The 115,343-nt window shown below is 33.5% G+C and carries 104 protein-coding genes and 1 other annotated feature (2 of these 105 cut by a window edge); of the genes, 38 read left to right on the top strand and 66 right to left on the bottom strand.

Going from position 1 to position 115,343, the window contains the following annotated elements; all coding sequences use genetic code 11:
- Positions 1-160 carry the final stretch of a class I SAM-dependent methyltransferase gene (locus tag IEU88_RS06385; RefSeq protein ID WP_103372681.1) on the top strand. 449 nt of this gene lie to the left of the window's left edge, so the window shows 160 of its 609 coding nt (coding positions 450-609); the start codon falls outside the window, past its left edge; it ends in the stop codon at positions 158-160.
- 182 nt (positions 161-342) lie between these two features.
- Here the strand turns inward: IEU88_RS06385 and arsB are convergent, their stop codons facing one another.
- The 7 genes from arsB to IEU88_RS06355 form a co-directional block, all read right to left on the bottom strand.
- The gene (gene arsB, locus IEU88_RS06380) at positions 343-1,635 is read right to left on the bottom strand and encodes an arsenite efflux transporter membrane subunit ArsB (protein WP_170006817.1); all 1,293 of its coding nucleotides are present in this window, start codon (positions 1,633-1,635) and stop codon (positions 343-345) included.
- The gene (locus tag IEU88_RS06375) at positions 1,632-1,949 is read right to left on the bottom strand and encodes an ArsR/SmtB family transcription factor (RefSeq protein ID WP_096811099.1); all 318 of its coding nucleotides are present in this window, start codon (positions 1,947-1,949) and stop codon (positions 1,632-1,634) included. Before IEU88_RS06375 ends, arsB begins: the two co-directional genes overlap by 4 nt.
- Before the next feature lie 904 nt (positions 1,950-2,853).
- A complete protein-coding gene (locus IEU88_RS06370; protein WP_229719028.1) occupies positions 2,854-4,035 on the bottom strand; it encodes an ABC transporter permease in 1,182 nt (393 codons plus the stop codon).
- A 20-nt stretch (positions 4,036-4,055) separates the two neighbouring features.
- Positions 4,056-4,442: a hypothetical protein gene (locus IEU88_RS13670; RefSeq protein WP_229719027.1), complete on the bottom strand. Its 387-nt coding sequence runs from the start codon at positions 4,440-4,442 to the stop codon at positions 4,056-4,058.
- Positions 4,443-4,444: 2 nt separating this feature from the next.
- Positions 4,445-5,341 (bottom strand): ABC transporter ATP-binding protein, encoded by an 897-nt coding sequence (locus tag IEU88_RS06365; RefSeq protein ID WP_096811101.1) that lies wholly within the window; start codon positions 5,339-5,341, stop codon positions 4,445-4,447.
- A 17-nt stretch (positions 5,342-5,358) separates the two neighbouring features.
- On the bottom strand, positions 5,359-5,676 hold the full coding sequence (locus IEU88_RS06360; RefSeq protein WP_096811102.1) for a general stress protein: 318 nt from the start codon (positions 5,674-5,676) through the stop codon (positions 5,359-5,361).
- 42 nt (positions 5,677-5,718) lie between these two features.
- Entirely contained in the window at positions 5,719-6,117 is a 399-nt protein-coding gene (locus IEU88_RS06355) for a hypothetical protein (protein ID WP_096811103.1), read from the bottom strand.
- 364 nt (positions 6,118-6,481) lie between these two features.
- Between IEU88_RS06355 and IEU88_RS06350 the strand changes: the two genes are divergently transcribed.
- Positions 6,482-7,267: a VLRF1 family aeRF1-type release factor gene (locus IEU88_RS06350; protein ID WP_103373421.1), complete on the top strand. Its 786-nt coding sequence runs from the start codon at positions 6,482-6,484 to the stop codon at positions 7,265-7,267.
- Between the two features lie 86 nt (positions 7,268-7,353).
- Here IEU88_RS06350 and IEU88_RS06345 read toward each other — a convergent pair whose 3' ends face one another.
- The 3 genes from IEU88_RS06345 to IEU88_RS06335 all read right to left on the bottom strand — a co-directional run bounded on the left by IEU88_RS06345 (position 7,354) and on the right by IEU88_RS06335 (position 9,653).
- Positions 7,354-7,821: a nucleoside deaminase gene (locus tag IEU88_RS06345; protein ID WP_096811105.1), complete on the bottom strand. Its 468-nt coding sequence runs from the start codon at positions 7,819-7,821 to the stop codon at positions 7,354-7,356.
- 63 nt (positions 7,822-7,884) lie between these two features.
- A complete protein-coding gene (locus IEU88_RS06340) occupies positions 7,885-8,469 on the bottom strand; it encodes a phosphatase PAP2 family protein (protein ID WP_103373420.1) in 585 nt (194 codons plus the stop codon).
- Positions 8,466-9,653, bottom strand: coding sequence for an FtsW/RodA/SpoVE family cell cycle protein (locus IEU88_RS06335; RefSeq protein ID WP_103373419.1), 1,188 nt, complete (start codon positions 9,651-9,653; stop codon positions 8,466-8,468). Before IEU88_RS06335 ends, IEU88_RS06340 begins: the two co-directional genes overlap by 4 nt.
- 299 nt (positions 9,654-9,952) lie before the next feature.
- Between IEU88_RS06335 and IEU88_RS06330 the strand changes: the two genes are divergently transcribed.
- Positions 9,953-10,561 carry a class I SAM-dependent methyltransferase gene (locus IEU88_RS06330; protein ID WP_103373418.1) on the top strand — a complete coding sequence of 203 codons (609 nt, stop codon included), beginning with the start codon at positions 9,953-9,955 and terminating at the stop codon, positions 10,559-10,561.
- Positions 10,562-10,746: 185 nt separating this feature from the next.
- On the opposite strand, the gene IEU88_RS06325 is transcribed toward IEU88_RS06330, so the two are convergent.
- Positions 10,747-10,878, bottom strand: a complete 132-nt coding sequence (locus IEU88_RS06325) for a beta-class phenol-soluble modulin (protein WP_103373417.1) — start codon at positions 10,876-10,878, stop codon at positions 10,747-10,749.
- A 506-nt stretch (positions 10,879-11,384) separates the two neighbouring features.
- On the opposite strand from IEU88_RS06325, the gene solA reads away from it, so the two are divergent.
- The 3 genes from solA to IEU88_RS06310 all read left to right on the top strand — a co-directional run bounded on the left by solA (position 11,385) and on the right by IEU88_RS06310 (position 14,660).
- Positions 11,385-12,569, top strand: coding sequence for an N-methyl-L-tryptophan oxidase (gene solA / locus IEU88_RS06320; protein WP_096811110.1), 1,185 nt, complete (start codon positions 11,385-11,387; stop codon positions 12,567-12,569).
- 2 nt (positions 12,570-12,571) lie between these two features.
- Positions 12,572-13,705, top strand: a complete 1,134-nt coding sequence (locus IEU88_RS06315; protein ID WP_103373416.1) for a M20 family metallopeptidase — start codon at positions 12,572-12,574, stop codon at positions 13,703-13,705.
- A gap of 94 nt (positions 13,706-13,799) precedes the next feature.
- Positions 13,800-14,660, top strand: coding sequence for a LysR family transcriptional regulator (locus IEU88_RS06310; protein ID WP_103373415.1), 861 nt, complete (start codon positions 13,800-13,802; stop codon positions 14,658-14,660).
- A 169-nt stretch (positions 14,661-14,829) separates the two neighbouring features.
- Here the strand turns inward: IEU88_RS06310 and add are convergent, their stop codons facing one another.
- The 15 genes from add to IEU88_RS13660 all read right to left on the bottom strand — a co-directional run bounded on the left by add (position 14,830) and on the right by IEU88_RS13660 (position 28,454).
- Complete coding sequence (add, locus tag IEU88_RS06305; RefSeq protein WP_103373414.1) at positions 14,830-15,804, bottom strand: adenosine deaminase; 975 nt, start codon at positions 15,802-15,804, stop codon at positions 14,830-14,832.
- Between the two features lie 268 nt (positions 15,805-16,072).
- Positions 16,073-16,273 (bottom strand): hypothetical protein, encoded by a 201-nt coding sequence (locus IEU88_RS06300; RefSeq protein WP_096811114.1) that lies wholly within the window; start codon positions 16,271-16,273, stop codon positions 16,073-16,075.
- A gap of 32 nt (positions 16,274-16,305) precedes the next feature.
- The gene (gene cysC / locus IEU88_RS06295; protein ID WP_096811115.1) at positions 16,306-16,920 is read right to left on the bottom strand and encodes an adenylyl-sulfate kinase; all 615 of its coding nucleotides are present in this window, start codon (positions 16,918-16,920) and stop codon (positions 16,306-16,308) included.
- Between the two features lie 28 nt (positions 16,921-16,948).
- A complete protein-coding gene (gene sat, locus IEU88_RS06290; RefSeq protein WP_103372485.1) occupies positions 16,949-18,124 on the bottom strand; it encodes a sulfate adenylyltransferase in 1,176 nt (391 codons plus the stop codon).
- A 21-nt stretch (positions 18,125-18,145) separates the two neighbouring features.
- A complete protein-coding gene (locus IEU88_RS06285) occupies positions 18,146-19,051 on the bottom strand; it encodes a sulfite exporter TauE/SafE family protein (protein WP_096811117.1) in 906 nt (301 codons plus the stop codon).
- Positions 19,052-19,077: 26 nt separating this feature from the next.
- Entirely contained in the window at positions 19,078-19,689 is a 612-nt protein-coding gene (locus IEU88_RS06280) for an NAD(P)-binding protein (protein ID WP_103372486.1), read from the bottom strand.
- 38 nt (positions 19,690-19,727) lie between these two features.
- Positions 19,728-20,462 (bottom strand): sirohydrochlorin chelatase, encoded by a 735-nt coding sequence (locus IEU88_RS06275; RefSeq protein WP_096811119.1) that lies wholly within the window; start codon positions 20,460-20,462, stop codon positions 19,728-19,730.
- A gap of 13 nt (positions 20,463-20,475) precedes the next feature.
- Positions 20,476-21,249 carry a uroporphyrinogen-III C-methyltransferase gene (gene cobA, locus IEU88_RS06270; protein ID WP_096811120.1) on the bottom strand — a complete coding sequence of 258 codons (774 nt, stop codon included), beginning with the start codon at positions 21,247-21,249 and terminating at the stop codon, positions 20,476-20,478.
- 22 nt (positions 21,250-21,271) lie between these two features.
- On the bottom strand, positions 21,272-23,008 hold the full coding sequence (locus IEU88_RS06265) for an NADPH-dependent assimilatory sulfite reductase hemoprotein subunit (RefSeq protein WP_242692958.1): 1,737 nt from the start codon (positions 23,006-23,008) through the stop codon (positions 21,272-21,274).
- Positions 22,998-24,821: an assimilatory sulfite reductase (NADPH) flavoprotein subunit gene (locus IEU88_RS06260; RefSeq protein ID WP_170006801.1), complete on the bottom strand. Its 1,824-nt coding sequence runs from the start codon at positions 24,819-24,821 to the stop codon at positions 22,998-23,000. Before IEU88_RS06260 ends, IEU88_RS06265 begins: the two co-directional genes overlap by 11 nt.
- A 188-nt stretch (positions 24,822-25,009) precedes the next feature.
- Positions 25,010-25,744, bottom strand: coding sequence for a phosphoadenylyl-sulfate reductase (locus tag IEU88_RS06255; RefSeq protein WP_103372489.1), 735 nt, complete (start codon positions 25,742-25,744; stop codon positions 25,010-25,012).
- A gap of 679 nt (positions 25,745-26,423) precedes the next feature.
- A complete protein-coding gene (locus IEU88_RS06250; RefSeq protein WP_103372490.1) occupies positions 26,424-26,870 on the bottom strand; it encodes a helix-turn-helix domain-containing protein in 447 nt (148 codons plus the stop codon).
- A 398-nt stretch (positions 26,871-27,268) separates the two neighbouring features.
- Entirely contained in the window at positions 27,269-28,003 is a 735-nt protein-coding gene (locus IEU88_RS06245) for an SDR family NAD(P)-dependent oxidoreductase (RefSeq protein ID WP_103372491.1), read from the bottom strand.
- Positions 28,004-28,008: 5 nt separating this feature from the next.
- A complete protein-coding gene (locus tag IEU88_RS13665; RefSeq protein ID WP_229719035.1) occupies positions 28,009-28,197 on the bottom strand; it encodes a GNAT family N-acetyltransferase in 189 nt (62 codons plus the stop codon).
- On the bottom strand, positions 28,179-28,454 hold the full coding sequence (locus IEU88_RS13660; protein WP_229719025.1) for a hypothetical protein: 276 nt from the start codon (positions 28,452-28,454) through the stop codon (positions 28,179-28,181). Before IEU88_RS13660 ends, IEU88_RS13665 begins: the two co-directional genes overlap by 19 nt.
- A 79-nt stretch (positions 28,455-28,533) precedes the next feature.
- Between IEU88_RS13660 and IEU88_RS06235 the strand changes: the two genes are divergently transcribed.
- From IEU88_RS06235 to IEU88_RS06210, 6 genes are all read left to right on the top strand, one after another.
- Positions 28,534-28,977 carry a MarR family winged helix-turn-helix transcriptional regulator gene (locus tag IEU88_RS06235; protein ID WP_096811127.1) on the top strand — a complete coding sequence of 148 codons (444 nt, stop codon included), beginning with the start codon at positions 28,534-28,536 and terminating at the stop codon, positions 28,975-28,977.
- A 27-nt stretch (positions 28,978-29,004) separates the two neighbouring features.
- A complete protein-coding gene (locus tag IEU88_RS06230; protein ID WP_103372492.1) occupies positions 29,005-30,285 on the top strand; it encodes an MFS transporter in 1,281 nt (426 codons plus the stop codon).
- Positions 30,278-31,033 carry an SDR family NAD(P)-dependent oxidoreductase gene (locus IEU88_RS06225; protein WP_103372493.1) on the top strand — a complete coding sequence of 252 codons (756 nt, stop codon included), beginning with the start codon at positions 30,278-30,280 and terminating at the stop codon, positions 31,031-31,033. The genes IEU88_RS06230 and IEU88_RS06225 overlap by 8 nt, the downstream gene beginning before the upstream one ends.
- 25 nt (positions 31,034-31,058) lie before the next feature.
- Complete coding sequence (locus tag IEU88_RS06220; RefSeq protein WP_096811129.1) at positions 31,059-31,808, top strand: glucose 1-dehydrogenase; 750 nt, start codon at positions 31,059-31,061, stop codon at positions 31,806-31,808.
- A 43-nt stretch (positions 31,809-31,851) separates the two neighbouring features.
- Positions 31,852-32,322 (top strand): hypothetical protein, encoded by a 471-nt coding sequence (locus IEU88_RS06215; protein WP_103372494.1) that lies wholly within the window; start codon positions 31,852-31,854, stop codon positions 32,320-32,322.
- Between the two features lie 201 nt (positions 32,323-32,523).
- Complete coding sequence (locus tag IEU88_RS06210; RefSeq protein WP_160148689.1) at positions 32,524-33,579, top strand: DUF418 domain-containing protein; 1,056 nt, start codon at positions 32,524-32,526, stop codon at positions 33,577-33,579.
- 342 nt (positions 33,580-33,921) lie between these two features.
- Here the strand turns inward: IEU88_RS06210 and IEU88_RS06205 are convergent, their stop codons facing one another.
- From IEU88_RS06205 to IEU88_RS06180, 6 genes are read right to left on the bottom strand one after another with little or no spacing between them, the layout of a single operon-like run.
- Positions 33,922-35,256, bottom strand: coding sequence for a GntT/GntP/DsdX family permease (locus IEU88_RS06205; RefSeq protein ID WP_096811132.1), 1,335 nt, complete (start codon positions 35,254-35,256; stop codon positions 33,922-33,924).
- A 52-nt stretch (positions 35,257-35,308) separates the two neighbouring features.
- Entirely contained in the window at positions 35,309-36,034 is a 726-nt protein-coding gene (locus IEU88_RS06200; RefSeq protein WP_103372496.1) for a GntR family transcriptional regulator, read from the bottom strand.
- Between the two features lie 7 nt (positions 36,035-36,041).
- Complete coding sequence (locus IEU88_RS06195) at positions 36,042-37,058, bottom strand: sugar kinase (RefSeq protein ID WP_103372499.1); 1,017 nt, start codon at positions 37,056-37,058, stop codon at positions 36,042-36,044.
- Positions 37,051-37,800 carry a 2-dehydro-3-deoxy-phosphogluconate aldolase gene (gene dagF, locus IEU88_RS06190; protein ID WP_096811134.1) on the bottom strand — a complete coding sequence of 250 codons (750 nt, stop codon included), beginning with the start codon at positions 37,798-37,800 and terminating at the stop codon, positions 37,051-37,053. Before dagF ends, IEU88_RS06195 begins: the two co-directional genes overlap by 8 nt.
- Positions 37,800-38,906 carry a DgaE family pyridoxal phosphate-dependent ammonia lyase gene (locus IEU88_RS06185; RefSeq protein WP_103372497.1) on the bottom strand — a complete coding sequence of 369 codons (1,107 nt, stop codon included), beginning with the start codon at positions 38,904-38,906 and terminating at the stop codon, positions 37,800-37,802. Before IEU88_RS06185 ends, dagF begins: the two co-directional genes overlap by 1 nt.
- Positions 38,884-39,984 (bottom strand): amidohydrolase/deacetylase family metallohydrolase, encoded by a 1,101-nt coding sequence (locus IEU88_RS06180; protein WP_103372498.1) that lies wholly within the window; start codon positions 39,982-39,984, stop codon positions 38,884-38,886. Before IEU88_RS06180 ends, IEU88_RS06185 begins: the two co-directional genes overlap by 23 nt.
- A gap of 312 nt (positions 39,985-40,296) precedes the next feature.
- Between IEU88_RS06180 and IEU88_RS06175 the strand changes: the two genes are divergently transcribed.
- The 4 genes from IEU88_RS06175 to IEU88_RS06160 all read left to right on the top strand — a co-directional run bounded on the left by IEU88_RS06175 (position 40,297) and on the right by IEU88_RS06160 (position 45,123).
- Entirely contained in the window at positions 40,297-41,424 is a 1,128-nt protein-coding gene (locus IEU88_RS06175) for an ROK family transcriptional regulator (protein ID WP_103373664.1), read from the top strand.
- 161 nt (positions 41,425-41,585) lie between these two features.
- The gene (locus IEU88_RS06170) at positions 41,586-42,320 is read left to right on the top strand and encodes a glucosamine-6-phosphate deaminase (protein ID WP_103373665.1); all 735 of its coding nucleotides are present in this window, start codon (positions 41,586-41,588) and stop codon (positions 42,318-42,320) included.
- 24 nt (positions 42,321-42,344) lie between these two features.
- Positions 42,345-43,700: an MFS transporter gene (locus tag IEU88_RS06165; protein WP_160148690.1), complete on the top strand. Its 1,356-nt coding sequence runs from the start codon at positions 42,345-42,347 to the stop codon at positions 43,698-43,700.
- A gap of 1 nt (position 43,701) precedes the next feature.
- Positions 43,702-45,123 carry a M81 family metallopeptidase gene (locus IEU88_RS06160; RefSeq protein ID WP_103373667.1) on the top strand — a complete coding sequence of 474 codons (1,422 nt, stop codon included), beginning with the start codon at positions 43,702-43,704 and terminating at the stop codon, positions 45,121-45,123.
- A gap of 242 nt (positions 45,124-45,365) precedes the next feature.
- On the opposite strand, the gene IEU88_RS06155 is transcribed toward IEU88_RS06160, so the two are convergent.
- Positions 45,366-46,511, bottom strand: a complete 1,146-nt coding sequence (locus tag IEU88_RS06155; RefSeq protein ID WP_115359591.1) for a globin domain-containing protein — start codon at positions 46,509-46,511, stop codon at positions 45,366-45,368.
- Positions 46,512-46,801: 290 nt separating this feature from the next.
- Between IEU88_RS06155 and IEU88_RS06150 the strand changes: the two genes are divergently transcribed.
- The gene (locus tag IEU88_RS06150) at positions 46,802-48,406 is read left to right on the top strand and encodes an amidohydrolase (protein WP_103372645.1); all 1,605 of its coding nucleotides are present in this window, start codon (positions 46,802-46,804) and stop codon (positions 48,404-48,406) included.
- A gap of 179 nt (positions 48,407-48,585) precedes the next feature.
- Here IEU88_RS06150 and IEU88_RS06145 read toward each other — a convergent pair whose 3' ends face one another.
- A complete protein-coding gene (locus IEU88_RS06145) occupies positions 48,586-49,425 on the bottom strand; it encodes a ParB/RepB/Spo0J family partition protein (RefSeq protein WP_103372644.1) in 840 nt (279 codons plus the stop codon).
- A 172-nt stretch (positions 49,426-49,597) separates the two neighbouring features.
- Positions 49,598-49,970 (top strand) — a binding site (T-box leader).
- 64 nt (positions 49,971-50,034) lie between these two features.
- Here IEU88_RS06145 and IEU88_RS06140 point away from each other — a divergent pair.
- The 9 genes from IEU88_RS06140 (at position 50,035) to IEU88_RS06100 (ending at position 61,760) form a co-directional block, all read left to right on the top strand.
- Positions 50,035-51,138, top strand: a complete 1,104-nt coding sequence (locus IEU88_RS06140) for a PLP-dependent transferase (RefSeq protein WP_103372643.1) — start codon at positions 50,035-50,037, stop codon at positions 51,136-51,138.
- Positions 51,135-52,310, top strand: coding sequence for a cystathionine beta-lyase MetC (metC, locus tag IEU88_RS06135; protein ID WP_103372642.1), 1,176 nt, complete (start codon positions 51,135-51,137; stop codon positions 52,308-52,310). The genes IEU88_RS06140 and metC overlap by 4 nt, the downstream gene beginning before the upstream one ends.
- Complete coding sequence (locus IEU88_RS06130; RefSeq protein WP_103372641.1) at positions 52,264-54,105, top strand: bifunctional homocysteine S-methyltransferase/methylenetetrahydrofolate reductase; 1,842 nt, start codon at positions 52,264-52,266, stop codon at positions 54,103-54,105. The genes metC and IEU88_RS06130 overlap by 47 nt, the downstream gene beginning before the upstream one ends.
- Entirely contained in the window at positions 54,099-56,345 is a 2,247-nt protein-coding gene (gene metE, locus IEU88_RS06125) for a 5-methyltetrahydropteroyltriglutamate--homocysteine S-methyltransferase (protein WP_103372640.1), read from the top strand. The genes IEU88_RS06130 and metE overlap by 7 nt, the downstream gene beginning before the upstream one ends.
- Before the next feature lie 24 nt (positions 56,346-56,369).
- Positions 56,370-57,110, top strand: coding sequence for a cyclase family protein (locus IEU88_RS06120; RefSeq protein ID WP_103372639.1), 741 nt, complete (start codon positions 56,370-56,372; stop codon positions 57,108-57,110).
- 451 nt (positions 57,111-57,561) lie between these two features.
- Complete coding sequence (locus IEU88_RS06115; RefSeq protein ID WP_103372638.1) at positions 57,562-59,469, top strand: diflavin oxidoreductase; 1,908 nt, start codon at positions 57,562-57,564, stop codon at positions 59,467-59,469.
- A gap of 123 nt (positions 59,470-59,592) precedes the next feature.
- Positions 59,593-60,660, top strand: a complete 1,068-nt coding sequence (locus IEU88_RS06110) for a WD40/YVTN/BNR-like repeat-containing protein (RefSeq protein WP_103372637.1) — start codon at positions 59,593-59,595, stop codon at positions 60,658-60,660.
- Between the two features lie 192 nt (positions 60,661-60,852).
- Entirely contained in the window at positions 60,853-61,293 is a 441-nt protein-coding gene (locus IEU88_RS06105) for a LytTR family DNA-binding domain-containing protein (protein ID WP_103372636.1), read from the top strand.
- Complete coding sequence (locus IEU88_RS06100; RefSeq protein WP_103372635.1) at positions 61,290-61,760, top strand: DUF3021 domain-containing protein; 471 nt, start codon at positions 61,290-61,292, stop codon at positions 61,758-61,760. Before IEU88_RS06105 ends, IEU88_RS06100 begins: the two co-directional genes overlap by 4 nt.
- Positions 61,761-61,883: 123 nt before the next feature.
- Here IEU88_RS06100 and IEU88_RS06095 read toward each other — a convergent pair whose 3' ends face one another.
- The 5 genes from IEU88_RS06095 to fadX all read right to left on the bottom strand — a co-directional run bounded on the left by IEU88_RS06095 (position 61,884) and on the right by fadX (position 69,816).
- Positions 61,884-63,071: a thiolase family protein gene (locus tag IEU88_RS06095; protein WP_103372634.1), complete on the bottom strand. Its 1,188-nt coding sequence runs from the start codon at positions 63,069-63,071 to the stop codon at positions 61,884-61,886.
- A 34-nt stretch (positions 63,072-63,105) separates the two neighbouring features.
- Complete coding sequence (gene fadB / locus IEU88_RS06090) at positions 63,106-65,364, bottom strand: 3-hydroxyacyl-CoA dehydrogenase/crotonase FadB (RefSeq protein WP_103372633.1); 2,259 nt, start codon at positions 65,362-65,364, stop codon at positions 63,106-63,108.
- A gap of 45 nt (positions 65,365-65,409) precedes the next feature.
- A complete protein-coding gene (gene fadE, locus IEU88_RS06085; RefSeq protein ID WP_096811151.1) occupies positions 65,410-66,618 on the bottom strand; it encodes an acyl-CoA dehydrogenase FadE in 1,209 nt (402 codons plus the stop codon).
- Positions 66,619-66,696: 78 nt separating this feature from the next.
- On the bottom strand, positions 66,697-68,223 hold the full coding sequence (fadD, locus tag IEU88_RS06080) for a long-chain-fatty-acid--CoA ligase FadD (RefSeq protein WP_103372632.1): 1,527 nt from the start codon (positions 68,221-68,223) through the stop codon (positions 66,697-66,699).
- Positions 68,224-68,241: 18 nt separating this feature from the next.
- Positions 68,242-69,816, bottom strand: coding sequence for a fatty acid degradation protein FadX (gene fadX, locus IEU88_RS06075; protein WP_103372631.1), 1,575 nt, complete (start codon positions 69,814-69,816; stop codon positions 68,242-68,244).
- 374 nt (positions 69,817-70,190) lie between these two features.
- Between fadX and IEU88_RS06070 the strand changes: the two genes are divergently transcribed.
- Positions 70,191-70,658 (top strand): DUF3995 domain-containing protein, encoded by a 468-nt coding sequence (locus IEU88_RS06070; RefSeq protein WP_103372630.1) that lies wholly within the window; start codon positions 70,191-70,193, stop codon positions 70,656-70,658.
- A gap of 232 nt (positions 70,659-70,890) precedes the next feature.
- On the opposite strand, the gene IEU88_RS06065 is transcribed toward IEU88_RS06070, so the two are convergent.
- From IEU88_RS06065 to IEU88_RS06035, 7 genes are all read right to left on the bottom strand, one after another.
- Positions 70,891-72,606, bottom strand: coding sequence for an ABC transporter permease/substrate binding protein (locus IEU88_RS06065; protein ID WP_103372629.1), 1,716 nt, complete (start codon positions 72,604-72,606; stop codon positions 70,891-70,893).
- On the bottom strand, positions 72,599-73,837 hold the full coding sequence (locus IEU88_RS06060; protein ID WP_096811156.1) for a quaternary amine ABC transporter ATP-binding protein: 1,239 nt from the start codon (positions 73,835-73,837) through the stop codon (positions 72,599-72,601). Before IEU88_RS06060 ends, IEU88_RS06065 begins: the two co-directional genes overlap by 8 nt.
- A 202-nt stretch (positions 73,838-74,039) precedes the next feature.
- Complete coding sequence (locus tag IEU88_RS06055) at positions 74,040-75,437, bottom strand: sodium:solute symporter family protein (protein ID WP_103372628.1); 1,398 nt, start codon at positions 75,435-75,437, stop codon at positions 74,040-74,042.
- Between the two features lie 42 nt (positions 75,438-75,479).
- Positions 75,480-76,427, bottom strand: a complete 948-nt coding sequence (speB, locus tag IEU88_RS06050) for an agmatinase (protein ID WP_096811158.1) — start codon at positions 76,425-76,427, stop codon at positions 75,480-75,482.
- A gap of 257 nt (positions 76,428-76,684) precedes the next feature.
- On the bottom strand, positions 76,685-78,061 hold the full coding sequence (locus tag IEU88_RS06045; protein WP_371871912.1) for an MFS transporter: 1,377 nt from the start codon (positions 78,059-78,061) through the stop codon (positions 76,685-76,687).
- A gap of 127 nt (positions 78,062-78,188) precedes the next feature.
- A complete protein-coding gene (locus IEU88_RS06040) occupies positions 78,189-78,989 on the bottom strand; it encodes a Cof-type HAD-IIB family hydrolase (RefSeq protein ID WP_096811160.1) in 801 nt (266 codons plus the stop codon).
- 65 nt (positions 78,990-79,054) lie between these two features.
- Complete coding sequence (locus IEU88_RS06035) at positions 79,055-79,960, bottom strand: AraC family transcriptional regulator (protein ID WP_096811161.1); 906 nt, start codon at positions 79,958-79,960, stop codon at positions 79,055-79,057.
- A gap of 104 nt (positions 79,961-80,064) precedes the next feature.
- Between IEU88_RS06035 and IEU88_RS06030 the strand changes: the two genes are divergently transcribed.
- Both IEU88_RS06030 and IEU88_RS06025 read left to right on the top strand, forming a co-directional pair.
- Positions 80,065-80,982, top strand: a complete 918-nt coding sequence (locus IEU88_RS06030) for a DMT family transporter (RefSeq protein WP_096811162.1) — start codon at positions 80,065-80,067, stop codon at positions 80,980-80,982.
- A 599-nt stretch (positions 80,983-81,581) separates the two neighbouring features.
- Positions 81,582-82,913 (top strand): TcaA NTF2-like domain-containing protein, encoded by a 1,332-nt coding sequence (locus IEU88_RS06025; protein WP_103373169.1) that lies wholly within the window; start codon positions 81,582-81,584, stop codon positions 82,911-82,913.
- Positions 82,914-83,129: 216 nt separating this feature from the next.
- On the opposite strand, the gene IEU88_RS06020 is transcribed toward IEU88_RS06025, so the two are convergent.
- Complete coding sequence (locus IEU88_RS06020; RefSeq protein WP_103373168.1) at positions 83,130-83,870, bottom strand: SDR family NAD(P)-dependent oxidoreductase; 741 nt, start codon at positions 83,868-83,870, stop codon at positions 83,130-83,132.
- A 223-nt stretch (positions 83,871-84,093) separates the two neighbouring features.
- Positions 84,094-85,440, bottom strand: coding sequence for a magnesium transporter (gene mgtE / locus IEU88_RS06015; RefSeq protein WP_107643885.1), 1,347 nt, complete (start codon positions 85,438-85,440; stop codon positions 84,094-84,096).
- A gap of 388 nt (positions 85,441-85,828) precedes the next feature.
- Between mgtE and IEU88_RS06010 the strand changes: the two genes are divergently transcribed.
- Positions 85,829-86,416, top strand: coding sequence for an undecaprenyl-diphosphatase (locus IEU88_RS06010; protein WP_103373616.1), 588 nt, complete (start codon positions 85,829-85,831; stop codon positions 86,414-86,416).
- 409 nt (positions 86,417-86,825) lie between these two features.
- Here IEU88_RS06010 and IEU88_RS06005 read toward each other — a convergent pair whose 3' ends face one another.
- The 3 genes from IEU88_RS06005 to IEU88_RS05995 all read right to left on the bottom strand — a co-directional run bounded on the left by IEU88_RS06005 (position 86,826) and on the right by IEU88_RS05995 (position 89,394).
- A complete protein-coding gene (locus IEU88_RS06005; RefSeq protein WP_170006946.1) occupies positions 86,826-86,990 on the bottom strand; it encodes a hypothetical protein in 165 nt (54 codons plus the stop codon).
- 59 nt (positions 86,991-87,049) lie between these two features.
- Positions 87,050-88,471 carry an APC family permease gene (locus tag IEU88_RS06000; protein ID WP_103373617.1) on the bottom strand — a complete coding sequence of 474 codons (1,422 nt, stop codon included), beginning with the start codon at positions 88,469-88,471 and terminating at the stop codon, positions 87,050-87,052.
- A 626-nt stretch (positions 88,472-89,097) separates the two neighbouring features.
- Positions 89,098-89,394 (bottom strand): hypothetical protein, encoded by a 297-nt coding sequence (locus IEU88_RS05995; protein WP_096811168.1) that lies wholly within the window; start codon positions 89,392-89,394, stop codon positions 89,098-89,100.
- Between the two features lie 373 nt (positions 89,395-89,767).
- On the opposite strand from IEU88_RS05995, the gene IEU88_RS05990 reads away from it, so the two are divergent.
- From IEU88_RS05990 to IEU88_RS05980, 3 genes are read left to right on the top strand one after another with little or no spacing between them, the layout of a single operon-like run.
- Positions 89,768-90,004, top strand: coding sequence for a FeoA family protein (locus IEU88_RS05990; RefSeq protein ID WP_096811169.1), 237 nt, complete (start codon positions 89,768-89,770; stop codon positions 90,002-90,004).
- The gene (gene feoB, locus IEU88_RS05985; protein WP_115359592.1) at positions 89,997-91,991 is read left to right on the top strand and encodes a ferrous iron transport protein B; all 1,995 of its coding nucleotides are present in this window, start codon (positions 89,997-89,999) and stop codon (positions 91,989-91,991) included. The genes IEU88_RS05990 and feoB overlap by 8 nt, the downstream gene beginning before the upstream one ends.
- Before the next feature lie 12 nt (positions 91,992-92,003).
- Entirely contained in the window at positions 92,004-92,153 is a 150-nt protein-coding gene (locus IEU88_RS05980; RefSeq protein WP_103373588.1) for a FeoB-associated Cys-rich membrane protein, read from the top strand.
- A 215-nt stretch (positions 92,154-92,368) separates the two neighbouring features.
- Here the strand turns inward: IEU88_RS05980 and IEU88_RS05975 are convergent, their stop codons facing one another.
- The 15 genes from IEU88_RS05975 to rpmH form a co-directional block, all read right to left on the bottom strand.
- Positions 92,369-93,964, bottom strand: coding sequence for a BCCT family transporter (locus tag IEU88_RS05975; protein ID WP_103373587.1), 1,596 nt, complete (start codon positions 93,962-93,964; stop codon positions 92,369-92,371).
- A 321-nt stretch (positions 93,965-94,285) separates the two neighbouring features.
- Positions 94,286-94,717: a universal stress protein gene (locus IEU88_RS05970; RefSeq protein ID WP_096811173.1), complete on the bottom strand. Its 432-nt coding sequence runs from the start codon at positions 94,715-94,717 to the stop codon at positions 94,286-94,288.
- Between the two features lie 265 nt (positions 94,718-94,982).
- Positions 94,983-95,657, bottom strand: a complete 675-nt coding sequence (locus IEU88_RS05965) for an MgtC/SapB family protein (RefSeq protein ID WP_103373380.1) — start codon at positions 95,655-95,657, stop codon at positions 94,983-94,985.
- A 308-nt stretch (positions 95,658-95,965) separates the two neighbouring features.
- A complete protein-coding gene (locus tag IEU88_RS05960) occupies positions 95,966-97,465 on the bottom strand; it encodes a tripartite tricarboxylate transporter permease (RefSeq protein ID WP_174221774.1) in 1,500 nt (499 codons plus the stop codon).
- Positions 97,466-97,477: 12 nt separating this feature from the next.
- Positions 97,478-97,921 (bottom strand): tripartite tricarboxylate transporter TctB family protein, encoded by a 444-nt coding sequence (locus IEU88_RS05955; RefSeq protein ID WP_096811175.1) that lies wholly within the window; start codon positions 97,919-97,921, stop codon positions 97,478-97,480.
- Between the two features lie 13 nt (positions 97,922-97,934).
- Entirely contained in the window at positions 97,935-98,915 is a 981-nt protein-coding gene (locus IEU88_RS05950) for a tripartite tricarboxylate transporter substrate binding protein (RefSeq protein ID WP_096811176.1), read from the bottom strand.
- Positions 98,916-99,183: 268 nt separating this feature from the next.
- Positions 99,184-100,542, bottom strand: coding sequence for a glycerol-3-phosphate transporter (gene glpT, locus IEU88_RS05945; RefSeq protein ID WP_096811177.1), 1,359 nt, complete (start codon positions 100,540-100,542; stop codon positions 99,184-99,186).
- A gap of 262 nt (positions 100,543-100,804) precedes the next feature.
- Positions 100,805-101,374, bottom strand: coding sequence for a helix-turn-helix transcriptional regulator (locus tag IEU88_RS05940; RefSeq protein ID WP_103373358.1), 570 nt, complete (start codon positions 101,372-101,374; stop codon positions 100,805-100,807).
- A 274-nt stretch (positions 101,375-101,648) separates the two neighbouring features.
- Positions 101,649-103,103: a carbon starvation CstA family protein gene (locus tag IEU88_RS05935; RefSeq protein ID WP_103373359.1), complete on the bottom strand. Its 1,455-nt coding sequence runs from the start codon at positions 103,101-103,103 to the stop codon at positions 101,649-101,651.
- Between the two features lie 245 nt (positions 103,104-103,348).
- A complete protein-coding gene (locus IEU88_RS05930) occupies positions 103,349-104,188 on the bottom strand; it encodes a ParB/RepB/Spo0J family partition protein (RefSeq protein ID WP_096811179.1) in 840 nt (279 codons plus the stop codon).
- A 35-nt stretch (positions 104,189-104,223) separates the two neighbouring features.
- Entirely contained in the window at positions 104,224-104,949 is a 726-nt protein-coding gene (rsmG, locus tag IEU88_RS05925) for a 16S rRNA (guanine(527)-N(7))-methyltransferase RsmG (protein WP_096811180.1), read from the bottom strand.
- Between the two features lies 1 nt (position 104,950).
- Positions 104,951-106,828 (bottom strand): tRNA uridine-5-carboxymethylaminomethyl(34) synthesis enzyme MnmG, encoded by a 1,878-nt coding sequence (mnmG, locus tag IEU88_RS05920; protein WP_096811181.1) that lies wholly within the window; start codon positions 106,826-106,828, stop codon positions 104,951-104,953.
- A 15-nt stretch (positions 106,829-106,843) separates the two neighbouring features.
- The gene (gene mnmE / locus IEU88_RS05915) at positions 106,844-108,223 is read right to left on the bottom strand and encodes a tRNA uridine-5-carboxymethylaminomethyl(34) synthesis GTPase MnmE (protein WP_096823969.1); all 1,380 of its coding nucleotides are present in this window, start codon (positions 108,221-108,223) and stop codon (positions 106,844-106,846) included.
- Positions 108,224-108,382: 159 nt separating this feature from the next.
- Positions 108,383-108,727, bottom strand: a complete 345-nt coding sequence (gene rnpA, locus IEU88_RS05910) for a ribonuclease P protein component (protein ID WP_096811182.1) — start codon at positions 108,725-108,727, stop codon at positions 108,383-108,385.
- Between the two features lie 151 nt (positions 108,728-108,878).
- Complete coding sequence (gene rpmH, locus IEU88_RS05905) at positions 108,879-109,016, bottom strand: 50S ribosomal protein L34 (RefSeq protein WP_000240855.1); 138 nt, start codon at positions 109,014-109,016, stop codon at positions 108,879-108,881.
- Positions 109,017-109,735: 719 nt separating this feature from the next.
- Here rpmH and dnaA point away from each other — a divergent pair.
- The 5 genes from dnaA to gyrB all read left to right on the top strand — a co-directional run.
- Entirely contained in the window at positions 109,736-111,103 is a 1,368-nt protein-coding gene (gene dnaA, locus IEU88_RS05900; RefSeq protein WP_096807940.1) for a chromosomal replication initiator protein DnaA, read from the top strand.
- Positions 111,104-111,345: 242 nt separating this feature from the next.
- Positions 111,346-112,476, top strand: coding sequence for a DNA polymerase III subunit beta (gene dnaN, locus IEU88_RS05895; RefSeq protein WP_103373247.1), 1,131 nt, complete (start codon positions 111,346-111,348; stop codon positions 112,474-112,476).
- 655 nt (positions 112,477-113,131) lie between these two features.
- A complete protein-coding gene (gene yaaA, locus IEU88_RS05890; protein ID WP_174221760.1) occupies positions 113,132-113,365 on the top strand; it encodes a S4 domain-containing protein YaaA in 234 nt (77 codons plus the stop codon).
- Complete coding sequence (gene recF, locus IEU88_RS05885; protein WP_103373116.1) at positions 113,362-114,477, top strand: DNA replication/repair protein RecF; 1,116 nt, start codon at positions 113,362-113,364, stop codon at positions 114,475-114,477. Before yaaA ends, recF begins: the two co-directional genes overlap by 4 nt.
- A 12-nt stretch (positions 114,478-114,489) precedes the next feature.
- On the top strand, positions 114,490-115,343 hold the start of the coding sequence (gene gyrB / locus IEU88_RS05880) for a DNA topoisomerase (ATP-hydrolyzing) subunit B (protein WP_174221775.1). The gene runs 1,078 nt beyond the window's last position; 854 of the gene's 1,932 nt are visible here — the first part of the coding sequence; it begins with the start codon at positions 114,490-114,492; its stop codon lies beyond the right edge, outside the window.

Here is a 115,343-nt window from a genome sequence, read left to right as displayed (position 1 = left end):
AGACGAATCCATGTTATATACTATTAATGAAATCGAATCTTATTTAAAGCATTTGCCTGTTAAGATTCATCAATTAGAACAGCATGAGATCTATCGTAATGAAGGTATTAAACATACTGGCACAGGTTCTATCATTCAAGGTCATGTAGAGAAAATATAATATCTAATCCTAAACAATCAATATCAAGTCTTAGCAATAGTTAAAAATAAGGCTTCATAAATCATATCTGTTTTTAAATCAAATCCCCAGTGTTAATAGTTAACATTGGGGATTTTCGATTTATTGATTTGAATTAACGTTTCTGGTTCCCACTTTTTAAAGTGTCTTGAATAAACACTCACTTAAAATATAATTAAGGTTAAGTATAACCCGATTAAAGTAAGAAATAGCACTGGTATGGTAATTACAATCCCCGTTTTGAAATAAGTGCCCCAACCTATTTTAACACCTTTTTGTGTCAAAACGTGTAGCCAAAGTAAAGTTGCTAAAGAACCAATTGGTGTAATTTTCGGGCCTAAATCCGAACCGATTACATTCGCATAAATCATACCTTCTTTAATTATGCCAGTTATACCAGATTGGTCAATCGCAATGGCGTCTATTAAAACGGTTGGTAAATTATTCATAACTGATGATAAAAAAGCTGAAATAAATCCCATACCTAAAATGCTGTTCAATAACCCATACTCTGAAATATGTGATAATATATCGGCTAAAACAGTAGTTATACCTACGTTTTTCAAACCAAATACAACTAAATACATACCTAATGAAAAAATAACGATATTCCAGGGCGCCTCTTTAATGACACGTTTTGTATGTACAGCGCTAGATTTACGTGCGAATAATACAAATAGTAATGCAATCGCGCCAGCAATCATTGATACCGGGATATGAATCAATTCACTTACTAAATAACCAATGAGCAATATGATTAACACAACCCATGATATGTTAAATAACCTTTTATCTTTGATGGCTTCTTGAGGCGCTAAAAGTCTTTTAGTTTCAAATGATTTAGGGATGGCTTTTTTAAAATATAACCATAGCACTAAAATACTTGCACAAAGTGCAAAAATATTTGGAATCAACATTCGACCAAAATACGCTATAAAACCAATGTTGAAATAATCTGCAGAAACAATATTAACCAAATTGCTGACAATAAATGGTAAAGATGTCGTATCTGCAATAAATCCACTCGCAATAATAAATGGGAATATGACTTTTTTATTAAATCCAAGGTTGCGGACCATTGCTAAAACAATAGGCGTTAATATTAAAGCTGCTCCATCATTTGCAAAAAATGCAGCCACAATTGAACCTAATAACATAATAAAGATAAACATTTTTAATCCATTACCTTTTGAAGCTCGGACCATATGCCTTGCAGACCATTCAAAGAAGCCTATTTCATCTAAAATCAACGAAATCAAAATCACTGCAACGAATGTCAATGTCGCATTCCATACAATCGATGTTACTTCAAGTACATCTGAAAAGCTTACCACACCAGTAATAATAGCAATGATGGCACCGATCAGCGCTGTTATACCAATATCTAAGCCTTTAGGCTGCCAAATCACAAATATCAAAGTAACCACAAAAATACAAATTGCTAAAATATCCATCATAAGCATTCACCTGATTGTATATTTTTACAAACACATGAAGCATCGGCTAAATGAATCGTATTTAAATTGTCTATAACTGCTTTTAATATATCATGGTTGAGGTTATACATACGTTTATTACCTTCTTTTCGTGATGAAACCAAATCATGGTTGATTAATAATTTCATATGGTGACTTAAAGTTGGCTGCGAAAATTTAAAATATTCCAGTAAATCACACGCACACAATTCACCGCATGAAAGTAAATCAATAATCTCTAACCTACTTGAATCTCCCAAAATTTTTAAAATAGACGATAACGCTTTATACGACAAAATAATCCCTCCTGAACACTATATAGATTATCATCTATATAGATAGATGTATATATCATTTTGTTCAAAGGCGTTTATTGAAAAAGTACGTGGATATCTCGTTTCAATTCATTTGCGTTTAAATACAAGCCAAACTTTTAATTACGTTTGTTAGAAAAGTAAAACCATTTAGTATTTCTGTTACTTTCAACTAGACTTATACTAGTTCCATTTTATAGCTTAAATCTAACTCATTTAACTTCCACTATGTGTATATTCACACTTCCTATCGTAAGGTTTACAAGAAGTTACATAAAATCTCACATAATCCAAAATGAATGCATCCGTTTATCTTATTAATAGAATCACCCTTTTAATATGCGTCATCAACTCATTATTGTAGGAATTATAAAACAGTTATATTGAAAGCAAGTGAAAACGTATATTTTACATACAAACAACAAGCTAATAAAAGACCTATATTATAATGGTATTATCAAAAACAATCCAAAATCATGGTGCCGATGACTGTGCGCTTCTACCCTGAATTAAAGTAGAATATAAGTTATTTTCACATGAAAAGGGCAATTGAGGTAATAGAATCATTACAATACTATTGAGAGGCGTTTCATAAAAAATGTATAAACAAAGAAAGTCGGTATATTGGCATAATATAATACTACTACGTCAATGTACCGACACTATAAAACGCTATTTCTCTTGATTATAAAACACGAAAGAGACGAAACAAAAATTTAATTTGTTTCGCTTTACTCAAAAACACACTTAACATATTTTTTTGAAAATCAATCATATAAGGTTACTTTTACAAGCTGATATTTAAAAAGCAATAGACTAATCTTAGTAAAACCCTGTTTCTTAATCAGTTCCGTCATATAAACATCTAATTTTGAGAACGTGTTAACTATAAGTCTTTTTTACCAAAACCAATAAACCCTATAATACTTAGCACAACAAAGATAATAAACATAACAATGGATGGTTGTATATGAAAATCTTCAATTGGCAATTGCGGTATATGTTTAAAAGGGGTGATATCTTTCATCCACGCTTTAATATTTAACAACACACCCAAGTAGTTAACTAAAAAGGTATAAGCTAAAAAAGCATAAACCGCTAAGATTAAGCGCATGCCCCATCCAACGATAAGAGTGCCTATGCCGATAAATACAAGTATAGCGGGTACATGGACAATTGCCGAAGTAATGATTGTATCGAATTGGAAAGGCTCCTTCATAGCATAATATTGCCCAACATACAAACCTAATCCGGATAAGAACAACATTACAACAGCATTTACTAATGCAAGCAACCAAAAACTTAACAAATATTTACCGCGTGATAAAGGTTTGGATAATACAAAAACTGTATAACCTTTATCTTGTTCTTTTTTAACTTTAAATAAAGTCATCAATGCGGGGATAGTACTGACCATTGCCATGATTAACATTAATTGTGGTAAAAAATGTTCCGCATAATTCCCCGATGCATTAGGTATCATAGATTTTAATAAAGGGTTATTTTCAAAAAAGTCATTTATATCGCCAAAGATAGACCCGTATGATAAACCTAATACAAACAAGCCAATACTAAAATAAATAAATGCTGATTTTTGAAGTCTTATTTGTAAACCTAATGGAGATTTCATATACCATTTTGCATGACGTCTATGTACACTTTTAGGTAACAAAGTTTCATTCATATCTCGCATTGCGTTTAATTTAAAACTAAGACATACTACGATAATTGATAATATGAGCATCCACCAAAAAGGCCACCAGTTATTCTCTGAAAAAGCGTAGCTTCTTGATAACCAGCCCATAGGCGAAATCAACGAAAGTTTCTCATTACTTACATCACCAAAAGCACGTAGTAAGTACATAACTAATAAAAATGAAATGCCAGCACCGACTACTTCAGTGCTCGTGGCTACTATTTGGGCTATTAAAATAGTAAACGTTGCAATCATAATACCAAACATACCCAGCGTCACGCTAAAAATCACGGCGCCAGAAAAATCTATGCTTTCAATACCAAGCGACACTAAACCTAATGTAGTTAATAAAGCAAAGCAAATGTTGAGCAACATACACATCGCTAAATGGCTTATACAGTAGCTTGTCTGCCGATAGGTAAAGCATTCAAAATCTCTGTCCTGCCATCTTCTTCATCGCCCCGCGTGTCTTTAGCTAAAATAGTTATATTCATAATAGCTAACATGATTCCAGTAAATAAAATCATCTCATGGGTAAATAAGACCCCTACATTGGCCTGTCTAAAATCTCCTGGGCCGAGCATAGCTTCCATCGCTGGATTTTCAGACATTTCAATAATAGGCGTCATTTTAGCTGGATCTGGATACATCGATTCAAAAGCTGGTGGAATCATTAATGTCAAACCTACTAAAATAACAAGCCACAATAGCATTTTCAAACGGTTTCTTTTTAAATAGAACAAGAAAATTTTAGTTGTTTGATAAAAGTTTGATTTCATATTTACTCACCAACTTTATCATTGTCTTCATAATGTCTTTTAAAGATATCTTCTAAAGTTGGAGGTTGGGATGCTAAGCGTTTGATTTCATAATTTCCTAAATAGTTAATTACCCCGGAAATTTTTTCAGAATCTACTTTAAAATAATAAGTTTCGTCTTCTTGTGTTAAGTTATGGACCCCGGGTACTTGCGATAAGTGACTTAAAGCTTGTGTACTCTCTACAATAAAATGCATTCTTGTAAGATGGCGCATTTCATCTAATGTACCAGTTTCCACAATTTGCCCTTTCCGTATAATGCTTACACGATCGCACAACTTTTCTACTTCACTTAAAATATGACTTGATAAGAGCACACTTTTATTTTGGCTTTTTATCTCTTCAATACATTTTTGAAAAACATCTTCCATTAACGGATCTAACCCTGAAGTAGGCTCATCTAATATATACAAATCTGCATCGATACTAAAAGCTGCAATTAGCGCTACTTTTTGACGATTACCAGTTGAATATGATTTACATTTTTTGCTGACATCAAGCTCAAACTGCTTAATCAATGTTTCCTTCCGTTCATGGTTGGCACGCCCGTGCAAGTTTAAGAAAAAGTCAATAATCTCCCCGCCTGTTAAGTTGGGCCATAAGTTAACATCGCCAGGAACAAAGGCGATATGTTTATGCACTTCAACCGCGTGTTTATGCACATCTTTGCCATACATTTCAATCGTGCCTTGTGTTGGCTTTAACATACCTAAAATTGCTTTAATCGTCGTTGATTTACCAGCACCATTCGGACCTATAAATCCATAAACTTCTCCCTCGTTTACCTCCATATTCACGCCATTTAAAGCGTGAAAGTGGTTGAAACGTTTAGTAAGATTGCTAACCTTGAGTAATGCCATCTCATCACCTACAAACTTTACAATAATCCCTTCACTCTGGAATCAGTTACGATTAGATAAACTTTGTCTTCGTCCATATCCTTTTTAAATGTGGCTACAGTATTATCATCTACCCCAATTGCCTTAAGTTTTTCTTTCAAAGCAACTCTATCAGGGTTGTTTTCCTTTTCAATATCGATACCTGTAATTCCTGTATCTTCAGCAATTTTGTCAGTACGACTTTTATCTAATGATAATACGTACATATCTTGACTACCTACACCTTTATCTTGTAGTGCTACAACATCAACTTCTAAGTCACCGTCAATTCTATATCCTTTTACCACTGGCGTCATACAAAGGCCTCCTTTATAACTATACACGCATCATAATATTAATTACTTTTTAGATTGAATCATTAAATGATCAAAGCGTTCTTTTGTCATATAAAAATGTGTGTTTTCTAAAATATTATCAAACATGTCTTCTTTATTATCATCTTCTGTCAACTTAAATTTAGACTCGACGTTTTCTTGGTCCGCTTCATCAACGAAAATCACTTGCTCTTTTTTCACATCTAAAGTTTTACGATTATAAATGAGTTCTAAATGATCACGTTTTTGATGAATCGCTTCAATTTTTTCTATTTTATATGCGTTATGGATAAAATCCATAACTCTTTTTTCTCTGTATCTTTTACTTTTTTGAATTTGAAAATCTTTCGCAAATTTTTGTTTTACAAGTAAATAAATAATAACGATTATAGCTATAACTAAAAGAAAAATGAGTGTACCCATATGAAGACCCCCTTAATGATTTATATCATTTGGTTATAACATGATACTAATATATTTAATTTTCCCATTCATAATAGGGTTAAACATTTCAAAATGCTTTTCCTACGACCGTCATGGCTAATTCAACTTATAAAAACTTTAAAATATAAAAAGTCAAATCATCAAATAATAGATAAATTAATTTTCCGTATTCAATGTTTATTAAAAACCTGATTATAAAAAATAAATACTTTTTTGTTTTACGCTTATATTATTCCCCAAAATAAATAAAGTAATTCATAAATCAATAATATATAAACGTAAAGTTTAAAAAATATAAAAAAGGTAATTTTAAGAGTAAATGTAATTGAAAGGGTGATGGATGATGCTTTTACAACAAGAACTTAACCAATTGAAACAATTCAACGGTAAACAAAATGACCAAAAAGTATTCTCATTGTATTTAGATACACGTCCCGAGCAAGGAGAAAAGTGGAAAATAGAACTTAAAAATGCCTTGCAAGATTTAGCTAAGCGAACAAAAAACAGTAATAATCATGAGGAAAAGAACCAATCCAAAGATATTATTAAAAAAGTGGAAAAAAGATTGCAGGATTTAGAACCTGACTTTAAAAACGGTGTGCTATTGTTTATCACTTCAGACGAGTCATTATGGTTTGAACAATTAGTTAACGTGCCCATTGAAACTGAATTTAATTGGGGTGATACGCCTAAATTGGATCAATTGAAATCATTAACAGAACGTTATCCATATACTGGCATCGTGGTATTACAACAAGACAAAGCGCGTGTGATAGAAACTGAAATCGGTATAGCTATCGGAGAATATGACTATACTTTAGATTTAGATACGAATGATTGGCGCCAACATCAAGGCCCACAAGGTGATGATTACACCCAAGGGGGTGCCAAAAGAGATGAGTTCAAAGCGCGTGTTAAGGCAAATCAAGAACGTTGGCTAAAAAGTTTAACCTCTATCGTCGAAAAAACTTCCAAAAAGAACGGTTGGCAACAATTATATTTAGCTGGAGAAAAAGAAGAAGTTGAAAAATTGCGTTCTATGTTTAATGTAGAAATTGATAAAGTGACACCGAGTAATATCTTAAAATCAAACACTACTGAAATTATTAAAAAAGTGATGGAAACGTAATTTCATCTCAAATTAAATCACATATAAAACCACCCCCTTCACTATTTTCAGTGACGGGGGTGAATTCATATTAAACGACTTCATGTTTACTGTTGATAGTAACGACAATGTAAGTCTTTTACTTTTGATGATAAGGCTTCAAAAGGACCTTCAACGTTCGCTTCTTTAATGACACTTTCGATAGGCAAATTTTTAAAAGGTGCGGGCGAAACGTTCATCTCTTCCAACCAACTAGCCAATTGATTCGAAGAACTTACATACACAATTTTATCTAATCCAACGAGCGCATGTGCAGTAGCGCACATTGGACAATGTTCTCCCGAAGTAAAAACAATACTTGTTTTCCTTTCTTCAGGGGTAAGATGCGTCGCAGCCCATTTAGCAATAGCAATTTCTGGATGTTCAGTTGCATCTCCACTACTGATGCGATTGAAATCTTCGAATAAAATATTACCTTTAATATCTACGAGAAGTGAGCCAAAAGGTTCATTCCCTTTATTTAAAGCTGCTTCAGCAAGTTCAATAGCTCTATGTAAATAACGTTCATTATCCAAATAGATTCCCTCCTTTATCATCTACTTTATTAAATAACTAAACTATATATTTACCATAGCAAATTATTCCACTTTATCCAGTTTTTCGTCTGTTTGGTTTCCATATTGAAGTGACTGAATCATAATAAAGATGACTAAAAGACTACTCATCGTATCAGTAAAATAATGTGCGCCTACATAAATACGAGACGCTATAATTGATATAACTAAAACAATTGCAATTAAATATAGCATCTTATTCCGTTTGATTAATAAGACTAAGCTCACTAAGAGACATACACTTAACACGTGCATACTCGGAAAACTATATCCATCAAATGCAGCTGAGGGTCTTGACCGTTGAATTGCATATTTCATAAATGTGCCTATTAAAAATACTGAAAAACACCAGAAACCATACCACCAAAATTTGGTTTTATTATAGAAAAATAAGACGCCTAATATACATAAAATTACAATCAAACAAATAACTGGTTCAAAAATGACCGAAACAAAATAAAGATAATCGATTAAAATAGATGAATTTAAATATGTATGTAGCATATCGTAAACCGTTTGATCTATTGGGTTTGCAACACCTATTGTAATACTAATTAAAATGATAATAAGTAAAATAGCTGAAAGGGCTGCTTTTAAAAATTGAGTCATCTTACAACATCCTTTCTCTCATTGTTAATTCTTCTAGCTACTGCTAAAAGTGCTCCAAAAGCAATACTAATACTCAACATGGAAGATCCCCCGTAACTTAATAAAGGTAAGGTTACGCCCGTTAATGGAATAATTCCAGAAACACCAGCTAAATTAATAAACACTTGCATAAATATGTAACTTACAACGCCAACACAAATCAATTTATAAAATTGATTACTCGTTTTATTCGCATAAATGAGTCCTTTTACTAAGATATAACCATAAATTATTAATGTAAATAACACACCTAGCAGTCCTAATTCTTCTGAGATAACAGTAAATATAAAATCGGTATGTGGTTCAGGTAAATAACCTAACTTAGCGATGCCATTACCTAATCCTCTACCAGTTAATCCTCCATTGCCAATCGATGTTAATGCACTCGTTAATTGATAACCTGCATCGTTTTCATATTTAAATGGATCTAACATGACTTTTATTCTTTTCAGTCTATATAGATTTTTTGCATCAAAAATCAACGTATAAACACCATACGCAAATAGTGGAATTAGCGTGATTACGCTAATTTGAAACTTTATCTTATTTTTTATATCCGAGTATATTAAAATACAACCAATAATTGCTACTGTTAAAAGCGTACCACCCAAATCTCCTTGCATTAAAACAAGTAATAATCCAACACCTAATATAGCAAGTGGAGACAACATATGTTTCAAACTATAATCTTTACGGCTTGTAACGCGTTGGTTAATGATATAAGAAAGATAAAAAATCGAAGCTAATTTCAGAAATTCAGAAGATTGCAAACTAAATATACCTAGATTAATCCAGTTTCTTGAACCGTTTATTTCTTTACCAATTAAAATCGTGATTAATAATAAAACTAACGTTCCTAAAACTATCATTTTTTGTACATTAGATCTTTTGAATACATTTATATTGATGCATGTTGCTATAAATATAACGGCCAAACTGCCTATAACCAAAAAGATAAATTGCCTTTTCATAAAATAATTACTTTCAATAGGAATGCCACCAGTTAAGGCACCTTTAGACGCAGATACCATACTTGCACTATATATCATTATGACACCTAAAATGCCTAATATAATAAAGCTAACTAACATTCCATAATCTAAACCTTTTAAACGCGGTCCTATTATTTTAAATAATTTTCTCATTTCTGCACCTCATTATAACTCTCCACGCTCTAGTAAATCAGATAAACACAGCCTACTCAATCAGACTTTAGGCTTACCTAATTTAATATATATTTAATATTTTATGAGAAATTATTTTATAATTTTAATTATACATCAAATAAATATATATACACTTAAAGCTATACAAAAAATTAAAGATTTCGCGTGGTTGTGATTAGCTTTTTAGTATGCTAAAATAAATCACAGACTTAAAGTATCTATAATAACTATAAAAATAGAATATACATTTATTTTAGAATTAGAAAAGGATGTTTAACTTGAATCAATCTAAGTTCAATCAAATCGCTCAAAATTATGATAATGATGAAAGAATTAAACTAGCTGAAATCATCTCCCTCGAAGTGAATACGTTATTAGAAAATCAACCCTATCAATCCCTATTAGATTATGGCGGTGGCACTGGACTTGTCACATTTAACATTGAACATCATTTCAACCACATTACGATATTGGACGCTTCAACTAAAATGGTTGAAATATGTGATACAAAAATTCAAAAATTAAGCAAGAAACATATTGAAGCTATTAAAGGTGATGCGCTAGCTTCAAACCAAACTATCGTCGATCAATCATATGATGTGATTATACTTTCACTTGTATTACTTCATAGTGGTAATTATAAGGAGCTACTACAAAGATTAACAGCTTATTTAAAAAAAGACGGTCTAATCATTATAGTTGATTTTGATAAAAACAAAAACGTCTACCATCCAAAAGTCTATAATGGATTTGCACAAGATGACATCAGTAGCGAATTATTTAAATTAGGGCTTTCAAATATCAATGTCCAAACTTTTTACCATGGACAAAACATATTTATGAATAAAGACGCCAGTTTATTTATAGCCTCCGGGCAATTTAAATAAACTGTATAAACATACAAAAATAATTGCATAATCGCTTTATATTTATACATTTTTTATACTACTTCTTCTTTAATTTATAACAAACAAAAACTACTGCAAATCGACACTCATAGTGTGATAGCAGTAGTTTTTTGTTTAAGTATTATTCTGAAAAATTAAGTATAAATTGAATTGAAATGTGCTCGTTAACCAAAGAATCCAGCGATGAAGTCTACACCTTTAGCTACTACATCTGCAATACTAGTTCCCATGTTAACCCAATCATGGTCTAAACCAGATTTAACTGCATTTGAAATTGCTTCTACGATACTTGACATAATATAAGCACTCCTTTAAATTGATTTAATTCATTTTGTAACTTAAGCGAAAGTATCTACTAAAGTTTTGATTAATTTAATGATACCACCGATAATATCTGCAATCATCATGTTAATACACCCCTTTACGTTTTGCTTAATTAAATTGTATAACAACTAATGTTTATAAAGTTATATTTTTCTCAATCCATTTATTTAAATGCCTAACTGTATTAAATTCGTTGAAAACCAACACTTAAGCAAAAATAGTGTTAAATTCATTTCCAACACAAAAATGAATTTTTTAATCCTCATCTAAACTCTATCTTCTCATCATTAGTTGAGGCGTATCTCTATAAGACACTTCACCCTGTCTACTTAAAATAAAAAGCACTATTTTGACATCTCTTTTAGTGATATCAGTCATCTCTTTTTATAATTTTACACTTATGTCTCCTCTCCATTACACTTAAGTTAATTACACAAATTAAAATCATTTTAATTAATTCGACAAAGGGGGAATGAAAATGGTAAATCATTATGAAGTTATTGTTGTTGGAGCAGGCTCTATGGGGATGTCAGCGGGATATTATTTAGCAAAAAATGGCGTCAAAACTTTGATGATTGATGCTTTTGACCCACCGCATGAAAATGGTAGCCACAGTGGAGATACACGTTTAATACGTCATGCCTGTGGGGAAGGCTTAGAATACGTACCACTTGCTTTAAGAGCGCAAACACTTTGGGATGAACTTCAAAATGAAACAAACGAACGTATATTTTCTAATACTGGAGTCATCACTTTTGGACAAAGCGATTCTTTATTTGTGCAAACCGCAATAGATGGCGGTCGTAAATATAATCTAAATGTTGAAACATTATCAGCTGATGAAATTAATGAACGTTGGCCCGGTATCACAATAGCTCCTGATCAAATGGGTTGCTATGAACCTGAGGCAGGCGTTTTATTTTCACAAAATTGTATACGTACTTTTAAAAGACTTGCTTTAAACCATGGGGCTGAATTAAAAACCAACTCTCCAGTTATGAATATCGATATGTTTGATGACGTCGTTAACGTTCAGACAAATTCTAATACATTTACTGCAAATAAATTAATTATTACTGGAGGCGCCTGGAATAAGAAAATATTAGATGACTTAGGTTTACAGTTGCAACTTCAACCATCTAGACAGACCATCGCATGGTTTGATTCAGATGATATTTTATATAAATCAGATGGTTTTCCCGGGTTTTTTGCTGACGTTCCTAGCGGCGTTTACTATGGTTTCCCTTCTATCGATGGCACTGGTTTAAAAATTGGCCGATATGATAATGGAGACCCGATTGATCCAATGTATTATAATAAAGCATTTGGCGCTTACGAAAAAGATGAAAACGATATTAGTCATTTTTTAAATCAATATATGCAGCAAGCTTACGGAAATATAAATGTTGGCAAAACTTGTATGTTTACAAATACATTAGATGAGAATTTTGTCATAGATAAACATCCTCGATACGAACATATTGTGATTGCTGGTGGCTTTTCAGGACACGGCTATAAGTTTTCAAGCGCTATAGGAGAGGTGTTATATGAATTAGTTACTAAAGGGAAAAGTACACAAGATATATCACTATTTAAAATTACACGTCCAAGTTTACAACCTGAAAATAAAGCAAAAGTATTTTTTAAAGCAAGGGGGAAATAAAAATGACTCAATCTAATTTAGATTTTTTAAAATCATTGATTAATATTGATAGCACTAATCCACCAGCTAACGAAGATAACGTAGTGCAAGTTTTTAAAAAGCGATGTGAATCCAAAAATATACCATTTGATATAACCAATTTAAGTGACCAAAGAAGTAATATTTCAGTAACTTTAAAAAGTAACCAACGTGACGCTGGTAAGTTGTTATTATCTGGTCATACAGATACCGTAAAAATTGGTGCCCAAGAGTGGAAATATGATCCTTTTAAAGGCGAAATTGAGGATGGAAAACTATACGGAAGAGGAACAAGTGATATGAAAAGTGGCTTAGCCGCTTTATATCTCGCATTAGAATCTGTATATGAAGAAGGCTATGAATTAAATAAAGATATTGAATTTTTAGCTACTGCTGGAGAAGAAGTAGATTCAATAGGTGCCAAGCATTATGTTCAAAGTACAACTATGGATAACATAGATGCCATCATTATCGCAGAACCCACTAGCGAAAAAGTAGCCATTGGGCATAAAGGCGCTTTATGGATAGAAGTCACGTTAACTGGCAAAACTGCACACGGCGCAATGCCCGAACAAGGTATAAATGCCGTAGAAGGTATGAATAAAGTGATTAATTTGGTTAATGACTTAAAAGAAGAATGGGCTGAAGAAACAGCTGCATTAGGCAAAAGTAGTATATCAGCAAATATGATTAATGGTGGCATTCAAACTAACGTTATTCCTGACCAATGTGTATTAAATGTCGATATTCGAACAGTTACACCTAATATTCATGACAATCTTTATAATCAATTTAATCAACGTTTAAACCAACTTTTTTCGGACAACACATCTCCAAAGGTAAGTACGCAGGTGTTACTTGACCGCGCTACGGTTTTAACTAATGAAAACGCTGAAATTATTCAAAATGCCTTAGACATTTCAAATGAAAATAACATTACAGGCATGGCCTATTACACGGATGGTTCTGTTCTCAATCCGGACAGCAATATTCCCACATTAATTTATGGTCCTGGTATTGAAACATTAGCACACCAACCAAATGAATACGTTGAAGCCAAAGCATTCGAACGTTCTATTGATTTTTTCAAAAACTTAATTAAACAATTTGCAAAATAAATAGACTGCCGGTATACTGCCGGCAGTTCTTTTTTCATTCTAAAATAAATCTTTTCATGTATAATGGCCTCAAATGAAAAAGGCGGATGATATTATGGAAATAAAAGATTTAAAGATTTTTCAAAGTGTTAGCCAATATCAAAGTATTAGTCGTGCTGCCAAATCACTTAATTTTGTCCAATCTCATGTTACCTCCCGTATAAAACGATTAGAACAAGAGCTCAATACACAACTTTTTCTACGTCATAAAAAAGGAACAACATTGACTTCAGATGGCGAAAAACTCCAAATATATGTTGAAAAAATTATGGATGTATTGAATGAAATGGAAAGTACTTTCCAAAAGAAAGAAATGTCTAGTGGAAAAATTGAAATTGGTATAGTAGAAACAATTACTAAATTACCGAAAGTACTATCAATGTTCCGTAAAAAATATCCACGAGTTGCTCTATCTTTATACACCGACGTTACTGCGAATATTTCTCAAAAAGTGGTCAATCAACGTTTAGATTGCGCATTTGTCACAGGATTTAAACAACATCATGACATAAATAAAATAGAGTTATTTAAGGAAAAATTAGTACTGATATCTAATGTGGATACCATGGACTTAAAAGATATAGCATCTTCTGTGTTTTTAGTGTTTGAAAAAGGATGTAATTATAGAAGGAATCTCGAATCTTGGTTAAAATCTGAAAATATTAAAAAACCAAATCTTGTAGAATTTGGAACATTAGAAACAATTATTGGAAGCGTTAAATCGGGTATTGGCATCAGTTTAGTACCTGAATCATCAGTTCAACATGACTTAGAGAACGGTGAATTATATAGTTATGCCTTACCAGAAAAATACAGCAATATATCAACAGACTTTATTTGGAATTCAAATTACCATTTAAATGCCCCTACGTCTAACTTTATCCAAACTGTTAAAAACTTCGCTAACCAGGATTAAAGATATGGCACACTTTTACCATTACAATGTGCATATATTTACTAACCAAATCGTTTATCTGTTTAATTTATTTGCCCACCTCTACAAAATGAATACAAGCGCTAAGGCGCTTGCATAAGAATTACTAGGGCTAAGCGGATTACATAAGTATTACTAACCACTAGGTTTTTTACATCGACTCAAGTAATCGGTGCTTTTCCGGTTCAGTTAAAAATGCATATTGAATTGCACGTTGGTTAATATATTTCATCTGTTCTAAATCTATTAATTGATGTTTAAACAGTAATTCATATTCTTCATTTAATGAAGTTTGTGTCACTGTTCGATTATCTGTATTAATAACAAATGGTATATCATTGTTTAATAAATAAGGTATGTTTATTTCTGACAAAGCGTTTATCGCTTTGGTTTGCAAATTACTTTTAGGGCATATTTCTAATAATACATCATTCGCTTTAACTTCTTGCAATGCCGCTTCATCCAAGTTAACAGCAACACCGTGACCAATACGTTTAGCTCCTATTTTAATTGCTTCTAACACATTATGCTTACAGCCACATTCACCAGCATGTAACGTTAAATGCATACCTTTATCTAATCCGTATTGAATGGTGTCTTGAATGGTATGTGGCGGAAACCCTACTTCTGGTCCTGCAAAATCAATACCCCGTATCACCTCGCTGTTGTATACATCTAAATCATCAAACAATTGTTTATTTGTAGATCGTTCATGTTGTCTCATAGCGCAAATTAATAAATTCACTTTAATATCCATTGTTTCTTGTACAATTTCAACCCCCGTTTCAACGGCCTTTACTATTTCTAGGAGCGTCATATCTTGTTCCATATGTAACAAAGGTGCAAAACGAATTTCTATATATTTCACATTATCCTCATAGGCTTGTTGCGCAACGTCTATAACTGCCCTTTTCAAGCTATCTGCTGTTTGCAATACGCTTAATATTTCATCAAAACACTTTAAATATTCATCTAGACTTTCACACTGCTCACTCACAATTAGATTAGCTTCGTTCAAATTAATTTGTTGTTCTTGAGCTAACTGTCGAATTAACTTTTCACTTACAGAACCGTCTAAATGGCAATGGAGTTCAATTTTAGCAATATCTTTTATACTTTTATCCATTATAGTAAACTTCCCTACCTCTAAATTAATATCATTCTGCGATTTAATCTTGTTAATATATATGTTACATAAAAATGATTCATATAATATAACACTTTATTTTTTACATTACTATACATAAAGTAAATCCATTTTTGCAAAAACTATTTAAAGCATACACAACTTCTTCAAAACACAGTATTTTTATAAAAATATTAAAAAAACAAACGGGATAAAAATCAAAAATTAAATTTGATTTTCTAACCCCGTTACGTTTCATTACTAAATTTTAAAATTGATGATAATAACCTAATATTAACAGTGATGCACCTATACCAATAATACATATGATCATTAATATGATAACTATTTTTAGTGCTACAAGAAAATGTTTTCTATTCTGGCCTTTATTTACGAGGTATACACCAGCAGCTACTACTAAAATAAATACAACAAGTAACGTATAAGCAATAATATTTAATAATTCCATCCGATTGCCCCTTTAGCGATAATTCATTTTCGTTAAACTTGTGCTGTATTGATATACTGATGTTTTTGTAAATAGTCCAAAATTTTAGACACTGATGCTTCAACAGTAAGTGTTTCAGTATCTAATATAATTTCTGGTTCGGTAGGCGCTTCGTATGGTGCGTTGACACCAGTAAACTCTGCAATTTCCCCACTTCTTACTTTTTGATATAAACCTTTTGGATCTCTAACTTCACATTCCGTTAAACTGCATGCTGTATAGACTTCTATAAAATCTGCTTCATCTAAGAGATGACGTACAGCATCTCTATCTGCTTTATATGGAGAAATAAAAGCAGTCACTGTCACTAAGCCGGCATCGGCCATTAATTTACTAACTTCTCCTATACGTCTAATGTTTTCTTTACGATCTTCAGGTGAAAATCCTAAATTTTGATTCAATCCATGTCTAACGTTATCCCCATCTAACCGATATGTATGCACTTGTTGAGCAAACAATGCTTTTTCAAGTGCTACTGATATCGTTGATTTCCCTGATCCTGATAATCCTGTAAACCAGATCACAGCGCTTTTATGTTGATTACGTTGTTGCCTTTCACTTTTTGTCACTTCCGAAGCATGCCACGTTATATGTTTAGATTTTCCCATCACTCAATATGCACTCCTTTTCATTCTGCTATTCTTTCAATCCATTAATCAGTACTTCTGCCACTTCTGGTCTTGAGAATTCTTTAGGTAAAGATTCACCTTTTTTCAATTTTTCACGAACCTTTGTGCCGCTTAAATGTAAATGTTCTGAAGCATCGTGAGGGCATGTTTTTGCTGTAGCCATATTCTCACAAGTTTTACAATAAAAAGCATGCTCAAATTTCAATATTCGGATACCTAATTCAGCTTCATATTTTGAAATAAGCGCTTGCGCTTCATAGGTTCCGTAATAGTTACCTACACCTGCGTGATCGCGCCCTACGATAAAATGTGTACAACCATAATTTTTACGTACTGTAGCGTGTAATATAGCCTCTCTTGGACCTGCGTATCTCATCGCTGCTGGATAAATAACTAAGCGTGTTTTATTTTCTGGGTAATATTTTTTCAGTATGACTTGATAACTCTCCATACGAACAGCAGCTGGTATATCATCTGATTTAGTTTCACCTACTAAAGGGTTTAATAGTAAACCATCTACAGCCTCTAATGCTGCCTTTTGAATATACTCATGTGCACGATGCACCGGGTTTCTAGTTTGAAATCCAACTACCGTTTTCCAACCTAAATCTGAAAATAACTGTCTTGTTTCTGACGGGTCTAAATGGTAATCCACAAATTCATCATGTTTAGGTCTATTTAATAAATAAATTGGTCCAGCTAGGTAAACGTCACCTTTTTCATAAGCTTTCTTTACCCCTGGATGATCAACATCTGTAGTGCCGTATACAAGTTGCGCTTCTTTTTGTTTGTCATACGTATATTTTTCCTCCAAATCGAGCACGCCATACAAAACATCATCTTCGCCATATAAAGCAATTCGAGAACCAATATTCAAATTTTGGGATTGTTCTGTTGTTATAGGTAATGTGATTGGGATACTCCAAACTAAACCATTTTCTAAATGTAAATCTTCAACAACTTTTGTATAATCTGCTTCTTTCATAAACCCTGTTAATGGGCTAAACCCGCCTATAGCAATTAATTCTAAATCTGACAAACTCCATGAATTTAAAGTAATGGGTTCTAAGTTTTCGGCTTCTTTGATTAATTGCTCTCTAGCTGTACCACTGACTTCTCTATTTACAAGTAAACCACCGTGAGGTTGGATTGTAGCTTGTTGTTTTTCATTTATTAATGACATTTTGTCACACTCCTTATTGAATTAATCTAGTTTATTTACGTTGGATTCATTTTTAAAATTCAAAAATGGTAATTTATTATTTTGGTATAAAGCAAATAGTATTAACACGAACCAAATAACAATAAGTGCAATTTTAATCGTAATAGCTAAAGTTTGATTCAGCCCGACGACGCTGATAAGTGAATTACTGTTTGTAAAAATAATTAAACCACTTACACAGACGGCTAGAATATTCATGGGTAAAAGCTTCACCAACCATGCAGCAAATGGTGCAGCAACCATGCCACCAATACTTAAAGATACTACAAGCCACCAGTTGATTTGGCTCCAACCGAGAAAAATAATAAAACTTAGAGAAGCAGACACCGTCACGAAAAACTCACTCGCTGATACAGTACCAATTGCATACCTAGGTTCTAACTTCTTTTGAGCAAGCATTAATGGCGTATTGACTGGTCCCCATCCACCACCGCCTATAGAATCTAAAAAACCTGCAACTGCACCTTGCGGAATTAAGATTAAGCGTGATGTTTTTGTCTTTGTTTTTGAGACAGATTTTTCTTTTGTAAATAAAAATTGGTATAAAATATAGAGCCCCATTGTTAACAAAAATATAGCAATGAATGGTTTAATAAAATCGCTGTGTATATGACTTAATATCGCAGCACCAATGAATGCTGTTATAGCACCCGGAATTGCTAGTTTAACCATCGTTGGTTTATGCACATTTTTAAACTTCCAATGTGATGTCCCGGACGCTGCTGTAGTAGCAATTTCAGAAAAATGGATTGTTGCTGATACGATCGCCGGCGCCACGCCAAATGTCAATAATATAGAGGATGATGACGCGCCAAATCCCATACCTAATGAACCGTCAATCAATTGTGCGAGAAAACCCGCTAATGCAAAAATGAATAATTTATACATAGAATGATGCCTCCTCTCAATTCAATTTAATCTAAAGTATCTAACCACTTTCTAACTTCTTGTTGCTTGTTGATATTTAAATATTTTTCATTTAACATTTTTTTCAAAAATGTTTCCTTCTCTGTAGATATAAGTGAGCTATGCTTGATTCGTTGTCTACAGTCATATAAAAAATCAACATAATCACCATACGCACTGTTAAAATATTGTTGCAATGCCTCTAAAATATGAGTTGTAAGCATGGGGCTAGCACCTTGTGTTGAAATGCTGATGGTTAATTTGCCACGTCGTAAAATACTAGGAAACAAAATATCGCCAGCATTTGCTTTACCTACCATATTAATTAGAGCTTTACTTGGTTTTGCATTCAAGATAGCTTGGTTGGTAGCTACATCATTTGTTGCGGCAACAATTAAATCAGCCTTTTCCACATCACTATTTTCAAATATTTTATTATGCCATTGAATCGATTGTTGTTTGGCCAAGTGTTCTAAACCCTCTGTCACTGTAGGACTAACAACAGTGATTCGTTTTGTATATTGTGTTAAAACGCTCACACGACGTGCTGCAATTTTTCCGCCACCTATAACAACGACTTGTTTCTGTGAAAGATCAACCATTAAAGGGATGAAATCCATAATGTCACTCCTTGCTATTAACCGCCATTTTTAAGTCATTAAATATTTTGAAATGCCTCTTCAACACGTTCTTTTAGCGCTGTTTGCAAATGTTCATGATGGCTAAGATGCTCTGTTAAGATAATATCGCTTTTTTTCTGATAATCATTCACAACCTTAGCAATATATTGGTCTAAAATACCTGTGAACCATATATAAGGTAGAATGAATATTTGTGAATACCCTTCGTCCACTGCATGATTTAACGCATCTTCAAATAATGGTTCACAAGCTGCTAAATAACATACGCTTATATTGTTAGATGGCAACATAGCCGATAGTTGTGATTTGATTATAGAGAAATCCTTTTTCGTTTGAGGATTATAGCTTCCTCTTCCAATAATTAATAATTTAGCGTCTGAGTTAGGCGTAATATCTACTTTTTCAAGACGCTGTTTTAGTATTTCTGTTAATCGCGCTTGTACGCCTAAGGGTTGCCCGTAAACTATTTTTACCTCAGGAAACTGTTGCTGACTATACTCGATTTCTTCAGGAATGTCTTTATAATAGTGTCCTGCACTTAAAAGTAATACAGGAATAATCGCAATCTCATTTGCTCCTTGGTTTACTAACTTTTGAAAACCTTGTGATATATCTGGTTCTGCTAATTCTAAAAAACAAATTTCTTGTAAAGGTACATCCACTTGCGCTTGAACAAGTTCAATAAATGATGTTGCTTCTTCAACTGCTTCTGCTACACGACTTCCATGACTAACATATAAGACACCTTGCATCTCAAGCCCTCCATTATTGATATGTGAGTTGCGTCAATAATTCATTTTTATATGTTGCTTCAAACCAACTAATACGGTTTCGCAGTTTCACAACTTCTCCTACGATGATCATAGCTGGGTTTTCGATCTCTTTAGCTTCATCAATGATGGTTTCTAAGGTGCCTACTACTGTTTTTTGTAATTGAGAAGTACCCATATGAACGAGTGCAATGGGCGTCTTTTGGTCACGGCCATTTTGCGTTAATAATTCAACAATTTTAGGTAACTTTTTCACGCCCATATAAATACATAACGTTTCAGGCCCTAACGCAAGGTGTTTCCAATATTCGTCTTTATCAATATCTTTATTAATGACACCCGAAACAAAAGCCACCGAAGAACTATAGTCTCGATGAGTCACTGGAATACCTGCATAGGCCGGCGCTGCAATACCTGCAGTAATACCAGGTACAATTTCAAATGGTATACTATATCTAGCTAGTATTTCTGCTTCTTCTCCACCTCTACCATATATAAAAGGGTCGCCTCCTTTTAAACGTGTAACAGTATGACCTTCTTGAGCCAAATCAACGAGCATCTGATTTGTATCTGCTTGTGAAATAGACTGATGATTCGGATCTTTCCCACAATATATCAACTTAGCAGTCAAAGACGCATAACCTAATAATTCTGGGTTTACTAAACGGTCGTATAGAATAACATCCGCTTTTTCAATCGCCTTTTGTCCTTTAACTGTAATTAAATCAGGATCTCCAGGTCCTGCACCAACTAAAAATACTTTCCCCATACTGTCACCTGCTTTCCAAATTTTAACTATGAAATAATTGGCCGTCTGTCACTTCTTCTATGATGCCTGCCCTTACTACAAAATTACCGAAACGTTCATTCACTGTTCTTTCTTGTGCATATTGCAATAAAATTGGTCTCAAACTTTTTAATATTTCTGCTTCATCAATATTTTCTTTAAATAATTTATTTAAACGATCGCCAGCAAATCCGCCTCCTAGATACATGTTGTACTTACCAGGTGCTTTACCAATAAATGCAATTTCTGCTAACGCGGGGCGTGCACATCCGTTTGGACATCCTGTCATTCTGATAGTGATCTCTTCTTCACTTAAACCAGCTTCATCCAATAAAGCTTCTATTTTAGTAATAAGTGAAGGTAAATAACGTTCAGATTCAGCCATTGCTAAACCACAAGTTGGAAACGCTACACAAGCCATAGAATTCCTGCGTAGCCCAGTATAATGTGCCCCATCGGTTAAATTGTATTGTTCTATCAACGCTTCAATTTCCGCCTTTTTCTCCGCTTCTACGTTTGCAATAACTAAATTTTGATTAGGAGAAAGTCTAAAGTCACCAGTATGTATCTCAGCGATGGCTCTAAGCGCAGTTTTTAATTTATACTCTTCAGTATCTTTAATACGTCCATTTTGAATAAACAAAGTAAAATGGTGTTTACCACTGCCTTCGGTCCACCCATATCGATCACCATTATCTTCAAAATGAAAAGCACGTTTTGATTCTAAATCCCAACCTAAACGACGGTTTAACTCATCAGTGATCCATGAGACACCTTTACGGTCAACTGTGTATTTAAATCGAGCGTTGGTTCTGTCTTCACGATTTCCATAATCACGTTGAATCGTAAGTATTTTTTCACAAACATCTACGACTTCTGCTTTAGGGAAATAACCTATTAAACGGCCCACTTGTGGATACGTTGCGGTATTGCCATGTTTCATACCCATACCGCCACCAACTGTAAGATTGAACCCTACTAAAACACCATCTTCAATAATAGAAATCAAACCGATATCTTGTGAAAACACATCAATGTCGTTAGAAGGAGGTACAGCGATACCAATTTTAAATTTACGTGGTAAATAGGTTTTGCCATATAGTGGTTCTGGCTCTTGGTCACTGGTGTCTAACACTTTCTCTCCATCTAACCAAATTTCATGATATGCTTGTGTTTTAGGAGAAAGATAACTACTGATATCACTTGCAATTTGATTGATTTCAGCATGTACATCGGACTGATAAGGGTTGGGGTTACACATCACGTTTCGATTCACATCTCCACAAGCAGCTAGTGTATCGAGTAAAGATTGATTAATATCAAACATGGTTTGCTTTAGATTACGTTTCAAGACCCCATGAAATTGAAAAGCTTGTCTTGTCGTTAATTTAATCGTTTGATTCGCATATTGATTCGCTATGTCGTCCATTGCAATCCACTGTTCTGGTGTTGAAGCTCCACCTGGCGCCCGAACTCTAATCATGAAACTATATGCGGGTTCCAGTTTTTGCCTACGTCGTTCATCGCGAATATCTCTATCATCTTGCATATAACTGCCGTGAAACTTTATTAATTTAGTGTCTTCTTCTGAAATAGCGCCTGTAATTCTATCTGCTAATCCTTCAACAATTGTTCCACGAAGATAATTACTATCTGCTTTGATACGCTCCATCTCATCCAATTTTTCTGAAAAATTTAAATTTGATTCTGACACGTAATCAACTCCCTTTCTAATAAACATCTCTTTGATATCGTTTGTCTTGTTTCATTTGTGTCAAATACACTTCAGCTTCTTCGTCAGACATATTGCCTTCTTTGACTAAAACATTATGAATGGCTTCATGAACGCCTTTAGCCATATACTGTTCATCGCCACAAACATATAATGCAGCGCCATTTATCAGCCATTCATAGAATGCTTCACTTTGTTCTTCAATTTTATGCTGAACATATACTTTTTCGTTAGTATCTCTTGAAAATGCTAAATCTATTTTGCTCAGCACGCCTGTTTTAAGCCAATCCTGCCATTCTGTTTGATATAAAAAATCTGTTGTAAAATGCTGTTCTCCAAAAAACAACCAAGTCTGACCGTTTAAACCCAGCTCTTCACGTTCTTGTAAATATGATCTGAAAGGCGCCACCCCCGTTCCAGGACCAATCATAATCACAGGCGTAGCTTCATCGAACGGGAATTTGAAATTCGGGTTTTTCTTTAAATATACCGATGCTGATTCTCCTGCTTCCAAGCGTTCAGCTAATTGAATCGAACACACACCTTGACGATCACGTTGATGTGAGTAATACCTGACTGCACCAACTGTTATATGTACTTCATCAGGGTTTGCTTCATAACTACTTGCTATGGAGTATTCTCTTGGAGGTAATTTTCTTAAAAACTGATAAAGCGCTTCAGGTGCAAGTGCCTTAGGTTGAAAGTCTTGAATTAAATCAATTAAGTCTCTGCCATATATATAAGATTTAATCCATTCATAATCTAAAACATGTTCTGATAAATCTGAATTATCAAATAATTCTGCAGCTTTCTGCAACAAAGTTTTAGTTAGTTTCGTAATTTCAAAATGATGTTGCAATGCGTTTTTCAATGTGAGGACATCACCTTTTTCATTGATAGGTATATCTATTTGAGCGTCCCAATTTAAAATTTCTAACAATCTATCTACTAATTTTTCATCGTTTTCTGGAATAACGACTAAGCAATCGCCTGGTTCATACGCTTCACCATAATCTTCAAATTGTAATTCGATATGCCTTACTTCTTTATTAGAACCCCTACCGTTCAAATTAATATTCTCTAATATTTCTGCTTTATATGGTTGAGACTTTGAATAATGTTTGTCGTTCGTCAACTGGACTTCATTTGTTGTCGATGCTGTTTCTTCACTCAAGGACTTGTCGCTCAATTGTTCAATAATATGATCCATCCACGATTCAGCCACATCATCGTAATCTAAATCACAATCTCGTCTCTCTACTAAGCGTGCCCCGCCTAGTGCTTCAAGGCGCGAATCAAATTCTTTACCGGTTTGACAGAAAAATTCATAGGATGCGTCCCCTAAAGACAATACTGAGAAACGGACGTCTGCTAGGTTAGGTGCTTTTCTACCATGTAAAAATTCATGAAAACTTATCGCATTATCTGGTGGGTTACCTTCACCATGTGTGGACGAAATTACAAATAAATCTTCAACTTTTTTTAATTCTTTTGTTTTAAAATCACTCATAGCATTTAGTTGCACATTAAAATTAAGTTCGACAAGGCGGTCCGCTAACTTCTCAGCTAAGCCTTGGGCGTTGCCTGTTTCTGAACCGTAAAGCACAGTGATGTGCCTATCACTATTTGAAGATGTCCCTTTATTTAATACAAATTGCGCAACTTCTGAGGGCGTTTCTTGTTTTGTTGTAACGCTTTGTAAATTTGCAGTTAAATAACCGCTCAACCAAACTTGTTGCTCGATAGTGAGATTTTGAATAATTTGGTTTAGCTGTGCAGCTTGATTTTCATCAAATGGACTATTGATAACAGATAAATTCACAACCATTTCACCTCATTTTAATTTTTTAAATTACTTTCAGATTTTGTTCAAATATCTTTAAAAATTATACTGAACCATGACGTTTCACATATCTAAATGATATTTAAGCCCGCTATGGCATCAATTCTTTTTTACTATATCTATCTGATTGGAATACTAAGGATTAATAATAAAAAAATAGATTTTAACTATAGAGAAGGATGATCTGTAGTATGGAGTCCGCATTCAGTTTTATTTGAATTTGTCCATCTTCCTTCACGTGAATCCCCAGGCCCTTCAACAGCCGCAGTACACGGTATACAACCGATACTTGGATAGTTAAAATCGTGCAATTCGTTATAGTGCAATTCATATTTTTTAATATAGTGCCATACATCCTCCCACGTCCAATGTACCAAAGGGCAAATCTTGACTGATTGGAATCGTTCATCTTTATTAATGAACACCGTATTTTGACGACTTAGTGACTGTGATCTGCGCAATCCAGATATCCAAGCAGTGGCACCTGATAAAACATCTTCCAAAGGCTTAATTTTCCTAATATAGCAACATTGATTCGGTGCATTTTTCCAAAGTGCTGGGTTATACTGTGACGCTTGTTCGTCTAAAGTGAGCTCTGGCTTTTTAAGTTTAATACGTAATTCTGGATAACGTGCTTGAACACGATCAATTAAGTCATACGTTTCTTGAAAATGAAGTCCTGTATCTAAAAATACAATTTGAGCATCCTTTTTAACACTATAAATTAAATCAATCAGTATCATGCCTTCAGCGCCAAAGCTACAAGCATAAATAACTGACTCTCCATAGGTTTGATAAGCCCATGTCACAACTTCACGTGCGCCTTTCGTTTCATCATCAATATTTATTGATTCAGAGGCATCTGCATTAAAATGGTCGTATGTAATTTTTGATTCATGCATAAATTTATTCGCCCTCCTCTTACCATTCATCAATAATTAATAATTAGATTGATTTTAATTTTAGAATTATTCGAAAATAATTATGATTTACACTTTACTCATTGTAAATTTTTATGTCAAGCGTATATTTGTATATCTAAATTTATAATTTTTTTACTAAAAACCGTCTTAAAAACTGTCATAACAAACTTTCGAACAATTTATATTCTAATTTTAATTAAATTTTATAACAACCTTGTTATATTTAGTTTTCCCCGTATCTAAACGCTTTTAGAAATTTGTAAAATTTTTCAAAAATTTTGATTTGGGGAGGCCTAAAAAGTAGGACCATTATTTAAAAAACGTAACGATTTTTAAAATTAAAAGTAAGGTAATATTGAGTATTCTTTTAAGATATTGAGAGAGACAAAAGGGCTTCTTTGACGAATTTTCATGCCTTGGGTATATGCTGTATACTTCACGATATTTTGGAGGAGCAATTGGTGTTTTTACATTTTCGAGAAAAGAAGCGTGCAATTGAAGTACGTAGCTTGTGGCATTTACGTTGAATGAATTTATTAAAATATTGAAAAGAATGCTTAACTAAATCAGGAAAAATTGTTAGTATATCGTGCGATATAAACCAATTATTCAAGATTTATGACAGTTAAGCATACCGGGAGTCTACGTGCGTAAAGTATTATTTATACTTTTTACTTAATATATCTGTACCTATAGCACCAATAATCATTAAGCATAATGGTCCAAATGAATAAATAATGGAACCAGATAAAAAATCAATTTCGTTACCAGGTATTTTTGTGATTATAAAGATTGCTATTTTTGCGACTATCAATATGAGACCAATCACTATTAAAACATCAAAAAAAGTCTTCCATTTGTGGTGTTTTAAATTTTTGCTATCTTGAATTATTTTGTCTTTCAAATAATCGTCTCCCTTTAAAAGTTCGTCTACTGTGATATTAAATATGTCACTTATTTTCAGGAGTGTTTCAATGTTTGGATATCCTTTTTCATTTTCCCATTTCGATATAGATTGCCTACTTATATTTAAACGATCTGCTAAACCTTCTTGAGATAAATTAGCTTCTATTCTTTTCTTTTTTAATATATTATGAAAATCCATTTTGGTTACACCCCCTTATCCAAATATTTTAAATGCATTTTTTCTAACAGGTAAGTATCCTATAGTTGCGGCATGTAACCGAATTGTGGCGTACGTATTTTATATAGAATGAAAAACAGCCTTTCGTCGTTGAATGTAATATTTAACAACGCTTCTTTTGTTTTAATATGCGTTGTTATTAAAAAAGCTATAAAACACGAAACAATTGCAAAAGCGTAAGGTGAATACTTATACAGATTAAAATGATACATTTAAAATAACTACAAAATTTATAAATATATAGTAATCACACATTTGATTTTCAAAGTATTTCACCTAGAAATACGACGATATAATAATTTGGTTTTTATAATAAAACAGTGCTCACTATTATTCCGAATAAATTATTATTGTTTTTATTACAATGCTGTGAGACCGCCATCAATTACAAATTCAGAACCAGTTGAATAACTCGATTCTTCAGAAGAAAGGAAAATAATCATATTAGAAACTTCTTCAGTTTGAGCAGCACGTCTCATAGGAATTGTTGTTTTGAATTGTTCTACTTGTTCTTTAACACCTTCTTGTTCTAACATAGATGTTTGGATAACGCCAGGGTGTACTGAATTTACTCTAATGTTATGAGGGGATAATTCTCTAGAAGCTGCTTTAGTCATACCCCTAACTGCGAACTTGGTATCAGTGTAACCTATAGCGCCTCCTACTAAACCATTCATAGATGAAACATTAATGATGGACCCATTTTTTTGTGCTTTCATAATGCTTGCTACTGTTTTCATACCTAGAAATACGGATACTTGGTTAACATTTACTATTTTCATATAATTTTCTAAACTTAATTCTTCTAGGGGTGTATTATACGTAATACCAGCATTATTAATTAATACATCAATATGCCCCCATTTATTCATTACTATATTTACTACATTTTGCCAGTCACTCTCGTTAACAACATCGTGTTGTATAAAAATAGTATTTTCTCCTAATGCTTTAGAAACTTGTTCTCCCAATTCTTTATTGATATCAGTAATAGCCACCCTTGCACCTTCAGCTAATAATTTTTCAACATGCGTTTTTCCCATACCTTGTGCTGCACCAGTAACTATTATCACTTTATTTTCTAATCTTTTCATTTTTATTATGCTCCTTTGCTATATTTAAATATCAATTCCCCATTTAAATCATCCACTAATGTATAGTAAAACCCTAACTCCTCATATAACTTTCTAGCTACTTGGTTTTCTCGAACAATACTTAAATAAAGTGTATTAACTTTATATTTATCTAATACAAAAAACATTAATAACCTCATTGCTTTTCGACCAATACCCTGACGTTGATATTTTTCATCAATGAGAATTCGATCAATCCATGTTTCTTTTTTTTACCAAAGCAACCATACATCGCAAAACCTACAATTTCATTGTCGTTATAAATTGCTACAGGACACCACTGAGAAAATTTCTCGGCTTCATTTAAACATTCGTGTACAGTTTCAATAAAATGCATTTGTTTAGAATTTACTTTTAATTGCTTTACTTCGTTAACATTAGATGGATTTATATTATTTATATAAACAGTCATAATTACTCCTTTATTATTTTACCTGGAAACCTTTTACTGGTATATTAACATTACAATTTATTTTTAGGAAGGAGATAACATGGAAAACAATAATTTTTTTGAACTCATTCACAACGCCGAATTATTTAATGATGCAACGATGACGCTTTTCATGAAAAAATTTAATTTAAACGTTAATATTTCACAAATTTTAGCTTTATCAAAATTAAAAGAAGAAGGTCCGCAAAAGCCTTCTACACTTGCACTTGCTCTAGGGTACACGTCTGGCGCTATCACAAAACTAACGAACAACCTTGTAAAAGAAGGTTATATTTTACGAGAACATCAAAAAAATGACCGTAGAGTAGTCTTGATTACAATAACTAAAAAGGGTTTAAAAGTTTTAGAAGAAGCCCAAAAGCAAGGCCAAAACATGAGAAATGAAGTTTATTCTGTTTTAAATATTGAAGAAGTTGAACAACTATTAAGCATACAAAAGAAATTATTTGAACGAGTAAAATATTTAAATACAGAAAGCAGATAAATATTTTGAATTTTAGAGGTGGCTTAAATGCATAAAGAAAGGTTACATTTTGCGTGGTTAATATTAATAGGGCTCTGTGTTTCTGTAGGATTAGGTAAAGCAGCGTTAAATAATTCAGCAGGTTTATTTTTATCCCCTGTGTCCCAAGATTTAAATGTAGGCGTAGGGAGTTTAACGATTTATTTAAGTGTTTCTTCGATTGTGACCCTGCTGTTTCTTCCGTTTGGAGGAAAGCTATTATCTAAATATAGTGCACGGTTGGTATTATTTTTTGCCATTATTTTCCAAGCAGGTGCGTTCGCTTTATTTGGTTTAATGAATTCAATTTGGGGATGGTACCTCTTAGCTATACCACTCGCTATCGGCGGGGTTTTCATTACTGTAATAGGTGGTCCTGTTTTAATCGAAAGATGGTTTAGTAAAGGGAAAGGGCTGGCCCTTGGTATTTTATCAGCAATTGGAGGGTTACTGGGTGTATTTGCGCAACCTATTATAGGCGCTTTAATTAGTCAGTTTGATTGGAGAAATGCATACTTTATTACAGGATTAGGTGTGCTTATTATTGTTACACCTATCATTTTATTATTAATTCGTAATTCTCCTAAGGATAAAAATACAAAAGCTTATGGAGATACAAGCACTGATATAGACCCCCATAAACAAATACAAAACATCGAAGGTATTGCGTATACTACGGCCAAAAAAACGCCAGCTTTTTTCTTATTAGCCCTATTTTTCTTCATTATTACCGCTATATCAAGCTTTACAATGCACGTCCCTACTTATCTTGTTAATCATGGACAAAAAGTTAGCATTGCTGGCGCAATGATGTCTGCACTGATGGTGGGTGTTTTTGTCGGTTCACTCGTATTTGGTTATCTCACAGACAAGATTGGCGCAAAAAAAGTGGGTTTATTGGCTATGATACTAGGGCTAATCGCCACTATTTTATTGATTGCTATGCCTGATTTTATTGTGGTAGTAGCTGTTGCTTTATTCTTATTTGGAATGTTTACTTCATCGATTGGAACAATAGCACCAGCTATGGCTTCGTCATTATTTGGAAGTAAAGACTATAGTCAAATTTATTCCACCTCATCAATTGGCTTAGCCCTTGCATCTATTGTCGCTTTACCAGCTTATGGTTTTATATATGATATTTCAGGAAGCTATACCACGGGCCTTATTATCATTATTTTACTATTTGTGGTTAATATCATTGCGATTATTTTGGCTTTTAAAAATAAAGAAAAACTTGTTAAAGAAGGATATTGGAATTCTAAAAAGAAAGGTGATTTAAATGGCTAGACTAGATAATAAAATTGCTATCGTAACAGGTGGCGCAGGAGGCATTGGTTCAGGGATTGTAAGAGCCTACGTTAAAGAAAATGCGAAAGTTGTTATTGCTGACATTGCTGAAGAAAAAGGACAGGCATTGAGCCAAGAATTAAACAACCAAGGTTATGATACTTTCTTTATCAAAACAGATTTAAGTAATAAAGCATCATTACAAGCTTGTGTGGACCGTACTATACAGACTTATGGACAAATTGACATATTAGTTAATAACGCTCATGCATCTCGTATGAATAGTTTTTTAAATATTACGGAAGATGATTTGAATTTGTCATTTAATACGGGGTTTTATGCGACGTTTTATTTATGCCAAATGGTAATTCCTTATTTAAAAGAAACTCAAGGAAACATTATAAACTTTGGTTCTGGCGCAGCTGTTAAGGGAGATAAAAATCAAGGTGCCTATGTTGTTGCGAAAGAAGCTATTCGTGGTATAACTCGGGTGATTGCAAATGAATTCGGAGCGTTTGGTATCAATGCTAATGTGATTTCACCTATTGCTTATTCTGAAGGTGTTGATCAATGGAGAAAAGATAACCCAGAATATTATAATCAAGTTATCCAAGGCATTCCTCTACAAAAATTTGGAGACGTTGAAAAAGACATTGGACCGGTCGCTGTATTTCTAGGAAGTAAAGATGCTCAATATATTACTGGACAAACCGTAATGGTAGACGGTGGTAGTATTAAATTATATTAATCATATAAAGAAAGCGTGATAAATAATGAAAAATAAAGTTGGTATTGTAACCGCAGCAGGTAATGGCATTGGTAGAGCAAGTGCTATCGCCTTTGCAAAAGCAGGCGCGAAAGTTGTCGTATCAGATATTTCTGAAGAGTCAGGATATGAAACTGTAAGACTCATTCAAGACGAAGGTGGAGAAGCACAATTTATTAAGTGTAATGTAGCCGAAGAAAAGGACGTTAAAAATTTAATTGACCAAACTGTTAAACAATTTGGTCGATTGGATTGGGCGCATAATAACGCAGGCATCGGCGCTCCAACGGCTTCATTAACAGAGATTGACACAGACCGTTGGCAGCGTGTAATAGATGTTACTTTAACTGGTACATTTTTATGTTTGAAATATGAGATACCAGCTATGCTTGAATCTGGTGGAGGCGCAATTGTTAATACGGCATCTACAGGTGGTTTAGTTGGAACACCTGGTTTAACGCCTTATATTTCTGCTAAACACGGCGTTAATGGGTTAACTAAAAGTGCGGCATTAGAATTTGGCAAACAAAACATACGCATTAACTCAATTTGTCCTGGTATGACAAAAACAGCAGCTGTAGAAAATTGGAGTCAAGAAGCAGAAGAACAAGCGAAAGCTTTTGAATCTGCTATTCCAATGGGCCGTATGGGCGTACCGAATGAACAAGCAAATGCCGCAGTGTGGTTATGTTCTGAACAATCTTCTTTTATTACAGGGATTAACCTCCCCGTCGATGGCGGAGAAACTGCAGAATAAATCGTTTTATTATAATATGACTATTTAATTAAGGACGTCATGTATGAGACAGACTTATCTACCTATTTTATTGATTTTGTTGTTATTAGCTTCATGTGGCAACCAAGAAAATGAGCAAAAAGAACATAATCAGCATTCAGAAAAGCAAGAAGAAAAAGTCGGTGACTCAGATACTAAAATAGAAAACCTACCTGATAAAACAGAATCATCTAAGATACAAAACAATGTGGTTTATGGAAACTTTACTTTAAACAGTAGGCAGAATCAAGATACCTATGATGACAAAAAAACTCAAACAAAGTATATATTAGAGGAAGATAGAACCATTAAAAAAATTATTAATAAATCAAATAATATTTTATCCCCAAAAGCATTTATGCAAACAGATGCTAAGAAAGTTGAACAATATTCTGATGGTGTTTATAAATACTATTCAAAATCAATTGATAAATATTATAAAGTAATTGAAAAACACAAGTCACATAAAAATATTTTGATCGTGACAATGTATTAATTTTTTAAGGGATAGTATAACTAAATTTGATGAAAATATTACGTGGGGTTTAATTAGAATAAACTCCAAACCTACAATAACAACGAAAACGTCATAACACGTACTAATTATTAATGTGACAAAATCGTAAGACAAATTTGATTTTCATTTTTTATCCCCCCTTGTATAATGTGCTTTATATTATTGGAAAAGAGGGATAAAATGAGCGTACAAAAAGGTACAGCTTCGCTAACAAGAATTAACCTCATTGACGTTATACGTGGTATAGCTATTATAGGTATTCTATTAATTAATATTCACTTTTTTGAACCCTCTAATACAAAAAGTATAGAGATTAACATATTTGATAGTAAAGTTATTAATTATATAGAAATGTTCAGTTTAAATAAATTTCATTTTATATTTGCTTTTTTGTTTGGTGTCAGTACTTCTATTTTTATAAATAATTTACAAACAAAAGGGTTAACCCTTTGGGTACATATACGTCGAATGGTTCTTTTATTTATTGTTGGCGCATTAAGTTCCTTATTATGGGATGGCGATATTCTTAAACTATATGCAGTCATGGGGGTGCTTTTACTACTTTTTCAAAACGTGCCAAATAAAATAAAACTGAGTTGTGGCGTTTTATTGGTTACATTTGGAAATTTTTTACCCATATTAATTAAATTTATAGAAATCAAAGGTATCCACATTCCTAATTTGCTTAATTCATTTGTTTTATTAATGGTCATGCTCTCAACATTAGGACATATGTTATTAGGGCAAGCACTTTACTATATCGGTATTTTTACGAATAAAAGTTTATTGCCTAAATTAAAAAAATATTGGTTACTGTTTTTAACACTTACCCTCCTTATATGGGCACTTGCATTATTCATTCAAAATAACGAATTACTGCATAGCTTTAATCAAAACAGTGGCCCTATTATCGGTTTATTTTATATATTTTCAATTTTATTACTATACCAAATTAAACCAGTACAAAAATGCCTTTCTATATTGATTCCGTATGGGAAAATGGCATTCACGAATTACTTAGGCCAAACAATCATAGGTGTTGTTATTTTAACACCGATTCTTTCAAATTATACCGTCCATACTTATGGCATGCTTTTATTATATGTAGCAGTCACTTTATTTCAGATTACTTTCTCATTGATATGGATGCATTATTTTTTATTTGGTCCATTAGAGTGGTTGTGGCGTTGTGGAACCTATTTAAAAATCCAACCTATAAAGATATCAAAAACATAAATTTCTTTTATAATAAAGTACATTAAAAAGGGCTACTTATTAAGCTAACGGATTCAGTTCGTAGAAGTATAGTAAAAATATTTTCGTCAAATTCTTATTAAAATGAATTTAAGAAAAATATTTTTTATAAAAAACGGCATATCCAGTAAAAATCAATAATACATTAATAGATATTGTCGCAAATTATAATAAAGTTAGCGTCCAACAAAAACTGGGCTACTTATCTCCTATAAAATTCAGGAAATTAGTAGCCTAGTAAATAGTGTTTTATTAACTTGCTATTTTAAAAGTTCAACATCTTCAATAGAATTCTTTTATATAATATCTTTATATTTAACTCGCTTATATTAACGAATTAATGATAAAAGCAAAGCTAAAAGCAATAAACGCTAGCAATGTTTCCATTACTGTCCAAGTTTTGAATGTTTCTTTAACATTCAGACCTAAATACTCTTTAACCATCCAAAATCCAGCATCGTTAACATGAGACAGCATTAATGACCCTGCCCCTGTAGCTATAACTAATAATTCTAAATTTATCCCTGACATATGCTGTATGATTGGGGATACAATACCCGCAGCTGTAGTTAATGCAACTGTTGCAGACCCTGTAGCAACACGTATCAAACCTGCAACTAAAAATGCTAATAATAATGGCGAGAGCGAAAGGTTTTCAGTCATTTGTGCAATCGTGTCACCAACGCCTGTTTCAATAAGTATTTCTTTAAACCCTCCGCCAGCTCCAATAATTAAAATAATAGATCCTAATGGTAAAATACATTCTTCTACTAAATCTTTAATTACATTTTTTGACATACCTTGTTTAAAACCTAACAAATAAAAAGCGACAAAGCATGAAATTAATAAAGCTATAACTGGGCTACCTATAAATAACAAAGTATTTTTCAATAAACTCGGTATATCTCCTAAATATGGAGTAATTATAGATAACAACATTAGCAATACAGGTAACACAATAACTAAAAATGATATCGCTACACTTGGTAATGCATTCGTTTTATTATCTACTTTAATAATGTCTGGCGAATTTTCTGGTATTAAACGTTTACTAATAAACTTACCAAAAATCGGCCCTGCAATAATCGCAGTAGGTAAAGCAATAATGAGTGAATAAAGTAATACCTTTCCTAAATTTGCATCGTAAATACCGATTGCAGTCATTGCCCCAGGATGAGGCGGCACAATACCATGAACAATTGATAAGCCCGCTAATAATGGGATTGCTATAAGTAATATGTTTGCTTTTGTAGTTTTATGAATTGAAATAACAAGTGGTAATAAAATAACAATACCCACTTCAAAAAACACTGGTATACCAATGATAAAACCTGATAACATCATTGCCCATGGTAATTTTTTATAACCTAATGACTTCACTAGATAATCTGAAATTTGCATGCCTGCACCTGAATCAGACATCAATTTACCTAATATGGTTCCTAAAGCTAAAATGCCGACTAAATGTCCTAATACATCTCCCACACCTGTTTCATAAGCTGTTACAATTTTTTCAGGTGATAAGCCTGCCATGATTGCTAAAAATAAACCAGCAACGGTTAAACTGATAAATGCATGCCATTTCCACCAAGCAACCCCTAGTATGACAATAACAATTGAAAGTAGCGTAATGATTAATAAATAAATGTTAGAATCCATCCCTGTTCCCCCATTAATGTTAGCGCTACCAACAAGTTACAAAAGTTTCACATCAATCTTTTAAACTGATTGTATATTTTTTCAACTTACTATTATAGTAACCAATACTACACTCGATAACTTCACCTGATACTGCGTAAGTTTCTCTCTCTCTAATGAGCAAAGGTTCTGACACATTAAGGTTTAATTGTATTGAAGCTTCTTCATCAAACCCAACAGAGAAATTATCTTCAATATTTTGGATTTCCATCTTCTCTTCTTCTAAAATTTTATATATCGATAAATCATTGTTCTGCTTTAATTCATCATAATTAGTTAAATGATTCAATGGATATGGTAAATAATGATTGAATAGTATATATGGCTGATCATTTAATAGATAGACTCTTGTTATCTTGTAGGATTTCACACCAAACATTTGAAATAATTGACTATTTTCTTCGTGTACAACTACCGTAATATCTTTAATAATTTTCTGTATTTTATTGCCTTGTTCTACAAGTTTTTCTGTGAAATTTTTATTGTTTGTGATGTTGTTCCTCTGTTTATGATTAATTACTGTGGTTCCTTTACCGCTTTTCTTTTCCAAGTAGCCTAAGTTTACCAATTCTTTAATTGCAGATCTTACAGTCACTTTACTCACATTAAACTCTTTTTCGAACTCTATTTCTGTCGGTATATAATTTCCAACTGTATATATCCCATGGATAATTCTGTCTTCAATAATTTGTTTTATTTGTAAATATAATGGCCCTTTTTCTGATGATAATTTCGTCATAAATCAATTACCTCTCAATATCATTTTTTTCATTATTTATAACTTTTATTATATCATCAGTATCAAACAATGGTGTATCTCCAGAAATTGTATGCGCTAACACACAAGAAGCAGTTGAAAATGTCACCGTGTCTTGCGGATCCATATTTGAAAGTTCTCCGTGAATGATCCCACAAGTATAGGCATCTCCAGTACCAATTCTGTCTAAGATATCCACATCAAACGCTTTAGAATAATACATAGCCCCCTTATCATATAAATATCCTTTAATGACGTTATGGTTGCTCCCTTGTACAGTTCGAATCGTCCCCCCGATTTTATTAATTCCATATTTTTTGGCCACTAGAGGGAGGAGTGCTTCTAATTGTCCTTCTTTTGTCTCTTTATTCGTTGATAATCCTAAAGTTTGAATAGCATCTTTTTCACTCATTATAACGATGTCTGCTTCTGATAAAATAGTTTCATAATATGGTTTAGCACGTTGGTTACCATTTTCTCCCCATAACGAAGGTCTAAAATTACAATCAAAAACTACTTTAATATTTTGTTCCTTTGCTAATTTCACTAGTTGTAAAACATTATCTCGTGTTAACTGATTCATAGCTAACGTGATGCCACATATATGCAAAACATCAATGTCTTCGAGTGATTGTAACAAGTCAAATTTTGAAATACCGGTAATATTAAAACTACTTTGTTGCCTATTGGTGTACGTCACATTACTTGGACGATTACCAAACCCTTTTTCTAAAAAGTACATACCTAAATTATTATCGTTTTTGATTACTAAATTACTTTGAATCCCTAACCTACGTATTGCACCAATAGCAGATGAACCAATTGAATTATCTGGTACAGCGCTAATTAAACTAGAAGTATATCCAAATTGTGCTAACAACCCAGCAACATTGACTCCCGTACCAGTAAACGAATATTTCAAATCTTCTGCTTGTCTTAACAAGAGATTATCAGGCACTTCCAAACGCATCATTATTTCTCCATATGCTGCAATATGTTTATTCATATTGATCAACTAATTGTTTCATTTTATAAGTTAACCATTCTACATCTTCAATACGAGTTAAACCCGTCTCTTTATCAATAATAGAAGAATAGACATGCGGTATAATTTTTGGCACATGATAATCTAAAGCAATTTTTAGAATTTCTTCGAAATTTTCCTTGGTAATACCGCCTGTAGGCTCTAATCCAAAATTCATATCTCCACATGCCTGAGCTACGGCTTTATATTCTTCGACTGTATCTAAACCGCTCATTGGGAAGAATTTAATAGCATCTCCGCCCATGTCTTTAATTAAATTAATAGCAGCTTTTATTGGTATAACTGCTTTTTCAGAATCTTCGCTACTTATTGGACCTGTGGAAACATTGACATAACCTACTCTACCTGTAGGTGATACTAAAGCGTTAACCCAAGATGTGTCGTGCGTGTTAGCTGTTGTTTGTCCTACACTTGTAAATACTTGATTAATGTGTGAACCTTGGTAATCTTTTGCAATATCTGATACAACTTTTGCTTGTCTATTATCACCAGCACCTAATCCAATCGATATTGCATCATCAACGTGTGAACCAAAATCACTCATACTAGTTACCGCGTCTTTGACAGTGTCATAATCTTTTGATAATACGCCAATAACTACATTTTTATTTGCTGCTTGATATACATCTTTAATATTTCGTTCTCCTTTGGCTAATACATTGAGCGCTACGCTATCTTTATAAAATCTGTCTAATATTTTCATTAAATTTCACCTTCCACTATCTGTATAATCGTTTTATATATTATCTCCATTTCACCGCGTTTTAACGGTCTAGGATCTATATCAAAGAACCCTTGTTTAACACCATAATCTCGTGTGTAAATAGCTATGTCAGCAGATTTTAGTTTCTTAGCAAATGATTCTGCATTCAAATTTAAAATTGATGGATCCACATATACGCGTGTTCTATATATCTCTCTGCCTGCTTCATCTTGAACGACTTCTAGCTTAATGCCTTGATAGTCATTAAGCGCTTCTAATTTTTGTAGTTCCTGTTTTTCATTTTTAGAATTGTCCACTTTCTCAAAATATTCATCTAAAGCTTGTAATAACCCAAAAGTTGATTCTTTACCCACTTTCATACTTCTTCCTATAAAGTGTAATTGCACTTTCGTAGCTTCAATGAGTGAATTTTTACCTGCAACGATACCAGTTGTAGGACCTTGTATTGCTTTTGAGCCACTGAAAATAGCTATGTCTGAGCATTGTGTATATTTTTTCAAATCTTCTTCTGCAGCTGCATCTACAATAAGCGGAATATGATGTCTTTGTGCCACTTCATATACCTCTTCTACAGATGCCATGTTTTTTTGAACTGCATGATGCGATTTTACATAAAGAATAGCTGCTGTATTTTCATTAATTGCTTCTTTTATATGTTTATTTTTCCCTTCATTTGCGTACCCTACTTCAACTACTGAACCCCCGCCTAAATAAATCATTGTCTCTATAGGGGCACCATATTGAACATTATGCCCTTTAAATAAAATCACTTCATTTTTATCAATTTTATCGTTATGCAATCTTTGACTTTTACGTTCGTTGCCCCCTGTGATGACACCAGCAATTGATAATGCTATGCCGCTTGACGCAGAGTTTACAACCACAGCATCTTCTGCATTAATCTTATTCGCAATATATGCGCCAGATTTATCAACCAAATCTGCCATCTCTACGTAATTTTGTCCGCCAAATTTCATCGCGTCCATTACTGAATCTGTTGGTGATGAAACGCCAAGAATGCTCATTCTCCCACTTGCATTAACAACACGTTTCAAACCATATTTATAATTTAATGAATTTTCCATTTGCTACTACGCCTCTTTCTTTAATTATTTGGTTGCTTTTAACCGTTTGTTTAGACGAATCAGTAAACATTTGCTCTTCTTCAACCACGTCAAATATAGTCAGATTCGCTATACTACCCTCTCTAAGTTCTGCCAATTTAGGTTTGTTAATAATTGCCGCAGGTTTTTGCGTTACTGCGTAAATAATTTCTTTTAGTGTATATCCTAGATATAAAAATTTTGATAATACATTAGCTAAACTAAATACTGGTCCTTCTACTCTATTTTTTTTATAAATATCCGTACTTATCGTATCAAAATGTATATTAGCATTTCGTGCTTGCTTTGCTACCTCAAATGAAAAACTGGCATTACCATGACCAACATCTAAATTAACCCCTCGGTTGACCGCTTCTGTTAATACTTTCAACGGTTCGCCATTATTATCAAACAGATTATTATCTTTACCATTTAAGAAATGTGTGATTACATCTCCCTTTCGCAATAAAGGTATTACCTCTTGGATTTTTGGCGGGGCAGAACCAATGTGGGTCATAATAGGTAATTTCAACTGTTCACTGATTTCCACAGCTTTTTCCAAGGGTATCGTGCCGTTACCTTTCACAACGCTACTGCTTATTCGTGATTTCAAACCAATGACCATATCTTTATATTGATGCGCCGCTGTAATACATTGTTGCTGGTCTATCCAAGTTAAATTAGATAGCTCATCAATTCTCTCGAGCCCTATTTTTGATATGTTTAAAAATGAAAATACATTTGTTTCACTATTTAATGCACGATTATATAATTCATCGATTCTATCTGCACCACAGCTTCCAGCGTCGACAATTGTGGTAACGCCTTGTTTCACTCCGATCTCATCAATCTCATCTCCATATGGACTGAAATCCGAAAATGCGTGTACATGTAAATCAATCCAACCCGTCGATAAATAAGAACTTGAACCATCAAAAAGGATAGGCCCCTCTAATGTATGATGCTCTCCAATACTTTTAATTACACCCTCTTCAAGAAAAATATCGATACGCTCTTCATTTATTGTGGAGATATTTTTTATTATTCCTGTACTTTTCACACTATCTCACCTCGCGAAAAGATTATAACATTATAATGTTTGAAAGCGCAATCATTATAATGTTTACAAAATTAGAAACACTTAAAATTTTGATGGATAGATATTTATTTAATGTGAACTCAACAAAGTGCTTTTAAATAATTAATATACATTATGTCTATCTCAATCTACCAAAAAAGTTTTTATATCTGTTACTTATATATAATTTTGGGAATAGTTAGAAACCGTAGTAAAATTAAATTATAGCAATTGATAAGAGTTATCTAAAATGGCAATATATAGTGAAGAACCTGAAGAAATGGTGTGATAATTATGGAAGATAAAGATACAACTTATTTTTTAGTTTTAAGTTTAATAAAAAAACACGATGCCATAACTAGAACTTATTTAGCAGATTTAACCGGCTTAAGTAATACGAGCATTGGAAAAATCACTAATGCTTTGTTAAAAGATGATTGGATAATTGAAAAAAATAATAGTAATAAAAGTATAGGAAGAAAACCTAAGTTATTAAGCGTTAACCCTGACGGATTGTATTCTTTCGGAGTAGAAATTGAAAAAGAGTACACCCAATTAGCCATTATTTCATTTGATGGAAAAATAATTGATTCACAAAAATTAACTAATAAATTCAACCCACAAACTAATCTAAATTGTTATTTAGATTGGTTGTCTCAAGAAATAATTGCATTGATAAATAATGCTAATGAAAAAGTTAAAGAGAAAATTATTGCTGTTGGCGTTAGCGTACCAGGGTCAGTAGACGTTTCAAAAGGTATAGTGATAAATTCATCTCAATTACAATGGCATAATATTGAACTAAAAACTTTATTGGAAAATAAGCTCAATTGGGAAGTATACGTAGAAAATCACGTTAGGTCCATATTAATTGCTGAAAAATTATATGGTAAAGCAAAACATAAAAAAAATACCGTTTGCTTATACATTGGAAGTGGTGTTGGAGCTTCAATTATGGTTAATGGTGAGGTCGCACGTGGGGCAAATAACTCTTTCGGTGAAATAGGGCATATGATAATTGATCCTAACGGCCCGTTATGTGAATGTGGACGTTTAGGTTGCCTTCAAACTTATTTAAGTTTAGAGGCTATAAAAAAGCAATACGGTGATAATATCCATATATTATTGGAAGATTATTACAACGGTAACAAACGCGCTAGTGTATTTATAAATAAAATGTGTCAATATCTCAAGATTGCAATTGCTAATATTCTGTGTATATACAACCCTAATAACATTTTACTATGCGGTCCATTATTTTATGATTATGACATATTTAGTAATTTTTTACATAAATCTATTGAAGATTACGTATGGGAGCCTTTAAGAAACACCTTTAAATTAGAAAATGTAGAAAAAGGAAGAATCTCGGCAGCATTAGGTGCTAGTTCATTAGTTATTGATGAATTTTTCAAAAAATAAGTAGAAATATTTGAAAACGTTTTCTAAAATGATAAAATACCCTTAATTATTAAATTTAGTTTAATAATTAAGGGTATTTTTAGTTTTATCAATACATTTAAATCTAAAAATGCTGAATTTTAACTTTAATTAGTAAACTTTGTTTAAAAAGGAGGCAAAATATGAATATTATAAAAGTAAAAGATTACACTGAATTATCGAAGGTGGCAGCAAATATTTTTCACAACACGATAGATAAAAAAGGCACACATGAAGTAGTTATTAACACTACTACTGGGGCGAGTTATGACGGGATGTTTAAACTATTAGTTGATGATATTAATAACAAAAAATTATTTATAAATAATACTGTTATTACAAATTTAGATGAGTATGTGGCTAATAGAAATGACAAATTCACAGTTTATAGGTATATGTATGAGAATTTTTACAATTTAATAAACCAATCACCTAAATATGTAGGTTTATTAAATGGCAGCACAGAAGATATTGAAGGAGAAATTGAGAGATATAAAAAAGTTTTACAATCCCACCCTAGAGATTTACAAATATTGGGTTTAGGCGTCAATGGGCACTTAGGTGCTAATGAACCAGGCACATCATTTAAAAGCAGTTTGTTTTTAGCTAATAGTGATGAATCCACTATACAGAGTACTATGAATTATCAAGGTTTAAATCGTTCAGAAGCTCCAACTCAAATGTTAACTTTAGGTTTATCTGACATCATGGAGGCAAAAGAGATCTTATTGGTTGCTTCTGGAGAAAGAAAAGCTAAAGCAGTCCAAAAAACAATAGAAGGGACAATATCTGAGTCATGCCCAGCAACTATTTTAAGGAATCATCCTAATGTAACTTTTATTATAGACGAAGAAGCTTCAAAGTATTTGAAAAGTTAATAACAACTTAAAGGGATGAGTGCCATGTTAGATACTAAAAATTCGAATAGTAAAATGTTAAGCCATAAAGAAAAAATAAGTTACGGTTATGGTGATACAGCTTCTAATTTTGTGTGGGGGATGGTTAATAGTTTTGCTCTTTATTTTTATACTGATGTTTTCGGGTTGACTGCAGCTTCTGTTGCTACGATGTTTTTAATTATGAGGATATTTGATGCTTTAAATGACCCAGCAATGGGTATTTTAGTGGATAAAACTAAATCTAAACATGGGAAAACAAGACCTTATTTATTATATTTAGCACTACCTTTTGGAATATTAAGTATTCTTACGTTTATAACTCCTGAAATATCGTATAATTATAAGTTACTTTATGCATATATCACATATGGATTATTAGGCGTTATTTATACTGCTATAAATATTCCTTATGGAGCTTTGATGCCGTTAATGACAAGAGATTCCAATGAAAAGGGAGAATTAAACAGTTACAGAGCAATTGGGCGTTCAGTGGGAACAATAATTGTTGCTTCAGCCACTTTACCTTTAGTGCACTTAGTAGGCCAAGGAAATGAAAAGGTTGGTTTCCCAATTGTTATGACTATATATTCTATAATAGGTATTATACTTTTTGGGTTAACTTTTAAATACTGTCATGAAAGAGTATTCGAAATAAAAGAAGAAAGAGATACTAGTCTCAAAAAGTCATTTATACAAATGTTCAAGAATAAATATTGGCTTTTAGTTTCTGCAAATTCTTTTATGTGGTTCGTGAGAATGGGAATTATGAACGGTATATTAATTTATTATGTCAATTATGTGTTACTTACTCCCAATTTGACGCCAGTATATTTGACTGTACTTAATATAGCTAACTTATTTGGCGGTTTTATAGCGCTATTAGTTTTAAAAAGATATAGCAGTAGAAATTCTAGTATACTCATGCTTACAATAGCTACTATTTTACTATTAAGTCTTTTTGTAATTGAATCTCATTCAATTACTATCTTTCTCATTATATTTTTTATAGCCAATCTATTAATTGGGTATAGCGATCCAGCAACTTTAACTATGTTAGGGGACACGTTAGATTACCAAGAATGGAAATTTGGAAATAGACCTGAAGGTTTGCTTGTTTCCAGTTATAGTTTTTCAACAAAATTTGGTGTTGCTATTGGCTCAAGTTTAATCGGTTATGCTTTAAGTTGGGTTGGCTATACGCCCAATAATGTTACTGAAAATGCCAAAAATTTAATACGTTTTTTAATGTTAGGTTTACCAATAGCTTTGACTATTTTCCAAATCATCATTTTATATTTCTATAAATTAGATAAATATCATGAAACTATAACCAAAATTATCAAACAAAGGGGCCAATAAAATGAAAATATTAACAGGTTGTTTTTACCATGAAACTAATACATTCAACCCTAATAAAACTCAAATTGAAGATTTTGTATTATACGAAGGTAAAGAAATAAATCAGCGGTTAGCTAGCACAAAAATTTTCGAAAAAAACAATGTAAATATAATACCAAGTATCTATGCCACAGCATTGTCTTCTGGAATAGTAACTTATGATACCTTTCGATATTTTGCTGATAAAATCTTATATACTCTTACACAACATCAGGATATAGACGGTCTGTGGTTTCACTTACACGGTTCAATGGTCGTTGAAAATATAGCCTCTGGGGATTTACAATTATTAAAAGAGATACGTGAGATAATTGGCAATGAAATACCTATTTCATTAACTTTAGATATACATGCTAATATACCAAAGGAATTATCAAAATATGCTAATATAATTTATTCTTATAGAACAGTCCCACACATTGACCAAATGGACGTAGAAGAAAAAAGTGCAAAGCTATTAGTAGAAGCTATTAATGATAACGAAGCAGTTAAACCTATTATTATCGAGTTACCAATAATTATACCAGGAGAAAAAGCTTTAGCTAGTGATGAACCTTTAAAAACGATTTTAGAAAAACTATATAGTCTAGAAGATTCTAAAGATATAGCAAGTGCTAATTTTTTTATATGTCATGCTTGGAATGATACTGTCAATACAAGATCTTCAGTAGTCGTCTCTCCTAAAAATAAAAAATCCGAATCTATAGCTTTCCAAAAAGCAAAAGAATTAGAGGATTATATTTTTAATAAAAGAAAAGACTTTGATTTTAACGCGGAAGTATTAAATCCTCAAGAGGCAATTCAAAAAGCAATAAGTTTAGATGAAAAACCTGTTTTTATATCCGATTCAGGTGATAACAGCACTGCTGGTGCTGAAGGTAATCGTATAGATTTATTAAAATATGTAATGAATGAAAATTTAAAAGGCCAAAAAATTTTAGTATCTGCAATTTATGATAAAGAAGCCTTTAATAGTTTAGCAAGTTTAAAACCAGGTGAAGATGTGAATTTATTAATAGGCCCATCTTCACACGAAAAAATTGGATTTAAGGGAAAAATTAAAGCTAAAGGAGATTTAATGGGGTACTTAAATGCTACAAATGATAAAGTAGGAGAAACTATTACGGTATCTGGTAAGAATATAGATTTAATAATAAGTAACAGTGGAGAATCCTTTATAACTTTAAATCACTTTAAAAAAGCAAACATAAATATCAACGAGTATGACGTAATTATTGTAAAACAGGGATATTTATTTAATGAACTTAGTGAGCTAAGCAAGAAATCAATTTTAGCACTAACAACTGGTCAGACATATCAAATGATAGAGAATATAGATTATCAAAACATCTTAAGACCTATATACCCCGTAGATAATATATAACTAACTAAAGACAATATAGTAATAAAAAAGACAAATCTAGAACATAATTCTCTAAGACATATTATAAAGCGGGAGGTTTTTAAAACTCACCCGCTTTTCAATATTTTATCGATATATTTCTAGATACTTGCCACAAACATACAAAACGATAATTTGATTTAAATATTCATTTTTAAAACAACGTTAACCTATGCTAAAACGGCGCAAAATCAATATTTTGCAAATGCTCGGGTGTTTGTAAATTATACTGAGAAGCTTAGTCTTGGAATAAATGTTTCGAAATGAATGTTATCCATTGGCACTTCTAATTTTTGTAATTCCGTAATCATTGCTTTTAGGAACGAGTTACCACCACATACGTAAACTTCCGTTTCGCCATCAAGATATTGTTTTAATTGTTCTGCATCTATAAAGCCGTCTTGGTCGCGGAAGTGTTTATCAAATTGTGCTATTGAAGATTTAGCCGTAATGTCTTCTAATTTTTCTTCAAAAGCTACATTCTGAGCATTAGATGTTGATTGAAGGAATGTTGCAGTTAAATCAGCATCAACCGCTTCTTGATACATTGAAACGAGTGGTGTAACACCAACGCCAGAGCCTAAGAATAATTGTTTATTAGCTTTATTTGCTAAACCAAATCCACCTACAGGCGCAGATAGCAGCAATGTATCCCCTACGTTAACTTCATCATGTAACACTGTGGATACTTCGCCTTCATGCTCTTCTGTAACGTCTCTACGTACACCGAATGTTAAGAAATCTTTATCTCCATCAACAATAGAGTAATGTCTTTTAGCTCTGTACGGTAATTTTTCACTAGATATATCAACTGTAATATATTGACCTGGTATAAACTGACTTAAGTCAATTTCATCTGATGTTACTGTGAAAGATTTAATCATGTCAGTTTCTTCAGTAATATTTGTTACAGTGAATGGTTTAAAACCATCCCAAGCCATTTTACTGTATACATCTTTTTCTAAATTGATAAACGCATCTGCAATTGCTCCGTACGCTTTAATCCAAGTTTGAATAATTGGATCATCTTCATTTAAACCAGTTTCTTGTTGGATGGCCCATATTAAATTTTCTCCTACAATTGGATAGTGTTCTGCTTTTACTTGCAATGCGCAATGTTTGTATACAACTGGCATGATTGCAGGAACGATAGGTGATAAATCTTCAATGTTTTCAGCTGCTGCTAACACTGCCATTGCTAAAGCAGAAGATTGTAGCCCTCTTTTTTGGTTCGTTTGATTGAATACATTTTTTAATTCAGGGTGTTGTTCGAATAATCTTTTATAGAAAGTTGATGTAATCGTCTGCCCTTTATCTTTTAATAATGGTACAGTGTCTCTAATTATTTGTACCTCTTCTTGAGTTAACATAAAACCCCTCCTAATTATTTCGTCATCCCCATTATTGTACTAAGTGAGCTCTCTTACAATGAATTTTATGTTGATTTCACAGAAACTTCACATTCAATATTCATTAATTTGTAACTTTTATTTTTATTATTAAATAACACAATATTTAACTTATTAGCGCTTCTATTTATAAGGTTATATCACTTAAATTATAAATATAATTTTTATTAGGAGTGATTATGATTGATAATTAATTTTTAGAAGACTAAAATACTGATTGAAAATGAATCGTCTTCTAGGAGGAATTAAATATGCAAATCTCAAAAATAATTAACGCTATGATTTTAGATATGGACACAAACACACCTTATTTAGGCACACTCATAATCAATAACGGCATCATCACAGATATTATTACTCAAAACGAAAAGGTTAAAAACCCAGATGCAATTGATTTAAATGGCCAATATATTATACCTGGATTTATCGATACGCATAGTCATCCAACCGCTTATGGAATGACCAAATTAATGGTCAATTGTGCTGATTCTAATATTAAAAATATGGATGATATCATTGCTATTTTTAAAACACAAAAAGAGCATTTAACTCATGATGGTTGGTTGATTGGTTATGGTTACAACGAGAAAGATCTAGATGAACAAAGACATCCAAACCGCTATGATTTAGATCAAATATCTACGGATATCGCAATTGCTGTTATGCATTATTCAGGACATATGGCAACTGCAAATACAAAAGCACTTGAACTCATGGGTATTGGTTTTACAGATGACAATCCTGAAGGCGGTTATTATGAGCGTGATAATGAAGGTAAAGTTAACGGTGTATTAATCGAAATGCCTGCTACAGAAAAATTAATGTCAGTTCTGCCAGAACCCACACCTGAAGATATTGCGCACCGAATGAACTTAGCCGTTGATGATTATGTTAAAAGTGGTATCACGAACACTTCTGATTTATTAATTGGTAACAAAGGCGAAACAGACTATGAGGGCGTATTAACTTTTTTAAAACAACCACAACGCATACGCACACGTTGGATGATAACCCATCAATTACTAGAACATCACCCTAAGTTTCAAGACGTTCACGCTGATACGATTGAACGCGATTTTCAAACCTATAGTAATCATATGAGTCATCTTGGCGGTGTGAAATTTTTCAATGATGGTTCAATACAATTACAAACTGCTTCTATTAGAGGAGCCTACTTAGATGGCACTGAACCACCAAAACCTTTATTGAAACAACACCATATGATTGAAAAGTTCAAACACTTCCAGCAGTTAGGTTATAATATTGTTACACACGCTAATGGTGATGCCGCAGCTTCAGCGGTTATTGAAGCGTATAAAAAAACAGCAGAATTTAAAACTAATCCATTATGTAACAGAATCGAACATTTACAAACTATTTCAAAATCAGACATACAAGAAATGGTAAAACACCATATTGGCGGATCATTCTTTATTAATCATGTTTATTATTTTGGAGACTTACATCGAGATGTATTTTTAGGTAATGATAAGGCAGAAAATTTAAACCCTGTGAAATGGGCAGAAGATAGCGGTATGACTTTTACGCTTCATACAGATGCCCCTGTGACACCAATATCTCCTTTAGAGTCTATTCAAATTGCTGTAGATAGAAAAACTAAAGATGGCGACACTCTAGGAGAACACCAACGTTTAACACGTGATGAAGCTTTTAAAAAAATGACAGCAGACGCTGCTAAATTAAACCATACAGAACAAAGTGAAGGCACGATTAAAGCTGGAAAAGTTGCCGATTTTGTTGTATTAAATCAAAATCCATTAGATACACATACAACATTAAATAATTCGCTTATCGAAATGACAATCTGTAATGGGCAAGTTGTTTACAAGAAATAGGCCTTCCTTCTCATTCAATAATCAAGAGACAAAGCGATCAATATCTCTGCTTTGAGTTTTATATAGGTAGTAGGTGACTGGAATGAAAATACGCTTATAAGCAAAACAAGCTTTTTTCACTCCTAGTCATCTTTGCCTTAGCGATATCATAACGCTTATTGCGGATCATGGTTTCTGTCTTATTCTTCTTTATATTTTTCATTAAGTTGATGGATTAATCTTTTAAATTCTGCTTCAGATTTAAACTCGAATGTTATCTGTCCCTTTTTATGCTTTGTAGATATCATAACATTTGCACCATATTGTTCTTTTAATTGGCGCTCTTGTTGTTGAATAAACTTAGGCTTTGAAGCGGGTTGTGATGAAGTGCTTTGCTTTGTCTTACCATCATTACATGTGTTCACATATTGCTCGAGTGAACGTACGCTCCAAGACTCCCGGGAGGCTTGATGAGCTATTTTTTTTACTTTTTGCTTATCTTTTATCGCTAGTAAGGTGCGACCATGAGCCCCTGAAAGCTTGCCGTCTTTCACCATCCCAGTGACTTCTTTAGGTAATTGGAGTAAACGTAACATATTAGCTATGTATGGTCTAGATTTGCTCAAACGCGTTGCAATGTCTTGCTGTGTAAGTTTTAAATCCTCCATTAACTTTTTGTAACTTTCTGCTTCTTCTATAGCGTTTAAATCTTCACGTTGGAGATTCTCAATCACGGCGAGTTCCATCATATCTTCATCAGTTAATTCTTTAATTATTGCTGGTATATGAGTCAACCCAGCTATCTTTGAAGCTCTATACCGACGTTCCCCTACTACAATGTTGTAACCCGCTATGGTTTTTCTTAACACGATAGGTTGCAAAATACCATGCAGTTGAATTGATTCAGCTAAATCCTTCAAGCGTGCTTGATCGAATGTTTTTCTGGGTTGATAAGGGTTTGCTTTGATTTTTTGAATTTCAATTTCATTGACTTGAGCATTTTGATCTAATTTAAGACGTTCATCTATTGAATCTCTCATCGTGTACACCTACTTTCCTGACAAATATAACCTTTTTATTTAATCCTAGTATATCATCACTGTCACAATGAAAAACATAATTCGGAATTATTGATTAAATCTAAATTTTCAGATAAATTGTTGACAAAAGTCATTTAAGTGTGTAACCTAAAATGTAACAAATTCGAAATAGCAACACACAGTAATAAGGAAAGTAGAATTTACACTGCTGACACAGAGAGTCTTCGCTTGCTGAAAGGAGACACAGAAAGAAAGTTTGAAAATGGCCTTTGAGTGTTGATGCCAATATGAGGTATCAACGGGTTCGCCCGTTACAGCGATACAGTATTAACATTTTGTTAAATGGCGTACTGGATTATGCCACGCGTCGGATATGTTGTTAATACTCATTTTACATTTAGCTAAAGTGAGTTTTTTATTTAAACATATTACGATAGCACAATTCAGTACATGTGTGTAAGACAATTTGGCGTACTGGATAAGATTACTTTAGTGATAAAGTAATAAACAAAGGTGGTACCGCGAGCTAAGCTTTCGTCCTTTACATCCGATTTATTCGGGTTTAAAGGACGAAAGCTTTTTTTATTTTTAAAGGAGGTTATTTGTATTATGAAAAATACTGAACTATCACAAATAGCACTTACACATGATTCAACTGGCGCAATTGCAAACCCAATTTATTTATCAACTGCTTATCAGCATCCGCATTTAGGGGAATCAACAGGCTTTGATTATACAAGAACTAAAAACCCAACACGCTCAGCATTTGAAGAAGCCTTTGCTAAGTTAGAACGTGGCACTGCTTCATTTGCTACTGCAAGTGGTATGGCAGCTATACAATTAATATGTAATTTATTTAAAGCAGGTGACGAAATCTTAGTATCATTTGATTTATACGGAGGCACGTTTAGACTATTTGATTTTTATGAAAAACAATATGGTGTTCACTTCAAATACGTAGATTTTTTAAACTATGAAGCAGTAAAGGAAAGCATTACAGATCATACTAAAGCGTTATTCATTGAAACAATTTCAAACCCACAAATGTTAGAAGTAGACGTTGACCCTTATTATGTATTAAGTAAAGAACATCATTTATTAACGATTATAGACAATACATTTTTAACACCTTATCTATCGACACCGCTTGAAGATGGTGCGGATATCGTACTACATTCGGCTACAAAGTATATAGGTGGGCATAATGATGTACTTGCTGGTGTAGTTACAGTTAAAGACCCTCATTTAGCTGAACAATTAGGTGAATTCCACAATATGATCGGTGCAACTTTATCACCTTTTGACAGTTATTTATTACAGCGTGGGCTAAAGACATTACATTTAAGAATGGATCGTTCAGAATACAATGCCAAATTGCTAGCAGAACGATGTTGTAACTTAAAAGGTATTGATCAAGTCTTATATTGTGGGCGCACAGGCATGTTGAGCTTACGGTTAGATAAAAATTATAAAGCGGATAAATTTTTAGAAAGCTTACAAGTTTGTATTTTTGCAGAAAGTTTAGGCGGCACTGAAACATTCATTACCTTCCCATATACGCAAACACATGTCGATATGCCTGATGAGGAAAAGGACAAACGTGGTATTGACGAACATTTACTTAGACTATCTATCGGTGTTGAAAATTACGAAGATATTGAAAAAGATATTATTCAAGCATTAGAAAAAGCTAAAGAAGGAGTGATTTCATGAGTTTATCAAAAGAAACAGAAGTGATATTCGATGCTAATAGAGGTGTTGATTATGATTCAGCTAATCCTCCTTTATATGCATCTTCAACTTTTCATCAAAAAGTTTTAGGTGGCGACGCTAAATATGATTATGCGCGCAGTGGTAACCCTAATCGTGCGCTATTAGAAGAAAAGTTAGCTGCACTTGAAGGTGGCGATTATGCATTTGCTTATGCATCTGGTATCGCTGCTATTTCAGCTGTATTACTCACATTAAATTCTGGTGATCATGTTATCCTTCCAGACGATGTCTATGGCGGTACTTTCCGGTTAACTGAACAAATATTAACACGTTTCAACATTCAATTTACTACAGTAGATACAACACACTTACAAGAAATCGAACAAGCCATTCAATCAAATACAAAACTCGTATATATTGAAACGCCATCCAATCCATTATTTAAAATCACGGATATTAAAGGTGTCGCACAAATTGCTGAACAGCATAAACTATTGCTTGCTGTAGATAATACATTTATGACACCCCTTGGCCAATCGCCTTTAGCATTAGGCGCAGATATTGTCGTTCATAGTGCTACCAAATTCTTAGGTGGCCATAGCGATATCATTGCAGGTGCTGCTATAACTAGTAATAAAGAAGTAGCTGATGCACTTTATTTATTACAAAATGGCACAGGGACCGCGTTATCTGCACATGATAGCTGGACTTTATCTCAACATTTAAAAACGTTATCTGTGCGTTTTAACCAATCTGTTGAAAATGCTCAAAAACTTTATACATTCTTATCACAACGTGAAGAAATTGCAGAAGTTTATTACCCGGGGAATGATGCATTACACCTATCTCAAGCAAGTCATGGCGGTGCCGTTTTAGGCTTAAGATTGAAAGACGAAACAAAAGCACAAGCATTTGTAGATGCACTCACGTTACCACTCGTTTCTGTCAGCTTAGGTGGAGTTGAAACAATTCTGTCTCACCCGGCTACAATGTCTCATGCTGCTGTACCAAAAGAAGTTCGTGAAGCACGTCATATTACGTTTGGATTATTTAGATTAAGTGTAGGTTTAGAAAATGCAGATGAGTTAATAGCAGACTTGAACTTTGCACTGAAGGAGGCCTTCAATGAGTCAACTAATCAACAAACTGAAACAGAATATTTTAGTCGCTGATGGTGCTATGGGAACAATTCTGTATTCAGATGGTTTAGATACGTGTCCAGAAGCATATAACCTAACCCATCCTGAAAAAATAGAACGCATACACCGGTCCTATATTGAATCTGGAGCAGATATTATCCAAACCAATACGTATGGCGCAAATTTTGAAAAATTAAAATTATTTGGTTTAGAACATAAAGTGAAAGACATACACAAAGCCGCAGTACAGATTGCTAAAAAAGCAGCTAACAATGAAACATTTATATTAGGTACTGTTGGCGGGTTTAGAGGTGTAAAACAAGAACCTTTAAGTTTAGAGGCCATTCAATACCACACTGAAATACAAGTAGATACACTAGTCGAAGAAGGCATCGACGGTTTACTATTCGAAACATATTACGATTTAGAAGAACTCACCAATATCATCAAGGCTACAAAGCAAAAACATAATATACCTATTGTCGCACAGTTAACAGCTTTAAACACAAACTATTTAAGAGATGGCACAGAAATCAATACGGCTTTACAACAAGTTGTAAATAGCGGCGCAGATATCGTAGGGCTGAATTGCCATCACGGCCCACACCACATGCAGCAATCATTTTCACATATTGAATTGCCTGAGCATGCCTATCTGTCTTGCTACCCAAATGCAAGTTTATTAGATATTGAAAATAGTCAATTCAAATATAGTGATAACGCTGAATACTTTGGTAAAGTCGCCAAACAATTGATTAATGAAGGTGTTCGAATTATCGGGGGCTGTTGCGGTACAACACCTGAACATATTCAATTTATCAAGTCTTCAATAGCCAACTTAGAACCAGTCACTCATAAAAACGTCATACCTATTAAAAAATATAACAGTTGCTCACGTACACAGACCAAACAGCAAAACTTAACAACCAAAGTCAAACAACGTCCGACCATTATCGTCGAATTAGACACACCTAAGCACTTAGATACAGAATTATTTTTCAGAAATATCAAAAAACTTGATGATGCACATATTGATGCAGTGACATTAGCAGACAATTCATTAGCCACTGTACGCATTAGTAACGTTGCAGCTGCAAGTATTATCAAGCAACAATATACTATTGAGCCATTAGTTCATATTACGTGTCGTGATCGTAATCTCATTGGTTTACAGTCACATTTATTAGGACTATCACTACTTAATGTCAATGAAATTTTAACGATTACTGGAGACCCATCAAAAATAGGTCACTTACCTGGCGCAACAAACGTTTATGATGTGAACTCCAAAGGTTTAACAGAAATTGCATTGCGCTTTAATAAAGGTATTAACACAGATGGTGATGCGCTGAAGACAAAGACAAACTTCAACATCGCAGGTGCTTTTGATCCAAATGTTCGAAAGTTAGAAGGTTCAGTAAAGCGTGCTGAGAAAAAGATAGAAAGCGGTACGCACTACTTTATTACACAACCGGTCTACAGCACTGAAAAAATCAAAGAAATATATGAAGCAACCAAACATTTAGATGTGCCATTCTTTATTGGTATTATGCCAGTCACTAGTTATAATAACGCATTATTTTTACATAACGAAGTACCTGGCATTAAGCTATCAGAAGCAATTTTAGAACAATTTGAAGCTGTTAAGGATGACAAAGAAAAAACGAAAGCATTAAGCCTAAAGCTTTCGAAAGAACTCATAGACACCGTTCATAAATATTTTAATGGCTTGTATTTAATTACACCGTTCCAGAAAGTAGATTACTCTTTAGAACTTGCGTCATATTCACAATCAATTACTTCAAGTAAACAGGAGGCAATATTATGACAATTCAAACATCAAATTTAGGTTTCCCAAGATTAGGTAGAAAAAGAGAATGGAAAAAAACGATTGAAAGTTACTGGGCTAATAAAATAGATACTGACACACTCAACCAACAATTAACAGACTTGCATAAAGAGAATTTATTATTGCAAAAGAACTATAATTTAACGAGTGTACCTGTCGGAGACTTTGCACTTTATGATCATATTCTTGATACTTCACTACTATTTAATATTATTCCTGAACGTTTCCAAGGTAGAGAAGTAAATAATGATTTATTATTCGATATTGCCAGAGGTAATAAAGAACATGTTGCAAGTGCGTTAATTAAATGGTTCAACACAAACTACCATTATATTGTACCTGAATGGGATAATGCAGAACCAAAACTTAACCACAACGTATTATTAGATCGATTCAACTATGCACAGTCTATCAATGTAAATGCGCACCCAGTTATTGTAGGCCCAATTACATTTGTAAAACTCTCTAAAGGCGGCGCTCAATCATTTGAAGAAAAAGTAAATACATTATTGCCTTTATATAAAGAAGTACTACAATCTTTAGTAGATGCTGGTGCTGAATATATTCAAATTGATGAACCTGTACTTGTTGAAGATGATAGCGCAGCATACGAAGATGTTACGCGTACTGCTTATAACTATTTTGCAGAAGAAGGATTAAGTCATTACCTTGCCATTCAAACTTATTTTGAACGTGTAAACTTAAAATTCCTAAATAGTTTACCTGTAAAAGGGTTAGGTTTAGATTTTGTACACGATAACGGCTATAATTTAGCACAAATCAAAGCTGGTGACTTAGACAAAGACAAAACACTCTATGCTGGTATCATTGATGGTCGTAACGTGTGGGCTGCAGACATTGAAGCTAAAAAATCACTGATTGAAACATTACAAAATCATACAAATGATCTTGTTATTCAACCTTCATCTTCATTATTGCATGTACCAGTCTCATTAGACGATGAAACATTAGATGAGTCAATCGCTGAGGGTTTAAGCTTTGCTACTGAAAAATTAGACGAATTAGATGCTTTAAGACGACTATTTAATGACAATGACAGTCAAAAATTTGATGTGCTTCAAACACGTTATGAACGTTTCCAAAATCAATCTTTCAAAAACCTTGAATATGATTTTGACCGTGCACGCACTACGAGACAATCGCCATTTAAAGTACGTAAAAAAGCGCAAGACGCACGTCTTAACTTGCCTGACTTGCCTACAACGACGATTGGTTCGTTCCCACAATCGCAAGAAGTAAGAAAGTTCCGTGCTGATTGGAAGAATAGCCGTATTACAGATGAAGATTATAAATCTTTCCTAAAAAATGAAATTGCCCGTTGGATTAAAATACAAGAAGATATCGGATTAGATGTCTTAGTACATGGTGAATTTGAGCGAAATGACATGGTAGAATTCTTCGGAGAAAAATTACAAGGTTTCTTAGTAACTAAGTTTGGTTGGGTGCAATCTTACGGATCTCGTGCAGTGAAGCCACCCATCATCTATGGTGATGTAAAGTGGTCAGAACCTTTAACTGTTAAAGAAACACTTTATGCACAAAGTTTAACGAATAAACCAGTAAAAGGTATGCTTACTGGACCAGTAACAATCTTAAATTGGTCATTTGAACGCGTAGATTTACCACGTGAAGAGGTTCAAGATCAAATTGCATTAGCCATTAACGAAGAAGTCTTGGCACTAGAAAAAGCTGGTATTCAAATTATTCAAGTGGATGAACCTGCATTAAGAGAAGGTTTACCGTTACGTTCAGAATATCATGAAGACTACCTTAATAAAGCCGTACGCTCATTCAAACTAGCTACATCTTCTGTTGCCGATGAAACGCAAATTCATACACATATGTGCTATTCTCAATTTGGTCAAATTATCCATGCTATCTATGATTTAGATGCAGATGTCATTTCAATTGAAACATCTCGTAGCCATGGTGATTTAATTAAAGACTTCGAAGATATTACTTACGATTTAGGTATTGGATTAGGGGTATATGATATTCATAGTCCACGTATTCCTACCGAAGCTGAAATTACAGAAGCCATCAACCGTGCTTTACAAGAAATTGACCGTTCTTTATTCTGGGTAAACCCAGACTGCGGTTTAAAAACGCGTAAAGAAGATGAAGTTAAAGAAGCCTTAACTGTACTTGTAAATTCAGTAGATAAATTACGTAAATCAACAAATCCAGCAACAGTTTAATAATTAATGATGAAGGTGATATCAATGCATTATCCGTTATGGGATCAATTAGAACAATTAAAAACGTCATCGTGGATCGACTTGACCCACACGTTTGATGAAACTATTCCGTGTTTCAGTGAATTTGAACGCGCAAAAGTCTCCACACTTTTTAATATTGCCGATGATGGTTTCTATGTACAAAATTGGAATATTGTAACCCAGTATGGTACACATATTGATGCACCGATACATTTTGTCGAAAAAACACGTTATCTGCATGAAATTGACTTAAAAGAACTCGTATTACCACTTGTTGTTCTAGATTTTTCACAAGAAGTAGCAGCAGATGCTGATTTTATTTTAACGCGGGATCTTATTAAACAATGGGAAGCCAAACATGGATCCATAGAACCAGGCACATTTGTCGCTTTCCGAAGTGATTGGTCTAAGCGGTGGCCAGATATTGAACGTTTTGAAAATAAAGATGCAAAGAGCAATCTCCACCTACCCGGTTGGGGGTTAGACGCTTTGCAATATTTACTAGAAGATAGACAAGTGAAATCAATAGGACACGAAACGTTTGATACAGACGCTTCAATTGATGTTGCAAAAAACGGAGACATTATAGGCGAGCGTTACGTATTGGGACAAGACACCTTTCAACTTGAATTACTAACGAATTTAGACCAATTACCTACACGTGGTGCTATTATTTATGCCATTAGCCCAAAACCAAACAAAGCACCCGGGTTCCCAGTACGTGCTTTTGCTATTAAACCATAACCATCGAATGGAACTGTCCATTCTGTCTCTAAAATATAAATCATTATAAAACCTAGCCATTATAAAATATATAAGAAATTGAGCCCTTCTTATATTTCCTTTCTATATAATAGATAAATTCTAAAAACGATAAACTCGATATGCGTTTATTTAAAAATAGTAAAGCGTACATTAAGTAACGCTTTACTATATATGAGTGCCAAAGTTTTCAATCATATCGCCAACCTAACTGGGGCGGGAGTACGATATCAAATGAAATATTTGATTTCTATCCCGCCTCAATTTTTTGAATAAATTCATAGGCCATAAGTTGGATTTTTTTATAGATGATAATCTCTATCATTTAAAAAATATAAAACAATGTTATACTTCATTTAAATTCTATTATACGAATAGCGTGTAATGATTCACGCTTTGCTATAAATTATTAATACAATACGAGGTGACCTTTTTGGAATTAAATAGAACAAATTCCCCTTTTGATGAAAATCAATTGGAACTTATAAAACAACTCATGCCAACACTGTCATCAGATCAACAGTCTTGGTTAAGCGGCTATTTACTTAATACTTCTACAGGTGAAGGTGACCTAAATCAATATACTGATGATCATGCTGAGCCCTCAGAGCATTTAAGTGAAAAGACTGAGCCAACTGAATCAACAGCATCAACTGAAACAGCTACTTCAGAAGCACCACAAACAGATACTACTGCCACTTCTACAGATGAACCATTAGAAGTAAATATTTTATTCGGTACAGAAACAGGAAATGCTGAAGAAATAGCAGATGAATTCGAAACGAAATTAAAAGAACATGACATCACAGTGCATACTTGGGAGATGGACGATTTTCCTCAAGAAGATTTAACCAAAGTGAATCATGTGTTTATTATCACTTCAACACATGGCGTGGGCGAGCCCCCAATCAACGCTTTAGATTTTTATGATTTTCTACACAGTGATGAAGCGCCTGACTTAAGCCATTTAAATTTTTCAGTCCTTGCATTAGGCGATCAAGACTATCCTGATTTCTGCCAAGCCGGGAAAGACTTTGATAAAATTTTAAGTGATTTAGGCGGCAATCGATTAGCTGATCGTGTCGAATGTGACTTTGATTTTGAAGAAACTTCTGAGCAATGGATTATTGATATGCTTGAACTTTTGACTCAAATATCTTCTGGAAATCAAAATGAGGAACCCATCGATGAGGATGTTATTGTAGAAGAACCACAAGCACCCTATTCAAAAACACACCCTTTTTTCGCTGAAGTAGTCGAAAATAGCGTGTTGACTGAACCAACTGCAACACGTGAAGTCAGACATCTCGAGCTATCTTTAGATGGCTATGGTGAATCCTACGAACCAGGAGATAGTTTAGTCATTGTCCCTAAAAACAATCCTGTGCTTGTAGAAGAATTAATCGATACATTAGGCTGGGATAGTACGACTTCTATCACTATAGATAATAGTGACCAAACTGTTTCATTACAAAATGCACTTACAAATGAATTTGAAATATCTAAGTTAACACCTTCCATATTAAATAATGCCGCAGCATTATTTGGAAATCCTATGTTAAACGCAAATGTGCAGAAAAAAGAATGGGTTCAAAACTATATTTATGGTAGAGATTTCATCGACTTAATCAAAGACTTTACCCCTGTATCACTTACACCTGATATGTTAAAGGATTTATTAAGAAAACTACCGCCTAGAGAGTACTCTATTGCGAGTAGTAATCAAGTTAACCCTCACACCGTGCACATTACGGTACGTGTTGTGAAGTACGAGGCACATCATCGTGAACGCCAAGGTGTTTGCTCTGTACAACTTGCCGACCGCACACAAACAGGCGATAAAATCCCTGTTTATCTTAAAAAGAACCCTAATTTCAAGTTCCCATATAACAACCATACGCCAGTCATTATGATTGGTGCTGGGACAGGTATCGCGCCTTACAGAGCATTCCTTCAAGAAAGAGAACATTTACAACTTAGAGGAAATCAATGGTTAATATTTGGAAATCAAAATTATGACGCCGATTTCTTGTATCGTAGTGATTTAGAGTCATGGCTTGAAAAAGGTATTATTAGCAAATTAGACTTAGCTTTTTCACGAGATACAGAAAACAAAATCTATGTCCAACACCGTATTGAAGAGAATGGCGCAGATTTCTATAAATGGTTAAGAAACGGTGCAACCGTTTATCTTTGTGGTGACAAAGATGAAATGGCTAAAGGGGTGCACCAATCACTTGTAAATGTATTAGTGCAACATGGTGACTTTACTCAAGCACAAGCGGAAGATTATTTAACAGAACTCATTAAAAATCAAAGATATCAACGAGATGTGTATTAATTTAGGATATAAATATCTTAAATGAATAATCACTATCTTAATCAACGCTAAATAGTTATGGATAAAATGATGTAGTTTGAATTCATTTTTGTTCGTACTCAATTTTTAAAAGGTGGCTATAATATGACTCAATACGCAATAACTTATGACAATGCATTAGTACTGATAAACAAAGAAAATGAGCATATTCAACTTGAAAGAAAATTAAAAGGTATGAATACGATTTCGGTGGCCCAAGACCCTCATGCTAGAGATACACTTTATTGTGGCACATTTGATCGCGGTTTATGGAAAAGTGTAGACAAAGGTCAGACATGGTTCCCTATCGGCACACGTTTTACTTACAATAGTCCATTCAACAAAGATGACATTCACATGACAGCTGTCACTGCAGTTACAGTTATAGATACAGGCGATAATCGCAGTGCTGTACTCGTAGGTACTGAACCTAGTGCTTTGTTCATATCATATGATCAAGGTGATTCATTCGAATTGCTTACCGATTTTAGTCATATTACTGGTAAAGACCATTGGTTCTTCCCTCCTAGACCACATACGCATCACGTAAAATGGTTTGACACAAATATTAAATCACCAAATATGATTAACCTTACAATTGAGGCAGGTGGCTTTATTCAATCCACTGATGCGGGTCAACATTGGGAGGCGCCAAAGACACAAGATACACCAATTGATATTCATGTCTTAAAAAGTCATCTAGAGTATCCTAATAAAATGTACGGTGTTTTAGGTGACGCTTTCTTAAATGGAGGTCGAGACACCTTTATTGAAAGTGATGACTATGGCAAGACTTGGACGACATTTATTGATGGTATTGAGCACAGATACGGTTATGGCTTAGCGGTTCATTCTCTAAACCCAAATAATATTGTTATCGCTACTTCAGACTCTCCATTTGATGCACATAACTATGGAAATAACACATTTTCCACGATTTACTATATTGATAAAAAGCAAGAAAGTAAGTGGACAGAAGCTACCAAAGGATTACCTTCTCCAGATGGCACATTAGTTTCAGCGGTTACTGAAAGAGATGGCATTTTTTATCTTGCTAATAACAAAGGTGTTTATTATTCAGATGATGGCGGCATCCATTGGGTAGCATTTGATATAGCGTGGCCAGATTCACTTACATCTCAACACGCGCATCAATTCATTACTTTAAATTAGAAAATATTACAACAAGTCCCCTTAAAACTTAGGACGCATCTAAGTTTTAAGGGGACTTGTTTATGGTCAAAAACTACATCAGTCAGAGTAAATGTATGCCACTTAGCTACAAATACATGCCACTTATATAGTTTACATAGTATTCATTGGTAAAATTTGATTTAATTATGGCAACAGGGGGGTGCAACATTTATGGAATTAGATGTGATTTACGATAATTATTTACCAGAAAGCAAAATTATCATGCATTGTCACGAACATGCAGAACAATTACCAGAAATTATCGCTTATATAAAACAACTGTCCCAAAACAAATTATTTCCCGGAAAATACAATGAAGCTGTTTACTATATTAAACAACAAGATATTATTTGTTTTCGTATAGAAAATAAGATTTTAACGATTATAACATCGAATTGTCAATACACCACTACGCAACGTTTATACGAAGTGAAATCACAACTTAATACACAATTTTTACAAATTTCAAAATCTGAAATTATAAATATTAACTATATTGATTATCTAAAACTCAATAAAAATGGCACTATTGAAATTCGATTTACCAATAATACTTTCACGTATTCTTCAAGACGCTATTTATCATTAATCAAGGAGGCTTTAAAACTATGAAACGTTTATTTCATGGCGCTATAATAGGCATTGCTATCGGTGTTATGATTGCTTTAATATGTTCCACTATCTTTGCACGGAATGAATTTCATCCAGTTTCTCCTGTATCGACGATGGGTGAGTATTATTTTCAACATTTAAGTGAATTACAAATTATGTTTATTTCAGTCATTATCTGGTCACTCATCGGTATTACTTTTAGCTTTGGTGATTTGATATTTTCAAACTCTAAGAAGTCTTTATTATTTAAAACATCGCTTCACTTTAGCCTTATGCTTATCATTATGTTACCTTTGGCAATATTAGCAGGATGGTTTCCGCTTAAAATATCAGCCATTCTATTTTTTATCATTATTTATACAGTTGTCTATTTTATGATATGGTTTATTGAAACAAAACGTAATCAACACGATATCAATGAGATTAACGATATAATTTCAAAACGAAAGCATAATAGACATCAATAATAACTAACCATCAAAAGATATTTGTAATGTTACGTCTCTTCTTTAATCAAAACGTTATAATAACCAAAAACCCCTTAAATGTGATGATTTCACATTTAAGGGGTAAATATTGATGTTTCAACGTTATGATCTTATATATTCAAAGATACCTGCAGCGCCCATACCAACGCCAATACACATCGTAACCATACCATATTTTGTGTCTGGACGTTTTTTCATTTCTGAAAGTAATCTACCTACTAGCATCGCACCAGTCGCTCCGAGTGGGTGCCCCAATGCAATTGCCCCGCCGTTGACATTTGTTTTTTCAACATCTAAGCCTGTTTCTCTCATAGAAGCTAACGTTTGGGATGCAAATGCTTCATTTAATTCCACTAAATCCATATCATCAACGTTTAAATTTGCTTGTTTCAACACTTCAGGAATTGCGTATGCTGGACCAATACCCATTACTTTAGGATCTACACCAACGGCTTTAAAGCCGACAAATCTGGCAATAGGTTCTACACCTAGCGCTTTTACTTTTTCACCTGACATAACAACCACAAAGCCTGTGCCGTCAGTTAAGGGTGCCGAGGAGCCTGCTGTCACTGTGCCATCCGCCTTGAAAACAGTAGGCAATTTAGACAATGTCTCTTGATTCGTGTCTGGTCTAATCAATTCATCATTTTTAAATACTTCTTGTGAAACTACTGGTCCGTTTTCATTATAATCAACTTTGTTCACTTCAATTGGAATGATTTCGTCTTCAAATTTACCTTCTTCTTGTGCTTTAGCAGCACGATAATGACTTTGTACTGCATAGGCATCCTGGTCTTCTCTAGAAACATTATAAGTTTCAGCTACCATTTCTGCAGTTAACCCCATTGGATAGGAAACACCAGAATCCTCATCTTGGAGAATTGGGTTGTTCGTCGGTTCATTGCCTCCCATAGGTACTGCACTCATAAGTTCTATACCGCCTGCAACAAGTATGTCTGCTTGATCAGCGATAATTTGGTTCGCTGCGTGTGCAATCGTTTGGAGTCCTGAAGAACAGTAACGATTGACGGTTTGTCCTGGCACCTCATTCGGCATGCCAGCTAACAAGGCAATGGTTCTGGCAATATTTTGACCTTGTAAGCCCTCAGGAAATGAATTTCCAACAATAACATCTTCAACCATGCTAGGTTCAAATGAACCTCCAACTCTTTCTAATACACCTTTTAACACTTTCGCAGCAACCTCATCTGGTCTTTCATGATTCATTGCACCATGCTTTGCTTTACCAGCTGCTGAACGTCCGTAAGCTACTATATATGCATCTCGCATTTAATTTCACCCTTTCTTCTATAATGTCCGATTATTAGTTGCGTAATGGTTTGCCTTTTTCTAACATATGAGAAATTCTGTCGTATGTTTTTTTGTTTTGTAGTAATTCTAAAAATCTTTCTTTTTCGAGTTTTTGTAAATATCTTTGGTTTACATAGGTATTACGTGGAATATCTCCGCCACTCAGTACTTCTGCAACTTTCAATGTTATTTCATAATCATAATTACTGATAAAGTGGCCTACACGTTGTGCATCCAATTGACCTTCTGCTAAGGCTTTAAAGTCTCTGCCTAGAGCAATATATTGGGATTTTGGAAGTGGCACATAATTCGTTTCCGATTCATAACGTGCACGTTTCAACGCCATTTCTATACGTCTCTCCGTGTTTAAAATAACTGTATCCGCCTCTCTTAAATAGCCATATCGCTTAGCCTCATAAGCATTTGTAGATACTTTAGCAAAACCAATCTGCATTAAAATTTTTGTAATAGAAGCTTGTTTATCGTCATTTTTATGATTTGTACGCATGATGCGGTCAGTAAGTTCTGCTAGTCCACCACCTGCTGGTAATAAACCTACACCTGCTTCTACAAGACCAATGTAAGATTCACTTGCTGCCACGACAATTGGTGAATGTAATACAAGTTCACAGCCCCCACCTAGAGCGCGACCATGCACAGCTGTTACAACAGGTTTTAATGAATGTTTTAATCTCGTAAACACATGATGTAATTGCTCTACCGCTTCTCCTACTTCAGAAACAACTTGTCCTTCTTCATGCGCTTTCTTCATTTGATACAAGTTAGCCCCTACACTAAAGTTGTTGCCACCTGCGTAAATGACCATACTCGTAAAGTCTTCGTTTTCAAGTTTATCTATAGCCTCTAATAAGTCTGTTAAAAACTGATTTGAAATAACATTGTTTTTACTTTGTAATTTTAATAACAACTGATCTTTATTTGCTACAGATAAATTAGAATCTGATCTATCCCATATTGCTTTATCAATATAGGCTGTTACTGGTGTAACGCGCTCAATCGATTCGCCTTTAGCATAAAATGACTCATTACGCTGTTCAATCCAATCTGGTAATTGACCCAACTCTTCTTTCATACGTGATTTAACACGTTCATAGCCCATAAGATCCCATAATTGGAATGGCCCTAACTTCCAGTTAAAGCCCCAAACCAATGCGCGGTCAATATCTTTAAAGTCTTCAGCTGCTTTAGGCACATTAATCGCTGAATAGTAGAAGTTATTTCTCAATGTTTCCCATAAAAATACGCCAGCATCATCTTGCGCATTAAAAATAACGTCTAAATTCGATGCGAGATCTTTACTAAATTTACCTAAAATTGCTAGCTGTGGTCGTTGAGGCTCTACGTAATCATTTTGTTCCTCATCAAAAACATAGCGCTGTTTATTTACTTTTTTGTAAAAGCCTTGTTTTGTTTTATTACCTAATGCGCCATTTTCCGCTAACTTTTCAGAAAGTGCTACGTCTTTGAAGAATGGTTGTTCTTCCGGCACTTTTTGTAGTCCTTTAATCACAGTCATAGCGATATCTAAACCTACTAAATCTGACAGGCCATATGTGCCCATTTTAGGTCGACCGATACTACGGCCAGTTAATGCATCAACTTCCGTAATAGAGAAGCCTTGTTGTTCTGCTCGATACATAATATCGTTCATTGTTTGTGTACCTACACGGTTGGCCACAAACCCTGGCACATCGTTTGCTACAATAACGCCTTTACCTAACACATCCTCTGCAAAAGCTTGCACACGTTTTACGACATCTGAATGCGTTTGTTTATTCGGGATGACTTCAACTAATTTCATAATTCTAGGTGGATTAAAGAAATGCATTCCGAAGAATCTTTCTTTGTCTTTGTCATCAAATACTTGAGCGATTGCTTCAATTGGGATACCTGATGTATTGGTTGCAAAAATAGCGTTATCACTAGCTACTTTTTTAACTTGATCCCAAATTTGATGTTTAATTTCCACTTCTTCTTTTACCGCTTCTATATATATATCTGCGTCATCATCTTCTTGTAAATCCTGTTTAAAATTTCCATACGATAAATTGGACGCAAATGATAAATCAAACAGCTGTGGTCGTTTAGGATTAGTTATAAATTCATACGCTTTTTTCGAAATTTTATTAGGATCATTTTCATCAATGACAATATCTAATAATTTAACTTTTAATCCTGCATTCACAAGTAGTGCAGCAATTTGGCTTCCCATTGTTCCTGCACCTAGCACTGTCGCTTTTCTTATCGTCATACTAAACCCTCCAATTATTTTTTATAACATTTTATGCACATATGTTTATATAAATGCTGAATCTCCTGTGATCGCTCTTCCGATAACTAACGCGTTGACTTCATGTGTACCTTCATATGTGTATATTGCTTCAGCATCTGCAAAGAAACGCGCGATATCATACTCTCCAGCTAAAATACCATTACCACCATGAACCCCACGGCCCATGGCTACTGACTCTCTCAGTCGTAATGAATTCATCATTTTAGCTGTTGACGTTGCGACTTCGTCATACTCACCGTTAGCTTGCATACGTGCAAGTTGCGCGCATGTAGCCATTGCTTGTGCCAAATTACCTTGCATCATTGCCAGTTTCTCTTGAATTAACTGGAATTTACTAATTTCTTTGCCGAATTGTTTACGTTTAGTTACATAGTCTGTAGTCGCTTTTAATGCCCCAGCCATGGCTCCTGTAGCCATGTAAGCAACACCCGCACGTGTTGAATATAAGACTTTTGCAATATCTTTAAAGCTATTAATATTTTGTAGACGTTGTGCTTCTTTGACGACTACGTTTTTCAAACGAATTTTTGCGTTAGGCACAATTCTAAGTGCAATTTTATGCTCTAATAGCTCGATTTCTACACCTTCTTGGCTTGGTTCAATAATGAAGCCTTTAGGTTTACCTGTTTCCACATCTACAGCGTATACTGGCATGACATCTGAAACATTTGCTCCGCCAATCCATTTCTTCTCTCCATTGATAACCCATTCATCACCTTGACGTTGGGCAGTCGTTTCTAACCCACCTGCAACGTCTGATCCATGTTCTGGTTCTGTAAGTGCAAAACACGTCCGTAATTCATGTGATTGTAATTTAGGTAGATAGTAAGCTTGTTGTTCTTTACTACCACCAAACCAAAATGAATTATGTCCTAAGCCTTGGTGTACACCTAACAAAGTTGCTAAAGATACATCAAATCTAGCGATTGTATATGACATGAAAAATTGAAACATTTGACTCGGTGTACGCGCGCCTTCACGCCCTTCAAAAAGCAATGGATTGTTAAAATAATCTAGCTTCCCTAATTCTTCAAAGTAATCTTCTGGTTCAGTAGCATTTAACCAATGCTCATTGACAGAATCGCGGTATTTTTCTTCTAACATATCATTCAATTGTTTTAATAATTTAACTTCTCCTTCAGTTAAATCTTTCCCGATACTTAAAATATCTTCCGGGTACAATGCTTTTAATGTTTCTTCTTTTGTTGGCATAATTAAAACCTCCATTTTGTTATCGCTTACATATATATTGAAAATTTTTTCGCTTTACGCTTTTCTCGATATTATATTTTAATTCAATTCATCGCTACCTTGTGCTTCTTTTTTAGCTTTTTCATTCATATATTTTTGGATTTCTAACTTATCTGCTTTTGAAGTTGAATTTAATGGCATATGTGTTAATTTCAAATATAGTCTCGGTATTTTATAACCAGCAATATTTTCTCTCATATGCGCATCTAATTTTGTTTCAAAATCTGGATCATCTTCTGTAAGAACAACTGCAGCAGATACAGATTCACCAAATTTAGGGCTATCATATCCCACTACAACGCCTTGAGCTACGAGTGGATGCTCTGATAACACAGCTTCAACTTCGGATGGCAAGACATTTTCACCACCCGTAATAATCATCTCTTTACGACGGTCAACAATATAGACATCGCCATCTTCATCTACCTTGGCTAAATCCCCTGTTAAGAAATACTCGCCATGAAAAGCTTTTGCAGTCTCTTCTGGTTTGTTCCAATAACCTGGTGTGGTATTATTCCCACGGACGCCAAGTTCTCCAATTTCTCCAACTTGTACTTCTTCAAAGTTATCATCGAATATGCATATATCCATAAACATAACAGGTTGACCAATACTAGCTGGTTTCTGTGCACCGTTCTCTGGCGTATTGACCATAACAAGTGGCGCTTCTGTTAAACCATACCCATTGATAATAGAATAGCCCATACTGTTAAATTTCTTTTGTACCATTGGTAAGGGCGCCGATCCTCCTTGTATTAAGAAATCAATGCTCTCAAAATTTTTCAAGTCGAAATTTTCTGCTACTAACATGGCATAATACATCGTTGGAATTTGAATTAAATAATTAGGTTGATATTGAGCCATTAAATCGTTTAAAGCTTCACCATTAAAGTAACGTTGTAATACAAGCGTGCCACCAGCCATTAATAAAGGAAGCGTCAAATCATTAAATCCTAGTACATGAAACATCGGCGTCGATATAATTGTCGTGTATGTCGCATTAATTTTATAAGTAAGTGCCGTGTTAATAGGATTATTTACAAAAGAGTCATATGAAAACATAACGCCTTTAGGTAATCCTGTTGTACCGCTTGTATACATTAATGAAGCTAAATCACTACCTTCAACACTTACAGTATTAAAAGGACGATGATGCGATGGATCTACAATATTATCATAAGCTTTTGAATCAATATCCATGTGAAGCAGGTCGTCTGCAATACCTTCTAAGCTCGAAACATGCTTCTCAGCATAAAAAATCAGTTTCACGTTCGAATCTGCGATGACACTTTGTATTTCTTGTGTTTTTAAACGCCAATTAATTGGTAAGTAAACGGCGCCTATTTTAAATGAAGCGAACATAACATCCAACAAAGCTACATCATTTGGCGTAAATATGCCTACAACGTCTCCACGTTGAACTCCTTGGTCTTGTAAGTAATTCGCTAAATTTTCTGCACGTATATTCAAATCTTGATAAGACCATTCTGTACCTTTGAATGGGTCAATCACCGCGGCTTTACTATCATCAAATGCTGCTCTTGTTTTTATCCAGTCGTAGTTCATATTTTTCTCCCCCTTAGTTTAAATACGATATTCCGACTTTATCTCATCAGACAATCCTCCCCACTTACATTGATAAATATCATGATTTATCTCTTCTAAGTGTTCTGCAATGATTGGTTTAAAGTCCATACTTGCTAGAATGTCTCTTTCTAAATCTAGTCCAGGTGCTATTTCAATCAGTTTCAATCCTTGTTGTGTAAGTTCAAATACAGCACGTTCTGTAACAAAATAAACATCTTGATCAAGCGCAAAAGCATTTTCAACATTGAAATCAATATTATCAATTTCGTTAATAAATTTTGGTATGTGACCTTCTTGTTCAACACTTACCTTATGAGGCGCATAGTTTAGTTGACCCCCGACAACTAATGAACCTGAAAAAACAATCGTTTTGACAGTCTGGCTAATGTCAATAAACCCACCACAGCCATTCATTTTATTGCCGAATTTTGAAACATTTACATTGCCTTTGGCATCTACTTGGGCAAAGCTTAAAAATGCTATATCTACACCACCGTTATAGATAAAATCCCAAGTCATGTCGTGTCTCATGCGTGCGCTTAAATTATAATTCATACCAAATTGCTTGCCACTACTAATCAAGCCACCGTAAACGCCTGTATCTATATTGGGTTGAACTAAATCGTTAACCCCTTCTTCAGTTAAAAGATTGGATAACTCATTATTAATGCCAAAACCAATACTGATGACATCTCCTTGAAGTAGGAATTGAGAAGCACGTCTCAAAATAACTTTTCGCGTGCCTAATTCTATATATGGTTCTCGCATTTCTGTAATCTGATAATGCCCTGAGAGCGCCGGATCATAATATGTTTGCAACACTTGTCTATGATATTTAGGGTCTCGGTTTACTACGACATAATCAATGAGTTTGCCAGGTATAAAAACATCACTCGGATTAAAACGGCCATTTTGAATCACTTCTTTAACTTGAACAATCACTTTACCGTTATTTTTATGTGTACGCGCCGCCAAACTAAAACCCTCTCCTAAATGCGTCTCATGCGTCATGTAAATATTGCCATCTTCATCAGCATAAGTGCCTCTTAGTAAAGCAATATCGATTTCTGGAAAATGATAGTTCAAATAAGGCTCATCATTAATATTAATTAAAGAAACTAAATCTTCAGTAGTACGTGAATTGACCTTCCCACCAGAATAACGTGGATCCACATTCGTATTTAATCCAATTTTCGTAATGGGTCCTGGTAAAGCTTCTGTACTTCCACGATAGTGTGTAGTAATGACGCCTTGAGGAAGATAATAAGCTTCTATATCATTATTTTGCATTGCTTGAATGGTTACCGGTGAACCAGTAATAATACTAGTGATTAATCGTTTAATCATACCCCTTGAAACGAAAGCATCTAAATCATAACTGTCTCCGCGATAATCACTGATATCATTAGCGAGCATTATCGTTAAATGATTGAGTGATCGATCCTCATCATATTGTTCGACTAACGTTTTAAGTATCTCAGCTGGTAAATTTGCTGTAGATAAGGCTGCCAGAGCTATAACATCACCTTCGTTAATGATGTTTTTCAAATCTGAAAACGGAATAATTTTCATACAGGTTCTCCTATCTATATTTAATCCCTCTTTAATATGTTTTGCTCTATAAATCTCTCCTTTTCTTATAAATGTAAGCCCTTACATGTAATATACCATTATTATTGAAAATTATGCAAAAATTTTTAATTTTACGAAATTAGTAACTAGAAGGAATGATTGTGACTTTAGTCATGACAGTACAAAAAGTTATTTTTAGAAAATAGGTCTATTTAAAGTGGCGATTAGAGGGTAGTTAGAAGTCAAAACCAACATGATCACTATGTGTTGGAATTTAAGTGAATCGTTCCGTAGTATTTAACAGAAATTAAGTATTCATGTATTTGAAAAGTCACTTATACTAAAGAGTCATTTTAAAATGAAAGGTTGTTTAAATGAAAAGCAAATCAGTTTTAATCAAAAATATTGCTATGATTTTATTCTTATTAGCGGGCAGTTTACATGCATTAGCAACATTCTACTGGTCGTTTGGCGGCGAAATAGGTTTGATGACTGTTGGAGGCTGGACTTTCGATATGAAAAAATCATATGGTAATCCGCTTTTACTAATCATGTTTCTTATAGGATTGTTTAAACTTTTATCCACTTGGATTCCGCTTATACTTTATTACAAAAACAATAAAGTTATAAGGTTCACTTCCTATATTGGTGCCATCATACTCATTATACATGGTGGCGTAAATACAGTGGTTGGATGGTTAAAATTGTTAGACATAATGTCAGTTGGATTTAAATTAAGCTTTATAGGACAAGCTTTTATTTGGGATCCTTTATTTCTCATATGGGGATTAGGGCTAATGACCTTTTTAATCATTAAGAATGATAAGCATAAAATGTATTAAATACATTCTCAGTTATAAAAAATGGGTTTAATACCTCCAAAAAAGCAATCATCTTATTCTATTTTAAATGCATAAAAAAACAGGGCGAGACAGAAATCTTTTTTCTTAAAAGACTCCGTTGTCCCTCCCTGATAAAGATAATGAACAAATGTATATTTTTAATAAATACAGATATGTCAGTACGCTCTTTTATATTCAAATCATCTATGAGTATTTTTCAAACTCTGATGATTTAGTTAACCCATGCGTCAACTTTATCACGATTGTTATCAATCCAATCGCTAGCAGCATCTTCTGGGTCTTGGCCATCTTCAATTTCTAACATAATCGATTCCATATCATCCACGCCCCACTTAAATTGTTTCAAAATTTTATAAGCTTCTGGCATATCTTTTTTCAAACCTTTACGCGCCATCGTATTAATATTTTCAGATTGACCCATAGTTCCTTTGGGATCGTCTAAGTATTTTAAATCATAGCGTTGGAATATCCAATATGGATTCCATCCTGTGATAACGATGTCTTCCTTTGACTTAATTGCGCGTTCTAATTGTGCATTCATCGCGCCGGTGGAAGAAACGACTTGTTCCCAATCATTTAAGTTTGAATAAGTGTCCAATGTTTTATCAGTCGCTTTTACAATACCAGCACCTGGTTCAATACCGATGATTTTTTTATCTGCTTGATTTTCCAAATCTTCTATCGAATCTACATCCATATATGAAGGCACAACTAAACCTAATTTTGCTTGTCCTTTGATACTAGAACCTAAATTATCAAGGTCATCTTTAAATGCTTTATATTGCGCTTGGTGTGTAATTGGTATCCAAGCACCTGTCATTGCATCAGCTTCTCCGTTAGCAACAGCTTCCCATACGACTGGGATGTCTAAAGAAGTCATATTCACAGTATAGCCCTCTTCTTCTAAGACTTGCGCTATCACGTTAGTAGAGACAATTTGATCATCTTGCTGTGCATAAGCCAGTGTGATTGTACCTTTATTAGAGTCATCTGAAATAGAAAATGCACCCAGTACAACAAATAATAAAACAACTATTGTAATGATGGCCGCCATGATTGTCTTTCGCTTTTTAGGTGTTTTTTTCTTTTTTGTGCGATTTATAGATTGTGAAAAACGGTCTATAATAATTGCAAGAATAACAATACCGATACCGTAAACAAATCCATTTCCTACTTCAGAACGTTGTACAGCCGCTAAAACACCTTGACCTAATCCAGGTGTACCAATCATTGAAGCAATAACAACCATAGACAGCGTCAACATAACTGTTTGGTTAATACCAGCAAATATATTTTCTTTCGCCATAGGTAAATCAAGTTTAAACAGACGTTGCCAAGCAGTCGTCCCGAAAGAGTTAGACGTTTCTACCAACTCTGTAGAAATAGAACGTATGCCTAAATTTGTCATTCTAACAGTAGGCGGTAAAGAGAAAATAACCGAAGCAAAGACGCCCGGCACCATACCAATGCCAAAGAAAGCAACGGCCGGAATTAAGTAAACAAAACCAGGCATGGTTTGCATAAAATCTAAAATCGGTTTAATCACTTTTTGTATGGTCTCACTTTTAGACATCAATATACCTAATGGTACACCAATAATAATCGCGACAATACTAGAAATAATAACTAATGTGACAGTATTCATTAAATCTTGCCACATATCTTGGTTATAGATAAACAGTAACCCAATCAGAATGAATATGGGTAATCCCCATTTTCTATTAAAAACAAAGTAAGCGATAATGACTAAAATCACCATCATTAATAGCGGTGGAATCGCTAATAAGGCATTTGTTGTAAAGCCCATCACTGATTCTCCAATTACCTGTAATACTGAAAACAATCCTGATAAGTTGCTCGTTAACCAATCGACCAGACTATCAACCCAATTAGAAAGAGGTATCTCATTTTGTAAAAAATCAAGCATCTATATTCGCCCCCTCTTTTTCCTTGGATTTTTCACCGTTGTTGTTTATAGTAGTATCTTTATCGCTCATTGCCCCGATGACACTGCCACGCACAACTACACCGATAACTCGATCCGTTTCATCCACTACAGCGAGTGGCGCAGGAGAATTATAGATTAAATTAAAAATATCAGTTATTAAAGCATATCTATCAATTTTTTGTACATTTTTATCTATCACATCTTTTAATGTTTTCCCTTGTTCACGAGCGTCTAAAGCATTTTCTGCTGTTATACTCCCTTTCAAATAACGCTTTCTATCCACAGCTAACAACATACTCACTTCTTCTTTCCGCATACGTTGTAACGCTACATTTGGACCATCTGTTTCTACATTAATTGTGAGCGGATGCTCCATAATATTTTCTGCTGTTAACACTTTAGAACGATCTACATCTTCTGTAAATTCACGTACAAAATCATTTGCTGGGTTCGTTAAAATTTCTTCGCCTGTACCAATTTGCATTATTTTACCGTCTCGCATTAATGCAATACGATCTCCAATTCTCAATGCTTCATTTAAGTCATGTGTAATAAAAATAATAACCTTTTGAAGCCGCTCTTGTAACTCTAATAAATCATCTTGCATATCACGACGAATTAAAGGATCTAACGCGGAGAAAGCTTCATCCATTAATAATATGTCCGAATCATTCGCTAATGCGCGAGCCAATCCAACACGTTGTTGCATCCCTCCTGAAAGTTGTTCAGGATATTGATTTTTAAAAGAAAGTAACCCAGAATCATCTAAAGCTTTCTCTGCTTTTTTCTGTCGTTCTTCTTTGGCTACACCACGAACTTCCAAACCATATTCTGCATTTTCTAACACAGTACGTTTTGGGAAAAGTCCAAAGTTTTGAAAAACCATGTTCACTTTTGTACGGCGTAATTGCCGTAACGCTTCTTTTGACATCTTTGAGACGTCTGCTTCATTTATGTAAATATTTCCTGAAGTAGGTTCAATTAATCTATTGATTAAACGCACTAGTGTGGATTTTCCACTACCAGACAAACCCATAATCACAAAAATTTCCCCTTCTTCTACATCAAAACTCACATTATGAACACCAACTGTGGCATCAGTTTGTTCTAAAATGTCTTGTTTTGATTTCCCATCTTTGACCATATTAAGCGCTTGTTGGGTTCTTTTACCAAACACTTTGGTTAAATTTCGAACTCGAACTTTGCTCAAAATATAAACACTCCCTTAAAAATTCATATAAGTGTAACTTTAGCATAGTAAGCAAAAAAACAACACCCTCATAATCGTAGCACACCCTTTAAGTTGAATTTTAAGCTCAGCATGTAGGGTGCGCGACAGAAATGAAGATGCGTTTTATTTTAAGTATGTGTGTAGATGTATCAAACTTTTCAAAACATTTTAACCATATTGTTTAACTATTTTTTGTTTTCGCAATTTTACTCAGATTATTATCGTAATACGAAGCACCTAATAAAGTAATAGCATTTAAAATTATGGCCAATATAATTATGAGATTGGAATTAGGACCTACTATTGCTAACCCTATAAAAACAGTCACAATACTGATGATAATAGCTAAAAACGCTGCTCTTTCAGTAATCCATTTAATAAATAACCCTAATATAACTGGCACAAAGATGGCACTTGTCAAAATGGCATAAGCAATATCAATCGCTACTAAAACTTCTTTAATCCATAGAGAAATAACCATAGCTATTATGGCTAAACCAAAAGTCGTTAGCCGCGTTAATAATAAATATTGTTTATCACTCATCGTTTTGAAAAAGAACGGTTTTAATAAATCATTAGCAATAATTGTTGAAGATGCAAGTAATGTCCCTGAAGCAGTCGACATAATTGCTGCGCCTAACGCTGCAAATACAATCCCTAACAAACCAGGCTGCAATGTTTCAAAAGCCATATGAGTAAAAACATTTTGTGTATTTTGAATATTTGGGAATAAAACAAAAGCACACATGCCAATAACTACCATAACAATAGAATATAACGCACTATATAAGCCTACTAATATACCAGAGACTTTAGCGACGCGCTTAGTTTTCCCCGTGAAAAAGCGTTGCCAAATATCTTGCCCTACTACAATGCCTAACGTGTAGGTTATAAAGTATCCTACGATTTCTTTGAATCCAATATTTGTAAAACTTAAATGTGACGAGGGGAGTACATTGACTAGTGTACCAATACCGCCAACACTATGTAAGCTTACTGGTAACATAATTAAAAACATACCAATAGTCATCACAGAAAACTGGATAACATCTGTTATAGACAACGTCCACATGCCACCAAGAATTGTGTATATAAAAACTACGCCTCCGCCAACTAAAATAGCTATTTTAAGATCCCAATGGAAAATAACAGATAATAACGCCCCAATTGCTATAACTTGAGTAACGCTAATCATTAAAGTATACATCGCAGTTATCATTGCACCAATAATTCGTACTCTATTTCCAAAAAGCCTATATAATAATTCACTAATCGTTAATACATTCATATTTAAAATTTTATTTAGAAAAAATAAACCAAAAAAAGTTATACCAATACCCATTGCGAAAACAAACCAAAACCCTGACAAGCCCACTTCATAACCTAATTGAGAAGAACCGATAGTTGAAGATCCGCCTAGAAAAACAGCAGTTAAACATCCAAACAACATAAACACGCCCAAGTTACTATCAGCAAGCATATATTTCTTAGAAGATTTAGCTTTGACTACGCCTAAAATTCCGATTGAAATTAATAAGACAAAATAAACAGCAAATATTATAAAATCGATGCTTGACATATATTTAACCAATCCCTTTTTACGCAAATGTTCACGTTTATATTAGTTACTATTCCTACGTTTTGCTAATGCGATCAGTGTAATCATTTCATACACTACAGAGGAAGCGGCTACTGCAGTTATTTCTCCTGAATCATACGTCGGTAATACTTCCACTAAATCAAAGCCTTTAATATTCAATCCATCAAGTTTTCTCACATATTCTAACGCTTCAAAACTAGTTGGACCTCCTACTTCTGGCGTGCCAGTACCCGGAGCATAGGCAGGGTCTAAAAAATCAATATCAAATGAAACAAATACAGGACTATTTCCAACACGTTGATGGATTTGTTCTATGACTTTTTCAATACCTAGTTTTCGAGCTTCTCTCATTTCAATCACTTTATATCCTAAATCTCTAGCATTTTGCATATCTTCTGGGCCATATAAAGGTCCTCTCATCCCAACTTGTATTGATTTTTTGGTATCCACTAAGCCTTCTTCTGCAGCTCTCCTAAATGGCGTGCCATGAACATATTTTTCTCCAAAATAATCTTCCCAAGTATCGCTGTGCGAATCAAAATGTACTAACGATACTGGACCATATTTTTTTGCAAAAGAACGCAAATGTCCAAGTGAAATCGAATGGTCTCCCCCTAACATTACCGGTATAATGCCTTGATCTAAAATAGGATCTAATTTTTCTGTTATATGATCATAGGTTTTCAATACATTACCCGGTATAACATCAACATCCCCGTAGTCGATACCCGAACAATAATCAAAGATATTTATACCTTGGTCTGGGTTATAAGGTCTTAATAAAACTGAAAAATCTCTTATACTTTGTGGACCATAACGTTGGCCTGTTCTATTTGAAGCGGCCGTATCAAACGGTACACCCATGATTAAAAAATCAACATTTTCTAAAGTGTTTTCAAACGGCAATCTCATAAAAGTCCTAGGACCGACAAATCTTGGTGACATAGATGAATCTTTTGGTTTAAACATTTTAATCTACCCCTTTTTCATTTTGTATCCGTTTTCAAAAAATCATAAGATACCCTTTTCCGAGTGTAAAGAACCAGATTTTGCAATTTAAGGTACCAGTTCGACTTTAATTTGAAAATAAACATGCGTCCGCAATGATTGCTACGAACTTAATTGAATTGAAAGCACGCCTACAAATTAAAAAACAGCTCACAAGGAGCTGTTTCTCATCATATTCAATATATAATTTAAATTTGTTTTATAATAAAAGAGATTGGTTAAGCTTTTATATTTTTTGGGATAATGATTTGAGTCAGAATTACTCCAATAATCATAATTGATAAACCAGTTAAAAATGAGGCAGTAGCGGCTACACTGGCACTATGATTGACTTTTACTGCGGCAAAAACAGTAGTGTTAAGTGCAATACCTAACGCACCGCCCAGCGTGGCACACATTTTATAAATGCCTGAAGCCAATCCAACTTTTTCATCAGGAATTGTTAAAATTGCAACTGTAATACCTGGCGTGGCACACAGACCGTTACCTATGGCACAAATAACAAACCCGAATACTACAAACCCTACATACCACTGTGTTGGTAATAACGTTAAACTGATAAACATAATGCCGATTGCTGGGAACAGTGGGCCTACAAGTAACAATGGCTTCCCACCAAAACGCAAGGAGAGTTTTTCGCCTAAACGAATCATCACGACCGCCATAATCACGTAAGGTACTGTCACAAGACCTGCTTGAAAGGCATTTAATCCTAATTCTATCTGTGCATACATATTAAACACGGTCGTCGTTCCTACACCAGAATTGAGCACGACGTTAATCATTGAAGAGCCCACAAAACCACGATTGCGGAACAATGAAAAATCAATAAATGGATCATATTTTTGTCTCTCAAATAATATAAATATCAGTGTTGAAATAATAAAAATCACAAGACAAGTAATCGAAAACGTACTCAACCATCCTTGTTCAAATCCTTGTGTCGCAAATAACGTAATACTTCCTATAAGTACTGCGAACAGAAACATACCAACATAATCAAATGGTCTGGCATCGATTTTTTTCTTTTCTGCTTCTTCAGTACCCCATAATAACCAAAATGCAATAATTGAAATGATAATAGAGATGATAAAATTAGCTTGCCAATTGACATAAGTTGCTATAAATCCACCTACCATTGATGCTAACCCTATGCCACCAACGCTACCAATCATAAGGTAACTGAAAGCTCTATGCATCTCTTTACCTTTAAATTGTTCATTAATCACGCCTACAGTGGAGGGAAGTAAAATAGCAGCAGAAAGCCCTTGTAACATACGTCCTACTAATAAGAGTGCCGTCACACTAGATACAATAATAAGTAGTGACCCTAAAATACCAAAAATGATGCCTATATAAGTCATTTTGAGTTTTCCTATTTTGTCTGAAACATCGCCTGCACCCACCATAAAAATCCCTGTAGCAAATGACGCTAAACTCACAGACAAATTCACAACGCCTGGTGTTGTCTGATATGTATGTTGAACTTGTGTCGATATATTAATAAACGATTGTGCAAAAAGCCAATACGTTAATACACTTAAAACGATAGCCAAAATCAATTTGTTATTTGACTGTTGCTTTATATTCACGATGCATAAGCCTCCTTATATATACGTTGCATATAAAAATATGCACTAGACAAATATTATCATATAAAGAGCTATTTATTTTATAATTTAAAAAAGTTTTTTTGATTTTAATTGAAAAGTTTAATTCTTTTTATTTAAACCCTAGAAGTAAATTTAACGTTTGAACGACGCCATCTTCATTATTATTAATTGCAATTAAATTAGCTTCTCGTTTTAACTCGGGGTAAGCATTATCCATAGCTACTTTATATTTGGCAGCTTTGAATAAATCTATATCATTAAAGCCATCACCAAATGCGATTGTTTCAGCTGGTGTAATTTGAAGTAGATTTTGAATTCGATTTATTGTGCTCCCTTTATTAACACCTAATTCTGCGATATCAATCCATGATTCATCTGAGGCTACAATATAAACATCTTTTTCAAAATAATTTAGACGGTCAGCAGTGTCCTTACACTTACCTTTTGCATCGTGCACCGTAATTTTTAATAAATCTTCTTCAATATCGTTATAATCTTTAATATAATTCACATGTTGGTATGAACCATGTACCAATCTTCTCTCCGATTCCGAAGTACTATCCAATACATATGCCCCTGTTTGAGAACAGGCTAAAACGGTTTGCGTATTATCAATTTCTTTAATTGCTCTAATGATTTCTTTAGCCTTTTGGTTTTCTATTGAAGCATTATAAATAAAATCTCCATTATATTTAATGCGTGTAGCGCTATCACCAACAATAAATGTATTCGCTGCTAAATCTCCCACAATATTTTCTACACGTTCACATTGTTTTCCAGTACAAAAGACAAAACGAATATGCTGTGCTTCACAATTTTGCTTTAGCAATTGAAAACTTTCACTATTAAATTGGCTATCATCATTTAAAAATGTCCCGTCCATATCTACAACAATAAGTTTAATATCCATCAACAAAATCTCCTTTATTTTATATTAAGCATATTGTATCTTTTTATAAATAAAAATAACAATTTTTATTTATCATACTTATAAACGTGATAAGGAGTGAATTGTTTCTTCTGAAATTGCTTAGGTGTTAAATCATATTTTTCTTTAAAAACTTTAATAAAATAACTTGTGGTTGAAAATCCACATGCCATCGCAATATCTGTAATTGTATATGATTGTTTGCTATACAACATTCTTACACTACGCTCTAAACGCAAATTTGTTAAATATTGCATAGGTGTCTGGTTAACATAATACTTGAAGCATTTAATTGTTTCAGATTGGCTCATATGAATTTGTTCACTTAACGTTTGCAACGAGATTTTTTTATGGTAGTTATTTTGCATATATGCCATCAGTTGTTTAATACGACGATCAAAATAATATGGTTTATGCTCACATATATTATCTACATTAAGTAATAACCATTTTAATGCTTCATAATATTTAACAGTGATATCTAATTCAAAATATGGATACGCGTTTTCATATATTTTTCCTGCTGAATGGATTGTTTTGATCAATTTATTTTGTTGGTCATCTATATGAGATAAATAAATATACGGGACTTGGTTCGCTTTATTCATAATTTGTGCTACATAATTAAATTCCAAATCGTATGTCGTTTCTGGTATTTCAATATTCCAACAATAATATTCCGTTTCAGCGCATTCGCTCCGAATTTCATGAACAATATTTGAATTAATAAATAAGCCGTCTTCTTTATTAATCTTAATTACTTTATCCCCTATTGAAACATCTATTTCACCATTAATAACGTACATAAATTGCAATGCATGGTGCCAATGTATAGGAATATAACCAAATAAAGTCTGTTCCAAATTAGTATGTAGAATAACATGTTTCCACTGTTTATTTGGAAATTGTATTAATTCTTCTCTTGTATCTTCTACAATTATTTCTTGATACATCAATAACCACCTCAATATTTTGATACTTTTAGATAATTTTCATATATTATATCTTTAATTTTCAAGCTATAGTATAAATATATTTATATTTTATAGGTGATTAAATGATAAATAAAGACAACCATCGTATGATTGGAATTATATTAGCAGTTGTCGGGGCTTCTTTTTGGGGATTAGGAGGTACTGTATCAGATTTTCTTTTTCAACAAAGAGACATAGACATAAATTGGTATGTAACTGCCAGGTTACTGATAAGTGGTATTGTATTATTAGCTATTTACAAAATAAGGAATAGAAAGTCTTCAATATTTAGCATATTTAAAAACAGACATCACATATTTCAATTATTAATTTTTTCAATTTTTGGGATGTTACTTGTTCAATACGCGTATATGGCATCTATTAATTATGGCAATGCAGCAATTGCCACGTTATTGCAATATATAGCACCTGTATATATCATTATTTGGTATGTCATCCGGCGTAAAGAACGTTTCCAAGCTTTTGATTTCATCGCTATAATGCTTACGTTATCTGGCACATTTTTGCTACTGACAAATGGATCTTTTAGTGCATTGGTAGTTCCCATGCCAAGCACAGTTTGGGGCATTATCTCTGGTTTAGCCCTCGCTTTTTATACGCTTTATGCAACACGATTATTAACGACATTTCCATCCATTTTAGTAGTCGGATGGGCTATGTTAATTTCTGGAATTATGATGAACTTTAAAGCCCCTGTATGGCAGTTTGAATGGTCAGCATTAACAGTTTCAACGTCATTATATCTGACTTTCGGGATTATTGCCGGGACTGCTATAGCGTTCTTTTTCTTCGTTAATAGTTTAAATTATTTAACTGCTAAAGAAACGACACTTTTCGGGACAATAGAACCTGTTATGGCAATCGTGGCAAGCGCAGTTTGGCTTCATGTTACATTTCAAATTTTCCAACTATTTGGGATTTTATTGATTATCACACTCATCCTAGCTCTATCATTTAAAAAACAAAATGCAACAGAATAAAACATTTTATAACAATATAACTTAAATCTATAACATGAATCCTGAAACATATTTTGGGATTCATGTTTTTTATCTACTTTAGATACCCCTTTCTATATGCTATATTCATTATCATTTTTAAAAATGATAAACTAACTTTTACAATTGGTATATAACGATATATAAATAACTTATTTATATATCAATACTAAAAAATCAATTTTATATTAATTCTATGTTTGCAAATATGTTACAATTCAATTTATATGACCAAACAATAAATATTGAGTTATAACGTATTTGGATTTGGCAATAATCATTTTAGAGATATGATATACAACGCTAAGAAGCGTATCAAGCAAAGTAAAAATATATACATAGAACAAGTAAAATTAAGGTTCAAAACATTAAAAATAGCTTGGATGCGTTGCGTTACTTAAGCCATAAATAGCTTACTTTATGATTTCAAACCATTTCCTCAAATTAAGTAAAAATGCTACTGTAATCACTTTATTTTCAATTAGTCCTATTACCTTCACAAATAAACACTCATTATCCTTTGTTTAAAAGTTATACACTGTTTCGAAAATTTAACCCAATCACTATTAGGAGGAGAGAAAATGAAATATTGTAAAAACTGTGGCGCTCAGGTCAAAGATAATCATAAAATCTGTACCCAATGCGGTCACCCTCTTCAAAGTCAAAACGTTACACCCAAGCACAATAAAAAGAAATATCTGATTATAGGTATTATTGTAGTCATCATTGTTCTTTTATTTATTTTGTATAAAATAATGGCTGCAACTTTATCACCAGAAAATGAAGCTAAAACAATTTCTGAAGATATAAAGAAAGGTGATACTAAAAATTTAGCCAACCACTTAGTATTTAATGATAGAAATTTGAGTAAAGAAGAAGCTAAGGCTTTTTATAAATATATTGTAGATGCTGATAACCCAGATAGAATAGCAAACGATATTGAAAGTAAAACGAAACATATGAAAGAAGACAAAGTTAATGCTACTTCAATAGACGTAAACGATACTGAAGCGATTAATATTCATAAAAATGGGAAAAAATATGGGATGTTTAATAACTATGACTTTGAAGTCTCGAAGCAAAAAGTCTCTATTAACCCAGAATCTGACAGTAAAGTTACATATAAATACAATGATAAAAAACGTAAAATTAAATTATCCGAAGATGATTCAAAAACCTTTTCTACCTTACCTTTGGGAAACTATAAATTAAAAGCACAAAAAACGGTGGATGATAAAAAATTTGATGGTTATCTAGCTATCAACATGTCTGATGACAATGAAGTACAAGAACAATTTAATGAAAAATATCTCGATATTAACATTGATGATAGTGAACTAGATAGTGATACGACAGTAGATTTATACATTAATAATAAAAAAATGGCAGCTCAAGATGATTTTGAAAATGATTTATACGGTCCCTACCAATCCGACGATAAAATAGAGGTATATGCACAAGCACATGTTGATGATAAAACATTCAAATCTAATGTAGTTAAAGTACCTCAATCTGATGAAAGCAACGATCCTGTATCTGTTGATTTATCATTTGATAACGACAAGATTAAATCACATCAAGAAAATGAAGATATAAAAGAAGATGTGCAATCTTTCATGGAAGATTATACTGAAGACTTGAATGAAGCATACGAAGAAGAAGACTATAGTTATATTTCTAGCTATATAAAGAGTGGTACTGATACAGCTGACCATATGAAACAGGTAGTGAAGTCTGGTAACGAAGCTGATTACTCAGATCCAAAAGTCGTTAAATATAGCAAAAAAGGTGACACCATTACAATTGAATTAGAAAAACAAGACAAAGACAATCATACAATTCATTCACAATACGTACTTGATTATGATGATTTATTATCTGATTTTAAAATCAAAAACTACACTGATATTTAAAATAACCGCATTCCTTTAACAAAAGCCTACGATATAGGAAACTGATAAAATTTTATTATGTCAACAGCCTTGAGATAACTATATTTTCAAACTAATTTACGAGTGGTAAGATTAAAATAATTTAAGATATCAATTAATATACTTCCTCTAAATTGCACGCTAAAAAGTGAAAATTTTAGAGGAAGTTACTTTATACTTGAAACTCATTTTTATAATCTAACGACCCGTAGTCCAACCGCCATCAACTTTAATTTCAGCTCCTTGTACATAAGAAGCATCTTCTGAAGCTAAAAATAGTGCTACATTAGCAATTTCTTGTGTTTTCCCTGCACGCCCTTCAGGGATGCTTTTTAATCTCTCATCTTCAATACCTTCTGTCATCGGTGTTTCAACGAATCCCGGAGCAACTAAGTTTGCTTTAATACCTTTATCTCCAAAGTCATAAGCTAGCTGTTTAGTAAAACCGCCCATCGCATGTTTGCTTGTTACATAAGTGTTACCGCCTGCGCCAGCTACAAATGTAGATTGAGAACCGATATTAATGATATTACCTTTTCCTTTTTCTAAGAAAATAGGTAAAATAGCGTTAGTAAATAAATAAGGGCCTTTGACGTTAACAGCTATTAATTGATCAAATGTTTGTTCATCTGTTTCTAATGCGTCTTTATATGCATCATGGATACCCGCACCATTATATAAAATGTCAATCGTGCCATAGTGATCTAGTACTTTATTTACACATTGATCCACTGACGTTTTCTGTGTTACATCAACTTGTATGAATGTGGCTGTACCACCATTATTTTCTATTGATTTCACAATGGCTTCACCTTGATCATTTTTTAAACCACTGACAACAACTTTGGCTCCTTCTTTTGCAAATAATTTAGCAGTCGCTTCCCCGATACCAGACGTACCACCAACTACAACAGCGACTTTTCCTTTCAATTTGTCCATATAAAAACCTCCTTAACGAAGTCAGCCATTGTATTCCCTTTTTCGTAAATTATAATGCTTCCTCTTGGTTAAAATAGAAAATAAATCGCGAAAAAAGCAGAAATAGGCAATCAAGCTAAACATGTTGATTACTTATTTCTGCTTCACCTCATAACATTCATACTTTAAACTTCATTAAAATAAAGTCATCGTATGATTGTTTACATCTATGTGTATGATCTAGTTATATTAAATAACTCATAAATGAAGTTGCTAACGTAAAATAAATTAACATACTCACAATATCATTTATTGTAGTGATAAACGGTCCGCTTGCAACAGCTGGATCTATGCCCATTTTATTCATAAATAATGGAATCACTGAACCAATTGTTGTGCCTACAGTCATCGCAACAGTTAAACTAACTGCAACAATCGTAGCTAACAGTGGTTGACCATATAAAATGACAATAATTAAAAACAGAATTAAACTGCAGACAAATCCTGAAATAAAGCCACTACCTGATTCATATAAAGCATGCTTGAATTTATTTTTATGCTTCATATCTCCTGTGGAAATACTTCTCACTGATACTGCAAGTGATTGTGTTCCTGTATTACCTGACATACCACTAATAATAGGTATAAATGCTGCTAATAGTGCTACTTTTTCAAGTGTATCTTCAAATGAACCTAATATTGTAGCAGTAATCATCCCTAAGAAAGTGAGCAATATTAACCAAGGCAAACGCTTTTTAGCTGTTTTAAAGATAGACTCTTCTTGATACTTGGCATCATCAATACCAGCTAGTTTTGAATAATCTTCGTTCGCTTCTGCTTCAATGACATCTATAATATCATCTACAGTAATAATACCTAACAAATGCTTTTGGTAATCTATGACTGGGATTGCTATTAAATCATAATCTCTAATATCTCGGGCGATATGTTCTTGGTCTGTTGATACATCTGTATGCACCACATTTGTACTCATAATTTCATTAACTGAAGTGGATGGATCAGCATTAATAATATCTCTTAAAGACATGACACCCACTAACTTATGATCATCATCTACTGCATAAATAGCATAAATAGTTTGAGCATGATGTGACTGGACTTTCACATGATTAAGTGCTTCACCTACACTCATTTTCGTAGACACAGAGACATACTCTTTGGTCATAATGCCTCCAGCAGTTTCTTCATAATAATGCATTAATGATTTTAAAACAGCTGATTTATCCTGCGATACTAACGTTAATAACGTAATGCGTTTCTCTTCGGACAGTTGGTTTAATATATCTGCAGCATCGTCATCCGACATATGTTCTAATATTTCACTTGCATAATTCACATGTATCTCGTCAAAAATAGCTTCATATTCATCTTCGTTAACGTCTAAATAACCTAAAAAATTAGCCACTTCACGAGCAGAAAGTAACTCATAAAGTTTTGCTCTGTTTTCTTTGTCTATTGATATAAAAAATTCACTCTGCTCATACGGATGTATATTTAAAAATGCACTTCTAAATTGTGAATATTCATTTTGTTCTAATAAACGAATAAGAAGACTTTCGTTTTCAATCATAATACCGCTCCTTTTAAAATTCATGTGGAACCATCATTACTAAAATCGAATAGAAAAATCAATCGCGTTTTCTTAAAAGTAATAGTTGGTTAGTATCTTTGTTTTTAACGTGCGCTTGGTTTATCAAAACAAAAAGTTAAATTCCTTAAAGTACCGCACTTTTTCGTTACGTAAAAACTTTAACCTCTAGTTAACCAAAATGATATACAAATAGCAATAGCTAAATAATTTTTTCAGTTTAAATTTTATTGTTAATAATATTTTTGTATTGCAGATTAATAGTAAGATTGAATAATTAGGTTTAGTTAAATTTTTTAATTTGATATAGTAGTAGTTTCGGTATAAATATTCAATTAATAAAATCAAAAAATTATAAGAAGGTGTTATGATGGATTTATCAGAAATCAATATGGAACTATTCAAAGCTATCAATCATTTAAGCTATCAACTAGAATTGTTAAATCCTTTAATGATATTTTTAGCTAAATATATGGAGTATATTTTAATTGCTGGCGTGATTATTTATTGGTTTACTCGTACTAAAGAAAATAGAATAATGGTGATAAGCGCAATAATATCATTTATTGTTGCTGAAATATTCGGTAAATTATTAGGAAAAATTCATTCAAATTTTCAACCATTTGTAGAATTGCAAAATACTAATAAACTCATTGATCACGCGATTGATAATTCTTTTCCTAGTGACCATGCCATACAGTTCTTTTCTATTTGTATTGTTTTTTTATTTTTCAAGAAAAACTTAAGATATATTTGGTTAGCCTTAGCGATACTTGTGGCAATTTCGCGTATTTGGGTAGGTGTACATTACCCGTTAGATGTCATAGTAGGCGCGCTATTAGGCACCATTACAGCATTATTATCATGTTGGGTTATCCCTCGTGTTCATTTTATTGATAAACTATTAGCACTATATGTAAGAGGAGAACAATATGTTATAGATAAAGTGACTAATTAAATAGTAGACATCTTTGTTTAACGTTTCCTTGCCTTACAGAAAAGCGCAAAGTAATTATTGATTTATGGACTTTCATTTTTAATTAGCAAAGATTTTTATGGTAAGCAACGCGTTTATTTATAATGAGTAATATTCAAATATTAATTAACTGTGATGCCATTCATTTCAGTTTCCATATAAATAAAAGAAGCATCTGAAACATTTATATATGTCCAGATGCTTCCTTTATTTTAACGAGTCAAACTAAGAAATAAACAATGCTAGCGAAACGGCTAAAAATAATACACTTGATAATATATACAATTTTTTATTTTTAAGCATGTTTAACATTATACAGATAAACCCAGAGATGCATAAAATCACACAGAAGTTATCAACAAACTTTATAATGGCATGCTCTCTGCATTTATTAATCTAAAATTTGAAGTACTGTCATTATGAACGTCAATACGCACGCAATTAAAATCACAGTTTTGGCACTTTCACTATTTTGATTACCCTTTTTATAATCTCGTAGAACAAACAGCCATGAAACGATGACTAAAACGCCTAAGATAATGCTAATAAATTTCATTTTATCCCTCATTCTCAGTGTTTTTAACAGATATTGTAACCTTTAGTGTATTGATATGGTTATGCTTTGTTTTTAGCATTTTTTAACAGATAAAATACATAATATAGTATGCCAATACAGAACCAAATGAATGTGTAAATTTTAGCTTGATTACTTAATCCCCAGAAAACTGCAAACACACAAATAAAAATAATAATTGGCATTACCGGATAAAATGGTAATTTAAATGCCGGTTGAGGAAGATCTTTGCCTTCTCTTTTACGTAATGCAAAAATTCCTACTGTGACAAACATAAATGCTACTAGCGCACCTGCTGAAATTAATTGCGCTAAAAAGCCAAATGGAAATACAGAACCAATAATAATCGCAACGATAGATAATGTAATTAATGCATGATTAGGTAGATTTTTCTTGTCTAATTGACCTAACCAAGAAGGAAGCATACCATCTCTACCAAATGAATAGAGTAAACGCGAACCAGCCATCATCATACCGATTAAAGCCGTAAACATACCAATCACTGAGACTGCCTGCACTATGACTGCAACAGTACTATGTCCGCTCATTCGTAACGCCCACCCCACTGGTTCAGCATTATCTTTGTATTGTGCGTAATCAAACATACCCACTAACACAAGTGACACTACAATAAATAAGGTTACTGCAATTAATAACGAACCTAAAATACCACGCGGCATTGTTTTTTCAGGATTAATCGCTTCACCAGAGTTTGAAGCTATAGAATCAAAACCTATATAAGCAACAAAAATAACAGAACTACCTGCGTATATACCTTGCCAGCCGCCAAAAGCACCAGCTGTAGTTGCTTTATATTCAGGGATAAATGGGACATAATGTCCAATATCTATAACTGATAAACCCACTACAATGAATAAGAAAATGGCTAATACCTTAAGGATAACAAGCGCATTTTGAACACGCGCTGCTTCTGATGTACCTCTATATAATAATATGGCAGTAATAATTACGACAACAGCCGCTAATAGATCCAAAATGCCGCCATTCGTGCCTAGAGAGTTAGACAGTGCATCAGGTAATGAGATATGAAACGGCTCTAATAAACCTCTTAGATTTGCTGAAAATCCTGATGCTACAAATGCAACTGCGATTAAATATTCTGCAATTAATGCCCAACCTACAATCCAGCCAAAAAATTCTCCAAACAAAATACTAGTCCACGTATATGCTGATCCCGCAAAAGGCATTACAGATGCCATTTCAGCATAAACAAATGCTACCAAAGCTGCTACAATGGCTGCTACTAAAAAGGATAAACTAACCGATGGACCAGTGTGGTCTGCTGCTACAACACCGGGTAATGTGAAGATAGCGGTAGATACGATTGTCCCGACGCCTAAAGCTAAAAAGTCCCTAACTCTTAATGTACGCTCTAAGTGAGCATCCTTATTTTGGAATTTTGAAATATCTTCTTTTTGGAAGATTTGTTTAAATATACTCATTACTTTTCTCCTTGCTAATAATATACAAACACGTAATCCAGTATAGTGATTTTTAAATACGATGTATATAATATTTAAAAGGAAAATTTTATTGAACTTCTAATTGTTTAAATGATATAGATATAAAATATCCATATAGTGCTGGTTATATTAACTATATATTGTAAATATCAATGTAATTGATGATAAACATAAAGGAAATGAACAATGAAATGATTATTACAGTATTGATAAGTTTAACTTGTAACACAAAACGTTAGCAATTTTCGACTTTATCGTATCATGTTGAACGGCATACAATACGGATATTTTGGTTTAAACTTAACTCATAAACAAGTTGAACCATCTTGATCACATAAATACTTAATTTTTAACCCGCTGGGATTCAACATTTCAAATACGAATTTGTCACCGCTTTATTAGACTTGGACTATTTTTTCAACATGCTTATACTAAATCTTTTCGGAGGCACAATAGTAAAATGCATGGAATCATTTCAATTTTTTAGAGCTCCGTTAGTCTTACCTCTTATTTAAACACAAAAAGCTATTGTTTAAGCTGTTAAATGACTTAAACAATAGCTTTTTATTAGTAACACTTTCATTTCAATGCGTAGACTTATTATTTTACTTCATTCGATTTAAAACTTCTTGTTGGATGGTTTTTAAAGCTTCACTGTATGCTTTATTTGTACTTTCTTGCGCATTTATAATTAATAAATCTAATAGTTCTGCGTTATTCTTTTTACTTACTTCATGTTCAAATTGATGTAAATGCTCTTCAGACGTTTTCGCATTTTGCTTTTCAATTTGATAATATTGATCAGCTCCCAAACCACCTTCTTCAATCATGACAGAAATACCACTTGAACGTGTTTCGTTTAAACGCTTGACTTTAATACGTTTATTATCCCGAATAACCATTGAAATCCCTCCTACTTAAATGCGCAATTGACTTATTTACAAGTATACTTAAATACATGATAATCCAATACATCTAATTACATTTGTTAACAGACTATCTGAGTACTACAAGGGGAGCAACGTCTCTTATTCATTACCATTAGTGATTATATATAGTGTAATATTACATTAAAAGAATAGCAATCTCTTTGCTCACTTAAAACTTTATATTTAATTAAAATTTTAAAAATAAAACGTCACAATTACACATGCAAAAGGTAATGATATTTAACAAAATATTCACAAAATTATATTTGCATCGACTTCTATTGTATTAAACTTAATTGTATAATCGATAATGATTATTATTCCCTTTCAAGAAAGAGTGAGTATGATGTTAAGTATTAATAGCGGAACATTAAAAAAGAACTACAAAATCAAAAATATTAAAATTAAAAATCAGCATATGCGCCATCGTTTAAATGCGCTTGGTTTAACCAATGGTACCAAATTAAAAATTAAACAAAGATGCTTATTTAAAGGACCTTGTATTTTAGAAGTAAATGGACAGTGTTTAAGTATTCGCGGTTATGATGCATGTCAGATTGAGTTAGAGGCTTTAAATGAGTAACAACTATTGTATTTTAGGAAACCCAAATGTAGGTAAAACATCTTTGTTTAACGCACTTACTGGAACTTATGAATATGTAGGGAACTGGAGCGGAGTTACGGTAGAGAAGAAGCTAGGACGTCTTAAATCCCATATTGGAAACTTAGTCGATTTACCAGGTATTTATGAATTGTCACCGATATCTAAAGATGAAACGGTAGTGACAGATTACTTATTAAACAATGACTTTTCAGGCATGATTAATATCATAGATGCAAGCCAATTAAAACGTAATTTGTTACTTACAGTCCAACTTATGGAATTGGGTGCACCTTTAATTATTGGCTTAAATATGATTGACGTAGCTACTAAACGTGGTATTCATATTGACCAAAAAGCACTCATGAAAAAATTAAAACTGCCTTTATTACCTATTATTGCTAGAAACGGTAAAGGTACGCACCAATTACTAGATGCATTAAAAGGACATACACTATCGAGAAATAAACCATTGAAATTAAATTATGGTGAAAAAGTTGAATCTACAATTTCATCTATTGAAAAACATTTAGCAACTTGTCCAACCATTGAAAAAAGATTATTAAGATTCATATCGATACAATTTTTATTAGACAACCCAAAGATTTACGATTTTCTTGACGACGCTGTATTGGCAAAAATAAAACCATTACGCGGAAAATTGTCAGAAAAATTAAATAATTCAATTAGAGATGTCATCCAAAATACTCGAAATATTTATATAGATAATCTGTTAAAGGATACAGTTGAATATCCTAAAGAGGATAAACAATATTTTACTAACCGCGTTGATCGCATTTTAACAAATAAATATTTAGGCATCCCTATCTTTTTAGGAATTATGTGGCTTATTTTTCATATCACGTTTACTTGGGTCGGGACGCCCGTCTCTGATGCGCTAGATGAGTTTTTAGGTGGCTCATTTACAGATGCTGTATCCAACCTCATGGATAAAATCGGTATCGTTGATTTCTTACAGAATTTAATAACAGACGGTATTATAGCTGGTGTAGGTGCAGTACTTGTATTCGTACCACAGATTATGGTGCTTTTCTTCTTTATTTCACTTCTAGAAGACTCTGGTTATATGGCACGTATCGCAACGCTCATGGACCGTATTATGGAATACTTTGGTCTTAGCGGTAAATCTTTTATCCCTATGGTTATTGGTTTTGGTTGTAATGTGCCTAGCATCATGGCCGCACGTAGTATTGAAAGTGAAAAAGAACGATTAACGACTATTTTAATCGCCCCATTTATGTCTTGTTCAGCCAGGTTACCAGTTTATGCACTATTTGTAGGTATATTTTTCGAAGCACATCAAGCGCTTATTGTACTGAGTCTTTATGTGCTAGGCATTGTTGTCGCATTATTAACAAGTGTATTACTAACTAAAACTGTGCTAAAAAATGATGATTCTATATTTATCATTGAATTGCCTACTTACCGACTGCCATCTATTAAGACACTGTGGAGAAGTACTTGGGAGAAAGCTAAAGGTTTTGTTAAAAAGGCCGGGACTTTTATATTTGCTGGCTCAGTAATGATATGGTTATTAAATTATACAGGCCCGAGTGGTTTTAATGTGGATGTTGATGATAGCTTTTTACACTCAATCGGGAGTCTCTTTGCTGTGTTAGTTGCACCATTAGGGTTCGGTTCATGGCAAGCAGGTGCTACATTAATACCTGGATTCTTAGCCAAAGAAGTCATTGTAAGTTCAATGGCTATCATTTATGCATCTGACGAATCAGGACTGGTTAACGTAATACACAGTCAATTCACACCGCTATCTGCATATTCATTTATGATTTTTATATTATTATATATTCCATGTTTATCTACTGTTGCAACGATTCGTAAAGAAACATACTCATTAAAATGGACAGTACTTGCAGTAGCATATCCATTAATCACGGCCTATTTACTTTCCTTTATCTTTTATCAAGTTGGACTATTATTTAGTTAAGGATGTGATGAAATGTCAGTTATTATCAATGTGGTAATCTTTTTAGCTATCTTTAGTTATGCAGGTTACACACTATGCCACTTTTTCAAAAAATCCAAAGACGGAAAATGGAGTTCATGTGGATCTAAAAACAGATGCAGTACAGAAAAGAAAATATTATAAAATTAAAATATGATGCTTTCCTTTTCTGACATCCAAGAGATATAGTATGAGTGAAAGACTACAAAATAAAATAATGTGCCTACACAAGTATGTAGGTTCAGAATTAAAAGCTTTTAAATATAAAAATGCACCTTCATTCTAAATGAAGATGCATTTTTATTTTGAGTATGGCATTTATGTCCCAGATACTCTTTTTTGTTTAACTATAATAGCAATTATTCATTTTTATTTTCAGCTCTTTGTTCTGCAATTCTCGTATATTCCTCTAATCTATGTTTGTTTGGTGAAAGTGTTAAACCTAGGAATTTACGCTCTTTGTTCGCATCTCTGTAGAAGCTGACCATCATACAGAGAATGATGACTGAGAACGGCAAGGCTGTCATAATCGCCATATTTTGAAGTGCATTTAGTCCATTATCTCCACCCGAGAATAGCAAGATAAATGCAATCAAGGCTTGTGCAATACCCCAAATTACTTTAATAAATGCTGAAGGGTTTAATGAACCAAATGTTGTTTGCATTCCTAAAACGAATGTCGCTGAATCGGCAGACGTGATAAAGAATGTTGCAATTAATAACAATGTTAAAATTGATATGATAAAACCAAGTGGTACTTCATTAAATACACCAAACAGCGCAGTTTCTGGTGGCATATCAAATATTTTTGGTTTGTCTTTAGCAGTTTCAATACCTAAAACACCAAATGCCGCAAACCATACTAAACTTACAAGTACTGGTGCTAACATAACCCCAGAAACGAATTCTCTAATTGAACGCCCTTTAGATACACGTGCAATAAATATACCAACGAATGGACTCCAACTAATCCACCATGCTAATTGGAAGAATGTCCAAGATTTCATCCATTCATTTTTTTGTGGATCTAATGGCGCAGTGTCAAACATATTAAAGAGTAATGAATTTAAATATTCACCAGTAGAACTAGTTAACATATTTAAAATTAAAATTGTTGGTCCTACGATAAAAATAAATAATAAAATAATGCCTGCAAAACCAATATTAGCGTTACTTAAATATTGAATGCCGCGACTTAAGCCTGACCACGCACTAGCTAAGAATAAGATTGTCACGACAATGATGATAATACCTTGCGTTACAATATTATTTGGTATACCAAATAAGTAGTTCAAGCCACCTGCGATTTGCATTGCCCCTAAACCTAGAGATACTGCTACACCACCGATAGTAGCAAAGACAGAAATCACATCAATAATCGTACCAAGTGGGCCATCCACTTTATTTCCGAAAATTGGACGCAATGTTTTTGAAATTAATGCAGGTTCGTTTTTTCTAAATTGGAAGTACGCTAGTGCTAATGCTACAACACCATAAACTGCCCATGCGTGGAATCCCCATTGCATGAACGCACCTCTTAATGCTTCTTTATAAGCAGTTGCTGATTGAGGTTCACCAGTAGGCGGTGACACAAAGTGACTGATCGGTTCAGCTGCTCCCCAGAATACTAAACCTATCCCCATACCAGCACTAAATAACATCGCAAACCATGAAATTGTATTAAATTCTGGTTTATCTTCCGGTTTACCCAATTTCAATTTACCAATTGGGCTAAATATTAAGAAGACACAGAAGAAAATCATTAGCGCTACAATAACCATATAATACCAACCAAAATATTCAGTAATCCAACCAGTAATATTTGTTCCTATTTCATTAAACTGATTTGGAAAAATAGCACCTAATAATACAACGATTGCGATAACAATAATACTATAAGTAAAAACAGAAGACAGTTTCTTCCCACTCGCATTATGTTGTTTATTTTCCAAAATGAGTAACCTCCCTTATAATTGAACATTAGCAGAATAACAGACTTTATGTATTAAAACAACAGCAACTAAGGGAAATTTGTGAACACAAAAGTCTATTAACCCTGTCATGAAAGGGGTTTTGAAAGAAAAATAGTTTCTACCTAATTTGTAAAATTTTATAATTATTAAAAAAACACATTGATATTTTAATTAATTTAAAAAATTAAAAAGACTAGTAACGTAATTTCTATGATTACGCTCTAGTCTCTAAAAATAACCATCATCAAAAGTCATTTTTTGTGCTATTTCATCTACTAATATTCTATATTGTGCAGATTCAATCTATTTCACAATTAACACTGGTATAGGGCTTCTCTTAGCCACTTTATGCGTCACGTCGCCTAGTACATGTTTAATATCTATGCTTACACGATGGTTACTCATTACAACTAAATCAAATTCCCCGACATCTATATCTCCAAATTGAATTCTCTCAAGAATAGTGTCTTTGACAGGGCCAAATTCGATGGCCACTTTATAATTAATACCTAATGCTTTTAGTTTTTCAAGAAATGGAGCAAGTGCTTCTTCTCTTTCTTTTATAATGTCTTCTTTATGTTTATTTTCATATCGTACACTTGCTAATAAATCATTTTCAGTCATCACGTTATGAATGACTACAGTAGATGTTTCCTCAACTAATTTAGCTAAATTCTCTGGAATGTTATCAAAATCGTTCTCAAAAGAGTACGGTAGTAAAATATTTTTATACATAATAAATCACCTTTCTTAAGTTAACGAAATCAAAACAATATGAATCAGTTTTGTCGTTAAAGTATTTTTTGGTGCCACAATACTCATTTACTAATAAATTAAATTACGCTTTAATCACGTAACTATCTACTTAATAAATTAAACTAGCCAATGCGCTATATTTATTATAGAAATTAGTAGTATATCCTTATTATTTAATTACCACCTTTTTATATAAATTATTCATTAAATAACCATTATTATTGAAATATATTGCTTTATCGACTCATTGCTTAATGACCGCACTAATATCTGTTAGTTTGAATAATGTTTCAATAAATAGATTACTATTGTATTTTTTTGAAATTGCTTTTCCAGTAACATTTAAATATATTGTACCTTGTTCAATGCGGTTAATACTAAAAGTAATGTCTGATACATCATGTTGTTTTAGTATATTGTCAATATCTTGTTTAACATGGTTTGAGTAATTTGCTTTGATATAAAAACGAATCGTTTCTTTTTTGATAAACATTTGGTATAAGTGATTTTTTCTTAAAAAGTATTGAATCATTATGATTAATATTGTCGTTATCACACCAATAAAATAAAGTCCTGCACCTAAAGCCATACCTACGCCTGAAGTTATCCATAATCCAGCCGCAGTTGTTAAACCATCGATACTTTGATTTTTAATTAATATCGTACCTGCACCTATAAAACTGATACCACTTACTACTTGTGCTGCAATTCTTGAAGGATCTAAAATAATATCATGTGCATTTAAAATATCATTAAAACCATATTTAGAAATTATTATAAAAAGCGCTGACGCCGCTGCAACTAAGATATGCGTTCTTATGCCAGCTGCTTTTAACCTTTGCGCACGTTCGTACCCGATGATTGAACCACAAATAACAGACAAGAAAATTCTCAAAAATAAATCTAATTGAAATAACATAATATCCCTTCTCTTATAAAACACCCACGCTGACGAGGATTCGCAAAGTGATTCAAACTATCTCTCCAGTAATTATCACTTCTTCCATTTACATACTTATTAACCTTATTTACATCATCTAAATCATTTAAGACAATTAAATTGTTAATCAAACCCTTAAAAAACAAAAAAAGAGACCCGGTTAGGTCTCTGATTATCTATAAAGCATTTCAATTCTCGTATGCTTTTACTTTAGCTAATCTTGCTAAAGTAAGGATATGAAATATATTGAAAAGGACCATTTCTATCCTATGCTACGCTTAACAGTATTAATTTTTTATTTTCAAACGTTTGACACCTTTTAATATTAACGGATAAAACAAAGCAAGTAGGGTCATTAATGTTAATATAATACATATTGGCGAACCAATAAATATATCACCTACATTATTATTACTAACGATTAAACTTTTACGGAAGTTTTGTTCCATATCCGAACCAACAATAGCTGCTAAAATTAACGGCGCCATAGGAAATGCTAACAATTTCATTATCAATCCTAAAATGCCAAAAATAACTAAAATATATAAATCTGTCACGCTATAGCCTAATGTATATGTACCGATAAATGCGAGCACCATAATAAGCGGATATAATACTTTTGGTGGCGTACGTAAAATTTTTAACAATAACCCAATTAACGCGATATTTAAAATAACTAAAAAAATGTTACCAATAAACATACTATTTACTAAAGTCCAAATCGTCTCTGGTTCATTTTCAAACAGTAAGGGACCTGGCTGTAACCCTAACATAACTACTGCACCTAAGATAACCGCTGTTGTACCTGAACCGGGAACACCCATTGTTAATAACGGTATTAAAGCGCCTACAGATGCTGCGTTATTCGACGCTTCAGGTGCGGCTACGCCTTCAATTTGTCCTTTACCAAACTTTTTTCCATTTTTTGATATTTGCTTCTCAGTAGAGTAACTTAACATAGCTGCAATTGAACCACCCGCGCCTGGTAATACACCAATTAAAAAGCCTACTGGGCTTTGTCTAAGCATAGCCCCGCGTGTCATTTTCCAATCTTTTTTAGTTAATTTCATAGAACCTAAATCAGCTTTAGGTGGTTTTAATGTATCTAAGTTTAAATAATTAAACAGCACTTCAGCTACTGCATATACACCAATAATAACTACTAAAAAGTTGATACCTTCACTTAAATGTGGTAAATCGAATGTAAACCTGTATATACTTGTTTGTAAATCTACGCCTACGGTACTAATAATTAAACCAATACTCATAGCAATAAAGCCTTTAACCATTTTCCCTAGAGATAAAGTGACAATAGCGGAAAGCGTAAATAAGAATAATAAGAAATATTCTTGTGGACCAAATTTTAACGCAAATTCAGACAACGGTTTGGCTAAAATAATAAATCCAATAACAGCAATAATGCCACCGAATAAAGAAGCAATGGCTGAGATTGTTAGCGCTTTACCCGCTTCGCCTTTCTTAGTCATTGGATACCCATCAAATGTGGCAGCGATTGCTGATCCATCACCAGGCGTATTTAACAAGATCGAACTTCTTGAACCTCCATACATTGCGCCATAGTATATCGAAACCATTAAAATCAATGCGCTGACTGGTTCCATACCAAAGGTCACAGGTATTAACACTGCTACTGCTGTCGCAGGCCCTAATCCAGGTAACATACCAACTACAGTGCCTAAAAATCCCCCAATCAAAACCCAGAGAAGGTTCATTGGATGTAATGCGGTTGACAATCCATCTATAAAACTATTGATATCTATCCCCATTTATTTACCCCCTTATGGTAGACTTACGTCTAATAATTGTGAAAATGTGTACCATGCAATACCAGAAAAAATCACTGTCACTAAAATATTTTGCAGCCATCTTTGATATCCGTTGATTAAAAACATAATAGCGCCTAAAAAGAGAACCGTTGAAACTAGGAAACCTAAGCGTTCAAATATAAAAGCATATATAACTGCTAAAATAATCGTTAAGATAATACGAATAAACGTCGCTTTTTCGAATAGTTGAGAAAAAGCTTTAAACGTTAAATGCCTTTTTCTATATTCTTGAATAAAATAGATGCAACTCATCACCGTCAGCAATATACCTAAAAGCATTGGAAAATACATTGGACTATTAGGATCACCAATATTTGATTTCTGTAAATTTAATGTCAACGTGATATAAACGATGCCAAATATAATTAATAATACTGGAAATACAAGTCGTGACATCCTTTCTCCCCCCTTATTTTAAACCTGAGTCTTTAACAAGTTGTTTATATTTCTTTTGTTGTGATTTTAAGAATTTTTCACTTTCTTCACTATCTTTATAAAAATTTTCCCAATCATTATTTTTTCTTATTTCTTGCCAACTATCTGACTTAACGACTTTCTTCATCGTTTCATCCCAGTACTTGCGTTCAGCAGGTGTCATATCTTTAGGACCCATCACACCACGCCAATGCGGGAATACAACATCTATGCCTTGATCTTTCCATGTTGGTACATCTTCAATGCCTTTAACTGGTTTATCTGACGTAACAGCTAACATTTTCAATTTACCAGTCTGATGCTGTTCTTTAACTTCTGATACAGCAGTTGAAGCAACGTCAACATGACCACCTAATAATGCAGTCTGTAAATCACCGCCACTTTTATAAACTAAAAAGTCAAGTTTATCAACGTCAACACCATACGCTTTAGCCGCTTGGACAAATGCTAAGTGATCGTTATTACCTAATCCAGGTGCAACACCAATCGTTAATGATTTAGGATCTTTTTTAAGCTTTTCCATCACTTCTTTACCAGAATCTAAGTTAGATTGGTTAGAAGCGGTTAAACTTATCCATTCTGTTGCTAAAATAGCGATTGGTGTAAAATCTTCTGTACCTAAATCACTAAGCCCCAACTCTTTATTTGATAACAATAAACTTGAGTTAATTGAAATCGTATTAGGTGAGCGTGATTTTAAGTACTGCCAGCCGACTTCGCCACCGCCACCTGGTTTGTTAATCACATTAATATTTTGTTCAGTTAAGTCATTATCAATCATAATTTTTTGAACAGCACGTGCAGTTGTATCCCATCCCCCACCTGGAGAAGCTGGTGCAACAATTTCTACTGTTTCGTTAGGAAATTGTTCTTTTTCAGCACTTGATTCTTTCTGCTTTCCACAAGCAGAAAGCGTGATTAACAGTGCGATTATGAATATCCCCCACTTTTTCATAAAAATCCCCCTTTATCTGAAAGCGATTACATATGTTATTTATATTATCAGAAAATTCTAATAAGTTAAATAGAAACTTATATAATTTTTTTATTTTATATACAAAAAAGGGCGAGATAGAAATCAACTAATAAACATTGATTACTATTACGCCCCTTTCGATATTTTTTAAATGTAAAAGTTTTTTATATTATTCATACCATAATGCATTTTAATTTATAATCTAAATATTAAGCAGATATTCAAATTTTTATAAATCGTTCCAACCTTAATGTAATTGTTCTTGCCCACGTTTATTCCAAGTTAGGATAAAGCTGAGCATTGCTAGAATACTAATACCTGTTAACAAGACAAACCCAAAATCCCAACCAAAATGTTGCACGACAAAACCTAAAACTATATTAGCCATCACTGCACCGAATAAATAACCAAACAATCCTGTTAATCCTGCAGCAGTCCCAGCCGCTTTTTTAGGTACATAATCTAATGCTTGTAAACCTATCAACATCACTGGACCATAGATTAAAAAGCCTATTGCAATGAGAGACAAGTTGTCGAGCCAAGCATGACCTGGAGGGTTTAACCAATATATAAGTACGAAGATCGTTACCCCTAACATAAAGAAGAATCCCGCAGGTCCACGACGACCTTTAAATATTTTATCTGAAAGGTAACCGCACAGTAGTGTTCCTGGTATACCCGCCCATTCATATAAGAAATAAGCCCAACCAGATTCATTCAAATTGAATTGTTTCTCTTCGCTTAAATAAGTAGGCGCCCAGTCTAACACGCCATAACGTACAAAATATACAAAGATATTAGCAAAGGCAATGGCCCACACCCATTTATTATTTAATACATATTTAAATAATATCTCTTTTGTTGTTAATTCTGTTTCAAGCGTTTCACGTGAAGATGTTGAATAGTCGTTATTATATTGTTCAATCGGTGGTAAACCTTGTGATTGAGGTGTATCTCGAATTAAACAATACGAAATAATTGCGATAACGATAGCAAGCAATGCTGGATAAATAAACACGCCTTCAAAGCCTTTTAAATAACCAAAATTATACATTGCTGTCATAGAGATACCCCAAGTTGCGATGGGCGCCATAAGACCTCCGCCCACATTGTGTGCCACGTTCCAAATAGATGTTTTGCTACCACGTTCGCTTACACTATACCAATGTACAAGTATACGCCCAGAGGGTGGCCATCCCATACCTTGAAACCATCCATTTAAAAATAGCATGATAAACATGATTGTTATACTAGAAGTGAAAAATGGGACAAACCCTAATAATAAGTTTACTATTGCTGTAAGTATCAAGCCTAACGTTAAAAAGATACGCGCATTACTTCGATCACTTACAGTTCCCATAACAAATTTACTAAAACCATAGGCTATCGAAATCGCTGAAAGTGCGATACCAAGTTCTCCTTTGCTAAACCCGTCCTCAATTAATGAAGGCATCGCTAGTGAAAAGTTTTTTCTCAATAAATAATAACCCGCATAGCCGATAAAAATACCTAAGAAGACTTGTAAACGAAGTTTTTTATAGGTATCATCTACTTGCTCAGATGGCAATGGATCAACATGTTTTGCTGGTTTTAAAAAGTTAAACATACAATCACTCCTATCTCATTTTTAATCATTTCTTCTAATATTTTATTAATAATTTATTAACTTTATATTAATCACTCTTGATAGGTAAAGCAATACTAAGTTTCATATTTTAAAATTCTTCTCCTAGAAAAAATTTATTACTAATTTAATATGTATACTACTGATAGAATAGTTATCTTTTGTAGATGTCATAGCCAAATATTAAATAAAAACACCTTATAATAAACGTACAGTTCATATTATAAGGCGTCTTAATCATAACTTAATAGAGTAAACCAACTATGTATATACTGAGCAGCATAATGATAATAAACGAACCTACATAAAGTACAAAACTATAAATAAATGTTAAAGTATTCCGTAATTTGCTACTATGCACTTCGTTAGGGTCGTTTCCTTTCATAAATGCCACAACTCTATCATATGTTTGAATTTGATATGATTTTTTTAACGAATCAACTTTAAATGCTGCAATCATACTAAGTGCTATAAGTGAAATTTCAACCACTACGCCTAAAAGATTCGAATATAAAATAACTGGGCCTGCTAAAATGGCTACTAACAGCATAGGCCATGTCATTAAATGTGCCCATACGTTAAATTTAGCTTGTTTTAATTTTTGTTCCATAATCTCCACGTCTCCTTTGACTAAGTCATCTAAAGAAACTTGAAACAAAGAACTAAGCATTAATAAGTTATGTACATCAGGATAGCTTTTATCATTTTCCCAATTAGAAATTGTTTGACGTGAAACATATAATTTTTCAGCTAAATCTTCTTGTGATAAATGATCACGTTGTCTGAAATACTTAATTTGATGGCCTAGGTTCATTTGTTTAGCTCCTTCAATATAGAGAGTATAATGGTACTTTATTTTAGACTATCAAAATCTTTCAACATGCGCACTTTTTATAGTGACAAAACCCTTTGATACATTGATATAGCAGCATTTTAAGACTCACCTTAGACATACACAAAAGGAGTAGGATAGCAATTAAAACAATTCATTTAATCGCGTATACCACTCCAAAAATGGATTAGATTGCTCGTATCATGCTATCGCACATTTCAGATATAATTATGATTATAATTTAAAATTCAATATTTTATACTGTTTGTTGTTGGTATTGAATCGGATGGTCTAATTCAAATGTAGCGCCTGCAGTTAATTTTTTATATTGATAAGCAAAATAACCAATCCACAATATTGTTAAACCAAATGCTATGAAATAACTTAAATTAAGATCCAGCCCCAATCCAATTTTCTGACTTAAAATGTACGTGAAAATATTCCAAGTCATAAATACAGCAGGAATAGCTGCGACCCAAAAATTCTTTTTCGCAATGAGTAAATACATCGCGCCTACCCATAAAGCAACTACCGCTGTTGTTTGGTTTGCCCATGAGAAATAGCGCCAAAGTACTGTAAAGTCTACTTGAGTTAAACCAAAGCTCACAATAAATAAAGGTATGGCTACTATTACACGTTTTAACATACTACGTTGGCCATAATTTAAATAATCAGCAATAATCATACGCGCACTACGGAAGGATGTGTCACCGCTTGTGATTGGTAAAATAATAACGCCTAGTACTGCGATCGTACCAAATACAGAACCTAATAGAAGATGTGAGGCTTCGCTGACAACAAGCGCCGCTTCACCACGAGCTAAGACCTCGTTCAAGCCATTATAACCATTAAATAAACTCATACCTGCTGCTGCCCAAATCATCGCTATAATACCTTCAGCAATCATCATACCATAGAAAATAAAACGCCCATTTTTCTCTTTATTTGTCGTTCTTGAGATAATAGGCGTTTGTGTAGCATGGAAACCAGATAAAGCACCACAAGTAATCGTAAAGAAGAGCAATGGAAAGATTGGCGCGCCATCTGGATGCATATTTTTCAGGTTAATTTCAGGTATCGGTGCACCTGTTTGAATAAGACGGAATCCTATACCTACTGCACTAATTAATAACAATGCGCCGAAAATTGGATAAACGCGTCCAATGATTTTATCTATAGGTAAAACCGTAGATAAAATATAATAAACAAAAATAACAAAGATAATAATACCTAATGCAATTCGTCCATCTAATAAATTATGTAATAACAGTGCTGGACTTGTTACAAAAACAGTACCCGTAAGTAGTAATAATAAAATAGAGAAGATATTGACAAAGTGTTTCATGACTTGACCTAAAAACTTCCCGGCCAGTTCAGGTAAGTGTGCCCCTTTGTTTCTAATTGAAATCATTCCAGTCAGATAATCATGTACTGCTCCCGCAAATATACAGCCTACAACAATCCAAATAAATGCCACGGGTCCATATAGCGCCCCCATGATTGGTCCGAATATAGGCCCTACTCCTGCAATATTCAGCAATTGGATCAATGAGTTGGATGATGTTTTCATAGGCAAGTAATCAACATTATCGCGTTGATGATAAGCTGGTGTTGGTCTTTCTTCTTTAGTTCCAAACATTTTATCGATATATTTCCCATAGGTGAAATAACCTATAACTAATAAAATAATAGATACAATAAACGTAATCATATTATAGTCCCCCTTTATATATATGTAAGCGTTTTCTTAATTTAATCACATATTTTGCTTTTCTACAATGCTACTTAAAGAATTTTATAGGCTTTTTGTTTTTATAAAATAGTGTTACATATCTTTTTCTAAATAACTTAAACTCAATAGTATGAAAAATGATAATAAAAAAGTACAACGCCGTTCTGACCTTTAAACGGTGTTGTACTTTGTGAGGCAATAGATATATGCGTAAACGCTAAATACTACCTTTTATATAGTTTGATTTTTATTTCATAATAGTCATCGTGGTCTTTCGCTTGATGCTCGTACTTCACGCCGCTTTTTTCTATTTCTTCTAAGCTTTTGCCTACAGCTTCACGTGCATCAGTAAGATCTTTTTCAAATGCGAATCTTTGTGCTTTCACTTTTTCAGGGCCCACTTTTTGTTTTACTCTAGCTTCAGTTTGTTTCACATTTAATTTCTGACTAATAATCGTTTCAACTAAAGCTTCTTGTTCAGTATCTGACAAACTCAACATTGCACGCGCATGACGCTCCGTAACTTTACCTTCACGTAAACGTTCAATGACCTTAGGCGCTAATTTTAGCAATCGCAATTTGTTTGCTATAAAACTTTGACTTTTACCTACACTTTTAGCTAATTCGCTTTGTGTCGTTTCTCCAAGTTCTAAAAGTTTTTTGTAAGCTTCTGCTTCTTCAACGACAGATAAATTCTCACGTTGGATATTTTCTATTAATGCGACAACTGCTGTTTCTTCGTCACCTAAGTCTCTTATGATAACGTCTGCATGCGTTTTGTTTAACGATTGTAAAGCTCTGAATCTACGCTCTCCTGCAATGATTTCAAACATGCCCTCTTCTATAGGACGTACTACAATCGGTTGTAACAATCCATGCTCATCTATAGATTCTGCGAGTTCTTTAATCTTATTTGGCTCAAATACTTGTCTTGGTTGGTAACGATTGGGCACAATACGTTCAGTATGAATAGATTCAACACCATTATTATGATCCTCTTCAATATAACCAACAATGTCATCTTTATTTTTTAAACCAAATAATTTAGAAAAAGGTTTCTTCATAGTCTATGCGCTCCCTCTAAATTAGTTGTATTGAATTACTTTTCTTTTTCAAGTAACGGAGACTTATTGGGCGTTCCTGGCTTTCTAGGATATTTTTTAGGTGTCTCACTTCGTTTACCTATTTTTATCATTTGCCTCTCACCAGCGTCTTCCGGTAATTCATATGAAATGACATCCTGAACTTTACCTCCGAGGACTCCTATACCAAAACGCGCTTCTTCTAATTCTTCTTCGCCTTTAGCTGATTTTAAAGCAATGAATTGTCCACCCTTTTTAACTAGCGGTAAACATAACTCACTTAATACGGAAAGTCTAGCAACTGCGCGCGCAGTTACGATATCATAAGACGCCCTGTAGTCTCCCTTTCCGTAAATTTCTGCGCGATCATGTACGAAGCTCACATTTTCCAAATCTAATGCATCTGCTAATTGATTTAAAAAATGTATTCGCTTGTTTAATGAATCTACAATTGTAACTTTTAAATGAGGATAAATTATTTTTAATGGAATGCTTGGAAAACCAGCACCAGCACCAATGTCACAAATTGTTAATGCTTGTCTCAAGTCCGTATAAAAACTCAGCGCAATTGAATCGTAAAAATGTTTCAAATACACTTCATGTTCTTCAGTAATACTAGTTAAATTCATCTTTTCGTTCCATTCAACGAGCATTTGGTAATACGTTTGAAATTGTTGTTGTTGTTTCTTTGTAAGTGCTATACCTTGTGTGCTGAGTCGCTCAGTTAACCATTCTACACTCATCTTAACTTTCCACCCTTTGAATTTTACCTTGTTCTAAAAATACTAATAAGATTGAAATATCTGCTGGGTTTACACCAGAAATACGAGACGCTTGAGCAATATTTAACGGTTTAACTTCCGCTAATTTTTCTCGTGCTTCAGTCGCTAAACTTTCAACTTTACTGTAATCTAAGTCTTCTGGTATTTTCTTTTCTTCCATACGTTTTACTTTTTCAACTTGTTGTAATGATTTATTGATATAGCCTTCATATTTCGTTTGAATTTCAACTTGTTCTTCTACATCATCAGGTAATTGATGTGCTTCTTCTAAAATTTCTAGAATTAAGTCATAAGTCATTTCAGGTCGACGTAATAATTCTAAGGCTAATATACCATCTTTCAAACGTGATCCGCCTTGTGCTTCAATAATTTCTTGTACACGTTCGTGAGGTTTAATTCTAATTCCATTCAAGCGTGCTTGTTCGTCTTTAATCATTTGGCGTTTTTTATTAAAACTTGCATAGCGTTCTTCAGAAATCATGCCAAGTTTATGACCTAAATCTGTTAAACGTAAGTCTGCATTGTCATGTCTTAATAATAAGCGATATTCAGCACGGGATGTTAATAGACGATAAGGTTCATTTGTACCTTTAGTAATAAGGTCATCAATTAAAACACCAATATAAGCATCTGAACGGCTTAAAATAACTTCTTCTTCTCCTAATACTCTAGAAGCTGCATTAATTCCAGCCATAATACCTTGGCCTGCCGCTTCTTCATAACCTGAAGTACCATTAATTTGCCCTGCTGTATATAAATTTTTAATTTTTTTAGTTTCTAATGTTGGCCATAACTGGGTTGGCACAAGTGCATCGTATTCGATAGCATAGCCTGCACGCATCATATCTGCTTTTTCTAAGCCAGGAATTGTTTCTAACATTTGGCGTTGGACGTGTTCTGGAAGACTCGTTGATAAACCTTGTACATAAACTTCATTTGTATTTCTACCTTCTGGTTCTAAGAAAAGTTGATGTCTTGGTTTGTCATTGAATCTTACAAATTTATCTTCGATGGAAGGACAATATCTAGGGCCAGTACCTTTGATCATTCCAGAATACATAGCAGATAAATGTAAGTTATCATCTATGACTTGGTGTGTATTACCGTTTGTATATGTTAACCAACATGGTAGCTGATCTAGAATATATTCAGTCGTTTCAAAGCTGAATGCTCTACCTACATCGTCACCTGGTTGTATTTCTGTTTTTGAATAATCGATGGTCTTCGCGTTAACACGTGGTGGCGTACCTGTTTTAAATCTCACTACTTCAAATCCAAGATTTCTTAAATTATCAGCAAGCGAAATAGACGGTAATTGATGGTTTGGACCACTTGAATATTTCATATTACCTAATATAATTTCACCACGTAAAAACGTACCAGTTGTAATAACAACTGCATCTGCCCAATATTCTGTACCAATATTCGTACGTACGCCTTTGATTATTTCGTCTTCTATAATTAAGTCATCCACCATGCCTTGCATGATATCAAGATTTTCTTCATCTTCAATTACTTTTTTCATTTCTTGTTGGTATAACGTTTTATCTGCTTGTGCACGAAGCGCTCTTACTGCTGGTCCTTTACCAGTATTGAGCATACGCATTTGGATATGCGTCTTGTCGATTGTTTTCGCCATTTGACCACCCAAAGCATCTATCTCACGTACTACAATTCCTTTTGCCGGCCCACCTACTGATGGGTTACATGGCATAAATGCAATGTTATCTAAATTAATTGTCAGCATTAATGTTTTAGCGCCACGTCGTGCTGAAGCGAGCCCTGCTTCAATACCAGCATGTCCGGCTCCTATTACTACTACGTCATATTCTTGAGCCATATTTTTTCCTCCCTTTTATTTTCCGAGACAGAATTGACTAAATAATTGGTTAATCAATTCTTCGCTTGCGGATTCTCCAATAATTTCACCTAAAATTTCCCAAGTTCGCGTCAAATCTATTTGAACCATATCCATTGGCACACCTGCTTCAGCAGCATCTATTGCATCTTGAATAGAGTTTCTTGCTTGTTTTAATAATGAGATGTGTCTTGAGTTAGAAACATATGTCATATCTTGATTTTGGACGTCTCCACCAAAGAATAAATCTCTAATCTGAGTCTCTAACTGATCAATGCCTTCTTGTTTTAGCATAGACGTTTGGATAATCGGCATGTCGCCAACCATTGACTCAACTTCTGAAATATCTAATTGCTTATCTAAATCCATCTTATTAATTATAACGATTGCATCTTCATTTTTAATGACTTCATACAATTTACGATCTTCTTCTGTTAAAGACTCGTTATAATTTAAAACGAATAAAATTAAATCTGCTTCACTTAGTGCTTTACGAGAACGTTCTACGCCTATACGTTCAACAATGTCCTCTGTTTCACGTATGCCCGCTGTATCTACTAGTCTTAATGGCACACCGCGAACATTCACGTACTCTTCTAATGTATCCCTTGTAGTACCAGGCACTTCTGTAACAATTGCCTTATTGTCTTGGATAAGGTTATTTAACATTGACGATTTGCCAACATTTGGTTTACCAACTATGACAGTAGCTAAGCCTTCCCTCATAATTTTCCCTTGTGTGCCTGTATCTAATAGTTTATTAATTTCTGTTTTGATTTGGTTTGATTTTTCTAATAAAACTTCAGTTGTGGCATCTTCCACATCATCGTATTCAGGATAATCTATATTAACTTCGACTTGCGCAAGGATCTCGAGAATGGACTGTCGCTGTCGTTTAATCATATCACTTAAACGACCTTCAATTTGATTCATTGCAACTTTAGATGCACGATCGGTTTTAGAACGAATAAAATCCATCACTGCTTCAGCTTGAGATAAATCGATACGTCCATTTAAGAATGCACGTTTTGTATATTCACCAGGATCAGCCATTCGTGCTCCGTGTGTCATTGTTAGCTCTAAAATTCTATTGATTGTTAAAATACCGCCGTGGCAGTTAATTTCAACGATGTCTTCTCTAGTAAAAGTCTTTGGTGCACGTAAAACTGAAACCATAACCTCTTCGACAACTTCATTTGTCTCAGGATCAACGACGTGCCCGTAATTAATTGTATGAGACGGCACACAATCTAATGATTCCTTTCCTTTATATAATTTATCTGCAATACTTACGGCATCAACACCTGATAAACGTACAATACCAATTGCACCTTCGCCCATAGGTGTGGATATACTCGTTATCGTATCTAAATCCATCATCCATCTCGCCTCCTTTTATTCTAAAATTTATCATTATAATATTGTAAATAGTTTTAAGCTAAAAAGCTAATATCTTAACTGAAAAATTCTAAATGTCAGCCTTAGGGTTGTCTGAGGTAAGACTGCGCTACCACTAAAATAACTCCCCTACTCTACTTATATTCGTTTATTAAAAACCTTCGCTATTTTCAACACGTGTTCTAAACTCGCCTGGATTTGTAGTGTGTTCATATCTTTAGCTGGCTGTCTTGCTATCACAATAATTTCCATTGGTATTATATCTTCTTTATGTACCTTGAAATTTTCACGGATAGCACGTTTGATTTTATTTCTTACAACAGCATTACCCAATTTTTTAGAAACACTAATACCTAGTCTAAAATGTTCTAATTCTTTATTGGCTTTTGTGTAAACTACAAATTGTCGATTTGCAACAGATTTCCCTTTTTTATATATAAATTGAAAATCACTATTTTTTTTAATTCGGTATGCCTTCTCCAAGAAACATCACTCACTTATCATTTCATTACATTTACTGTTAAATATTTCAATCTATAGCATGTACTTTAAACTTTTTCAAATAATAACAATAAATCCATACTAATTCACTGAATTTTAAACCAAAAAAAAGACCACTGATGAGTCAGTGATCTTATGCTGATAATACTTTGCGGCCTTTACGACGACGACGCGCTAAAACTTTACGACCGTTTTTTGTGCTCATGCGTTTTCTGAAACCATGAACTTTACTATGTTTACGTTTATTTGGTTGATAAGTACGTTTTACCATGCAAAAACACCTCCATCTGTATTCGGTTATCTAAACATTATAATAGATAAATTAATATAAGCTTTTTGCTTCAAGTCTTGATTTAATATTATTAATTTCTAGTCATAATTCAAGCAACTACTACAATATAACAAAATCTTTTTTATAAAGCAAGTATCAATTTCAAGCACTTTATTACCTCATTTAATGTAATTTTGATACTTCCCTAATCACACTACATTCTAAATTATCTATTATATAGAAGTTTTGCAACCCTTCTCCCTGTTTTTTCACTTAACTACGCATACGCAGTTTCAGTTATACAATTTTCATACATTTTATATAAATTATTTCCCAACCGTACAAAACGGTTATTTTTTGGTATACTATGAATTCTTGTAAGTTATCCACTTATACACATATAAGATGATTGTTTTTGTGGATAATTTATATCCTATTCACAGAGTTATTTACGATTTAGCAACATATTCACACCTATTTGACAGAGGTGATTGTTAAAAAGTATAATTATGTGGATAAGTTATCTAAATATTGATAAATAAAGGGTTATTTTATTAAAAAATATACAAAAACCCTGTGAGTAACTTATGTATATGATAAAGTTATCCACTGATTGTGTGTAAGTTGTGGATAATTATTAACAGCTTGTGATTATACTTATTCACACATGTTATTTTTGTGTATAACTTTTAAAATTTAGAAAGTTGGAGTTTGTTATTATGTCAGAACAAGAAATTTGGGAAAAAGTTTTAACATTGGCTCAAGAGAAAGTCAGCTATCCTAGCTATCAAACTTTCCTAAAAGATACAAAACTTTATTCATTACAAAATGATGAAGCTATCATAGTGATTGATGATCCTTTTGTAGCTAATTGGTTGAAAACACATTACGTTGAAATAGTACAATCTGCATTATATGAAGCTATTGGGCATGAAATCATGCCAGTTTTTTACTCTGAAGATGAATTAGAAAGTTTAAAATCTGAAGAGAAACAAAATAGCAATCAAAAATCTAATGAAAATGAAATAGACTTCGATACAGTCGATGTAGCAAGAATCGGCGATGAACAATTTAATACAAACAATACCTTTGAAACATTTGTCATTGGGCCTGGCAACAGATTCCCCCATGCTGCAAGTTTAGCCGTAGCAGAAGCACCTGCGCAAGCGTATAATCCACTTTTTATATATGGGGGTGTAGGGTTAGGAAAAACGCATCTAATGCATGCTATTGGTCATTATGTTTTAGATAATAACCCGAATGCTAAAGTTATTTATACATCAAGTGAAAAATTTACGAATGAGTTTATTAAATCAATTCGTGATAATAAAACTGAACGTTTTAGAGAAAAATACCGAAACATCGATGTGCTATTAATAGATGATATACAATTTATTCAAAACAAAGAACAAACTCAAGAAGAATTTTTCCATACTTTTAATGACTTACATCAAGCTAATAAGCAAATTGTTATTTCTAGTGATAGACCTCCAAAAGAAATTGCTAAATTAGAAGATCGTTTACGTTCTCGTTTTGAATGGGGGCTAATTGTGGACATAACGCCACCTGATTATGAAACAAGAATGGCAATTTTGCAGAAAAAAATTGGCGAAGAAAATATTAATATTCCTACTGAAGCGCTTACGTATATTGCAAATCAAATACAATCTAACATTCGTGAACTCGAGGGTGCGCTTACACGTGTATTAGCATTTTCAAAATTACAAGGACAACCAATCACAACTGAATTAACTGCTGCTGCTTTAAAAGATATTATTCAAGCACCTAAATCTAAAAAAATCACCATTCAAGATATTCAAAAAGTTGTTGGCGAATATTATAGTGTAAGAATTGAAGACTTTAGCGCGAAAAAACGTACAAAATCAATTGCCTATCCGCGCCAAATTGCTATGTACTTATCACGTGAATTAACTGATTTCTCCTTGCCTAAAATTGGGGAAGAATTTGGTGGCCGTGACCATACGACAGTGATTCATGCTCATGAAAAAATTGTGAAAGATATCAATAATGATCCAACCTTTAAACAAGAAGTTGAAAATTTAGAAAAAGAGATTAGAAACCAATAAAATCGACTGTACTATAACAGATTAAACGAATAAATTGGGAGATATAACAAATTGACGTATTGCTCTGATTTGTGGACAATGTGTAAAAGTAATACACACTGTGCACAAGTTATCCACAGTTATCAGCTGATGGCATACGTGAAATAATTTGAGTTATCCCCTAATCCACAAGCCCTACTACTATTACTACGGGTTTAAAACCTATATAATTATTATATAAACGACTGGAAGGAGTTTAAAAAATGGAATTTACAATTAGAAGAGATTATTTTATAAATCAATTAAATGATACACTAAAAGCAATCTCACCAAGAACAACATTACCTATACTCACTGGTATAAAAATTGAAGTTAAAAGCAATGAAGTGATACTCACTGGTTCAGATTCAGAAATCTCAATTGAAATCACTATTCCTAAACAAGTTGACGGAGAAGATATCATTGAAGTTGCTGAAACTGGTTCAGTTGTACTCCCTGGTCGTTTCTTTGTAGATATTATTAAAAAACTACCAGGAAAAGAAGTTAAATTATCAACGAATGAACAATTCCAAACTTTAATCACTTCTGGACATTCAGAATTTAACTTAAGTGGTTTAGACCCAGATCAATACCCGTTATTACCACAAGTTTCACGCGATGATGCAATTCAATTATCTGTGAAAGTCTTAAAAAACGTGATTGCACAAACTAATTTCGCTGTGTCCACCTCAGAAACACGCCCGGTACTAACGGGGGTTAACTGGCTTATACAGGATGATGAATTAATATGCACTGCTACTGATTCACACCGTTTGGCTGTGCGAAAAGTCGCTTTAGAAGATGCATCTGAAAACAAAAATGTCATCATTCCAGGTAAAGCCTTATCTGAATTAAATAAAATTATGTCAGACAATGAAGAAGAAATAGATATTTTCTTCGCATCAAACCAAGTTTTATTTAAAGTGGGTAATGTAAACTTTATTTCACGTCTATTAGAAGGTCATTATCCAGATACTTCACGTTTATTCCCAGAAAACTATGAAATCAAAATTGGTATAGATAATGGCGAATTTTACCATGCGATTGATCGTGCATCTTTATTAGCACGTGAAGGTGGAAATAACGTTATTAAATTAAGCACAGGTAGTGAATTAGTTGAATTATCTTCAACATCTCCAGAAATAGGTACTGTAAAAGAAGAAGTGAAAGCTAATAATGTTGATGGCGGTAACTTAAAAATTTCATTCAACTCTAAATATATGATGGATGCTTTAAAAGCGATCGATAATGATGAAGTAGAAGTTGAGTTCTTTGGCACGATGAAACCATTTATCTTAAAACCAAAAGACGATGACTCTGTTACGCAATTAATTTTACCGATCAGAACATATTAAAATCTTATAAGAAAGCGTAAGTATTATACTTTTCTAAAAAATTCTTTTTGTACATCAACGAGAATGGCTAAAAAAAGAATTATCAAGAATTAATCCTATAGAGGCAATGTATGATAGGCAAAAAGAGACCCAGATGGGTCTCTTTTTTATATGAAGAAGCTTGAGTTAAGTGAGTTTTATAATTTTTAGAAGTAATTCACCAAAATAAACCGTGTATATTAACAAAGCATATTTTAGTGCATTAAATATATTTAACTATCTACAAGCTATTTAGAGCTTTAATATAAGCATTTAGTAGTCTATTACGAACTTAGATGCCTAAAATTAATAAATGAGCTTAGAAACGCTTTAAAATGCAAAATGATAGATTACTGTAACAGTTTGCTATCGTTACACTTAAAAGTGATGATTTAATATATAGTTAATAAAATTGTTAATAATTAATTTTAAAGTTAGAATATTTTTCTAAAGAAATCGAATAATATGAATAAAAGTTTGTTATAATATATGAGTAATACGTTATTCTAAACACCTTTGTAAATAAATTTCAGAAATAAGTAAAAATAACACACAAGAAAACGCTTTCTAACTGTATTTTACATGAAATTTTTCTAAAAAAAAGGTATAATATATAGATGAGTTTAAAAGGAATGGAGTGATTGATTTGGTTGAAGAAGTAATTGTTGATGGAGACATTACTTTAGGGCAATTTCTAAAGACAGAAGGTATTATTGAGTCTGGCGGACAAGCGAAATGGTTCTTGCAAGATTTTGAAGTAATGATCAATGGTGAGCGTGAAACGCGTCGTGGTAAGAAGTTAAACCATCAAGATAACATCGAAATACCAGAAGTCGGTTCATTTTTGATTATACACCAAGGTGAAGAATGAAATTAAAGACACTCCAGTTAGACAATTACCGTAACTATGAGTCAATCACCTTAAATTGTCATCCTGAAGTCAATATATTGATTGGTGAAAACGCTCAGGGAAAGACAAATTTATTAGAATCTATATATACTTTAGCATTGGCAAAAAGCCATAGAACGTCAAATGACAAGGAATTGATACGTTTTGATAGTGACTATGCTAAAATAGAGGGTGAACTTAGTTATAGGTATGGTGAGATGCCTTTAACAATGTTTATAACTAAAAAGGGTAAACAAGTAAAAATCAATCACTTAGAGCAAAGTAGACTGACACAATATATTGGTCACTTAAATGTTGTCTTGTTTGCACCTGAAGATTTGAACATTGTCAAAGGGGCACCTCAAATAAGACGCAGATTTATAGATATGGAACTTGGGCAAATCTCAGCAGTCTATTTAAATGATTTGTCTCAGTACCAAAGAATTTTAAAACAAAAAAATAATTATTTGAAGCAATTGCAATACGGGCAAAAGACAGATAGCACTATGCTTGATGTCTTAAACCAACAATTTGCAGAATATGCACTCAAAGTTACACTCAGACGTGAACATTTTATTAAGGAACTTGAATCATTAGCAAAGCCTATCCATTCTGGTATTACTGACGAAAACGAAACACTGTCATTGGAGTATTTACCTAGCATCAAGCTAGATGGTGAAGAAAAAAGTGAGACAGAACGCTTAGAGGAAGTCTTAACTTTACTAGATGATAATAAAGATCGTGAAAAAGATAGAGGTATATGTTTATTTGGGCCTCACAGAGATGATTTAGGTTTTAACGTAAATGGTATGGATGCACAAACTTACGGCTCACAAGGGCAACAAAGAACGACTGCTTTATCTATCAAGCTTGCGGAAATTGAGTTGATGAATATTGAAGTAGGCGAGTATCCCATTCTATTGCTAGACGATGTATTAAGTGAATTAGATGATTCACGTCAGTCTCATTTATTGAGCACAATTCAACATAAAGTGCAGACATTTGTGACTACAACATCGGTTGATGGCATTGATCATGAAATTATGAAAAACGCTAAACTTTATCGCATTAATAAAGGCGAAATTATAAAGTAACAGAAAGTGAAGGTGGAAGCATTGTCAGATGTGAACAACACGGAAGATTATGGTGCTGGTCAGATTCAGGTATTAGAAGGTCTTGAAGCGGTTCGTAAAAGACCAGGTATGTATATAGGCTCAACTTCAGAGAGAGGGCTACATCACTTAGTATGGGAAGTAGTCGACAATAGTATTGATGAAGCACTTGCAGGGTATGCTGACCAAATTGACGTCGTTATTGAAAAAGACAATTGGATTAAAGTAACAGACAACGGTCGTGGTATCCCTGTAGGCATACAAGAGAAAATGGGACGTCCTGCTGTTGAAGTTATTTTAACTGTATTACACGCTGGTGGTAAATTCGGTGGTGGCGGTTATAAAGTTTCCGGCGGTCTCCACGGTGTAGGTTCTTCTGTAGTAAACGCGTTGTCTGAAGATTTAGAAGTGTATGTTTACAAAGATGAAAATATATATCATCAAGCATATAAAAAAGGTATACCTCAGTTTGACTTGAAAGTCATCGGAGAAACAGATGAAAACACTGGTACGACAATTCGTTTTAAAGCTGATCCTGAGATATTCACTGAAACAACGACATACAACTATGAAATATTGCAACAGCGTATTAGAGAGCTTGCATTTTTAAACAAAGGTATCTCAATCACATTAAGAGATGAACGTGAAGAGGAAACCCGCGAAGACACATATCACTATGAAGGTGGTATTAGATCTTACGTTGAAATGTTAAATGAAAATAAAGAACCTATCCATGAAGCGCCTATTTATGTACATCAATCAAAAGACGATATTGAAGTTGAAATTGCACTTCAATATAACAAAGGCTACGCTACAAACCTTTTAACATACGCTAATAACATCCACAC

It is taken from the genome of Staphylococcus nepalensis, assembly GCF_014635045.1.
In the GTDB taxonomy this organism is placed as follows: domain Bacteria; phylum Bacillota; class Bacilli; order Staphylococcales; family Staphylococcaceae; genus Staphylococcus; species Staphylococcus nepalensis.
This window is presented reverse-complemented; position numbering and strand designations above follow the sequence as displayed.

Excerpts from the sequence above, each read along its gene's own strand:
- arsB (WP_170006817.1), bottom strand. The coding sequence starts at position 1,635 with ATGATGGATATTTTAGCAATTTGTATTTTTGTGGTTACTTTGATATTT.
- IEU88_RS13670 (WP_229719027.1), bottom strand. The coding sequence starts at position 4,442 with ATGAAATCAAACTTTTATCAAACAACTAAAATTTTCTTGTTCTATTTA.
- IEU88_RS06365 (WP_096811101.1), bottom strand. The coding sequence starts at position 5,341 with ATGGCATTACTCAAGGTTAGCAATCTTACTAAACGTTTCAACCACTTT.
- IEU88_RS06360 (WP_096811102.1), bottom strand. The coding sequence starts at position 5,676 with ATGACGCCAGTGGTAAAAGGATATAGAATTGACGGTGACTTAGAAGTT.
- IEU88_RS06355 (WP_096811103.1), bottom strand. The coding sequence starts at position 6,117 with ATGGGTACACTCATTTTTCTTTTAGTTATAGCTATAATCGTTATTATT.
- IEU88_RS06350 (WP_103373421.1), top strand. The coding sequence starts at position 6,482 with ATGCTTTTACAACAAGAACTTAACCAATTGAAACAATTCAACGGTAAA.
- IEU88_RS06340 (WP_103373420.1), bottom strand. The coding sequence starts at position 8,469 with ATGACTCAATTTTTAAAAGCAGCCCTTTCAGCTATTTTACTTATTATC.
- IEU88_RS06335 (WP_103373419.1), bottom strand. The coding sequence starts at position 9,653 with ATGAGAAAATTATTTAAAATAATAGGACCGCGTTTAAAAGGTTTAGAT.
- IEU88_RS06325 (WP_103373417.1), bottom strand. The coding sequence starts at position 10,878 with ATGTCAAGTATCGTAGAAGCAATTTCAAATGCAGTTAAATCTGGTTTA.
- solA (WP_096811110.1), top strand. The coding sequence starts at position 11,385 with ATGGTAAATCATTATGAAGTTATTGTTGTTGGAGCAGGCTCTATGGGG.
- IEU88_RS06315 (WP_103373416.1), top strand. The coding sequence starts at position 12,572 with ATGACTCAATCTAATTTAGATTTTTTAAAATCATTGATTAATATTGAT.
- IEU88_RS06310 (WP_103373415.1), top strand. The coding sequence starts at position 13,800 with ATGGAAATAAAAGATTTAAAGATTTTTCAAAGTGTTAGCCAATATCAA.
- add (WP_103373414.1), bottom strand. The coding sequence starts at position 15,804 with ATGGATAAAAGTATAAAAGATATTGCTAAAATTGAACTCCATTGCCAT.
- IEU88_RS06300 (WP_096811114.1), bottom strand. The coding sequence starts at position 16,273 with ATGGAATTATTAAATATTATTGCTTATACGTTACTTGTTGTATTTATT.
- cysC (WP_096811115.1), bottom strand. The coding sequence starts at position 16,920 with ATGGGAAAATCTAAACATATAACGTGGCATGCTTCGGAAGTGACAAAA.
- sat (WP_103372485.1), bottom strand. The coding sequence starts at position 18,124 with ATGTCATTAATAAATGAAAAACAACAAGCTACAATCCAACCTCACGGT.
- IEU88_RS06285 (WP_096811117.1), bottom strand. The coding sequence starts at position 19,051 with ATGTATAAATTATTCATTTTTGCATTAGCGGGTTTTCTCGCACAATTG.
- IEU88_RS06280 (WP_103372486.1), bottom strand. The coding sequence starts at position 19,689 with ATGGATTTCATCCCTTTAATGGTTGATCTTTCACAGAAACAAGTCGTT.
- IEU88_RS06275 (WP_096811119.1), bottom strand. The coding sequence starts at position 20,462 with ATGCAAGGTGTCTTATATGTTAGTCATGGAAGTCGTGTAGCAGAAGCA.
- cobA (WP_096811120.1), bottom strand. The coding sequence starts at position 21,249 with ATGGGGAAAGTATTTTTAGTTGGTGCAGGACCTGGAGATCCTGATTTA.
- IEU88_RS06265 (WP_242692958.1), bottom strand. The coding sequence starts at position 23,008 with ATGTTTATTAGAAAGGGAGTTGATTACGTGTCAGAATCAAATTTAAAT.
- IEU88_RS06255 (WP_103372489.1), bottom strand. The coding sequence starts at position 25,744 with ATGCATGAATCAAAAATTACATACGACCATTTTAATGCAGATGCCTCT.
- IEU88_RS06250 (WP_103372490.1), bottom strand. The coding sequence starts at position 26,870 with ATGGATTTTCATAATATATTAAAAAAGAAAAGAATAGAAGCTAATTTA.
- IEU88_RS06245 (WP_103372491.1), bottom strand. The coding sequence starts at position 28,003 with ATGAAAAGATTAGAAAATAAAGTGATAATAGTTACTGGTGCAGCACAA.
- IEU88_RS13660 (WP_229719025.1), bottom strand. The coding sequence starts at position 28,454 with ATGACTGTTTATATAAATAATATAAATCCATCTAATGTTAACGAAGTA.
- IEU88_RS06235 (WP_096811127.1), top strand. The coding sequence starts at position 28,534 with ATGGAAAACAATAATTTTTTTGAACTCATTCACAACGCCGAATTATTT.
- IEU88_RS06230 (WP_103372492.1), top strand. The coding sequence starts at position 29,005 with ATGCATAAAGAAAGGTTACATTTTGCGTGGTTAATATTAATAGGGCTC.
- IEU88_RS06225 (WP_103372493.1), top strand. The coding sequence starts at position 30,278 with ATGGCTAGACTAGATAATAAAATTGCTATCGTAACAGGTGGCGCAGGA.
- IEU88_RS06220 (WP_096811129.1), top strand. The coding sequence starts at position 31,059 with ATGAAAAATAAAGTTGGTATTGTAACCGCAGCAGGTAATGGCATTGGT.
- IEU88_RS06215 (WP_103372494.1), top strand. The coding sequence starts at position 31,852 with ATGAGACAGACTTATCTACCTATTTTATTGATTTTGTTGTTATTAGCT.
- IEU88_RS06210 (WP_160148689.1), top strand. The coding sequence starts at position 32,524 with ATGAGCGTACAAAAAGGTACAGCTTCGCTAACAAGAATTAACCTCATT.
- IEU88_RS06205 (WP_096811132.1), bottom strand. The coding sequence starts at position 35,256 with ATGGATTCTAACATTTATTTATTAATCATTACGCTACTTTCAATTGTT.
- IEU88_RS06200 (WP_103372496.1), bottom strand. The coding sequence starts at position 36,034 with ATGACGAAATTATCATCAGAAAAAGGGCCATTATATTTACAAATAAAA.
- IEU88_RS06195 (WP_103372499.1), bottom strand. The coding sequence starts at position 37,058 with ATGAATAAACATATTGCAGCATATGGAGAAATAATGATGCGTTTGGAA.
- dagF (WP_096811134.1), bottom strand. The coding sequence starts at position 37,800 with ATGAAAATATTAGACAGATTTTATAAAGATAGCGTAGCGCTCAATGTA.
- IEU88_RS06185 (WP_103372497.1), bottom strand. The coding sequence starts at position 38,906 with ATGGAAAATTCATTAAATTATAAATATGGTTTGAAACGTGTTGTTAAT.
- IEU88_RS06175 (WP_103373664.1), top strand. The coding sequence starts at position 40,297 with ATGGAAGATAAAGATACAACTTATTTTTTAGTTTTAAGTTTAATAAAA.
- IEU88_RS06170 (WP_103373665.1), top strand. The coding sequence starts at position 41,586 with ATGAATATTATAAAAGTAAAAGATTACACTGAATTATCGAAGGTGGCA.
- IEU88_RS06165 (WP_160148690.1), top strand. The coding sequence starts at position 42,345 with ATGTTAGATACTAAAAATTCGAATAGTAAAATGTTAAGCCATAAAGAA.
- IEU88_RS06160 (WP_103373667.1), top strand. The coding sequence starts at position 43,702 with ATGAAAATATTAACAGGTTGTTTTTACCATGAAACTAATACATTCAAC.
- IEU88_RS06155 (WP_115359591.1), bottom strand. The coding sequence starts at position 46,511 with ATGTTAACTCAAGAAGAGGTACAAATAATTAGAGACACTGTACCATTA.
- IEU88_RS06150 (WP_103372645.1), top strand. The coding sequence starts at position 46,802 with ATGCAAATCTCAAAAATAATTAACGCTATGATTTTAGATATGGACACA.
- IEU88_RS06145 (WP_103372644.1), bottom strand. The coding sequence starts at position 49,425 with ATGAGAGATTCAATAGATGAACGTCTTAAATTAGATCAAAATGCTCAA.
- IEU88_RS06140 (WP_103372643.1), top strand. The coding sequence starts at position 50,035 with ATGAAAAATACTGAACTATCACAAATAGCACTTACACATGATTCAACT.
- metC (WP_103372642.1), top strand. The coding sequence starts at position 51,135 with ATGAGTTTATCAAAAGAAACAGAAGTGATATTCGATGCTAATAGAGGT.
- IEU88_RS06130 (WP_103372641.1), top strand. The coding sequence starts at position 52,264 with ATGAGTCAACTAATCAACAAACTGAAACAGAATATTTTAGTCGCTGAT.
- IEU88_RS06120 (WP_103372639.1), top strand. The coding sequence starts at position 56,370 with ATGCATTATCCGTTATGGGATCAATTAGAACAATTAAAAACGTCATCG.
- IEU88_RS06110 (WP_103372637.1), top strand. The coding sequence starts at position 59,593 with ATGACTCAATACGCAATAACTTATGACAATGCATTAGTACTGATAAAC.
- IEU88_RS06105 (WP_103372636.1), top strand. The coding sequence starts at position 60,853 with ATGGAATTAGATGTGATTTACGATAATTATTTACCAGAAAGCAAAATT.
- IEU88_RS06100 (WP_103372635.1), top strand. The coding sequence starts at position 61,290 with ATGAAACGTTTATTTCATGGCGCTATAATAGGCATTGCTATCGGTGTT.
- IEU88_RS06095 (WP_103372634.1), bottom strand. The coding sequence starts at position 63,071 with ATGCGAGATGCATATATAGTAGCTTACGGACGTTCAGCAGCTGGTAAA.
- fadB (WP_103372633.1), bottom strand. The coding sequence starts at position 65,364 with ATGACGATAAGAAAAGCGACAGTGCTAGGTGCAGGAACAATGGGAAGC.
- fadE (WP_096811151.1), bottom strand. The coding sequence starts at position 66,618 with ATGCCAACAAAAGAAGAAACATTAAAAGCATTGTACCCGGAAGATATT.
- fadD (WP_103372632.1), bottom strand. The coding sequence starts at position 68,223 with ATGAACTACGACTGGATAAAAACAAGAGCAGCATTTGATGATAGTAAA.
- fadX (WP_103372631.1), bottom strand. The coding sequence starts at position 69,816 with ATGAAAATTATTCCGTTTTCAGATTTGAAAAACATCATTAACGAAGGT.
- IEU88_RS06070 (WP_103372630.1), top strand. The coding sequence starts at position 70,191 with ATGAAAAGCAAATCAGTTTTAATCAAAAATATTGCTATGATTTTATTC.
- IEU88_RS06065 (WP_103372629.1), bottom strand. The coding sequence starts at position 72,606 with ATGCTTGATTTTTTACAAAATGAGATACCTCTTTCTAATTGGGTTGAT.
- IEU88_RS06055 (WP_103372628.1), bottom strand. The coding sequence starts at position 75,437 with ATGTCAAGCATCGATTTTATAATATTTGCTGTTTATTTTGTCTTATTA.
- speB (WP_096811158.1), bottom strand. The coding sequence starts at position 76,427 with ATGTTTAAACCAAAAGATTCATCTATGTCACCAAGATTTGTCGGTCCT.
- IEU88_RS06040 (WP_096811160.1), bottom strand. The coding sequence starts at position 78,989 with ATGGATATTAAACTTATTGTTGTAGATATGGACGGGACATTTTTAAAT.
- IEU88_RS06035 (WP_096811161.1), bottom strand. The coding sequence starts at position 79,960 with ATGTATCAAGAAATAATTGTAGAAGATACAAGAGAAGAATTAATACAA.
- IEU88_RS06030 (WP_096811162.1), top strand. The coding sequence starts at position 80,065 with ATGATAAATAAAGACAACCATCGTATGATTGGAATTATATTAGCAGTT.
- IEU88_RS06025 (WP_103373169.1), top strand. The coding sequence starts at position 81,582 with ATGAAATATTGTAAAAACTGTGGCGCTCAGGTCAAAGATAATCATAAA.
- IEU88_RS06020 (WP_103373168.1), bottom strand. The coding sequence starts at position 83,870 with ATGGACAAATTGAAAGGAAAAGTCGCTGTTGTAGTTGGTGGTACGTCT.
- mgtE (WP_107643885.1), bottom strand. The coding sequence starts at position 85,440 with ATGATTGAAAACGAAAGTCTTCTTATTCGTTTATTAGAACAAAATGAA.
- IEU88_RS06010 (WP_103373616.1), top strand. The coding sequence starts at position 85,829 with ATGGATTTATCAGAAATCAATATGGAACTATTCAAAGCTATCAATCAT.
- IEU88_RS06005 (WP_170006946.1), bottom strand. The coding sequence starts at position 86,990 with ATGAAATTTATTAGCATTATCTTAGGCGTTTTAGTCATCGTTTCATGG.
- IEU88_RS06000 (WP_103373617.1), bottom strand. The coding sequence starts at position 88,471 with ATGAGTATATTTAAACAAATCTTCCAAAAAGAAGATATTTCAAAATTC.
- IEU88_RS05995 (WP_096811168.1), bottom strand. The coding sequence starts at position 89,394 with ATGGTTATTCGGGATAATAAACGTATTAAAGTCAAGCGTTTAAACGAA.
- IEU88_RS05990 (WP_096811169.1), top strand. The coding sequence starts at position 89,768 with ATGTTAAGTATTAATAGCGGAACATTAAAAAAGAACTACAAAATCAAA.
- feoB (WP_115359592.1), top strand. The coding sequence starts at position 89,997 with ATGAGTAACAACTATTGTATTTTAGGAAACCCAAATGTAGGTAAAACA.
- IEU88_RS05980 (WP_103373588.1), top strand. The coding sequence starts at position 92,004 with ATGTCAGTTATTATCAATGTGGTAATCTTTTTAGCTATCTTTAGTTAT.
- IEU88_RS05970 (WP_096811173.1), bottom strand. The coding sequence starts at position 94,717 with ATGTATAAAAATATTTTACTACCGTACTCTTTTGAGAACGATTTTGAT.
- IEU88_RS05965 (WP_103373380.1), bottom strand. The coding sequence starts at position 95,657 with ATGTTATTTCAATTAGATTTATTTTTGAGAATTTTCTTGTCTGTTATT.
- IEU88_RS05960 (WP_174221774.1), bottom strand. The coding sequence starts at position 97,465 with ATGGGGATAGATATCAATAGTTTTATAGATGGATTGTCAACCGCATTA.
- IEU88_RS05955 (WP_096811175.1), bottom strand. The coding sequence starts at position 97,921 with ATGTCACGACTTGTATTTCCAGTATTATTAATTATATTTGGCATCGTT.
- IEU88_RS05950 (WP_096811176.1), bottom strand. The coding sequence starts at position 98,915 with ATGAAAAAGTGGGGGATATTCATAATCGCACTGTTAATCACGCTTTCT.
- glpT (WP_096811177.1), bottom strand. The coding sequence starts at position 100,542 with ATGTTTAACTTTTTAAAACCAGCAAAACATGTTGATCCATTGCCATCT.
- IEU88_RS05940 (WP_103373358.1), bottom strand. The coding sequence starts at position 101,374 with ATGAACCTAGGCCATCAAATTAAGTATTTCAGACAACGTGATCATTTA.
- IEU88_RS05935 (WP_103373359.1), bottom strand. The coding sequence starts at position 103,103 with ATGATTACGTTTATTGTATCTATTATTTTATTAGTTATAGGTTATTTC.
- IEU88_RS05930 (WP_096811179.1), bottom strand. The coding sequence starts at position 104,188 with ATGAAGAAACCTTTTTCTAAATTATTTGGTTTAAAAAATAAAGATGAC.
- rsmG (WP_096811180.1), bottom strand. The coding sequence starts at position 104,949 with ATGAGTGTAGAATGGTTAACTGAGCGACTCAGCACACAAGGTATAGCA.
- mnmG (WP_096811181.1), bottom strand. The coding sequence starts at position 106,828 with ATGGCTCAAGAATATGACGTAGTAGTAATAGGAGCCGGACATGCTGGT.
- mnmE (WP_096823969.1), bottom strand. The coding sequence starts at position 108,223 with ATGGATTTAGATACGATAACGAGTATATCCACACCTATGGGCGAAGGT.
- rpmH (WP_000240855.1), bottom strand. The coding sequence starts at position 109,016 with ATGGTAAAACGTACTTATCAACCAAATAAACGTAAACATAGTAAAGTT.
- dnaA (WP_096807940.1), top strand. The coding sequence starts at position 109,736 with ATGTCAGAACAAGAAATTTGGGAAAAAGTTTTAACATTGGCTCAAGAG.
- dnaN (WP_103373247.1), top strand. The coding sequence starts at position 111,346 with ATGGAATTTACAATTAGAAGAGATTATTTTATAAATCAATTAAATGAT.
- recF (WP_103373116.1), top strand. The coding sequence starts at position 113,362 with ATGAAATTAAAGACACTCCAGTTAGACAATTACCGTAACTATGAGTCA.